Here is a 109,182-nt window from a genome sequence, read left to right on the forward strand (position 1 = left end):
GTATTTCAAAGTAAAATTACATGTTAATACGTAGTATTAATGGCGAGACTCCTGAGGGAGCAGTGCCAGTCGAAGACCGAGGCTGAGACGGCACCCTAGGAAGGGACCCGTCATCAAAAATTCTATTTATAGAATTTTACAATTATGTGCCAGACGGGCAAAGCGAAGCCATTCAATACGAAGTATTGTATAAATAGAGAACAGCAGTAAGATATTTTCTAATTGAAAATTATCTTACTGCTGTTTTTTAGGGATTTATGTCCCAGCCTTATTTCATAAAGAAAATGTATTAACAATGGATTTTGATAAAAACAATGTCAATAGAGAACATGCGTACTTATCAACAAAGAGTGTATAACTTGTGGATAAAAGGTGTTGATAACGTCATTTATTGTGGATATCAGGTGGGAAAACAGAAAATAAATGATTGATTAGTGTTAATTTACTTGTGGATAACTAGGATAACTCTGTGGATAGCTATAATATCAGCGTTTTTATTGTGAATAAAAAAATTTAAAATTTGTAAAAAAATAACTCTAACTATAGCGATTTTACAGTTAGAGTTATGTATATTTTTATAGTTTTTGTTGTAATTCTTCCCATTTAGACATAGCGTGTTCTAATTTTTGTTCGCTATCTTGTTTTTGGATAGCTAATTCGTTTGCTTTTTGTGGATTGCTATAAACTTCTGGTTGGGTTAATTGCTCGTCTATTTGTAAGATAGTAGTCTCTAAAGTTTCTATTTCATTTTCACACTCGGATATTTGTCGTTCAAGTTTACGTTGTTCACGTCTTTGTTCTTTTTGGTTATGATACGACGATTGTTCCATAGACTTTTCATGTGCTTGTACGTTAACTGACTGTTCTTCTTGGTGCGCTTTCAACGCTTCCGCTTCCTCAACTTTTTCAATGTAATATTGATAATCTCCTAAATACATCTTTCCGCCATCAATTGTTAAATCAAATACCTTGTTTGCTAATTGGTTAATAAAGTAACGATCATGGGAAACAAATAGTATTGTTCCTTCAAAATGTTGGAGTGCTTGCTCTAACATTTCTTTTGAATCTATATCGAGGTGGTTGGTAGGTTCATCTAAAATAAGTACATTGTCACGCTGCAACATAAGTAGTGCTAGTTGTAAACGTGCTTTTTCACCACCAGATAAATCATTAATTATCTTTTTAACATCGTCTTGTACAAATAAGAAACGTCCAAGAACTGCACGAATATCTTTTTCATTCATTAACGGATATTGATCCCACACATAATCTAAAATCGTTTTACTAGATTTAAATTCTGCTTGCTTTTGATCATAATAACCAATTTGTAAATTTGCGCCAAAAGTAATGTCGCCATTAAGCGCTTTTTGTTGATTAGCAATAGTTTTAATTAAGGTCGATTTTCCAATACCATTTGGCCCAATGATTGCTATATGATCGCCTTTAGAGACCTCTATACTGATAGGTTTGGTAATTGCAGTTTGATAACCGATTTCTAAATTTTTTACATGCATGACGTCATTACCTGTATTCCGGTCAAAGCCAAATTGAATATTTGCACTTTTGGCATCTAACATTGGTTTATCAATGCGTTCCATTTTTTCTAAAATCTTACGTCTACTTTTTGCCATTCCACTTGTTGAAGCACGGGTAATATTTTTCTCAACAAAAGTTTCTAATCGTTTTATTTCTGCTTGTTGACTTTCATATTCTTGCATTCGTTTTTCATAATATAAGTCCCGTTGCTGTATAAATTCCTCGTAATTACCAACATAGCGTTTGACATCACCTAAAGCCACATCATAAATTTGAGTAACTATTTTATCTAAAAAGTAACGATCATGGCTGATGATGACGATTGCACCTTTAAAATAACGTAGATAATCTTCAAGCCACTTTGTCGTTTCTAAATCTAAGTGGTTAGTAGGTTCATCTAAAAGTAATAAATCAGGTTCATTTAATAGCATTTGAGCTAAAGATAAACGTGTTTTTTGGCCACCGCTAAAATCATTGATAGGTTTATTGAAATCTTCTTCACTAAAATTTAACCCGTGAAGTACTGTTTTAATTTTACTTTCATATTGATATCCTTCTAATTGTTCAAATTGATTCGATAAAGATTCATAACGGGACATATGTGTTTTATATGTATCACTATCGTAATCATTTGCATGTTTTGATAACCAATCTGTTTCTTCTTTGATTAAGCTTTCCATTCGTTTAATATGTTCAAATGGTTTTGACATTTCTTCAAAAACTGTTGCATTAGAATTTAAAGTCATTTGTTGAGTTAAATAACCTAGTTTTAAGTTTTTAATTTTTGACACATTTCCAGAATCATAGTTTTCTACACCAGCTATAATTTTCATCAATGTTGATTTACCGGCGCCATTTCTTCCTACGATACCAATTCGTTCACCAGTTTTTACTTCAAAATCAACATCAGTAAATATATCTTCACCATCGAACGATTTTGATATATGATTGAGTTGTAAAAGTATCATTCGATCTTCACCTTTCGTCTTTCGCAAATTTTATTAACTTATGATAAAAGTCGTAATTATTACATTAATAACCATTTTACAGTATAAAACGCCGTCTTGAAACTAAGATATTTATTTTTAAAATTCAATAATGTATAATATTTAGGTATTCATTGTAATCAATTATTTGTTTTTTAATAATCTAACAATTACGCTCTAACTCGTTTGAATACATAGATATAATTCATTCAAACACGAAGGAGGAAATAGCGAATGAGTGACCAAGTTAAAATTCCTCGAGCAACTTTAAAACGTTTGCCGTTATATTATAGATTTGTCAGTTCATTAAAATCTAAAGGTATAGATCGTGTAAATTCAAAAGCGATTAGCGATGCGTTACAAATTGACTCGGCAACAATTCGTCGTGACTTTTCATATTTTGGCGAATTAGGTAAAAAAGGGTACGGATATAATATAGATAGTTTATTGGATTTCTTTAAATCTGAACTAAGCGAGAGTGACATGATCAAAATCGCAATTGTCGGAGTTGGGAACCTAGGGAAAGCTTTGCTCACATATAACTTTTCAATACATGATGATATGACGATTACAGAAGCGTTTGACGTAAAAGAAGATGTTATTGGCCAGAAAATAGGGAACGTTATTGTAAAAGATAACGATGAATTAATAACAACATTGAAGAAGGAAGAAATAGATGTTGTGATTCTAACTACACCAGAAAGAGTTGCACAGAAAGTTGCAGACGAACTCGTCCAAGCTGGTGTGAAAGGTATTTTAAACTTCACTCCTGGTAGAATTAATACGCCTTCAGATGTGCAAGTACATCAAATTGACTTAGGTATAGAATTACAGTCATTATTATTCTTTATGAAAAATTACAGTGAATAAATGTGATGTTAGCTTTGAATGATTAACCTTGTTATATCTTTAATTAATTATAGAACAGTCTGGGACTAAGTATGTCTCAGGCTTTTTCTGTTATGTTTGAAAATGAAAGGAAAAACTGTTGTGTTAATAAATATAGTATAGGTTAATAAATTAACACGTAGAGATATAATGATGAATCGTAATTAATCGCATTTCTTATGTGAATATAATATAAATATCAAAAATATTGTGTATAAGGTTGAAAACAAGAAAATCATCGCCTATAATACATACTAAACTTATCGGAAATTAGGGGGTTAGGACGATGTGGATGATTTTTAGTGGCTTAATTGTCGGGGGACTCTTAGGTTTTGTGATGCAAAGAACAAGATTTTGTTTAACAGGTGGCTTTCGAGATATGTATGTGCAAAAGAATAATAAGATGTTCTATGCATTATTAATCGCTATTACTATTCAAAGTATAGGATTATTGATTTTGACGGCAACAGGTATTTTACAAATTCCTGCACATAGTTTTCCAATATTGGGAACAATTATAGGTTCTTTTATTTTTGGAATTGGAATAGTATTGGCTGGAGGGTGTGCAACAGGTACTTGGTATCGCGCTGGTGAAGGGCTAATTGGTAGTTGGATTGCATTAGTATTATATGCTGTTACTGCAGCAATCACTAAAACAGGGATTTTAAAGCCAGTAATGGATAAAATTAATCAACCAACGAATGTAAATAGTGATATGTCTCAAACAACTGGCATTCCGTTTTGGGGATTAGTCGTTATATTAACTATAATCACCATTTTTCTAGTTGTAAGAACACTCAATAATAAGAAAGTTCGAGTTGCTGTTCCAAAACTAAAGCAACGTTATACAGGTATTAGATATTACCTTTTCGAAAAACGATACCATCCATTTATTGCAGCAATTGTAATTGGACTTATCGCACTCTTAGCTTGGCCAATGAGTGCATCAACTGGAAGAAATGACGGTTTAGGTATAACAACGCCATCAGCAAATTTAGTACACTTTTTGATTACAGGTGAAACTAAATTTATTGATTGGGGTGTCTTTTTAGTTCTAGGAATTTTCATTGGTTCATATATTGCAGCTAGAGGATCAAGAGAATTTAAATGGCGATTGCCAGACAAGATTACAATACGAAACAGTGCTATTGGTGGCATATGTATGGGATTTGGTGCGTCAGTTGCTGGTGGTTGTTCTATCGGTAACGGTTTGGTTGAAACAGCAACGATGACTTGGCAAGGATGGATTGCGCTAGCATCAATGATAGTTGGTGTATGGACAATGAGTCATTTTATCTTTGTTCGTCCAATGAAAAAAGTACAACAACAATCTGCAAAGGTTAAACAGCAAACGCAAATAGTATAGAAGATTATTATGCAAATGATGTTGATCAAATAAAAGTGATTGGAAAAGGAGAAATAATTATGATACACGAATTAGGTACAGTAGGAATGGTATGTCCATTTCCGTTAATTGAAGCGCAAAAGAAAATGGCAACATTGCAATCTGGAGATGAATTAAAAATTGATTTTGATTGCACGCAAGCGACGGAAGCTATTCCAAATTGGGCTGCAGAAAATGGATATCCTGTAACAAACTATGAACAAATTGATAATGCTTCATGGACAATTACAATTCAAAAAGTTTAACGTTATCTTTTTTAGATTCTATGGCTACTTCCGCTACTTTAAAAGCGAGTAAGTAGTCTTTTTTGGTTTTAGTTCACGAAATTAATTTTATATAGCGTGATACATTTTATTCCAAAAGATGTAATAAAACTTTACGCATTTTTGCTTTTTATAAATTGTCAGATTATTATGAAAACAAGGGAGTGGTAAGTATGAATTTTAACGATACGATATTTATGTTTTTGTGTACATTATTAGTTTGGCTAATGACACCAGGATTAAGTTTATTTTATGGCGGGTTAGTTCAATCTAAAAATGCGCTAAATACTGTCATGCAAAGTATGGCAGCAATTGTGCTTGTTACATTTGTATGGATAACAGTTGGTTTTACAATTAGTTTTGGGAATGGGAATTTATGGTTCGGAAATTGGGAATATACTTTTCTTAATCATGTAGGTTTTGCGACTCAAGAAGATATTAGCCCACATATTCCTTTCGCTTTGTTTATGTTATTTCAAATGATGTTTTGTACGATTGCAATTTCTATTTTATCTGGTTCAATCGCTGAGAAAATGAAGTTTATTCCTTATTTATTATTCGTAGTAATATGGACTGCTCTTGTATACAGTCCAGTAGCACATTGGGTTTGGGGCGGCGGTTGGATTAACAAACTCGGTGTATTAGATTTCGCCGGAGGTACTGTTGTTCATATTACATCAGGTGTTTCTGGTTTAGTATTAGCTATTATGATTGGAAAAGGAAACAAACATTCTGAATCAACACCACATAATCTTATCATTACGTTGATTGGCGGTATATTTGTGTGGATTGGTTGGTATGGATTTAATGTAGGTAGTGCTTTTACATTTGATAATATTGCGATGCTTGCATTTACAAATACTGTCATTTCAGCCAGTGCAGGTGCTATAGGTTGGTTAATTCTAGAATATATTTTTAAAAAGACTACAAGTTTACTAGGGTTATTACTAGGTGCATTAGCTGGTTTAGTTGTCATTACACCTGCAGCAGGATACGTGACATATCTTAGTGCAACAATCATGGCAATGATTGGCGGTATCTGTTGCTATATCGTTATTAATTACATCAAGGTAAAACTAAAATATCATGATGCATTAGATGCATTTGGTATTCATGGTGTTGGTGGTATTATTGGTGCAGTATTAACAGCCTTTTTCCAAAGTAAAAAGGCAAATCCTGACATTGAGAATGGCTTTATTTATACTGGTGATATACATATTGTACTTGTACAAATATTATGTGTAACAGCAGTTGTAATTTTTAGTATCGTCATGACGTTTATTATTGCGAAAGTAATTAAATTAATTACACCATTATCTGTTACGGAACAAGAAACGAATATAGGATTAGACAAGATTGTTCACGGTGAACATGCTTACTTTGAAGGTGAGCTAAATAGATTCAATAAACATATTCGATATTAGAATATATATACATAGAATATTCATTGTCCTGACATTTAACTAAAGGTTGATGTTGGGACATTTTGTTATACAAAAGTTTTATTTTGAAATCTTTTTATGAAAGAAGCAGAAATATTATTTAAAGCGGTTACACATATGCTAAAATAAGGCTAAGTGTCACAAATAATGATAGGTGAATAAGTATGAAAAATATATCTGATATTGCCAAATTGGCAGGCGTTTCAAAAAGTACAGTATCTAGATTTTTAAATAATGGATCTGTCAGTAAAAAAACAAGTGAAAAATTAACAAAAATTATAGCAGAACATGACTATCAACCGAATCAATTTGCTCAAAGTTTAAGAGCGAGACAAACACACCTTATTGGTGCCATTATACCTAGAATGAATTCATATGCAGTAGATGAAACAATCAAAGGATTGGCAAAACAATGCCAAAAATATGAATCACAATTAATTTTAAATTACACAGGATTAAATATCGAAGCAGAAATACAAGCGCTTGAAACATTAGCACGCAGTAAAGTAGATGGTATTGTTTTAATGGCTACAGACATAACAGAGAGACATATAGAAGTCATTAATAAAATGAATGTACCAATCGTTATTGTTGGTCAACAACATGAACAACTTCATAGTATTGTGCATGATGATTATAAAGCAGGTCAAATTATAGGTGAATGGATTGGTCAACAGGGATATCAACAAATTGAAGTGTTTAGTGTGAGTGAAAAAGATATTGCAGTTGGTATACATAGAAAACGTGGTTTACTTGACCAGTTAGCTAAATACCAAATTAAACCTAATATACATGAAACAAATTTTACTTATGTGGAAGCACAAAAAGATGTTGCAAATGTTTTGGAAAATGTGGAGCAAGTAGATGCGGTTGTTGGAGCAACTGATACGATTGCATTAGCTGCCTATAAATATTATTCTGATAAAAAAGATGTTATGAAACCACATCAAATATATGGTTTTGGTGGTGACCCAATGACACAATTAGTGTCTCCATCGATAAAAACAATTCATTATAATTATTTTGAAGCTGGCCAATGCGCGATGGAAGAGATACAACAGATGCTTAAAAAGCAAGATATGCCATATAGCGTCACAGTAGATGTTAATATTTAGACGCTGTATTTTTTAAAATAAATGTGGAACCGATACCATATAAGTATAAATGGATAGGTTAAAAGTTAAAGAACGTAGGTAAAATTTGCTATAATAGAATATAAATTGTTAACAGCATAAATTATAAAAGGAGGACTGGGTAAATATTATGACCGAATGGACTAGAGAAGAACGTTATCAACGAATCGAGGACGTTGATACTGAGTATTTTAAAACATTAAAACAACAAGTTGATCAATCAAAATTTCGTCAACAATTTCATATACAACCAGAAACAGGCTTATTAAATGATCCCAACGGACTTATTTTTTATAAAGGGAAGTATTATGTTTCACATCAATGGTTCCCGTTAGGCGCAGTACATGGCTTAAAGTATTGGTATAACTACACGAGTGATGACTTAATAAACTTTAAAGCTGAAGGGCCAATATTAAATCCAGATACTAAATATGACAGCCATGGTGTTTATAGCGGTAGCGCTTTTGAATATAACGGGCATTTATATTATATGTACACAGGAAATCATCGAGATAATCATTGGCAACGACATGCGAGTCAGATGATCGCACGATTGAAAGAAGACGGCTCAGTTGAAAAGTTTCCAAAGCCAGTAATTAGCCAGCAACCAGAAGGATATACGAGTCATTTTAGAGATCCTAAAGTTTTTAAATATGGTGAGAAATATTATGCAATCATTGGCGCACAAAATAATGATCAGCAAGGTCGACTATTACTTTATAATACTGAAGATATAATTAATTGGCATTATTTAGGTGAAATAAATACAGAGTTAGATGATTTTGGATATATGTGGGAATGCCCAGATTACTTTAATGTAGATAATCAAGATGTCATACTTATTTGTCCACAAGGTATTGAATCAAAAGGCAATCAGTTCAAAAATATTTATCAAAGTGGTTATATACTTGGAAAGTTTGATATTGAAAAGTTAACATATGAACATGAAAATTTTGTCGAGCTTGATAATGGCTTTGATTTCTATGCACCTCAAACATTTTTAGATGAAAAAGGCCGACGAGTACTAATTGGATGGATGGGGTTACCGGAAATCGAATATCCTACTGATAATGAAGGATGGGCCCATTGCTTAACAATTCCTCGTGTATTAAATGTAGAAAATGGTCAACTTAAGCAACGTCCATATCCAGCGTTGGAAAAATTACGTCACAATAAAGAGACAGCATTAGGCTACGCAAATAAATTTACTCGAAAATTACATCCGTATGAAGGTAAACAGTATGAATTAATCATAGATATTTTGGATAATGATGCTACCGAAGTGTACTTTGAATTACGTACGTCTAAGACTTCTTCAACATTAATCGCTTATAACAAGCGTGAAAATAAAATAACATTAGATCGCAGCGACAGTGGTTTATTGCCGACAAATGTTGAAGGTACGACGCGTAGTACAATATTAGACACGCCATTAAAGCAATTACAAATTTTTGTTGATACATCTAGTATAGAAATTTTCTGTAATGATGGGGAACGTGTTTTGACATCTCGAATTTTCCCGACAGAAGACGCACTAGGTATTAAAACATCAACAGAATCAGGGCAAGTATATTTACAATTTACTAAATACGATTTAAAGGATGAACATAAATGAGACGTCTATTTTCAATAGGAGAAGCGTTAATTGATTTTATTCCAAATATTACAAATGCGAATTTAAAAGATGTTCAAACATTTACGAAGCAAATTGGTGGCGCACCTTGTAATGTAGCTTGTACAGTTCAAAAGTTAGGACAACAAGCGTATATGATTACACAATTAGGTAATGATGCATTTGGAGATAGCATTATTGAAACGATATCAAGTATTGGTGTAGATGTATCAAAAGTGTATCGCACGAATGAAGCAAACACTGCGTTAGCTTTTGTGAGTTTGACTGAAGCGGGCGAGCGAGATTTTTCTTTTTATCGTAAGCCCTCTGCCGATATGTTATTTGAACCAAGTTTTGTTAATGATATTGATGTGAATGAAAACGATATAGTACATTTTTGTTCTGTTGATTTGGTCGATAGTCCGATGAGAGATGCACATTATCAATTGATTACCAAAACATTAAATGCAAATGGTACTGTCGTATTTGATCCTAATGTAAGATTGCCATTATGGGATAACGCTGAAGATTTAAGACAAACTATTCATACCGTTTTGCCATTGGCGCATATTGTAAAAGTTTCAGATGAAGAATTAGAATTTATTACAGGTATTCATGATGAAAATGAAGCCATTCAATCATTATTTACAGGTAATGTCACTGTAGTCATTTATACGATGGGAGCAGATGGTGCTGCCGTATATTTGAAAAATGGTATTAATCATTATCATAGTGGCTATAAGGTAAAACCTGTTGATACAACTGGGGCAGGGGATGCCTTTATTGGTGCAGTTATTAGCAGGATTTTAGCAACCGATGTGTTAAATTTAACACAGTTATTTGAAAATGAAGGTGAGGAAATTTTAGAGTTTAGCAATCGCGTTGCTGCAATAGTGACAACGAAGTATGGTGCTATTAATAGTTTGCCAACATTACAAGAGGTTGAACAAGCATTTTAAATAATTCATTTATAAAACAGTGTAGGAAACAAGTTGAATCTTGTGCTACACTGTTTTTTAAAACAAAATAAGATTCACGGGGTAGGAAATTGTAGCATTTTATTTGAGGAAACTGTCGATTTCAAATTTAGTACATTTTGTTAAAAATTGCGCCATAGGATTGTAGAGTGAAATAGAAATTGATAAATTATGTAGTAATAGGAATAGGTATACAAAGAAACGTTACATCATTTTTTAATTCACACGTTATATTTAATTTTGTTATTAAAATTAAAAAGCCAGCTATACAGTGCATTTGCTAGTTATCTTGTTAAAATCCAACAAGATTTACAATTGAATACGCCGTTAACTGACTTTATTATCTTATTATATTTTTTTAACGTTTCTCACCGATGCATAGCAGTGTTCTTTATTTTTAAAATAGACAATTCGCTCTTTCGAATCTATAGATTCAATATTATGGCGATTGACGACAAAGCTATTATGACATCTAAAGAAACGATCATCTAATTGACTCAGTTCTTTTAAATTACCATAAAATTCAATTTGACGGTTATCTAAATGGGCAATGAGTCTGTGAGATTTTGTTGATGATTCAAAAAACATAATATCATCATATTGAACATACACTGAATTACTGCCACGTTTTAATTCAATCGTTTCAACGCTATTATCTTTAGACAACAATTGTAAGCGTGTATGTGCAGTTTCTAAACAGTCTATAATTCGAGTTCTTAATTCAGCTGGATCATCTTTAAAAATAAAATCCATCGCTGCAACTTTGTAGACAAACGTTAAATAGGTAAGTTCACTGTGACTCGTAACAAATATAATGTTACCAACTGGATCATGCTTACGAATTTCACTGCCTAATTTGATACCATTAATATCAGTTGAAAGTTGAATATCTAAAAAGTAACAGCCTATGTCATTCATATTTTTAGCTTGCTCAAGCACCTCATAAGGATTATCAGTTGCGAGGGCAATTTCCATAGGCTTTTCTTCTATCATTATATAATTTTTAATAATGGTAACCATGTTTTCTCTTTGTTTTGGATCGTCTTCGCAAATGAAAATTTTCATACATTCACATCCTTATGGCTAGTTGTTAATAATTTCAACCTTTTGAATAAAGAAACCATTCTCGATAATTGTATCTAATAAGACATTGTCTGCATTATCAGCAATTTCTTTTAAAGTTGATAGACCTAAACCACGACCTTCACCTTTAGTAGAAAAACTTTCTTGGAACAATTCATGAATACGTGGTATATCATCTGCACATTTATTCATAACAATAAACGTTACTGAATTTTCGCTTTCAATAAATGCAACTCGAATGATAGGATCATCAATTTCAGTTGATGCCTCTATTGCGTTATCAAGAATAATACCAATACTGCGACTTAAATCAATCATATTCAAATTAATGTGAGTTACTTCATCTGGTATTTCAATACTAATCGGTATACTCATTTCTTGTGCGCGTAAAATTTTAGCAGTGATTAAGCCTTTAATTTCACGTACTTTAAGATTCTCAATACCATTTAACTTAATAGCGTTCATTTGTAAGTTATCTTTCATTGGCACTATATTTTTATTGAAATAGTCACGTAGACCAGGCATGTCATCTTCTCGAATGTATTCTGAAAGTGTCGTTAAGATATTGACATAATCATGTCGGAACTTGCGCATTTCATTATTAATTGCTTCAATCTTTAATGTGTATTCGTAATAGGTCTCAATTTCTTCTTGATTTCGTTTGTATTTCATCTCTTTAAGGAGAAATTGTGAAATAACAAATGTTAATATACTTAAAAATATAGTGATTCCAATAAAAATAAAAGAATACTGCCTTATTACTTTAGCTTCATCCGAGTTTATTTGAGAATAAAAGAAAAACAATGAAAAAGTAAGCAGTAGAATGGTTGAAATAACTATTAAAAAACCTTTGTTTAGTATTAGATATGATGTGCTAATCTTTTTGAGAACTCTATTTATTATATAAGAAAATAGCAAGCTGATTGTAACATAAATAGCAAGAAAGCTTGGAAATATTACTAATATACTATCAGAAATTTTGGTAACATATGCATAAATTACTATATACATGTAGTTAGCACAGTACAAAATAATTTGCGAAGCCATAATCAACAAAATAGAATACCATTTGATTTTGACGAAATACAATATAATTATGAATGAAGTTAATATTATTAGGGATGCGCTATCAAACATTTTATATAAAAATAACGATAATGACGTAATTACTATAATAAAAAAATAATCAAGTTTACTATATTTGATTCCACTTATTAAAGCGGGTATTGTAAACATTAATATCATTTGAGTTACTACGAATAAAACAAAATTATAACTATTTAATGTTTCCACCTACTATCACACTCTCTATTTAAATTATTCGTGTAATTGTGTTAATTCTTTTGGTACTTCAACTTCATCCATTATGAAGTCACAAGTACTATAAGCTGCGATGTTACCAATGTTTTTTAAAATCCCAGTAATAAAATCAAAAAATAAGTTAAATAATGTATTCATTTTAAGTCCTCCTTAATAAAGAAAATAGGTAATAATGTAATAGCTTCTATTATGATGCCTAATTGAATGAATTGGGCAAATGGCTCTTTGATGATAAGTGTGATAATGAAAAAGGTTAAACTAACAATAATCGCATAATATTTTTTTCGTTTAATAAGTCGCACAGGAATGGGCTTCTTTTTAGTTGCTGCAGGAGCATATACTGAGATTACACCTAAAGAAATAACTGTTAAAATAATCATAATTAATGGATTAATATGAAAATTTAATATTACTAAAGGTAAGAGTATAAATAATAAAATACTTTCCACATAGCACCAAAAGGAAGAAGGTGCATGTGCACCATGTGCATGTCTTCTTATTAAGTAAAATGTTAAATTCGTAATTAACGTAAACAGAAAAATGTTTAAAATATAGGCAAGAGTATACATAACAATTAATTTACCTATATTTTTAGCTAAGACCTGCATCCCTAATCGTACTTGCAAAAATTGAATATGATCTAAGTTATTTCTCTTTTGAAGATACGTGGCAAACTGGTCAATTTTATTATCAAAATAATTCAATTTTACACCACTCTCTTCACTGTCATTATACGATTTAGTACAATCTTTTATCATTATATTGCCTAACTGTAGGAAATAAATACTTAACTGTTAAATGTAATTTGTATTTAATATTTTAACATAAAAAAATTTACAGTTAAGAATAAAAAACGGCTAGTTAAGAAAAAATGGAAAATAAATGCTTTTAGCATGTTTTAATATAACTAGATCACAGAGATGTGATGGAAAATAGTTGATGAGTTGTTTAATTTTAAGAATTTTTATCTTAATTAAGGAAGGAGTGATTTCAATGGCACAAGATATCATTTCAACAATCAGTGACTTAGTAAAATGGATTATCGACACAGTGAACAAATTCACTAAAAAATAAGATGAATAATTAATTACTTTCATTGTAAATTTGTTATCTTCGTATAGTACTAAAAGTATGAGTTATTAAGCCATCCCAACTTAATAACCATGTAAAATTAGCAAGTGAGTAACATTTGCTAGTAGAGTTAGTTTCCTTGGACTCAGTGCTATGTATTTTTCTTAATTATCATTACAGATAATTATTTCTAGCATGTAAGCTATCGTAAACAACATCGATTTATCATTATTTGATAAATAAAATTTTTTTCATAATTAATAACATCCCCAAAAATAGATTGAAAAAATAACTGTAAAACATTCCCTTAATAATAAGTATGGTCGTGAGCCCCTCCCAAGCTCGCGGCCTTTTTTTATTGTAATAAAGAAGGGAAGAGTTAATCCTCATTATGAGATCCACCGTTAAAATTTATGAATAATTCTAATGTTGGAAAAGGTCAAAAAAATAATCAATATAATTAAGAAATCATTCATTTGCAAAGAGCGAAATGGATTCTTACTGAGTTATCTATTTTAAAAAATAAACATAGACTTATGAAAAATTTCTCATAAATCTATGTTTAGTCATGACATGTGTTAATTATTATTTCGGGCGCTTCTTATTTATACAAATCTAATTTAATACTTTTAAATACAGGTATATTTTCGCGTTGCTGTTCTACTTCATTTAAGTTTAAATCTACAGTCAAAATATCTGCGGATTCATTTAATTCTCCAACTAAATCTCCATTTGGGTTTATAACTATCGAATGGCCAGCATATTCTGTGTTACCATCGAATCCAGTGCTATTAGTTCCAATGACAAACATATTATTTTCAATTGCACGTGCCTTTAGTAATGAATGCCAATGTTGAAGACGTGACATAGGCCATTGTGCCACATAAAATGCAATTTTAGCACCACTACGAGCAGGATATCTTAATAATTCTGGAAAACGTAAATCATAACAGATAAGTTGGGTCACATAAGTACCGTCAGACAATTGAAAGGGTTCAGCTACATTTTCGCCAGCGGTTAAAAATTCATGCTCTCTTAACATAGGAACTAAATGAACTTTGTCGTATTCATTAATCAGCTGGCCACTTTTATTCACACTAAAAGCTGTATTAAATATTTGATTGTTTCTAATGTTAGAAACTGACCCAGCTACGATATCGACTTTATATTTTTCAGCTAAATGTTTAATAAATGAAAAACTTTGTCCTAGATTATTATCTGCTTTTTCATTTAAATGCTCTAAATCATAGCCATTATTCCACATTTCAGGTAAAACGACTACATCTACTTCATCATTCATATTTTTTTCGAACCATTGCGTTATTTGAGTTTCATTTTTAGAACTATCTCCAAAAATAATCGGTAATTGATAAATTTGGACTTTCATAACATCACATCCTTGATAGATCTTATATATAACTTACTAAAAGTTATGTTGAAACGCAAAAAACGAGCCCAGGACATAAAATCAAAGTCCTAGGCTCGACAATATTATATTGACAGTAGTTGATGGGGCCCCAACATAGAGAAATTGGAACACCAATTTCTACAGACAATGCAAGTTGGGGTGGGCTCTAACGTAAAGAAATACTTTTTCTTTAGAAATTAGTATTTCTTATACATGAGTTTTACTCATGTATTCCTATTCATAAGTACACATTAGCAGCAGCTAATGTGTATGAACCACTACATAATGAATAATTAATGATTCTTTATCATTTCTGTCCCATTCCCTACAATATATTGATTATTTTTTTATTACGAAACGATCTTCCACTGGATTAAATGATTTTTCGCCAGCAGCTTCACGAATATCACCAAATGGCATTTGAGCAATAAGTTTCCAACTTTTAGGAATATTAAATTCATTTGAAGTCATCTCATCAACAAGTGGATTATAGTGCTGTAATGAAGCACCTATGCCTTTAGTAGCTAATGCAGTCCAAATTGCAAATTGATGCATGGCATTTGTTTGAGTTGACCATATTGCAAAATTATCATAGTAGTTTGGCATTTGTTCTTGTAAACCACTTACAACATCTTGATCTTCATAAAACAAAATTGTACCGTATGAATGTTTGAAGTTATCAATTTTTTGTTCAGTTGGCTCGAAATCACGATTCTCTCCCATGACTTCTTTTAAAATTGCTTTTGTGTTATCCCAAAATTTATTATTGTTGTCATTTAATAAGAGAACAATTCTAGTTGATTGAGAATTAAATGATGAAGGAACATGTTTAACTGCATGTGCAATCATTGATTCTAATTCGTCATCGCTAATTGATATTGAATCTTTCAAATTATATATTGAACGTCTTTCTTCCATTGCATTGTCAAAAGTCATTGCTTTTTTATCTTTTTTAAATAAACCCATAATTATTGCTCCTTCTTTAGTAAAGAATACTTAATAGACTAAGTATAAAATTTATACTCGAACTTGTAAAGTAATATTTACGAAAATTTCAAGAATATTAATATTCATTTTCAAATTCCAAATATAAATGCATTTTCAACGCATATTTATTATACTTAGATTAATACTTACATGAAAAAGGGAGGTGTCTCGTGAAATGTCATATCATTGGTTTACGAAAATGTTACTTTCAACAAGTATTTTAATTTTAAGTAGTAGTAGTTTAGGGCTTGCAACAGACACAGTTGAAGCAAAGGATAACTTAAATGGAGAAAAGCCAACTACTAATTTGAATCATAATGTAACTTCACCATCAGTAAATAGTGAAATAAATAATAATGAGACTGGGACACCTCCCGAATCAAATCAAACGGGTAATGAAGGAACAGATTCGAATAGTCGTGATGCTAATCCTGATTCGAATAATGTGAAGCCAGACTCAAACAACCAAAACCCAAGTCCAGATTCAAAACCTGACCCAAATAACCCAAACCCAGTTCCGAATCCAAAGCCAGACCCAGATAAACCAAAGCCAAATCCGGAACCAAAGCCAGACCCAGATAACCCGAAACCAAAACCGGATCCAAAACCAGATCCAGATAACCCGAAACCAAAACCGGATCCAAAACCAGACCCAGATAAACCAAAGCCAAATCCTAACCCGTCACCAGATCCCAATCAACCTGGGGATTCCAATCATTCTGGTGGCTCGAAAAATGGGGGGGACATGGAACCCAAATGCTTCAGATGGATCTAATCAAGGTCAATGGCAACCAAATGGAAATCAAGGAAACTCACAAAATCCTACTGGTAATGATTTTGTATCCCAACGATTTTTAGCCTTGGCGAATGGTGCATACAAGTATAATCCGTATATTTTAAATCAAATTAATAAGTTGGGCAAAGATTATGGAGAAGTTACTGATGAAGACATTTATAATATTATCCGCAAACAAAACTTCAGCGGAAATGCATATTTAAATGGATTACAACAGCAATCGAATTACTTTAGATTCCAATATTTCAATCCATTGAAATCAGAAAGGTACTATCGTAATTTAGATGAACAAGTACTCGCATTAATTACTGGTGAAATTGGATCAATGCCAGATTTGAAAAAGCCCGAAGATAAGCCGGATTCAAAACAACGTTCATTTGAGCCGCATGAAAAAGACGATTTTACAGTAGTTAAAAAACAAGAAGATAATAAGAAAAGTGCGTCAACTGCATATAGTAAAAGTTGGCTAGCAATTGTATGTTCTATGATGGTGGTATTTTCAATCATGCTATTCTTATTTGTAAAGCGAAATAAAAAGAAAAATAAAAACGAATCACAGCGACGATAATCCGTGTGTGATTCGTTTTTTATATTATGGAATAAAAATGTGATATATAAAATTCGCTTGTTCCGTGGCTTTTTTCAAAGCTTCAGGATTAAGTAATTGGAATATAACGACGAATCCATTTTGTAACATATGAATAATAATTGGAACAGCAAGTCGTTTCGTCCATACATATGCTAATGAAAAAATGACGCCCATACCAAAGTAAATAGGAATAAATTTATAGTCATTATGCGCTAATGCAAAGATTAATGAGCTTACAGTCGTTGCAATAGCAAATGCGACGATACGGTTACCTTTAATTGCATTAAATAATTCGCCAAAGATTACTTTTCTAAATACATATTCTTCTAATAGAGGACCAACGATTGATACGAAAAAGATAAACAATGGAATCTTTCGTGCAATAACGATTAAACGCTCAGTATTTGGACTTGTTTGTTGTGTGCCAAAAATTTGAGTATATACAATACTAACTACCATTTGATAAATCATTACCAGTGCAAATCCAAGCAATGCCCATGGAATGATATATTTTTTATGTTCTTTAACTTCTAATTCTAATTTTGTTGGATTTTTAATTTTTAAATTAATTAAAATAATCGTCGTGGCGGCGATTAAAAATAGAACAAGTTGTATGTAAATGACTGCTTTAGTCAGTTCTATGCCACTATATTGTACAAATGGTAATTTTTTTACAATGAGAAGCGGTAAAAATTGAGACAATATATAAATAATAACAGTTAGCAACGATGCCCATAGTCTTGTCATAATTTTCCTCCAAATATTTGTTTATAATTTATTTTATCGTAAATAACTTGAAGTTACAAAACTTAATTGAAAGGTTATGACTTGAAATTTTGACCAAATTTGATTATTATGAATGTATGTTAGCACTCTATAATGTTAAGTGCTAAACTTTAGGTTTTTTAAGGAGGAACAATCATGCTAAAACCAATTGGAAATCGTGTGATTATTGAGAAAAAAGAACAAGAACAAACAACTAAAAGTGGTATTGTTTTAACTGATAGTGCTAAAGAAAAATCAAACGAAGGCGTTATCGTTGCAGTAGGAACTGGACGTCTATTAAATGATGGTACAAGAGTGACTCCTGAAGTGAAAGAAGGGGACCGTGTCGTGTTCCAACAATATGCTGGTACAGAAGTTAAACGAGATAATGAAACATATCTAGTATTAAATGAAGAAGATATTTTAGCAGTAATTGAATAATATAGAATATAATTCATAGATAGATTGTAAAGAACGAAAATGAAATATGACTAAACAAATGGAGGTTTATCATTTATGGTTAAACAATTGAAATTCTCTGAAGATGCACGTCAAGCAATGTTACGTGGTGTTGACCAATTAGCAAATGCAGTTAAAGTAACGATTGGTCCTAAAGGACGTAATGTTGTATTAGATAAAGAGTTTACAGCACCTTTAATTACGAACGATGGTGTAACGATTGCTAAAGAAATCGAATTAGAAGATCCATATGAAAATATGGGGGCTAAACTAGTTCAAGAAGTCGCAAATAAGACAAATGAAATTGCTGGTGACGGTACGACAACTGCAACAGTGTTAGCTCAAGCAATGATTCAAGAAGGCTTGAAAAATGTTACAAGCGGTGCGAACCCAGTCGGTTTACGACAAGGTATCGATAAAGCAGTTAAAGTTGCTGTTGAAGCGTTACATGAAAATTCTCAAAAAGTTGAAAATAAAAATGAAATTGCGCAAGTAGGTGCGATTTCTGCAGCAGATGAAGAAATTGGACGTTATATTTCTGAAGCTATGGAAAAAGTTGGCAATGATGGTGTCATTACAATTGAAGAATCAAATGGCTTGAACACTGAACTTGAAGTGGTTGAAGGTATGCAATTTGATCGTGGTTATCAATCACCGTATATGGTTACTGATTCAGATAAAATGGTTGCTGAATTAGAACGCCCATACATTTTAGTGACAGATAAGAAAATCTCATCATTCCAAGATATCTTACCTTTACTAGAACAAGTGGTTCAATCTAATCGTCCAATCTTAATTGTAGCTGATGAAGTCGAAGGCGATGCATTAACAAATATCGTGCTTAACCGTATGCGTGGCACATTTACAGCTGTTGCAGTAAAAGCACCTGGTTTCGGTGATCGTCGTAAAGCAATGTTAGAAGATTTAGCTATTTTAACTGGTGCGCAAGTGATTACTGATGATTTAGGTCTAGATTTAAAAGATGCATCAATAGATATGTTAGGTACTGCAAGCAAAGTAGAAGTAACTAAAGATAATACAACTGTTGTTGATGGTGACGGTGACGAAAACAGCATTGATGCACGTGTAAGCCAATTGAAATCTCAAATTGAAGAAACTGAATCTGACTTTGATCGTGAAAAATTACAAGAGCGCTTAGCTAAATTAGCAGGTGGTGTTGCAGTTATCAAGGTAGGTGCAGCAAGTGAAACAGAACTTAAAGAACGTAAATTACGTATTGAAGATGCTTTAAACTCTACACGTGCAGCAGTTGAAGAAGGTATTGTTGCAGGTGGTGGTACTGCACTAGTAAATATTTACCAAAAAGTAAGTGAAATTGAAGCTGAAGGCGACATTGAAACAGGTGTGAATATTGTACTTAAAGCATTAACTGCACCAGTTCGCCAAATTGCTGAAAATGCAGGATTAGAAGGTTCTGTTATTGTAGAACGTTTGAAAAACGCAGAGCCGGGTGTTGGTTTTAACGCTGCTACAAACGAGTGGGTTAATATGTTAGAAGCAGGTATCGTTGATCCAACTAAAGTAACACGCTCAGCATTACAACATGCTGCAAGTGTTGCAGCAATGTTCTTAACGACTGAAGCGGTTGTAGCATCAATTCCAGAAAAAAATAATGACCAACCTAACATGGGTGGCATGCCAGGAATGATGTAAAACAGTTTCTAGTTTTGACTAACTAGAAAATTACATTATGCAAGAGTATGATTCGTTCCAAATAAATATTAGAGCGTATGAAAATATTTTAATTTAAGACGCCTTCCTTTAGTTGACTAAACTTATGAGAGGCGTCTTTATTATGTGCTGATGTGTTATTGAGATTCATAATGGTATTTAAATCATTGTAGTGCGGGAGTTATTGTATTGCCCTTAATATGAGAGTACATCAACTTCTATAAGTAATGCATATTGCGAGTGCAGGAGTGAATGAGTGCTTGATTAAAATCCTTATGGGTGGTTGACATAATTAAAAGAAATAACATTTGAAATTTCTTAATCACAAGCGGTTAACTAGGTATAGTTTAGTTTTGAGTAGATCTTTTTAAAGGTGTACTTGTGCATTTTACTTAATTAAAGAGATAAGACATTTAATGGGCCTAAAATAGATGAAAAACAAAAAACTACCTGTTTAGGTAGTTTTTTAAATGTAATAGATTAAAACACTAGTTCATTTCTTGTTAAAGATTGATGGTTATTTTATAGATAAATTTGTCCTTTAGTGTAGCGGTAATTTTTAGGACTTTTTGGTGGTATAAATGTTCTTAAAAAAATTAATAGTCCTACTTTACCGCAAAGCATAACGAATATAATAATTATTTTAGTAATACCATGATATTCTGTGGTAAGGTTCATACTTAACCCGACTGTTCCAAATGCAGAAACCACTTCGAATAATAACTTGATTAATGATATGTTCGGATTAATTATCGATAATATAAAAGTAATGATACTGATAAATAGAAATGAGATATTAATGGTAACAATAGATAGTTTTATATGTTTGTCAGATATTTCTTTATTGAATACTGAAACATTATTTTCTTTACGTATATAATTTAGAACAAATATAAACGCTACTGCAAAAGTAGTTATTTTAATTCCTCCAGCTGCACTGAGAGGGGCACCACCAATAAACATAAGTAGCATTAACATTAAGGCGGTAGATTTGTTAATGATTGCTATATCTATACTGTTAAAACCCGCTGTTCGTGTTGTTACTGATTGGAAAAAAGAATTTCCGATTTTTTCAACTAGTCCCATATTTTGCATAGTATTAAACTGTTCTAATAAAAAGAATGTAATAGCTCCTATAATTATTAGGATACTAGTTGTAGTTAAGACTAATTTAGAATGTAAAGATAATTTACTCAATTTTTTACAATTAATAAAGTCTATTACGACAAAATGTCCAATACCTCCAAATATTATGAGTATTGAGGTTGTAATAATGACAATTGGATCACTAGAATAATCTATTAAGTTATTCTTAAAAAGGGCAAATCCAGCATTATTAAAAGCTGATACTGATGTGAATAAGCTTAAAAATAAACCTTTGCCTATACCAAATTTTGGTATAAAAGATAAACACAAACAAATCATACCAATTAATTCAGTGACTAAACTATAAATAGCCAAGTGTTTAATTAGCTTAATAACACCACCAGGTTCGTCAATATTCCATGTAACCATAATCAAGAATCTATTTTTCATTGATATCTTTCTATTTAAAAATACTAGTGTCAATAGGGTTACGGTCACGATACCCAGACCACCTATTTGAATTAATAATAGTATTACTATTTCACCAAGTATATTAAACTGTGACCCTATATCAACTGGAGATAGGCCAGTAACTGTAAATGCACTTGAAGCTATAAATAGGGCATCTAAAAAAGATATTGGCTTTTTACCAGTGAAAGGTAAATACAATAAAAGTGCACCTATGATAGTTGTAGAGAAGAATAGCATTAAATAAAAATATAAAGGTTTGTGGACTTTGTTCATTTTAATTGCATACTCCTTTATATTATAAATTAATAATTAGATAATATCATAAATGAAAATAGAAATGTTACTGATGTGTATTACTTTTCAATTCTAGTCAGGGGCCCCAACATAGAGAATTTCGAAAAGAAATTCAACAGACAATGTAAGTTGGGGTGGGGCCCCAACATAGAGAATTTCGAAAAGAAATTCTACAAACAATGTAAGTTGGGGTGGGGCCTCAACAAAGAGGAATTGGATTCCCAATTTCAACAGTCAATGCAATTTATGTACGACAAATCACCACTATAATTTCAGTTTTACATCACTTAATCAATGAAAATGTGATTGTTGATATTTGAATATTTACATTCAAACAATATTCATCGCTATTTCTATCAACTTAAAATTCGCAATAAAAAACTGCCAGCACGCGAATAGGGCAGCTGACAGCATCGTTCTTATTTTTCTTTTAAATATTGAATGGAAGCCTCTTTAAAAATATCAATATATTTCAGATACATATCTTTTTCGATATATTCATCGATTTGATGTGCCATTAATGGATTACCTGGTCCAAAAATGGCTAAATCAACATTGTCCTTATTATCACCTAAGAAACTAGAGGCATCTGTTGCACCTACAAGCGCCGAAACAAATATATCGTCTTTGTCTACATAACTAGAAGCTACATCTTTAATCGTAGTAATTAATTTGTTATTTTTATCGCTTGTTACAGGTCGGTGATTGCTTGGAATATCGAGTGAAAGCTTATTGCTATCCACATTATTAATGATATTTTGGAAAAACGATTCTATAAAGTCGTTATCATACTCAGGAACTGGTCTTACGTTAAATTCAAGTGAAGCTTCATCTGGTACAGAGTTAAATTGTTTGCCGCCATTTATAATCGAACATACAGCTGTAAGACCAGATGCATAATTTGCATCCTCTTCAGAAATTTCTTTTCCTATCAATGATTTGAACATGGGTGCAACATCTAATTCATGTTTAGTATCATGTTTTTTAAGCTCTGAATATTTTTCTTTAAATTGATTATAAAATTCAAGCAGTGTATCAATTGCATTGTCACCAATAAATGGAACTGAGCTATGGACAGCTTTACCAGTGGCAGTTACTTTACATGACATAGATCCTTTATGTGCATAATAAATTCCAGATCCAGTTGGTTCAACAATAATTAAGCCATCTACATCCTCTAAATAGCCTTTATCAGCCAATAATTTGGCACCTTCTTGTTCTTTCTCTTCGCCAGCAGTAGCTAGTAATCTTATCGTTCCTTGAGGTAATTGATTTTGTTCTTTTAATTCAATGAGTGTGATGACCAAAGCCATCAGACCGCCTTTCATATCTGTTGTGCCTCGACCATATAATTTGCCATTTTTTTCTGTGAGTTGAAAAGGGGGATAAGTCCAATTATCTTGATTTCCTGCATCAACAACATCCATATGACCACTCAATGCGAGTATAGGTGAGCCGTTACCGATTTCTGCAACGATATTGGCGCGGTGTTCATTAACTTTCAAAATTTCAGATTTAATATCGTACTTGTCGAATAAATCTTTTAAATAATTACAAACGTCTATTTCATTATTATTTTCAGTTTGTAGTTCAACAATATCTGCTAGTAATTGAATTTTTTCTTTTTCACTAAAAGTTGTCATTAAGCTCACACCTTTTCAAAGTAGTATATATATTTATATAAACATAATTTTTATTCTTAAACATAATTTAAAATGCAGAAAGTGGTGTGTTATTTGATTTCGTTCTATGAAATTAACTGTCTAGTATCAACAATCTTATTAACACTGATATCGGGTATGCTTAATTTTATAGTAAATTGTATGAGAAAGATGCAGGATATTATTTAGCTAATAATTATATATAAATTTCAAATCGATGGTTATTAACTACTAAATAAAAACATTTGCTAAATTAATGACTTTGTACACACATTATTTTTAAAGAGGATAAAGTATTTAATAATATTAACAAAATCATTTAATAAATAGTTAAATATATATTCTCTATTTTTGTGATATTATTCACATGTCGATACATATCAACAAATATCAATCATACGAAAGAAGGTTATAACAATGAAAAATAAAAAACGTGTTTTAATAGCGTCATCATTATCATGTGCAATTTTATTGTTATCAGCAGCAACGACTCAAGCAAATTCAGCTCATAAAGACTCGCAAGACCAAAATAAGAAAGAACATGTTGATAAGTCTCAACAAAAAGACAAACGTAATGTTACTAATAAAGATAAAAATTCACCAGTACCTGATGATATTGGTAAAAACGGTAAAATCACAAAACGAACTGAAACAGTATATGATGAAAAAACAAATATACTTCAAAATTTACAATTCGACTTTATCGATGATCCAACTTATGACAAGAATGTATTACTTGTTAAAAAACAAGGCTCAATTCATTCAAATTTAAAGTTTGAATCTCATAAAGAAGAAAAAAATTCAAATTGGTTAAAGTATCCAAGTGAGTACCATGTAGATTTTCAAGTAAAAAGAAATCGTAAAACTGAAATATTAGACCAATTGCCGAAAAATAAAATTTCAACTGCGAAAGTAGACAGTACATTTTCATATAGCTCAGGTGGTAAATTCGATTCAACGAAAGGTATTGGACGAACTTCATCAAATAGCTACTCCAAAACGATTAGTTATAATCAGCAAAATTATGACACAATTGCCAGCGGTAAAAATAATAACTGGCATGTACACTGGTCAGTTATTGCGAATGACTTGAAGTATGGTGGAGAAGTGAAAAATAGAAATGATGAATTATTATTCTATAGAAATACGAGAATTGCTACTGTAGAAAACCCTGAACTAAGCTTTGCTTCAAAATATAGATATCCAGCATTAGTAAGAAGTGGCTTTAATCCAGAATTTTTAACTTATTTATCTAATGAAAAGTCAAATGAGAAAACGCAATTTGAAGTAACATACACACGAAATCAAGATATTTTGAAAAACAGACCTGGAATACATTATGCACCTCCAATTTTAGAAAAAAATAAAGATGGTCAAAGATTAATTGTCACTTATGAAGTTGATTGGAAAAATAAAACAGTTAAAGTCGTTGATAAATATTCTGATGACAATAAACCTTATAAAGAAGGATAATATTGAAAGGGCGGATTACTAATGATTAAACAATTATACAAAAACATCACAATTTGTAGTTTAGCAATATCTACTGTATTAACTGTATTTCCGGCAACTTCTTATGCAAAAATTAATTCTGAAATTAAAGCTGTTTCTGAGAAGAATCTTGATGGTGATACTAAAATGTATACACGTACAGCTACAACAAGTGATAGTCAAAAAAATATTACTCAAAGCTTACAATTTAATTTCTTAACTGAACCTAATTATGATAAAGAAACAGTATTTATTAAAGCAAAAGGTACAATTGGTAGTGGTTTGAGAATTTTAGACCCAAATGGTTATTGGAATAGTACATTAAGATGGCCTGGATCTTATTCAGTTTCAATTCAAAATGTTGATGACAACAACAATACAAATGTGACTGACTTTGCACCAAAAAATCAGGATGAATCAAGAGAAGTTAAATATACGTATGGTTATAAAACAGGTGGAGATTTTTCGATTAATCGTGGAGGCTTAACTGGAAATATTACAAAAGAGAGTAATTATTCAGAGACGATTAGTTATCAACAACCATCATATCGTACATTACTTGATCAATCTACGTCACATAAAGGTGTAGGTTGGAAAGTAGAAGCACATTTGATAAATAATATGGGACATGACCATACGAGACAATTAACTAATGATAGTGATAATAGAACTAAAAGTGAAATCTTTTCTTTAACACGAAATGGAAATTTATGGGCGAAAGATAATTTTACGCCTAAAGACAAAATGCCTGTAACTGTGTCTGAAGGGTTTAATCCAGAATTTTTAGCTGTTATGTCACATGATAAAAAAGATGAAGGTAAATCAAAATTTGTTGTTCATTATAAAAGATCAATGGATGAGTTTAAAATAGATTGGAATCGTCATGGTTTCTGGGGCTATTGGTCTGGCGAAAACCATGTAGATAAAAAAGAAGAAAAATTATCAGCATTATATGAAGTTGATTGGAAGACACATGATGTGAAGTTTGTAAAAGTACTTAATGATAATGAAAAGAAATAAGTAATAAAAGTTGCCTGCTACATAGAATGTAGTAGGTAACTTTTATTTATATTTGAGTAGATAGATTTATTATGATGTGCAGTGTATCAATCATATTTAACTGCAGACGAAGTATATCTATATTAATGAAGAAATATGGGAGTGGAACAGAAATGATAAAGAGCCACTAATGATTTATTATGTAGTGGTTCTTACACATTAGCCACAGCTAATATGTATTTAAAAATAAGAATACATGAGTAAAACTCATGCATAAGAAATACTAATTTCTAAAGAAAAAGTATTTCTTTATGTTGGGGCCCCGCCAACTTGCATTGCCTGTAGAATTTCTTTTCGAAATTCTCTGTGTTGGGACCACGCAGTCAACTAATACCAATATAACATTATAGAGCCTAGAACTTGATTTTTGTCCTAGACTCAGTCAATTCAAATTTTAACAATATAACTCGCTTAGACTTTTTAGAACGAAGCGAGTTATTAGTTAGTTGAGCACTATTTACTATAGGCTTTGATTGGGTAATGATCTGAAAAATCATTGTAAACGTAGTAATATGGGAACGCATATACATCCCATGGCTTAGGTTTTTCAGTCACAACTTCATTGACTAATTGTTTTGGTTGTTTATGATCTTTATCTGTAAATATATAGTCTAAATGTTCTGGTTTACCATTAGGGTAATTATATTTCGCAATTGAATTTGATTGAGGGTCCCATGTGCTATTATGACCTGCATATAGAACATCATTTACATTCAAGTTTTTAAGCATATCTTTGAACTCTGGAGTACCTTTATTAACATTAAGGTCGCCACCTATATATACCGTTTCATCTTTAGGGATATTTTTCTTTTTAACAAAGTCACTGATTTCTTTCATTTGTTCAGCTCTAATTTTTCGATCATGTCCAGCACCACAACGTGAATCTTCAGATTGTGTATGTGTACCGATAACGTGAACGTTCTTACCATTTTTCTCTATTTTTGTATAAACAAAGCCTTTGTTGCTATCATTATCGAATCCACAACCGCTTTTGAAAACATGCTGGATTTTTTCTTTAATAGGATATTTACTTACAATCGCTACGCCACCATCTTCAGCAACAGTTGATGAGTAGCTACCTTCAGTTTTGTCCCACCCTGATTGAGAACGACCTAGTACAGGTGTTTGATAAGGATATTCTTTTTTTACATTACTTAATAATTTATCTGATGCACCATTATCAAATGCTTCATTGAATATTACGACATCATTATTTTTAATATAAGAAGATTGTCCGATTAAATCAGCACGTTTATATTGCCCCCAATTCGGATACAAAACGGTCGATAACATATAAACGTTATGACTAACTAACTTCAAATCAGTATCATCTTTCTTAGATTCGGCTTTGGCACTATTGTCAGTAAGTGCACCAACTAATAATAAATTTGCTAATGCAAGTGTTGCAACTTTTTTTAGTGAATTGGATTTTGTTTTTTTCACCATCATTATCACTCCTTTTATATAGCTTACAATAAAATAGATGCAAAATTGATTAACTAAATTTAAATTAATTATTAAATCGAATTTATATTTTTAAGTAAATGTTTTTTGAGTATAAAGATACTGTAAATAAAATTGACAAATGTAATCGGAATTAAGAGATGAAGGTTGTTATGACATTTAAGTTTGAAGCTTGATATAAACAAAATCAAACAACATTTTAGGTATTGTAAATTAATTAGTTAATCAAAATTAAAAGAACTTTTAACAGTGTTAAAAAATTATTGTTAATGATAATTTATTATTAATATTCAGTTAATTCAAAAAATAGAGAAAGTCTGGCTATAATTAAGTTGCAATTACGAATTACATAATAAAGGAGAGATAATTTATGAAATTTAAGTCATTGATTACAACAACTTTAGCATTAGGTGTTTTAGCATCAACAGGTGCAAACTTTAATAATAATGAAGCGTCTGCCGGAGCTAAGCCATTAGATAAATCATCAAGTTCGTTACACCATGGATATTCTAAAGTCCATGTTCCATATGCAATCACTGTGAACGGTACAAGCCAAAATATTTTATCAAGCTTAACATTTAATAAGAATCAAAATATTAGTTATAAAGATTTAGAGGATAGAGTTAAATCAGTTTTAAAATCAGACAGAGGTATTAGTGATATAGATTTAAGACTATCGAAGCAAGCGGAATATACTGTTTACTTTAAAAATGGAGCAAAAAGAGTTATCGATTTGAAAGCAGGTATTTACACAGCTGATTTAATTAATACAAGTGAAATTAAAGCTATTAATATTAACGTAGATACTAAAAAGCATATTGAAGATAAAAAGAAAGATAAAGCAAATTACCAAGTTCCATACACAATTACTGTGAACGGTACAAGCCAAAATATTTTATCAAACTTAACATTTAATAAGAATCAAAATATTAGTTACAAAGATTTAGAGGACAAAGTTAAATCAGTTTTAGAATCAAATAGAGGTATTACTGATGTTGATTTAAGACTATCGAAGCAAGCGAAATATACAGTTAATTTTAAAAATGGAACGAAGAAAGTTATTGATTTGAAAGCAGGTATATACACAGCGAATTTAATAAATTCAAGTGATATTAAAAGTATCAATATTAACGTAGATACAAAAAAACATGTCGAAAATAAAGCTAAAAGAAACTATCAAGTTCCATATTCAATTAATTTAAATGGTACATCTACAAACATTTTATCGAATCTTTCATTTTCAAATAAACCTTGGAAGAATTATAAAGATTTAACTAGGCAAATAAAATCAGTACTGAAGCATGATAGAGGTATTAGTGAACAAGATTTAAAATATGCTAAGAAAGCTTATTATACTGTTTATTTTAAAAATGGTGGTAAAAGAATCTTACAGTTAAATTCAAAAAATTACACAGCAAACTTAGTTCATGCGAAAGATGTTAAGAGAATTGAAATTACTGTTAAAACAGGACCTAAAGCGAAAGCAGACAGATATGTACCATACACAATTGCAGTAAATGGCACATCAACACCAATTTTATCTAAATTAAAATTTTCAGGTGACCCACGTGTAGGATACAGTGATATAACTAAAAAAGTAAAATCAGTATTGAAGTACGATAGGGGGATCTCTGATCGTGAATTAAAATTCGCAAAGAAAGCAACTTACACATTACATTTTAAAAATGGAAAGAAACAAGTAGTGAATTTAAATTCAAACATCTTTACACCGAATTTATTTAGTGCCAAAGATATTAAAAAAATTGATATAAATGTGAAACAACACACTAAATCAAAAAAAAAATAAATCTAATAATGTGAAATTCCCAGTAACAATAAATAAATTTGAAAACATAGTTTCAAATGAATTTGTGTTCTATAATGCAAGTAAAATTACAATTAATGACTTAAGTATAAAGCTTAAATCAGCAATGGCAAACGATCAAGGGATTACTAAACATGACATAGGACTTGCTGAACGCGCAGTGTATAAAGTGTATTTTAAAAATGGTTCGTCAAAATATGTAGACTTAAAAACTGAGTATAAAGATGGAAAAGTATTTAAAGCAACTGACATTAAGAAAGTAGATATTGAACTTAAATTTTAATCTTTAATTTTATAATAAGGCATCTCACAATCGTGGGGTGCCTTTTACATTTGTAGAGATGTGATGCTTGAATGCTTGAAGTGATTTGCCAAAAGTTATATAAATTTGTACCAAATAAATTAAATTTTGTTAGGAAAGATGTATAAAACTAATTAGGTATAGTGTTTGACAAGTTGCTGAATAAAATATATCTTATGATGCTTTGAAAGAAGGAATAATTTTAAAAATAAAAAACCAATAATCCGAGTCATACTCATCAGATTATTGGTTGAAATTAATTATCTTAAGTCATCAATTGCTTTAGCAATTGAATCAAATACATGTGGGATATCTTCTTTTTCTACACAGCTAAACGCAATACGAATATCTGTTGCATTAAGTGCAATAACACCAATTGAATATTTTTCAATTAAATGTTTACGAAGTTCTTCAGGGTCAACATCATGAACTTTTATTGCCATAAAGTACCCAGAGTTAAAGTCATAGGCTTGCCAATGTGAATGATATTGATCAGCATAGACAACTTCCTTAGTGACTTCATAGCGTTCTTTTAATGTTTGAATATTTTGTTCGATTTCTTTATCGAATTGTTTATTATTTTTTAATACATGCTTAACAGCGCTTTGTGTTGGAAGAGGTCCACTAGAAATGTTACTTCGTATAAGACCTTTTACTTTGGCTTCTAAAACTTCTTTAGTTGTTTGATCAGACGTTCCAAATGTCATAAATCCAACACGGAATCCCCATGCGAAAAATTCTTTTGTTGCACCATCTAAACGAACAGGTAATATTGCATTTGAATTTAAATTAGATAATGCAGTAAATAATGATTGAGTATACACATCTTCATAGAATAAACCATAGTATGCATCATCTACCACAGCTATAACTTTTGTCCCTTTATCAGCTAATGCTTTAATTGCGTTGACAATGGTAGTCACTTCTTCATGTGTAGGTGTGTAACCTGTCGGATTATTAGGATAATTTAAAATCATAATGACTTTATCTTTATTGTATGATTGTAAAGCTTCTACTAGTGAATCAGTAGTATAATGTCCGTCTTTATCAAAGATAGGATATGTTTGAAGGTTTGCACCATTTCTCGTATTGAAAACAAGTTTGTAATTACCCCAATTATGCTCTGGTAACAAGATAGTGTCATCTTGATTTACAAATAAATCGCCAACTAAAGATAAACCATGTGTTAATGCATTCGTAACAATTGGTCGTGACATGTTGTCGATTGATAGCTCTGGATTGTCACGCAACATTTTTTGTTGCCATAAATCACGTAATTCTTCGATGCCTTGTGGTGGCGCATAAGGGAATATTTCATCTGGAGTTAAATCATTAAACATTGCATCTAAAGATGATGCAAACATTTTTCCGTCTTTGTTTGTCGCCATACCTATCGTTGCATTATATGTTGTACTCTTTGCTTCAGCAGATTGAGATAAAATGCCTTTTGGATAAAACATATTTTGACCTAAGTCAGATAACATTGCAAAGGCAGTTGCATTTGACTGTTGAAGTTGTTCATTTAAGCTTTGGGCTAAAGGATTCATTATTGCTTAACCTCTCTTTAAAAAAATTGTATGCCTATATATTATCTTCAATTATACCAAAGATAAAGTGTTGTTGGTGAATTAACGAATAATATGTAAAATCCGCTACCAAAATACGAACATATGTTCTGCTTTTGTGTTAGAATAGGTGTAGGTCATCCTTCAGTATGATACTTTAGTCGAACGGAGGTGTAGTGTAATGATGTGGTGGCAAGAAGGGATGATGACACTTATTACAGGTGGCTTACTAATTATTTTTCGACTTTGGTTAGAACTGAAATGGAAAAATAAAAAATGATCCTACACACATAAATAACCCCAAGTCTGCTGGTACCAGACTTGGGGTTGTGTAGTATAATTCAGTGGATACACTTAAATAATATCATTGAACACAATATATCGCAATCAATAATCATTTTAAATGAATGGTTTTGTTGCTCTACTTTAGTTGAAAGTAATTAGTCCTTTGAGCTGTTAATATTTAATAGCTTATTAAAAAACTTATATTTGTTATAATATCGATGTTGAGGTGATAAAAGTTGAAACATCTAACGAAAATATTTGTAGTACTTGCAATTATTTTATTTATTGTTGGTTATTATTTACAAGCAACTAATCATGAAAGCCAAGGTATAAAATTATTATTAGCAGCGATTATGTTTATGATTTGTGCTTTTATAAGTAGAAGTAATGATCGACGTAAAAATAATAAATAGAATTGACTGTTTAAAACGATTGTTTATGTTGACGCTACGATTGTCACGTAGGGATTAAAGACATTCGTTTTAGCAGTCTTTTTTAGTTACAACAAAAGTTGAGTATTGGGTATCAATCAATGTTCAAGGCACTACAAAGTTATATTGGCAGTAGTTGACTGCGGGGCCCCAACATAGAAGCTGTCGGAAAGTCAGCTTACAACAATGTGCAAGTTGGCGGGGCCCCAGCACAGAGAAATTCTACAGACAATGCAAGTTGAGGTGCCCCAAACATAAAGAAATACTTTTTCTTTAGAAATTAGTCTTTCTTATGCATGAGTTTCGCTCATGCATTCCTATTTTTAAGGACACATTAGCTGTGGCTAATGCGTACGAACCACTACAAAATAAATCATAGGTGGTTCTTTATCATCTCTGTTTAACTCCCAACTATGCTATTAATTTGTTAGTGAAGCAGTTAAAAGAAAAAAGAATGTATATTTACAAAACTGTGTATATTGTGTATATTGTATATATACAGAAGGTGATAGGGGGACGTTGATGAAAATAATTTTAAAAAACAATAGTGATTTTCCGATTTATGAACAGATTAAGCAACAAGTAAAACAAAATATTTTAAAGGGACATGTTGCTCCTGGAGAGCATTTGCCATCAATGAGGGAACTTGCCAAAGATCTTCAAGTAAGTTTGATTACTACCAAACGTGCTTATGAAGATTTAGAGAAAGACGGTTTTGTTACAACAATTAGAGGAAAAGGGACCTTTGTTAAGGAACAAGATAGTTCTATTTTAAAAGAGAAACAATTTTTTACCATTGAAAATTTGGTTAAAGAATTGGTTAACGAAGCGCAAGCCATCGAAATGTCACTTGAGGAACTTCAAGATATTTTAACGTTCATTTATGAGGAGGAATCATCATGAATGCCATAGAATTAAGTAATGTTAATTATTCAAGTGATCAGTTTAATTTAAAGAATATCTCTTTCAAAGTTCCTCAAGGATTTGTCACTGGTTTTATTGGTAGAAATGGCGCTGGTAAAACCACAATAATAAGGTTAATTATGGATTTGTATCAACCACAAACTGGTGTTATTAGAGTATTAGAAGAGGATATGGCTCTCAATCCGATAGAGTTAAAGAATAGAATTGGGTTTGTTTACGCTGAAAATTATTTTAATGAGAGATGGACTACGAAGCAACTTGAAAAAATGATTGCCCCTTTTTATCGTAAATGGGACCATCAAGTATTTGAATTTTATCTTGAAAAGTTCGATTTACCAATCAATAAATCAATAAAAACATTTTCGACTGGCATGAAAATGAAATTATCACTAGCAGTTGCATTTTCACATCATGCTGAATTGTATATTTTTGATGAGCCTACTTCAGGTCTTGATCCCTTAGCTAGAAATGAGCTATTGGAGATAATTCAGCAAGAATTAATTGATGAAAATAAAACAATATTCATGTCGACACACATTATCTCAGATTTAGAAAAAATAGCTGATTATATCATTCACTTAAGTGACGGTGAAGTTATCTTAAATGGTTCAAAAGAACAACTGTTACAAAGATATCAAGTTGTGAGTGGTGCAATTGAGGACCTTGATGATGAATTAGCATCTTTACTTATTTTTGAAGAACATAAGCGTACGGGATTTATAGGATTAACAGAACATGCGCAAGTATTTAAAGAAATTTTAGGTCATAAAGTGAATATCACTACACCTTCTATTGAGAACCTAATGGTTTATCTTGAAAAGAGAAAACCTAAATATCATGAAAACATCAAATTGATGGAAGAAGGTTTTTAAATGAAGGCATTGTTAATTAGGAATTTTAAATTACGACGATATACACTTATCATCTATGTTCTATTATTAACCTTATATCCTTTTTATATAATGCTTGACTCAACAAAGTTCTTTTACTTATTGCAATCTTTTATAAGTCCAACAATATTGATTATTTGGATTTTAGATGCTGGTCACTTATTTAGACTCAATCGTAGATTAGGTGGTAATGATTCATATTATTTTTATATGAGTTTACCAGTGTCAAAAAAACAATTGCTTAATGCCAACTATATTACATGCATTGTTTTAACATTAATTGGAACGCTTGTTATTAGTTTATATGCTTATGAAGCAGATGTGATTGAACCAAATTCAATCTATTTTTCAACTGCATATGCATTTGTCATATCTAACTTCTTGTCTATACCAATTGCATTTAGTCAATTTACAGAATTGCGTAGAGTCAAAGTGCCATATGGTATATACGTGTTTACTATTATCATTTTAGTTCCATTTTTATTTTCAATTGCAATAGTGTTGGTGAATTATTTTGTTCTAAGTCAATCATCATTCCCAGATCTATATTCATATGTTTTAAATATTGGTTTTCTAATTATAAGCATTGTTATACTTATTGTTAATTATTTTAAACAGCTCAATAAAATAAATACTAGAAAATTTAAAGGAGGCAGTCGATGAAATTAGAACATATTACAAAAAAATACGGCTCAAATGTCGTTTTAAATGATATTGATTTTGACTTTGGCGATAGTAGAATTGTCGGATTAATAGGAAAAAACGGTGTTGGTAAAACAACCGTTATGAAAGTAATGAATGGTAATATTATTAAATTTGATGGAAAAGTAGATATTGATAATGCAGATAATATCGGTTTTTTAATTGAGCATCCTAAATTATATGATAATAAATCAGGATTGTATAACTTGAAATTATTTGCACAAGTATTAGGTAAGGGTTTTGATAAAGCATACACAGACAAAATTATAGATGCATTTGGTATGAGACCTTATATTAAAAAGAAAGTTAAGAAATATTCAATGGGGATGAAGCAAAAGTTAGCAATTGCAGTATCTTTAATGAATAAACCTAAATTTTTAATATTGGATGAGCCTACAAATGGTATGGATCCAGATGGCTCAATTGATGTGCTGACTACAATTAAGTCTCTAGTAAATGAACTTGATATGAGAATTCTTATATCAAGTCATAAGTTAGAAGATATTGAATTAATTTGTGATAGAGCTGTATTTTTAAGAGACGGACATTTTGTTCAAGATGTAAACATGGAGGAAGGTGTTGCATCTGACACAACGATAGTTACTGTTGATCATAAAGACTTTGATAGAACTGAAAAATATCTTGCAGAGCATTTCCAATTACAAAATGTCGACAAAGCAGACGGACATTTAATGATCGATGCACAAAAAAATTATCAAGTTATACTAAAAGCATTATCTGAATTAGATATTTATCCGAAATATATTGAAACACGTAAAAGTTCATTGCGTGATACGTACTTCAATATAAATCAAAGAGGTGATAAATAATGAGAATTTTAAATTTAGTTAAGTATGATCTTTATAGTGTTTTTAAAAGTCCTTTAACATATTTAGCGATACTTGTCGTATCTAGTTTGATTGCAACTCAAAGTATACTTATGGCAAATTCTATGGATAATCCGAAACATATTATTGTCTATGGATCTGTATTTGCTGCAGCAAAATGGTTATTGTTAATAATTGGATTAATGTTTGTTGTTAAGACAATTACGCGTGATTTTTCACAAGGTACAATTCAACTATATATGAGTAAAGTTAAAACACGCGTTGGATACATTATTTCGAAAACAATTTCAATTATTTTAATTTCAATATTATTTGCATTAATTCATTATGTGATTTTGATTGTTGTGCAAGCATCTAGCAATGGAAAAAATTTGGCGTTTTCTAAATATGTAGATAATTTATGGTTCTTCCTAATCTTTTTACTATTCTTTGGCTTGTTTTTATTCTTAATCACACTTGCATCACAAAAAACAGCAATGATATTTTCATTAGGTGTATTTTTAGTACTCATTGTACCGTTTATTAAACCTTTTATTACATTTATCCCAAGATACGGTGATAAAGTTTTAGATGCTTTTGATTATATCCCTTTTGCTTACTTAACTGATAAAATGATTAGCTCTAACTTTGATTTTAGCAATTGGCAATGGGTAATTTCATTAGGTTCTATAGTGATATTCTTCATTTTGAATATCTTATATGTCGCTAAAAAAGACATTTAATAAAAATAATTTTGAGGTTGGGAATTTTAAATTTTCCCAACCTCAAAGTTTGTCTTATTGTAAATTTATTTATTTTCTAATTTATTTAGGATGGAATTATAAACTGCTTTCCAAAATGAAGCGTCAGTTTTATAGCGGTTTGATATAACTAAGTGTGTTTCTTTTTCTAAATCTGCATAGTCTGGATGATCTTTGCTCGGTAATTTATCAGCACGAACATCAGTTACAAATTTTTGGACTTCATTTGCTCTTGGTCCCCAAACTGTTTCTTGTTCGAATTGATCATTCAAGAATACGAAGATAGGAATTGCACGTGATTTACCATTTGTTAAATATTGATCGATCAGTTTTGTATCATCATCTCTATGGAACACGCGTACTTCTAAATTTAATGCTTCACTGATGTGTTTTAGAATTGGGAGATTCATCATTGCATCTCCACACCAGTCTTCAGTAATTACTAATATTTTAGAATAATTCATCTCTTTTATTTTTTTGATGCGTGAATCATCTTCTGGTAACTCAAATGATTGATAGATACTGAGAACGGTATCTTGATTTGTCTTCATTCCATCAATGTATTCATTTAAGGGTTGGCTATTTTTGAAATAAGTTTCTAAATTTGTCATTGTAAAAACCTCCTTTAGCATTTACAACATTATACCAATTTATAGTAATAAAAGGTAATGAAATAAATTAATTGCAAATTCTTTGTTAATTTTTGTTAAGGATGAAACGGGAAGCACCTTATGCTATATTTAAATAAGTACAAAGAAAGGGTGACATCAGTGCGTATTCAAAATCGCTGGGTTGTGTTTATATTATTTTTAATCTGTTCTTTTGGTGTATTAATTGGTTTATATCAATATCGTCATACGAAAACTGTGGATTTGTCTAATCTTGAAATAAACGATATTAAATTAAATGAGAAGTTTGATAAAAAAGGCTATGAAGTAAATAAAAAAATTAAGTTTGATCGTTTTAAATTTTATAACAGTAAAGCTCATCCTGACCTTACCGTTAAAGTGAGAGAAAAGGATAACATCGTTAAGGGGATAATATTAGTAAGAGATGAAAAGATACATACTAATTTTGATGGGGGAATTGGTTCGCCAATAAATAATGCGATTGAAAATCTTGGATTCGGATATAAAAGAACAAAAGTTGGCAATGATTTCTCATCGGTAAAGTATATTGATAGAGATAACCATTTAAAATTAAACTTACTTTATCAAGATTTAGAAATTAAGCGTATTGAATTTTTTAGTAAATAGCTTTAGGTCTTAAAGTTATAAAAAACGAATGAATAATTTTATTGGGATGAGTGACCTATATGAACAAGATTACTTATTTAAATGAATTAGAAACAGCACTTGATGCGCTACCTAGGCATTTAAGAGATCAAAAAATGTATGAATATGAACGTTATTTTTATGAGCAAGAACTTAATGGCGTTGATGAAGAGGAAATTTTAAAGAAGTTAAAAGACCCACAAGACGTTGCAGCTGAAACAAAAGCTAGAAGTGTTATTGATTATGCTGAATCTAAACCAACATTTGAAAATATTTCAAGAGCTGTTGCTGCTTCATTAAGTTTAGGCATTCTATCTATTTTTGTCATCCTTATACCAGTATCTATAGTTGGATTATTTGTATTAGCATTATTTTTAATATCACTTTTGCTGCTGTTTTGTCCAATTATTTTATTAGCATCAGCAATATCCAGAGGAATTGTAGACTCAATTAGTAATGTATTTTTTGCCATATCATATTCAGGGTTAGGATTAGTATTTATCATTGTCATATTTAAGATTTTAGAATACATTTATCGTTTAATCTTAAAATATTTACTTTGGTATATTAAAACTGTCAAAGGAAGCGTTAGAAAATGAAGAAATTCTTTTTTATTGGGCTTTTAGTGTTTGTTGTCTTTTTTACAGCAGCAACCATTATTTGGTTCAGCTATGATAAAAACAAATATGGTACTAAACAATATGATAAAACATTCAAAGACGATGCTTTTGACAATGTATCTATAAATTTGGATAGTACAGAACTTCGTATAAAACGGGGGAATCAATTTAGAGTTAAATATGATGGTGACAATGATATATTAATTAATATAGTAGATAAGACGTTGAAGGTTAGTGATAAAAGGTCTAAGACAAGAGGATATGCAATTGATATGAATCCTTTTCATGAGAATAAGAAAACGTTAACGATTGAAATGCCTGATAAAATGATTAAACGTTTAAATATATCGTCTGGAGCAGGAAGTGTTAGAATCAGTGATGTTGATTTAGAGAACACAAGTATTCAAAGCATTAACGGTGAAGTAGTTATTAAAAACTCAAATCTTGACGCACTAGATTCAAAGACAAATAATAGTCCTACTTATATTAGTAAAAGTAACATTAAAAATAGTAATATTAAAGTTGTTATTGGTACGCTACAAATCGACAAGAGTCAAATTAAACAATCCATATTTTTAAACGATCATGGTGACATTGAATTTAAAAACATGCCATCAAAAGTAGATGCAAAAGCTTCTACTAAACAAGGAGATATTCGTTTTAAGTATGATAGTAAACCTGAAGATACTATACTAAAGCTAAATCCGGGAACGGGTGATAGCGTAGTTAAAAATAAAACATTTACTAATGGTAAAGTTGGGAAAAGCGACAATGTTTTAGAATTTTATACGATTGATGGTAATATCAAAGTTGAATAAATAAAGGATGTAAGCACCGATATTAGGAAGCATAATTTCTCTAATATCGGTGTTATTTATTTGTTGGCAAAAGTTAAGTCGGTATCTATATTGCCAGTAAAGTGAGTGATATTAAGGTCTTGACCATCTAACCATGATTTGAAATCTATTATTTCTGGTGGCGCATTTTCTCCCAATGTAAAATATGCAGTTAATGTTTCAGGGTGATACATTGATGTATGGATGGTGCCAGACCAGCTTTTGAATAGTTTACTGTAAATTTCATACTGAGGATTATTGAATAACTTAAATGCTGTAGTCATATCTAAATTATTATTAGTTTGTGAAATGGTACGCGCTAGTCTTTCTTTAGATTCTTTTGTATAATTGCGATTTTCATGTGATAATATTTCAAAATGATTTGTACATATATTATCATAACGAACATCTATTGATCTCGGCGTCACTTCAACAATTGCATGGTTCAATGATTTGTCCATCAGTATGTAGCTAAATGAGCTTCTGTGTGGTATTTCTTTCAATAATTGGATTGCTTCTGTTACATTTTGGCAATTTTCAAGAATTAGACGACCAATCATATAACATACAAAACCATTTGCTGGTTTCTTCCGGTGCATAAAGTTATAGCCCATAGTTAATCCTGACTCATTCATACCATCCATTCTTCCAGTTACCCTTGATACAGGACCAATTTGAGCTAAACCGCTATCTGTAGGTTGATATAGTAAGTAGCGACCATCATAAGTTGCAGGGTGATAATCATAATTTCTAACCATGAAGTCTTTGCCTTGAAAGACCGTGCAACCACTTTCTTTTAAATCGGTAAAACGATAATGTCCAAAGTTTAAAATAATTTGGCGTGTTGGCATTTTGAGTATACTTTGTAGTCCCATTAATTCTTCCCATATTTGAGGTGCGTAAGTTTGGAATATTTGATAAGTTTCATTTACATCTATATCGAAACGTGGGACACGTTTTTTCCATTCTTTTTCTCGATTTTTTAGAAGAGGTGTTTGTTGAAGCCATTTACCAGTTTTAACACCTAACTCGAAATGTGAACCTCTAAAAGTCATAATATCTGATGTCACTTGTTGCATATCATCGGCCCCTTTCTTTTTAGTTGTAATATATTGTAAATAAATAGTAATCGTATGTATATTGAATGTCATGTTAAATAAAGTTATATTTTACTAAATGAAATATAAAATTGTTTGAGGTGATTTCTCGGTGTATAAGACTTATCAATCAGTTAAAACATATTTTTATAGATGGTGGGGATATTAAGTTAAAAACTTAAAATCATCTTATCATAAATAACAATCTTAAGTTAGCATTCACGATAATAGTCATTGTTAACATTAGCATATAAGGTCATGTCACGTTGAAACAGAGGTTCCTCGGCATTTTTGAAAATAATCATTAGCTTGCTCGCTATATAATTTGATGAATATATTTCGTAAAATTGGGTATTTATTTAATGATTATTCTATATATGATAGTATAATGAAATGTAGATAGGTATTTAATTTAACAGAGGTGAAATTGAGATGTGGAATTTTATTAAATGTGTGTTTAAATTCGTATTTAGCTTAGTTGCTATTACAACATTAGTTGCTGGTGTTGGTCTAGTAGCATTTGCTTATATCTTTAAAAAAGATTTTGAAGATATTGAAAGAAAAACTAAAGAAATTATTTCTGATATCGAAAGTAAAAATAACTAATAACATTTAGGCAAGGACAATATAGATTGTTCTTGCCTTTAATTATGTTCAAAGCATTAAGGTAACAAGACAATATCTAAGATATCAAAGATAGAAATTTTTTGACGTTGTTGCTGATTGTAAACATAACCATCAATTTCATAATTAATAGCATCAATACGATAAATGGTTAAGCGTACTGAATCTACAAAGCCATTATTATAAAATTTAACTTCTACAGGTTGGGCATATTGTAGCGCCTCGTGTAGCCGAATGTTTAGCTCAGCCAATTGATCATCTGATAATACAGGACGTGTAATTTTGTTTTGGTCGATAATGTATTGTTGAATCGTTTCGAATTGTTCGGGTAATGTTGCAAAAGGAGCCCATTTAATCATGCCTCTTCCCATAGGTATATTGTTATCTAGTAATTCTCTTGGAACGTTACGATAATCAGTTTCTTCTTCATAACTTGTCATCCTTAATTCACTCCAATCTGATAATTACATTATACGAACATGTGTTCTATTTTGCAACAGAAATTTTGTGGAAGCATAAACGCGTTAATAATGAATGCTCGTGTAAGTAAAAAAGAGGGATTAATTAAAATCGAATAATGACATATCACCAGCAAATAGTTCTTTTAAAGTAGTTAAACAGTTTTAGCTTTAAGGAAATGATAAATGATTGTTAATTCTAGCTAAAATTTAATAAAATGAAAATAAGACTAACATGGAGGGGTAAAAGTAATGACAAATGGATATATTGGTTCTTACACTAAAAAGAATGGTAAAGGGATTTATCGTTTTGAATTAAACGAAAATCAGTCACGTATTGATTTATTAGAAACAGGATTTGAATTAGAAGCGTCTACATATTTGGTGCGTAATAACGAAGTTTTATATGGAATCAATAAAGAAGGAGAACAATGCGGTGTTGCGAGTTTGAAAATTGATGACAATGGTGAATTGCATTTATTAAATAAATGTTTGTCTTCAAAAGCTGGTACAGGTTGTTATGTATCGATTTCAGGAGATAAACGATATTTATTTGAAGCGGTATATGGTGCTGGCATCATACGTATGTATGAATTAAATACGCACACAGGTGAAATTATACGTCTAATTCAAGAACTTGCGCATGATTTTCCAACAGGTACACATGAAAGACAAGATCATCCACACGCACATTATATTAATCAAACTCCAGATGGTAAGTACGTTGCAGTAACAGATTTAGGTGCTGATCGTATCGTTACTTATAAATTTGATGACAACGGGTTTGAATTTTATAAAGAATCTTTATTTAAAGATAGTGACGGGACAAGACATATTGAATTTCATGATAATGGAAAATTTGCTTATGTCGTACATGAATTATCAAATACTGTGAGTGTTGCAGAATATAATGACGGTAAATTTGAAGAGCTCGAGCGTCATTTAACAATTCCTGAAAACTTTGATGGAGATACTAAACTTGCAGCAGTGCGTTTATCTCATGACCAACAATTCTTATATGTATCTAATAGAGGGCATGATAGCATTGCAATTTTTAAAGTTCTTGATAATGGTCAACACTTAGAACTAGTAACAATTACTGAAAGTGGTGGTCAATTCCCAAGAGATTTTAATATTGCCTCATCAGATGACCTTTTAGTTTGTGCTCATGAGCAAGGAGATTCAGTTGTAACTGTTTTCGAAAGAAATAAAGAAACAGGTAAAATTACGCTATGTGATAACACTCGTGTAGCATCTGAAGGTGTATGTGTCATATTTTAATCTTTAATTAATCATGATAAAAAGAAAACCATGTTTCCAAAAAATTTGTGTATACCTTGAAATTTATTGTTTTCAAGAACATCAAATTATGGAAGCATGGTTTATTTTTGTCTCAAAAATTAATTTTTAAAGAAAGCTTTGATGTATTTAAATTTACCTTTATATGGTGGTAAATGGACACCTGATTCTAATCGTGTAGATTTGAAAATGTAGCTTTTTTCATGTGTAAAAGTGTCGAATGAATATTTACCATGATAGCGTCCCATACCTGAGGTGCCAACACCACCAAATGGTAATTTAGGATTCGCTAGGTGCATCAATGTATCATTAATAGCGCCGCCGCCAAATGATAGCTCGTTTATTACACGTTGTGTAGCATTTTCATCTTCGCTAAATAAATATAAACTCAAAGGTTTTGGTCTTTCGTGAATAAAGGCTATTGCTTCATCCAATGACTGATACGTTAAAATCGGTAAGATAGGACCAAAAATTTCTTCTTGCATAATTGCTGAATCACTTGTAACGTGATCTAACAATGTTGGTTCTATATAACGTTCATCCTCATCACTATGACCACCAAATACAATATTCATTTGTGCACTGTTAAGTAATGACGTCAGACGATGATAATGTTTAAGGTTTACAATGCGGCCATAATCTGGACTTTGTTGTATATTTTGACCATAAAATTCACGCAACGTTTTTGATAGGGCTGTGATTAAATCATCTTTTACAGATTCGTGTACTAAAATGTAATCTGGTGCAACACATGTTTGGCCGGCATTAGTGAATTTCCCAAAACAAATGCGTTCACTGGCAACTTTAATATTCGCTGTTTCATCAACGATGACTGGAGATTTACCGCCCATTTCTAATGTCACAGGAACTAAATTTTCGCTGGCAGATTGATAAACGATTTTGCCTACATTTTCACTTCCTGTAAAGAAGACATAGTCAAAAGGTAAGTGAATTAACGTTTGCGTTTCTTCAATTCCTCCCTCAATAACTTCAATGTAATTTGCATCAAATGTTTCATTGATTAATCGTTTAATCACTCGTGCAACATTTGGTGTCAACTCAGATGGTTTAATAATTGCTGTATTACCTGCTGCAATAGCACCAATTAAAGGTTCGAACACTAGTTGGAAAGGATAGTTAAATGGTGCAATGATCAAAACTGTTCCATAAGGTTCTTTTTTGATATAGCTTTTTGTTGGAAATAAATATAAAGGTGTGTCTACATTTTTTGTTTTAGTCCAGTTTTTAAGTTCCTTACGGGCATTTTTGATACTTTTCAAAGTTATGCCAATTTCAGTAGCATAAGCTTCGACTTTATTTTTTCCTAAATCTGTATATAGTGCTTCTAAAATATCGCTCTCGTATGATTTAATAGCTTTGCTTAACTTCTTTAATTGCTCTTTTCTAAAACTAATATCTTTAGTTTGTTGTGTATTGAAAAAAGCTTTACTGTCATAAAATTTTTGCTCAATGATATTCATAATGAAAAGAACCTCCTTATATGATTATTTTGGAAAAAGTGATTAATTGATTTGAATGTTGTGGCCGTTAATTTTAAATGGTCTTTCGAATTATATATGCTGAAAGTTGAAAATAGAGCGATGAATCGTGTACATAATAATATTTATAACTTTAATCATAACGAAAAAGGTAGGAAGAAAACAAAAATTTATACTCAACATCGCAAATATTTTAAGAAAATGTAAAGACCAAAGGGAAATTGTATAGAAATCACTAATCTGTGGGTTAGGATAGCTAAAGGAATGAAAACTGCTATTGAAAAGGTTGTAAATTAGTCAAACGTAAATAAAAAACAGTTCATTGAAAGTGAAATAAATTCTACTTTAATGAACTGTTAGTTAAATACAACATGTCTATAATTAGACAGTAATATAGTATTATTTTGTTAATGCTTCAGTGATTTGAGGTACGATTTGTTTTTTTCGAGAAACAACACCAGATAAGAAGGCCATGTCATCTTCTAATTGAACATTGAATGCTTCGCCAACTTTATCTTTTTCAGCACCTACAACTAAAATTTTAGAATCACTATTAATGATGTCAGTAACAACAAGTACAAATAAGTCATATTTTTCTTGTGCACTTACAGCTAACATTTCTTTTTCTAAATCTTCTTTACGATTTAACACTTCGTCAAGGTCAACAGCATTAACTTGTGCAATACGAGTCACATAGTCACCCATAGTAAATGATTTAGCATCCATGTTTAATAAGAATTCAACTGATTTATCAGTTGTTGAAGCACCTGCTTTTAACATATCTAAGCCGTACTTTTGAATATCAACTTTAGCAATATCTTTTAATTCTTCAGCTGCTTTAACATCTTGTTGTGTACATGTTGGTGATTTGAAAAGTAAGCTATCTGAAATAATTGCTGATAACATTAAACCAGCAATTTCAGGTTTAATTTCAAAGCCACGTTCTCTAAACATTTTGTATAAAATTGTAGCTGTACAACCAACTGGTTCAGCACGATAACATAAAGGACCAGCAGTTTCGAAATTTGCAATTCTGTGATGATCAATTACATGCTTAATTGTAGCAGAGGCAATCGTATCAGAACTTTGTTGGAATTCGTTATGATCAACTAAGATAACATCTTGACCATCTAAATCATCCGTTAATAATTCCGGAGCAGGTACATTAAATGTATCTAACGCGAATTGAGTTTCTGCACTCACATCACCTAAACGGTATGCTTTGGCTCCTGAATTACCTCTAAGTTGTTCAAATTCTGCCATAATAATCGCAGATGAAATTGCATCAGTGTCTGGATTCTTATGTCCGAAAATATATGTTTTAGCCATTGTCAAATATCTCCCTTGTATATTGTATTCTTTATAATTATTTTAGCACGATTTAAACGTGTTGTTCTACCTCTGCACCTAATGAGTTTTTGAAATGTGCAAGTGCCCATTCATGCCCTTTTTGATTAAATGAAGCCACTCCCTCAGCAGGTACTGAAATTTTATAACCTAAGTTGTATGCAGAAATTGCTGTATGTAACACACAAATATCGGTACATACACCAACGATCTCGACTTGATTAATACTTCTTTCTCTCAATAAACTATCAAGCGGGGTACCAAAGAACGAATCATAGCGCGTTTTATCAATGAAATGTACATTAGGTTGCGCTTTAATTGTTTCGTATAATTTACCTACTTTACCGTATAATTCTCTACCACTTGTATCTACGATATTGTGTGGTGGGAATAATTTACTTTCAGGATGATGAATGTCATGTAAATAATGTAAATCCATTAAAAAGAATATATGGTCTTGATAATAATTAAAGTCATTGATACGAGAAACAATAAAATCTTCAATATTTTGTCCAGGTTTACCGCATGTTAGTAAGCCGTCGTCTGCGATAAAGTCATATGAATAGTCAACAACTAATAGTGCGCGATGTGTCATTCAACATCTCTCCTATATAATAATAAAATAAACTCCCATCTATTCATAAATGCTAGAGTAATTTTTAACCCTAATGGTTAATATATAAATATAGATTAAGTATATAGATTAATCAACTTTTTTGGAAGAGCAAATCGCGCAATCAACAAATATTATAAGATGTTTTTACGGTAGTTTTAAAATAGCTGTAATAGAATACTAAATGTGACAAACTTAGAACTAATATCAAGTGATGATGTTTTGAATATAAAAATGCTAATAGATGGCATCACGAGATTTATGACTATCTGCTAAATCAACCTAACACGATTATAATTTGAATAATTGGTTAATATATGAGTAATTAGAAAATGGACAAAGGATGACGATTTATGTATATCAATATGAAAGATTATGGGTTAACAGGTATAAACAAAACTAAAGATACTCGAGCAATACAACGTGCGTTAAATCATGGAAGATGTAAACCAACGACAGTTTATATACCGAAAGGGACGTATGATATTTGCAAACCATTAACGATATATGGCAATACAACACTTTTGTTAGATAATGAAACTATTTTACGTCGATGTCATTCTGGTCCTTTATTAAAAAATGGTCATCGCTTTGGTTTTTATCGTGGTTATAATGGACACAGTCATATTCATATTAAAGGAGGCAAGTTTGATATGAATGGCGTATCGTATCCTTATAACAATACAGCTATGTGCATTGGGCATGCTGAAGATATTCAATTAATAGGTGTGACCATTAAGAATGTAGTGAGTGGTCATGCAATTGATGCTTGTGGGATTAATGGACTCTATATTAAAAACTGTTCATTTGAAGGATTCGTAGACTATAGTGGCGAACGCTTTTATTCTGAAGCAATACAATTAGACATTCAAGTACCTGGTGCTTTTCCAAAATTCGGAACGACAGATGGTACGATAACGAAAAATGTCATTATCGAAGATTGTTATTTTGGACCTTCAGAATTGCCCGAAATGGGAAGTTGGAATCGTGCTATTGGCTCACATGCAAGTAGACATAATCGTTACTATGAGAATATTCATATTAGAAATAATATATTTGAAGATATACAAGGTTATGCATTAACTCCCTTGAAGTATAAAGATGCTTTCATTATTAATAATAAGTTTATTAACTGTGAGGGTGGTATTAGATATTTAGGAGTTAGAGATGGTAAAAACGCTGCAGATGTGATGACAGGAAAAGACTTAGGTTCCCAAGCAGGAATAAATATGAATATAATTGGAAATGAATTTAAAGGATCAATGTCTAAAGATGCGATACATGTACGTAATTATAATAATGTTAAACATAAAGATGTATTAATCGTTGGTAATACATTCAATAATTCGACTCAATCAATTCATTTGGAAGATATTGATACAGTGTTTTTAAGTCCTGTTGAAGCGGGTATTCAAGTTACTACAATCAATGTAGATGAAATAAAAAAGTAAAAAGTTTCGCATGACATTAGAATTAAGATAGTAAATAATCTTTTGAAAGCGCATTCATAAAACGGTATAAATATGCTATAATAAACCCAATTATCTGATAAAAGGGGTATTTTGACGGTAATGATAATACAAGATAGACAACTTTCTATACTCTAATATAGTGAGTTGAAGTAGCTTGTCATAATCATCATGAGGGGGAAATTTATGGCTTATTTCAATCAACATCAATCAATGATATCGAAAAGGTATTTAACATTCTTTTCAAAATCAAAGAAAAAGAAACCGTTTAGTGCGGGACAACTTATTGGACTAATATTAGGTCCATTACTTTTCCTATTAACATTATTATTCTTTCATCCACAAGACTTACCTTGGAAAGGCGTCTATGTTTTAGCAATTACTTTATGGATTGCGACTTGGTGGATTACTGAAGCAATTCCTATTGCAGCAACAAGCTTATTACCAATTGTGTTATTACCATTAGGTCACATACTTACACCAGAACAAGTATCATCCGAATATGGCAATGATATTATCTTTTTGTTTTTAGGTGGATTTATTTTGGCAATTGCAATGGAAAGATGGAATTTACATACGAGAGTAGCTTTGACTATTATTAATTTAATTGGTGCAAGCACTTCAAAAATATTACTTGGATTCATGGTGGCAACAGGATTCTTATCTATGTTTGTATCGAACACTGCAGCTGTAATGATCATGATTCCGATTGGTTTAGCAATTATTAAGGAAGCACATGATTTACAAGAAGCCAATACGAATCAAACAAGTATTCAAAAGTTTGAAAAATCTCTAGTTTTAGCAATTGGCTATGCAGGTACGATTGGCGGATTAGGTACACTTATCGGAACGCCGCCGCTAATTATTTTAAAAGGACAATACATGCAACATTTTGGACATGAAATTAGTTTTGCTAAATGGATGATTGTAGGGATTCCAACGGTCATTGTTTTGTTAGGTATTACTTGGCTCTATTTAAGATATGTTGCGTTTAGACATGATTTGAAATATTTACCTGGTGGTCAGACGTTAATTAAACAAAAGTTAGACGAGCTTGGCAAAATGAAGTATGAAGAAAAGATAGTACAAACTATCTTTGTACTTGCCAGCTTATTATGGATTACAAGAGAGTTTCTTCTGAAAAAATGGGAAGTTACGTCATCCGTTGCAGATGGTACGATTGCTATTTTTATATCAATATTATTATTTATTATTCCAGCTAAAAATACTGAAAAACATCGTCGTATCATTGACTGGGAAGTTGCAAAAGAGCTCCCGTGGGGTGTATTAATTTTATTTGGTGGCGGTTTAGCATTAGCTAAAGGTATATCAGAAAGTGGTTTAGCAAAATGGTTAGGCGAACAGTTGAAATCATTAAATGGTGTTAGTCCGATTCTTATTGTAATCGTCATAACGATCTTTGTCTTATTTTTAACTGAAGTGACATCTAATACCGCAACTGCAACGATGATTTTACCGATTTTAGCAACGTTGTCTGTTGCTGTTGGAGTGCATCCATTACTACTTATGGCACTAGCAGCTATGGCGGCTAACTGTGCATACATGTTACCAGTAGGGACACCACCGAATGCAATTATCTTTGGTTCAGGTAAAATATCTATCAAACAAATGGCATCAGTAGGATTCTGGGTAAACTTAATTAGTGCAATAATTATTATTTTAGTCGTGTATTATGTAATGCCTATAGTTTTAGGTATTGATATAAATCAACCACTGCCATTGAAATAGTAATTGCGGATTAGAACGAAAAATAAAAAGTTACATTAGCAATTGCTTGAACGAGTGGTAACGAAACGTATACCGCAGCATCGTGTAAAAACAATACAAACAAAAGAAAGTCAACCAAGGATGGATTCCTATTTTAATCCTTGGTTGACTCTTTATTTATTTAAATTGTAGAACCTAGAAAATAAAGTTTAATTAAAAGCGCCAATCATTTCTACTTTGAAATCTAAGGTTTCTAAAATAGCAATGACTTTCTTTATATCGGTTGTAATTGCAGAATCAGCCTGAACGAAAAATCGATACATACCTAATTGTGTTTTTAAAGGACGAGACTCAATCCAGGATAAATTAATATTAAACAAAGCAAATGTATTAAGCACACTTGCTAACAACCCAGGTTTATCATGCATTGGTGTAATTAAAAACATCAATGATGTCGCATTTTGATCAAATTGCTGCTGATTTTTTATAACTAAAAAACGTGTCACGTTATGTGGATAGTCTTCAATATGTGTATCAATAGGTGTAAAACCATAAGCTTCGCCACTACCTAAAGGTGCAATTGCTGCAACGCCATTTTCAATTTTAGTCAAACTTTGAATTGTACTGTCGACATAATCATAGTCAAATTGATGTAGATGTATGTAATTTGTTGTTTGACTGATCGCTGGTGCAATAGAATACACTTTTTTAATATCAGAAATGGAATCTGTTCCATTACCATATAATGCAAAGTTAATATCTAAACGTATTTCACCGTGTGCAAAGACATCTTGCTGTGCAAGTGCATCTGCCACAATGTTGATTGTTCCTTCTATAGAATTTTCAATAGGGACAACACCAATCGATGTGTCATCATCTGCAACTGCCTTGATGACTTCAAATAAATTTGACTTTGGTTGAAAAGTTGCTTCATTTTCAGAAAAATACTGACGACAAGCCAAATATGAAAATGTACCTTTAGGGCCTAAATAATATAATTGCATATGCTACACCTCTACTAACTTAATGATGGAAAGGGCACTGGTTAGCATTTGATTCTTTCTTTTTATAGAAAAAGTTTGGATCTTTTACTGTATTGTCATATCCGTGATGATAATTTGACGTCAATGTTGGAGATAATGGCGGTGCTAGCCAAGACCATTTTCCGGTAACTTGACGACCTTGTTGTGCTTCATTACGTTCGAATAGTTCGAATTGCTTTGCAGCGGTCAAATGATCGACAATTGATACGCCTTCTTTTTTAAAGGAATGATACACAGCATAGTTCAATTCAACAAGTGCTCGATCTTTATTAAATGAATTATTTTTAAGTATATCAAATTCAAACGCATCTGCAACTTTTTCTAGTAAATTGTAACGGTAATCATCAATAAAGTTACGTACGCCAATTTCAGTTACCATATACCAACCGTTAAAGGGTGCAGTTGGATATACAATGCCACCGATTTTTAAGTCCATATTGGAAATGATAGGGACTGCATACCATTTTAAGTTCAATTTTCTTAATTTTGGATAATGATTATGTTCAATAGGTACTTCTTTAATTAATGAAGTAGGATATTCGTAAAATTTAACTGACTCATTAGGTAATTGGTAAATCAGTGGTAACACGTCAAAATTAGTACCTTTTCCTTTCCAACCTAAGTGATTTGCTAAGCGTGTAACTTCTTTTTCAGCAGGATCACCACAATTGTCATAGCCAGCATAGCGAATTAATTGATTGTTGAAAATTTTAGGTCCATCCTTTGGAGCATATATAGTAATATACGGCTTTAATTTACCTTCATTTGTAGCCTGTGTAATATGATAAGTAATTGATGATAAGAACGATGCTTCGTCAGTAACATCTCTTGCATCAATGACATTTAACGAATCCCAAAATAAACGACCAATGCAACGATTTGAATTACGCCAAGCCATTTTAGCACCATAAATAAGTTCTTCTTCTGTATGTGTATATGTCCCAGTTTCTTTTATTTCTAGTTCAATGTCATGTAAACGTTTATTGATAATTTGCGTTTCATAATGACACTCTTTATACATGTTTTCTATGAAAGCTTGAGCCTCTTTAAATAACATTAACAACACCTCGCTTTATATTATAGTCTACATTATTAAAATACTCTTAAAAATTATGTATATGTCATTAAATTGTTGGTTGATTTTAATTAAAAGTATGGAAATTAAGGGGCTCTTATGTATATAAAAAAATGAATTATGATAAAATGTAAGAAAATATTTAGGTCGATTGGAGAGATACAAGTGTACCAATTAGAAGACGACAGTTTAATGTTACATAATGACTTATATCAAATAAATATGGCTGAAAGTTATTGGAATGATAATATTCATGAAAAAATGGCTGTATTTGATTTGTATTTTAGAAAAATGCCATTTAATAGTGGCTATGCTGTTTTTAATGGTTTAAAACGCGTCATTGATTTTATAGAACATTTTGGATTTTCAGAATCTGATTTGGAATATTTAAAGTCTATTGGCTACAAGGATGATTTCTTATCATATTTAAAAGATTTAAAATTCACAGGCAGCATCCGTTCGATGCAAGAAGGCGAATTATGCTTTGGTAACGAACCATTGTTACGCGTAGAAGCACCATTGATTCAAGCGCAATTAATAGAAACAATTTTATTAAACATTGTAAATTTCCATACACTAATTACAACAAAGGCTAGTAGAATTCGTCAAATTGCATCAAATGATAAATTAATGGAGTTTGGTACACGTCGTGCGCAAGAAATTGATGCAGCATTGTGGGGCGCTAGAGCTGCTTACATCGGGGGCTTTGATTCTACAAGTAATGTTAGGGCAGGTAAATTATTTGGTATACCTGTGTCTGGTACACATGCACACGCATTTGTCCAAACTTATGGAGACGAATATGTTGCCTTCAAAAAATATGCTGAAAGACATAAAAATTGTGTGTTCCTAGTAGATACATTCCATACTTTAAAATCTGGCGTGCCAAATGCAATAAAAGTTGCAAAAGAATTAGGTGACAAAATTAACTTTGTAGGTATTCGATTGGATTCTGGAGATATCGCTTATTTATCTAAAGAGGCAAGACGTATGCTTGATGAAGCAGGATTTACTGAAACTAAAATTATCGCGTCTAATGATTTGGATGAAGAAACGATTACGAGTTTGAAAGCACAAGGTGCAAAAGTAGATTCTTGGGGCGTTGGTACAAAGCTGATTACAGGATACGATCAACCAGCATTAGGTGCAGTATATAAACTTGTAGCTATTGAAAATGAAGATGGTTCATATAGTGATCGTATTAAATTATCAAATAACGCTGAAAAGGTTACGACGCCAGGTAAGAAAAATGTATATCGCATTATAAACAAGAAAACAGGTAAAGCAGAAGGCGATTATATTACTTTGGAAAATGAAAATCCATACGATGAACAACCTTTAAAATTATTCCATCCAGTGCATACTTATAAAATGAAGTTTATAAAATCTTTCGAAGCCATTGATTTGCATCATAATATTTATGAAAATGGTAAATTAGTATATCAAATGCCAACAGAAGATGAATCACGTGAATATTTAGCACAAGGATTACAATCTATTTGGGATGAAAATAAGCGTTTCCTTAATCCACAAGAATATCCAGTCGATTTAAGCAAGGCATGTTGGGATAATAAACATAAACGTATTTTTGAAGTTGCGGAACACGTTAAGGAGATGGAAGAAGATAATGAGTAAATTACAAGACGTTATTGTACAAGAAATGAAAGTGAAAAAGCGCATCGATAGTGCTGAAGAAATTATGGAATTAAAGCAATTTATAAAAAATTATGTACAATCACATTCATTTATAAAATCTTTAGTGTTAGGTATTTCAGGAGGACAAGATTCTACATTAGTTGGAAAATTAGTACAAATGTCTGTTAACGAATTACGTGAAGAAGGCATTGATTGTACGTTTATTGCAGTTAAATTACCTTATGGAGTTCAAAAAGATGCTGATGAAGTTGAGCAAGCTTTGCGATTCATTGAACCAGACGAAATAGTTACTGTAAATATTAAACCTGCAGTTGATCAAAGTGTGCAATCATTAAAAGAAGCCGGTATTGTTCTTACAGATTTCCAAAAAGGAAATGAAAAAGCGCGTGAACGTATGAAAGTACAATTTTCAATTGCTTCAAACCGACAAGGTATTGTAGTAGGAACAGATCATTCAGCTGAAAATATAACTGGTTTTTATACGAAGTACGGTGATGGTGCTGCAGATATCGCACCTATATTTGGTTTGAATAAACGACAAGGTCGTCAATTATTAGCGTATCTTGGTGCGCCAAAGGAATTATATGAAAAAACGCCAACTGCTGATTTAGAAGATGATAAACCACAGCTTCCAGATGAAGATGCATTAGGTGTAACTTATGAGGCGATTGATAATTATTTAGAAGGTAAGCCAGTTACGCCAGAAGAACAAAAAGTAATTGAAAATCATTATATACGAAATGCACACAAACGTGAACTTGCATATACAAGATACACGTGGCCAAAATCCTAGTTTAATTTTTTCTTCTAAACGTGTGACTTAAATTAAATATGAGTTAGAATTAATAACGTTAAACCACATTCAGCTAGGCTACTTCAGTATATAAATTGATAGTGTATGAACTAATGTAAGTATGTTCATTTGAGAATAAATTTTTATTTATGACAAATTCGCTATTTATTTATGAGAGTTTTCGTACTATATTATATTAATATGCATTCATTAAGGTTAGTTTGAAGCAGTTTGGTATTTAAAGTGTAATTGAAAGAGAGTGGGGCGTCTTATGTCATTCGTAACAGAAAATCCATGGTTAATGGTACTAACTATATTTATCATTAACGTTTGTTATGTAACGTTTTTAACGATGCGAACAATTTTAACGTTGAAAGGTTATCGTTATATTGCTGCATCAGTTAGTTTTTTAGAAGTATTAGTTTATATCGTTGGTTTAGGTTTGGTTATGTCTAATTTAGACCATATTCAAAATATTATTGCCTACGCATTTGGTTTTTCAATAGGTATCATTGTTGGTATGAAAATAGAAGAAAAACTGGCATTAGGTTATACAGTTGTAAATGTAACTTCAGCAGAATATGAGTTAGATTTACCGAATGAACTTCGAAATTTAGGATATGGCGTTACGCACTATGCTGCGTTTGGTAGAGATGGTAGTCGTATGGTGATGCAAATTTTAACACCAAGAAAATATGAACGTAAATTGATGGATACGATAAAAAATTTAGATCCGAAAGCATTTATCATTGCGTATGAACCTCGAAACATACATGGTGGATTCTGGACTAAAGGCATTCGTCGTAGAAAGCTTAAAGATTATGAACCAGAAGAACTGGAAAGTGTAGTAGAACATGAAATTCAAAGTAAATGAGAATGAAACAATTGCTGATTGTTTGTCACGAATGAAAATGCAAGGGTATATGCCGGTAAAACGTATTGAAAAACCCGTGTTTCAAGAACAAAATGATGGCACGGTTGAAGTATCGCATCAAGAAATCATTTTTGTAGGTAAGAAAATCCAATAACATAATCCAATTTAAATAAAGACTATTTGAAGAGGAAAGGCTATTCAAAGTTTGAGTAATTTTACTTTGAATAGCCTAAGTGTTTATACATGCAAGATGCTTAATCCATATTGTATGAGAAACCCCCAGCAAGCTATATAAAGCATATGCTGGGGGTTCTTAATATTTTAAAATTATTGTTAGATTATATATATATCGTCGCTTTTTCTAAAACAATCTCATCGCATGAAATTTTTTCTTCCTAGAGACCTTTAATAAGATTAATAGTTTACTTAATCATATCTAGATAGTCTTATGACTTATGCTTAATGAAAGTCATTCTAGGAGAAGTTCCCAAAGCTTCTGTGTTCATAATTGTTAGTAGTATTTTATTATCATTTGGTATAAATATTTCAATAACAATTGAGCTATTATTTTTATTATATAATGTGAGTTGTTTGTGTTCTGTATTTATATATTTGCAAATGTAATCAGAATCGTCTGAGGTACTGAGAATAAATTTTAAAGGGCTATCATTTAAATCTTGAGGATGCCATTCTCCCTCAATAATATTAAGATAATACGTAGCCTCTGAATTACATTTGAATTTATCAATACTAAATAATTCAATTTGTTCCATAATATTATTTACCTTTCTAAAATACAAATTTTAATAACCATAAATAGATGAATACCATCGATAATGGTCGCCATTGGATACTGGAATAACATTGTTTTTAGCATCTTGAGTCATAAAACCATTATCCCATGGATTCCATATAATTATAACCTCTTGTCCATTATCTAATTTAGCGTTCCCAACAACTGCCATGGCATGCCCTGCGTGCATACCATTTCTTGATTCTACCCTACTACCTAAAACAGCAATTCCTTTATTATTTTTAGTAAGATTGTCAACTTCATTATATGTAGTCATTCTATTAAGAAGTTGTGGACTTCTTCCCTGAGTTTGTCCAAAATAAATCATCTCTCTTGGCGTTAAACCAGTAAATTGGAATCGTTGTCCTTGTAAGTTTGGGTGTAAAAATCTCATCACAGCTTCTGCATGATATTTGTTAGTATTATAAGTCGCATTTAGTAATGCAGACATCGTATAGCCTGCACACCAACCATTGTTACCTTGAGTTTCTCTTATCTTGAAATTCTCAAGTTTATTTACATATTGCTCGTTGTAAGTATAATTATTACTTTTAAATTGACTAGTTGGCATAGTGACAGAAGCTTTTTGCTTTAGTTGCGTTACATTATTGCCAGTAGGTATACTCTCGGTCTTTTTTAACTTTTTATCTTCTAGACGTGGTGTTTTTAGTACGAGTTTAGCTTTATGATTTTGAGTAACCACATAGTAACCTTTTGAGTTTGTCAAAATAGTAATTTGTTGATCTTTATATTGATTTAAGGCTTTAGATAAAAATGGGGAAACATTGATTGTGTATTTAGGAGATGAACTAGAATACTTAGTGACTTTTGGTGAAATTGTAACTATATAATCGATATTACCTTCAGTGTTCAAAACAGGAAAATAATAATTACCATCACTCTTTTTGTTGAATTTATAAATTTTAAAAGGTTCACCAAGTGTATACGAGGCTTTCTCTTTATTATAGATTTTATCAAGTGAAGTAACATAAGAAAGATAGTCTTTTTGCGCTAAATTACGTACGTCAGTAGGAACACTCTTGTCCTCGACATTAACTTGCACATGCTTCTTATCTTTTGCTTTGATATTTGAATTGCTCTCACCGTTTGCAATAGGGGTAATACTTAAAGAAAATATTAAACTTAAAGCTATTAATTTTGGAAAGTTTCTTTTCATATAAAAACTCCTTTCTTTTATTATAAAATAATTATATTAAATTTAGTTAAGAATTTCAATATAAATTTTTAATCTATGTTTAAAAAATATTTAATTATTACACATTATCAGTTTATGTAATAATTTAGTATCTTATTTACTATATTGCAAACATCTCATTCAATAATTAATATGATCGAAAGTTTCATGAAAATGTATTAGTCGATTTCGAAAGAAGCGTAGTCAATTTATGTCTTTCTATAAAAATTTACTATTATGAAAATCTCTGCGTATTTTTCTACAATCAGTTTCGTATTTATACGATTCTGGAGTTCGATATTAATGGCTTATATTTAAAATGCCATACCTATGCAATAGAACATATATTCTTTTTGTGAGTAGAAAATTTGTTATATTAGAAGTGAATAATTTTAAAACATATTATGAAATGTAAGAAGAAATATTATGAAACTAGGTAAAGTAGATTGTTGAAAATTCCATACAATAGGAGAAGTAAAGTGAATATTATCTGATATTACTAAAGCTTTTGATTGTCCTAATTGTAATAAAAAGTTGGATAGTGTACTTGAGGGGAGAAAAACTAAAATGCAATAATATATTCTTAATGGATCATTATAAATACCAATTAGATTAAAGTGTTGCGAACATTTACAATTAGAAATCAGTATTAATCTGCCATAGATAATTGTATTAATGTAAAAAATAAAATAGAATGAGAATATACGGAAATTTTTTATACATTTATAACCAATTCTGTTAAACTGTGAAGAGTAGAGTTAAAAACGAACTTTTTATTTATTTTTGTTAAAAATGTTCTGTTTTTGAAAATTCGAGTATACATACGATAGGAGTTAAAAAAATGATTGAACGTTATTCTAGAGAAGAAATGTCTAATATTTGGACTGATCAAAATCGCTATGAAGCATGGTTAGAAGTGGAAATTTTAGCATGTGAGGCATGGAGTGAATTAGGACACATACCGAAAGCTGACGTACAAAAAATTCGTCAAAACGCAAAGGTAAATGTCGAACGTGCACAAGAAATTGAACAAGAAACGCGCCATGATGTTGTAGCCTTTACTAGACAAGTTTCTGAAACGCTAGGTGAAGAACGTAAGTGGGTACATTATGGTTTAACTTCTACTGATGTTGTAGATACAGCTTTAAGTTTCGTTATTAAACAAGCAAATGACATTATTGAAAAAGATTTAGAAAGATTTATCGACGTTTTAGCTGAAAAAGCAAAAAATTATAAATATACGTTGATGATGGGACGTACACATGGAGTGCATGCAGAACCAACTACATTTGGTGTCAAAATGGCATTGTGGTACACGGAAATGCAACGTAACTTACAACGTTTCAAACAAGTAAGAGAAGAAATTGAAGTAGGGAAAATGAGTGGTGCAGTAGGTACTTTTGCTAACATTCCTCCTGAAATAGAAAGTTATGTGTGTAAACATTTAGGTATTGGCACAGCGCCTGTATCAACACAAACATTGCAACGTGATCGACATGCATACTATATTGCGACATTAGCATTAATCGCGACGTCACTAGAAAAATTTGCCGTTGAAATTCGTAACCTTCAAAAAACTGAAACAAGAGAAGTTGAAGAAGCATTTGCAAAAGGTCAAAAAGGTTCATCTGCAATGCCTCATAAACGAAATCCAATTGGTTCTGAAAATATCACAGGTATTTCAAGAGTAATTCGTGGTTATATTACTACAGCTTATGAGAATGTGCCATTATGGCATGAAAGAGATATTTCTCATTCTTCAGCTGAGCGTATTATGTTACCAGATGTTACAATAGCACTAGATTATGCATTGAATCGTTTCACGAATATTGTGGACCGTTTAACTGTATTTGAAGATAATATGCGTATTAACATAGATAAAACATTTGGTCTGATTTTCTCACAACGTGTCTTATTAGCATTAATTAATAAAGGTATGGTTCGTGAAGAAGCATACGACAAAGTACAACCAAAAGCGATGACATCTTGGGAAACGAAAACACCTTTCCGTGAATTAATCGAACAAGATGAGTCTATTACAAGTGTTTTAACAAAAGAAGAATTGGATGAATGTTTCGATCCTAAACATCATTTGAATCAAGTTGACACTATTTTCGAACGCGCTGGATTAGCATAAAATTAAATAAAGTAACGATTCAGATTTAATAAAATATAAATCGCTACACTTTAATAGGTTAATGCGTTAAAATGACATAAAGAATAAAATTATAGGGGTTGTTTCGATATGCAAATTGAAAAATTACGAGGTGCAGCGTTAGATGAATTGTTTGATGCAATACTAACGTTAGAAAATAGAGAAGAATGTTACCAATTTTTCGATGATTTGTGTACTGTAAATGAAATTCAATCACTGTCTCAAAGATTACAAGTTGCTAAAATGATTAAGCAAGGTTATACCTATGCAACGATTGAACAAGAATCTGGAGCATCGACTGCAACGATTTCTAGAGTGAAGCGATCATTACAATGGGGTAATGATGCTTATACAATGATTTTAGATCGTATGAATATTGAAACAAATGAATAATAAATGAACGATAAACAATGGTTATCTATCTGCACTAATAAGGTAGATAATCATTGTTTTTTCACGAAAAAATTTACAGAGTAAAAGAACTTAAATTTCATATTAAGTCTTTAGAACTCGACACTTAAAAATGCTATAATCATATGTATGTTAAAAAAGGAGTTTCGGAAAATGTATGACATTAAAAAATGGCGCCATATTTTTAAATTAGACCCAGCTAAACATATTTCAGATGATGATTTAGATGCGATTTGTATGTCTCAAACAGATGCAATTATGATTGGTGGAACTGATGACGTTACTGAAGATAATGTCATTCATTTAATGAGCAGAGTAAGAAGATACCCATTGCCTTTAGTACTTGAAATATCAAACATCGAAAGTGTAATGCCTGGTTTTGATTTTTATTTTGTACCTACAGTACTGAACAGTACAGATGTTGCATTTCACAATGGTACATTATTAGAAGCGCTTAAAACATATGGACATAGTATAGATTTTGAAGAAGTAATATTTGAAGGGTATGTCGTGTGCAATGCTGATAGCAAAGTGGCAAAACATACCAAAGCAAATACAGATTTAACAACAGAAGATTTAGAAGCATATGCCCAAATGGTCAATCATATGTATCGATTACCGGTTATGTATATAGAGTATAGTGGCGTTTATGGCGACGTATCAAAGGTTCAAGCTGTCTCAGAATATCTAACAGAAACGCAACTTTTTTATGGTGGCGGTATTTCCTCAGAACAGCAAGCGACAGAGGTGGCAGCTATTGCAGATACAATTATCGTCGGTGATATTATTTATAAAGATATTAAAAAAGCTTTAAAAACAGTAAAAATAAAGGAGTCTAGTAAATGAATGCGTTATTAAATCATATGAATACAGAGCAAAGTGAAGCTGTAAAGACAACAGAAGGACCATTGTTAATTATGGCAGGTGCTGGTTCAGGGAAGACACGTGTTTTAACACATAGAATTGCTTATTTATTAGACGAAAAAGATGTCTCACCATACAATGTTTTGGCTATTACTTTTACAAATAAAGCTGCAAGAGAAATGAAAGAACGTGTTCAAAAATTAGTAGGTGATCAAGCAGAAGTTATTTGGATGTCAACATTCCACTCAATGTGTGTTCGTATTTTACGTCGTGATGCAGATCGAATTGGTATAGAACGCAATTTTACGATAATTGATCCTACAGACCAAAAATCTGTTATTAAAGACGTCTTAAAAAATGAAAATATTGATAGTAAAAAGTTTGAACCACGTATGTTTATCGGTGCGATCAGTAATTTGAAAAATGAACTTAAAACACCTGCAGATGCTCAAAAAGAAGCCACAGATTATCACTCGCAAATGGTAGCAACGGTTTATAGTGGATATCAACGCCAATTGTCACGTAATGAAGCGTTAGATTTTGATGACCTTATTATGACAACGATTAACTTATTTGAGCGTGTACCAGAAGTTCTAGAATATTATCAGAACAAATTCCAATATATTCATGTGGATGAGTATCAAGATACTAATAAAGCACAATATACTTTAGTTAAATTATTAGCAAGTAAGTTTAAAAACTTATGTGTTGTAGGTGACTCAGATCAGTCAATTTATGGTTGGCGTGGTGCTGATATTCAAAATATCTTATCATTTGAAAAAGACTACCCAGAAGCGAATACAATCTTTTTAGAGCAAAATTATCGTTCGACGAAAACGATTTTAAATGCGGCTAACGAAGTGATTAAAAATAATTCTGAACGTAAGCCAAAAGGACTGTGGACTGCAAATACGAATGGTGAGAAAATTCATTACTATGAAGCAATGACAGAACGTGATGAAGCGGAATTTGTAATACGAGAAATTATGAAGCATCAACGTAATGGTAAGAAATATCAAGATATGGCAATTTTATATAGAACAAATGCACAATCACGTGTACTTGAGGAAACATTCATGAAATCTAATATGCCATACACAATGGTTGGTGGCCAAAAGTTCTATGACCGTAAAGAAATTAAAGATTTATTAAGTTATTTGCGTATAATTGCCAATAGTAATGATGACATTAGTTTGCAACGTATTATTAATGTTCCAAAAAGAGGTGTAGGTCCTTCATCTGTTGAAAAAGTTCAAAACTATGCACTTCAAAACAATATCAGTATGTTTGATGCACTTGGAGAAGCTGATTTTATCGGGTTGTCAAAAAAGGTGACACAAGAGTGTCTTAATTTTTACGAGTTGATCCAAAGCTTGATAAAAGAACAAGAATTTTTAGAAATTCATGAAATAGTTGATGAAGTATTACAAAAGTCTGGCTACCGAGAAATGCTTGAACGTGAAAATACACTAGAATCTCGAAGTAGATTAGAAAACATCGATGAATTTATGTCAGTACCAAAAGACTATGAGGAAAATACCCCATTAGAAGAACAGTCATTAATTAACTTTTTAACGGATTTATCGTTAGTAGCTGATATTGATGAGGCAGATACTGAAAATGGCGTAACACTAATGACGATGCACTCGGCTAAGGGCCTTGAATTTCCAATCGTCTTTATAATGGGGATGGAAGAATCTTTATTCCCACATATTAGAGCGATTAAGAGTGAAGATGATCATGAAATGCAAGAAGAACGTCGTATTTGTTATGTAGCAATTACAAGGGCTGAAGAGGTGTTATATATCACTCATGCGACATCAAGAATGTTATTTGGTCGCCCTCAGTCAAATATGCCATCTAGGTTTTTAAAGGAAATTCCAGAATCACTATTAGAAAATCATTCAAGTGGCAAACGACAAACGATACAACCTAAGGCAAAACCTTTTGCTAAACGTGGATTTAGTCAACGAACAACGTCAACGAAAAAACAAGTATCGTCATCTGATTGGAATGTAGGTGACAAAGTGATGCATAAAGCCTGGGGAGAAGGCATGGTGAGTAATGTAAACGAGAAAAATGGCTCAATCGAACTAGATATTATCTTTAAATCACAAGGGCCAAAACGTTTGTTAGCGCAATTTGCACCAATTGAAAAAAAGGAGGATTAAGGGATGGCTGATTTATCGTCTCGTGTGAACGAGTTACATGATTTACTAAATCAATACAGTTATGAATACTATGTAGAGGATAATCCATCTGTACCAGATAGTGAATATGACAAATTACTTCATGAACTGATTAAAATAGAAGAGGAGCATCCTGAGTATAAGACTGTAGATTCTCCAACAGTTAGAGTTGGCGGTGAAGCCCAAGCCTCTTTCAATAAAGTCAACCATGACACGCCAATGTTAAGTTTAGGGAATGCATTTAATGAGGATGATTTGAGAAAATTCGACCAACGCATACGTGAACAAATTGGCAACGTTGAATATATGTGCGAATTAAAAATTGATGGCTTAGCAGTATCATTGAAATATGTTGATGGATACTTCGTTCAAGGTTTAACACGTGGTGATGGAACAACAGGTGAAGATATTACCGAAAATTTAAAAACAATTCATGCGATACCTTTGAAAATGAAAGAACCATTAAATGTAGAAGTTCGTGGTGAAGCATATATGCCGAGACGTTCTTTTTTACGATTAAATGAAGAAAAAGAAAAAAATGATGAGCAGTTATTTGCAAATCCAAGAAACGCTGCTGCGGGATCATTAAGACAGTTAGATTCTAAATTAACGGCAAAACGAAAGCTAAGCGTATTTATATATAGTGTCAATGATTTCACTGATTTCAATGCGTGTTCGCAAAGTGAAGCATTAGATGAGTTAGATAAATTAGGTTTTACAACGAATAAAAATAGAGCGCGTGTAAATAATATCGATGGTGTTTTAGAGTATATTGAAAAATGGACAAGCCAAAGAGAGTCATTACCTTATGATATTGATGGGATTGTTATTAAGGTTAATGATTTAGATCAACAGGATGAGATGGGATTCACACAAAAATCTCCTAGATGGGCCATTGCTTATAAATTTCCAGCTGAGGAAGTAGTAACTAAATTATTAGATATTGAATTAAGTATTGGACGTACAGGTGTAGTCACACCTACTGCTATTTTAGAACCAGTAAAAGTAGCTGGTACAACTGTATCAAGAGCATCTTTGCACAATGAAGATTTAATTCATGACAGAGATATTCGAATTGGTGATAGTGTTGTAGTGAAAAAAGCAGGTGACATCATACCTGAAGTTGTACGTAGTATTCCAGAACGTAGACCTGAGGGTGCTGTCACATATCATATGCCAACCCATTGTCCAAGTTGTGGACATGAATTAGTACGTATTGAAGGCGAAGTAGCACTTCGTTGCATTAATCCAAAATGCCAAGCACAACTTGTTGAAGGATTGATTCACTTTGTATCAAGACAAGCCATGAATATTGATGGTTTAGGCACTAAAATTATTCAACAGCTTTATCAAAGCGAATTAATTAAAGATGTTGCTGATATTTTCTATTTAACAGAAGAAGATTTATTACCATTGGATAGAATGGGGCAGAAAAAAGTTGATAATTTATTAGCTGCCATTCAACAAGCTAAGGACAACTCTTTAGAAAATTTATTATTTGGTTTAGGTATTAGGCATTTAGGTGTTAAAGCGAGCCAAGTGTTAGCAGAAAAATATGAAACGATAGATCGATTACTAACGGTAACTGAAGCGGAATTAGTAGAAATTCATGATATAGGCGATAAAGTAGCACAATCTGTAGTTACTTACTTAGAAAATGAAGATATTCGTGCTTTAATTCAAAAATTAAAAGATAAACATGTTAATATGATTTATAAAGGTATCAAAACATCAGATATTGAAGGACATCCTGAATTTAGTGGTAAAACGATAGTACTAACTGGTAAGCTACATCAAATGACACGCAATGAAGCATCTAAATGGCTTGCATCACAAGGTGCTAAAGTTACAAGTAGCGTTACTAAAAATACAGATGTCGTTATTGCTGGTGAAGATGCAGGTTCAAAATTAACAAAAGCACAAAGTTTAGGTATTGAAATTTGGACAGAGCAACAATTTGTAGATAAGCAAAATGAATTAAATAGTTAGAGGGGTATGTCGATGAAGCGTACATTAGTATTATTGATTACAGCTATCTTTATACTCGCTGCTTGTGGTAACCATAAGGATGACCAGGCTGGAAAAGATAATCAAAAACATAACAATAGTTCAAATCAAGTAAAAGAAATTGCTACGGATAAAAATGTACAAGGTGATAACTATCGCACATTGTTACCATTTAAAGAAAGCCAGGCAAGAGGACTTTTACAAGATAACATGGCAAATAGTTATAATGGCGGCGACTTTGAAGATGGTTTATTGAACTTAAGTAAAGAAGTGTTTCCAACAGACAAATATTTGTATCAAGATGGTCAATTTTTGGATAAGAAAACAATTAATGCCTATTTAAATCCTAAGTATACAAAACGTGAAATCGATAAAATGTCTGAAAAAGATAAAAAAGACAAGAAAGCGAATGAAAATTTAGGACTTAATCCATCACACGAAGGTGAAACAGATCCTGAAAAGATTGCAGAAAAATCACCAGCCTATTTATCTAACATTTTAGAACAAGATTTTTATGGTGGTGGAGATACAAAAGGTAAGAATATTAAAGGTATGACGATTGGTTTAGCTATGAATAGTGTTTATTACTATAAAAAAGAAAAAGATGGACCGACTTTTAGTAAAAAACTAGATGATAGCGAAGTTAAAAAGCAAGGTAAACAAATGGCTAGTGAGATACTATCAAGGTTACGTGAAAATGATGATTTAAAAGATATACCAATTCATTTTGCAATTTATAAGCAATCAAGTGAAGATTCAATCACACCAGGTGAATTTATCACTCAAGCGACTGCAGAAAAGAGTCAAACAAAGCTTAATGAATGGCATAATATCAATGAAAAATCAGCTTTATTACCTTCTTCAACAGCAGCAGATTATGATGAAAATTTAAATAATAATTTCAAGCAATTTAATGATAATTTGCAATCATATTTTTCTAATTTCACACAAGCAGTAGGGAAAGTTAAATTTGTTGATAAAAAGCCACAACGATTAGTAGTAGATTTACCAATCGATTACTATGGACAAGCTGAAACAATTGGTATTACACAGTACGTTACTGAACAAGCGAATAAATATTTCGATAAAATCGATAACTATGAAATTCGTATTAAAGATGGTAACCAACCACGCGCTTTAATTAGTAAGACAAAAGATGATAAAGAACCGCAAGTTCATATTTACAGTAATTAATTGTAAATTAAAGATAATAAAAAGGTACCAATGTTAGTCAGAATTTTGATTAACATTAGTACCTTTTTAATTTGTTAAGACTTATGAATTATTTTTCTCTAACGATGTCGCGGACTTTGTTTAAGTCAGTTTCAACAAATGCACCAGGTTTTTTAGTAAGTTTACTTACAACATATGTAACGATTACACTTACAATAAATCCAGGAATAATTTCATATAAGCCGAATATTTCGTTGATATGTGCCAATGGTTTAATCCACGCAATCCAAACGATAACGACTAAGGCACCTGAAACCATTCCACATACAGCACCGGCACGTGTCAAACCTTTCCAGTAAAGTGCAAACAGCACAAGTGGACTGAACGATGCACCAAATCCGGCCCAAGCATTACCTACTAAGTTTAGAATTGTGTCGTTTGGATTCCATGCAATCGCGATGGCAACAATTGCTACAACTAATACAGATAATCTTCCAATCATAACAAATTCTTTTTGGTGCGTTTTAGCTTTTTCTTCACCACGAATTAATTTATAAAAGTCTTCCGTTAATGAACTAGATGTTACAAGTAATTGTGAAGAAATCGTACTCATAATTGCAGCTAGTATCGCAGCAAGTAAGAAACCACCTACAAGAGGATGGAAGAGTACTTGACTCATCACGATGAATAATGTCTCAGGATCTTCTAGTTTAATATGATAAGCAGGTACGAATGCAATACCTGTTAAACCAACAGCCACAGCGCCTAATAAACCAACAGCCATCCAGCTAATACCTAAACGTCTAGCTTTAGGTAGCATCTTGTGTGATTTAATAGACATAAACCTTACAATGATATGAGGTTGACCGAAATAACCTAATCCCCATGAAAATAGAGAGATAATTCCTATAAATGATAACCCTTTAAATAAATTTAAATTTGTAGGTTTCATAGCTGCTACATCATGAAACGTTCCCCAGCCGTTTAAATTCATCATAGCAACAATAGGGACCATAACCATCGCAATTAACATAATGACACCTTGGAAGAAATCTGTAATTGATACAGCTAAATATCCACCAAAGAAAGTATAGAAAATGACAATGAAAGCAACTAATATTAAACCGAAATGATAATCTAATCCAAAAGCACTTTCAAATAATTTACCACCAGATACGAAACCAGAATGTGTATATAATGTAAAGAATACTACGATAATCAATCCAGAAATAATCTTTAACACATTATTTTTATCGTTTAAACGATTTTTAAAGAAATCTGGTAATGTAATTGCATCTCCAGCTAATTCGGTATAAACACGAAGTCTAGGAGCAACAACAAAGTAATTTATATAAGCACCTAATGTTAAACCGATTGTAATCCACATAGCTGATAGACCAGTGCTATAGACAGAACCAGGTAGCCCCATAATCATCCATCCACTCATATCTGAAGCTCCAGCTGATAATGCAGTAATATACGGTCCAATACTACGTCCACCTAACATGTACTCGCTTAGGTTACCAGTTGCTTGCTTGTAACCGTAAAAGCCAATAACGATTAGTATCAAGAAATAGACGGCAATCATAATATAAGTTTGCCAATTGGCATCTACTTGTTGACTTAATGCTGTCCCCATTGTAAGCATGATAAACACTCCCTTTATTTAATTTATAATTTAGTTACTTGAAAACATTATACATAAAGATAAATGTTTAGAAAAGTAGGAAAATTAAATTTATTCTTTTCGAAATACTTGTATACCAATATAGAAAGCGCTTTAGTATTTTTTGGATATGGGCAAATTTTTATAATTAAAATTGCATAATCATAATATTGAATTGGGTTGTCTAATATTAAAGGGTGTTGTTTTCATAAAAAAATAATTTGGTAAACGAATGATAATGTTTATATAGTTTATATGAAATTAAAGTAGCACCTCATAAATACTTAGATTTTTAATTGGAAATTTGATACAATTTAGTGATGAATGACTTAAAGGAGGCTTTTATTAATGACAAAAGTAACACGTGAAGAAGTTGAGCATATCGCGAATCTTGCAAGACTTCAAATTTCTCCTGAAGAAACGGAAGAAATGGCCAACACATTAGAAAGCATTTTAGATTTTGCAAAACAAAATGATAGCGCTGATACAGAAGGCGTTGAACCTACATATCACGTTTTAGATTTACAAAACGTTTTACGTGAAGATAAAGCAATTAAAGGTATTCCGCAAGAATTAGCTTTGAAAAATGCCAAAGAAACAGAAGATGGACAATTTAAAGTGCCTACAATCATGAATGAGGAGGACGCGTAAGATGAGCATTCGCTACGAATCGGTTGAGAATTTATTAACTTTAATAAAAGACAAAAAAATCAAACCATCTGATGTTGTTAAAGATATATATGATGCAATTGAAGAGACTGATCCAACAATTAAGTCTTTTCTAGCGCTGGATAAAGAAAATGCAATTAAAAAAGCGCAAGAATTGGATGAATTACAAGCAAAAGACCAAATGGATGGCAAATTATTTGGTATTCCAATGGGTATAAAAGATAACATTATTACAAACGGATTAGAAACAACATGTGCAAGTAAAATGTTAGAAGGATTTGTGCCAATTTACGAATCTACTGTAATGGAAAAACTACATAATGAGAATGCCGTTTTAATCGGTAAATTAAATATGGATGAGTTTGCAATGGGTGGTTCAACAGAAACATCTTATTTCAAAAAAACAGTTAACCCATTTGACCATAAAGCAGTACCAGGTGGTTCATCAGGTGGATCTGCAGCAGCAGTTGCAGCTGGCTTAGTACCATTTAGCTTAGGTTCAGACACAGGTGGTTCAATTAGACAACCGGCTGCATATTGTGGCGTTGTCGGTATGAAACCAACATACGGTCGTGTATCTCGATTTGGATTAGTAGCTTTTGCATCTTCATTAGACCAAATTGGTCCATTGACTCGAAATGTAAAAGATAATGCAATCGTATTAGAAGCTATTTCTGGTGCAGATGTTAATGACTCTACAAGTGCACCTGTTGATGATGTAGACTTTACATCTGAAATTGGTAAAGATATTAAAGGATTAAAAGTTGCATTACCTAAAGAATACTTAGGTGAAGGTGTAGCTGATGATGTAAAAGAAGCAGTTCAAAACGCTGTAGAAACTTTAAAATCTTTAGGTGCTGTCGTTGAGGAAGTATCATTGCCAAATACTAAATTTGGTATTCCATCATATTACGTGATTGCATCATCAGAAGCTTCGTCAAACCTTTCTCGTTTTGACGGTATTCGTTATGGTTATCATTCTAAAGAAGCTCATTCATTAGAAGAATTATATAAAATGTCAAGATCTGAAGGTTTCGGTAAAGAAGTAAAACGTCGTATTTTCTTAGGTACATTTGCATTAAGTTCAGGTTACTACGATGCTTACTATAAAAAATCTCAAAAAGTTAGAACATTGATTAAAAATGACTTTGATAAAGTATTCGAAAATTATGATGTAGTAGTTGGTCCAACAGCGCCTACAACTGCGTTTAATTTAGGTGAAGAAATTGATGATCCATTAACAATGTATGCCAATGATTTATTAACAACACCAGTAAACTTAGCTGGATTACCTGGTATTTCTGTTCCTTGTGGACAATCAAATGGCCGACCAATCGGTTTACAGTTCATTGGTAAACCATTCGATGAAAAAACGTTATATCGTGTCGCTTATCAATATGAAACACAATACAATTTACATGACGTTTATGAAAAATTATAAGGAGTGGAAATCATGCATTTTGAAACAGTTATAGGACTTGAAGTTCACGTAGAGTTAAAAACGGACTCAAAAATGTTTTCTCCATCACCAGCGCATTTTGGAGCAGAACCTAACTCAAATACAAATGTTATCGACTTAGCATATCCAGGTGTCTTACCAGTTGTTAATAAGCGTGCAGTAGACTGGGCAATGCGTGCTGCAATGGCACTAAATATGGAAATCGCAACAGAATCTAAGTTTGACCGTAAGAACTATTTCTATCCAGATAATCCAAAGGCGTATCAAATTTCTCAATTTGATCAACCAATTGGTGAAAATGGATATATCGATATCGAAGTCGACGGTGAAACAAAACGAATCGGTATTACTCGTCTTCACATGGAAGAAGATGCTGGTAAGTCAACACATAAAGGTGAGTATTCATTAGTTGACTTGAACCGTCAAGGTACACCGCTAATTGAAATCGTATCTGAACCAGATATTCGTTCACCTAAAGAAGCATATGCATATTTAGAAAAATTACGTTCAATTATTCAATACACTGGTGTATCAGACGTTAAGATGGAAGAAGGATCTTTACGTTGTGATGCTAACATCTCTTTGCGTCCATATGGTCAAGAAAAATTTGGTACTAAAGCCGAATTGAAAAACTTAAACTCATTTAACTATGTACGTAAAGGTTTAGAATATGAAGAAAAACGCCAAGAAGAAGAATTGTTAAATGGTGGAGAAATCGGACAAGAAACACGTCGATTTGATGAATCTACAGGTAAAACAATTTTAATGCGTGTTAAAGAAGGTTCTGATGATTACCGTTACTTCCCAGAGCCTGACATTGTACCTTTATATATTGATGATGCTTGGAAAGAGCGTGTTCGTCAGACAATTCCTGAATTACCAGATGAGCGTAAAGCTAAGTATGTAAATGAATTAGGTTTACCTGCATACGATGCACACGTATTAACATTGACTAAAGAAATGTCAGATTTCTTTGAATCAACAATTGAACACGGTGCAGATGTTAAATTGACATCTAACTGGTTAATGGGTGGCGTAAACGAATATTTAAATAAAAATCAAGTAGAATTATTAGATACTAAATTAACACCAGAAAATTTAGCAGGTATGATTAAACTTATCGAAGACGGAACAATGAGCAGTAAAATTGCGAAGAAAGTCTTCCCAGAGTTAGCAGCTAAAGGTGGTAATGCTAAACAGATTATGGAAGATAATGGCTTAGTTCAAATTTCTGATGAAGCAACACTTCTAAAATTTGTAAATGAAGCATTAGACAATAACGAACAATCAGTTGAAGATTACAAAAATGGTAAAGGCAAAGCTATGGGCTTCTTAGTTGGTCAAATTATGAAAGCGTCTAAAGGTCAAGCTAATCCACAATTAGTAAATCAACTTTTAAAACAAGAATTAGATAAAAGATAATTTTAATCATCAAACGATGAAGATTTAAAAATTAAACCCTTGATTGCTGACTTAGATGCAATCGAGGGTTTATTTATATCTATAGAAGTCATATTACTTTTAACTTTATTCATTGTACATGTTAATGGTAAAAATATTAATTTTATTAATGCGTTAGCTTTAATTATATTAAGGCAAACTGTATAATAAAAAGGTATAAAACATTTTTGTATAAAGACAACATTATATTTACAACATCATTTTAAAGGTAAAATAGCATAATTGACGAAGTCTATATAACGAAGAACGGCAAAAATGCTGAATAAATAACAACCTTTGTACATATTGAGATAGTATTTGTTTAAGATACAAGTTGGTCTTTAACGATATTAAGAATGATGAAATAAGACTGAGCCTGGGTCATAAATTCAATGTCCTAGGCACTACAATGTTATATTGGCAGTAGTTGACTGAAAGAAAATACGCTTGTAACAAGCTTTTTTCAATTAGATTCGGGCCCCAACATAGAAGCTGACTTTCTGTCAGCTTACAATAATGTGCAAGTTGGCGGGGCCCCAACATAGAAGCTGACTTTCTGTCAGCTTACAATAATGTGCAAGTTGGCGGGGCCCCAACATAGAAGCTGACTTTCTGTCAGCTTACAATAATGTGCAAGTTGGCGGGGCCCCAACATAGAAGCTGACTTTCTGTCAGCTTACAATAATGTGCAAGTTGGGGTGGGGCCCTCAACAAAGAGAATTTCGAAAGGAAATTCTACAGACAATGCAAGTTGGGGTAGAGCGAAATAAATTTTGTTAAATATTATTTCTGTCCCACTCCCTAGTAGACGAAACCAAGATGAAGTTAAAATATATGAATTTTAAGTAGAGGGATAAGATATGAGGAAACGTGCTAGAATCATTTATAACCCGACATCAGGTAAAGAGCAATTTAAAAGAGAATTACCTGATGCCTTAATAAAATTAGAAAAAGCGGGATATGAAACGAGTGCATATGCAACCGAGAAAATCGGTGATGCCACACTTGAAGCAGAAAGAGCTATGCATGAAAATTATGATGTATTAATCGCTGCAGGCGGTGACGGAACATTAAATGAAGTAGTTAATGGTATCGCAGAAAAGCCTAATCGTCCTAAGCTAGGTGTCATTCCTATGGGTACTGTTAATGACTTTGGACGTGCATTGCATATACCTAATGACATCATGGGGGCACTTGATGTCATCATTGAAGGTCATTCTACTAAAGTAGATATTGGTAAAATGAATAATCGATACTTTATTAATTTAGCTGCAGGCGGACAATTGACGCAGGTCTCTTATGAAACACCGAGTAAATTGAAATCTATTGTTGGTCCATTTGCTTATTACATCAAAGGTTTCGAAATGTTACCTCAAATGAAAGCTGTAGATTTAAGAATTGAATATGATGGTAATGTTTTCCAAGGAGAAGCATTATTATTCTTTTTAGGTTTAACAAATTCAATGGCAGGATTTGAAAAATTAGTGCCGGACGCTAAGTTAGATGACGGCTATTTTACGTTAATTATAGTTGAAAAATCAAACCTTGCAGAACTTGGTCATATTATGACTTTAGCTTCAAGAGGAGAACATACTAAGCATCCTAAAGTTATTTATGAAAAAGCAAAGGCAATTAATATTTCATCATTCACAGACTTACAACTAAATGTAGATGGAGAATATGGTGGTAAATTACCAGCGAATTTCTTGAATCTAGAACGTCATATAGATGTCTTTGCACCTAATGATATTGTAAATGAAGAGTTAATAAATAATGATCATGTTGATGACAATTTAATCGAAGAATAAACAGAAGTAGTGAAATATATAATGGCAGGTTAGGAAGCGCATAATTTTGTTCCTAACCTGTTCCTTTTGGAGGTAAAATTTTGCAAGCAATAGCTAAAAATGACATTAAAACGGGAACAGTTGTTGATTTAACGCATGAAGGCCATGGTGTCGTAAAAATAGATCGCTTTCCTATTTTCATACCACAAGCTTTAATTAATGAACAAATTGAATATAAAATTATCAAAGTAAAAAAGAACTTTGCGATAGGTAAGTTGCTTAATATAAATACGAGAAGTGAGAATCGTGTTGCACCGCCATGTATATATTATGAACGTTGTGGTGGGTGCCAACTTCAACACTTATCATACGAAGCACAACTTGAAATGAAAAAGGAACAAGTGATTAATTTGTTTCAGCGAAAAGCGCATTTTGATAATTCTAAGATTAACGATACAGTTGGCATGACAGATCCTTGGAGATATCGAAACAAGTCCCAGATTCCAGTTGGTAAGAATGAACAGAATGAAGTTATTATGGGCTTTTATCGTCAAAGAAGCCATGACATTATTGACATGGAAAGTTGTTTAATACAAGATTCACAACATCAAGAAGTGATGAATGAAGTTAAATCTATTTTAAAAGATTTAAATGTAAGTATTTATCAAGAACAATTGAAAAAAGGTTTAATGAGACATTTGGTTGTAAGAACAGGATATCATACAGACGAAATGATGATTATTTTTGTAACTAATGGTAAAAAGTGGCCACAAAAAAATGCTGTTGTTGAGAAGATATTAGATGCATTTCCTAATGTGACAAGCATTAAACAAAACATTAATGATAGCCACTCTAATGTTATTATGGGACGTCAGTCTATAACGCTATATGGTAAAGATACAATTATTGATCAATTAACAGATAGTACATTTAAAATAAGTGATCAGTCATTCTACCAAATTAATTCTGAACAAACAGAGAAATTATATAATAAAGCAATTGAGTATGCGCAATTGACAGGTAATGAAGTTGTATTAGATACCTATTGTGGTATTGGAACAATAGGGCTATATATGGCACCACATGCAAAACATGTATACGGTGTTGAAGTAGTACCTTCTGCAATTGAAGACGCACAACAAAATGCGACTATAAACCAATGCAATAATACAACTTTTGTCTGTGGGAAAGCTGAAGAAGTTATTTTACAATGGAAAGCACAAGGGATTAAACCAGATGTTGTAATGGTTGATCCGCCAAGAAAGGGCTGTGACGAAACGTTTATTCAGACTTTGCTTACATTAGAACCTAAGCGTATTGTCTATATTTCATGTAATCCCGCAACACAGCAACGTGATGCATTATTATTAGCTGAAAAATATCAACTTGAAGAGGTAACACCGGTAGATATGTTTCCACAAACAACACATGTTGAGACAGTGGCATTATTCAATTTGAAATAGCGCACATGATTTGAGATAAAATTTCGCCTTAATAAGTGAAGAAAGAAGTCGTATATTAAAATTTTATTACAGCCAATTTACTTTCTTGATATGAACTTTTTAAATTAAATGTGACATTGTATACTATATTTAAAGAAGAATAAGAATGTCATGATCGGGAGGGTTGGCAATGCATAAAATTGATTTAACGACAAATAATTTTCAAATGCGAAGGTTTATTATCTTGCAACTTGTTATTGCGTTATTCGTGATTTTATTTACGTATAAGTGGGCGTTAGGTGTCACAGCGGTTGTCGATCAAAATATCATCATCAATCTTGTATATGGGTTTGCTGGATTCATTATTTTATTGATTTTACATGAACTTATCCATAGAGCATTATTTCTTTTATTTAAAAAAGATAGCAAACCTATGTTTAATATAAAAAAAGACAGAATCTTATTCCAAACAGCAGATGCTTACTTCAACAAATGGCAATTCTCAATTATTATGCTGTCACCACTAATCCTATTAAGTACTGGCTTGCTTATTTTAATTAAGGTATTTGGTTATTCATCACTTATTTTTATGTTTAGTATGCATACCGCTTATTGCTTTATAGATATTTTGCTTGTTGCATTAACAATATCTAGTAGTTTTAAATATGTTCAACAAGATGAAGATAGTATTTATTTGTATCATCAAAAGCCGACTCAATAATAAATTTTAATATGATGATACCAACAAAATGAATTTGCTTGAATTATTTCAGATTACCTATGTTTTCTTACTCAATCGTCTTCATCATCATGCTTAAATAGCAATTGATTTTATAACAACTTGTAGTTATCTCAATATAGTTATCGCTAAGTGCAAGATTTATGTAAAAAAATCGTACACAGCGTATAATTATGTTGAGATATTTTTGTGCGTTATAAAAGTAAAAATTAGTAGGGAGGTGAGCACTTGACTGAGAGACGAATTATTCATATAGATATGGACTACTTTTTTGCACAAGTCGAAATGAGAGATAACCCCAAATTGAAAGGGAAACCAGTCATTGTTGGTGGTAAAGCAAGTAGTAGGGGTGTTGTCTCTACGGCATCTTATGAAGCACGAAAATACGGCGTCCATTCAGCAATGCCTATGTCACAAGCGCATAAATTATGTCCAAATGGATACTTTGTCACAAGTAATTTTGGTGCTTACCGAGAAACATCTGCGCAGATTATGTCTATTTTCCGAAGTTATACAGATAAGGTAGAACCGATGTCATTGGATGAAGCGTATTTAGATATTACAGAATTAGTGAGACCAGACCTTCCTGCTTCGAAAATTGCTCAGTATATTAGAAAAGATATTCTAGAGCAGACACATTTAACAGCATCTGCAGGTGTTTCTTATAACAAATTTTTAGCTAAATTAGCGAGTGGTATGAATAAACCTGATGGTATGACTGTGATTGATTATCAAAATGTCCATGATATTTTGATGACATTGGATATTGGAGATTTTCCGGGCGTAGGTAAAGCTTCCAAAAAAGTAATGCATGATAATGGTATTTTTAACGGTAGAGATTTATATGAGAAAACGGAATTTGAATTAATACGTTTGTTTGGAAAAAGAGGTCGGGGTTTATATAACAAGGCACGCGGTATTGACCATAGTGAAGTGAAATCATCAAGAGTAAGAAAATCAGTAGGGACAGAACGCACATTTGCAACAGACGTGAATGATGATGAGGAGATTTTAAGAAAAGTATGGGAGTTGTCAGGTAAAACAGCTGAACGTCTAAATAAATTACAGAAGTCAGCTAAAACTGTAACGGTTAAAATTAAAACTTATCAATTTGAAACGTTATCTAAACAGATGAGTTTAAGAGATTCGGTTAGTTCTGAAGAAGATATTTATAATATTGCATATTTACTTTATAACGATTTAAAAGACCCTGATGTACCAATTCGACTTATTGGTGTCACTGTAGGTAATTTAGAACAATCAACTTATAAAAATATGACGATATATGACTTTATATAAAATAAAGCTCCCTGCAAAGTTTACATTTTTACAATGCTTACTTTGAAGGGAGTATTTTATTTAGTCCTAGCCTTTATCTTTTAGATTTTTACCATAAATATTAGTTACATATGTTAAATTTTCATAATTTTTCAGTAGCCTAAAAGTAATCATTGCGCATGCTTTGGCATCATTCAATGCATCATGATGACCATGAAAATCTAATTGATAAAACTCCATCATATGTTTTAAACCGTATCGATACGAATCAACGGTTCTTTTAGCAAGTTGATAACTACAAAAGTAAGTTAAATTTGGAGTTGGTAAACCAATATTTTGAATGCTTTGATGTAAGACGTTCATATCAAATGCCGCGTTATGTGCGACAACAGGTAAATCTGCAATAAATTGCATCATATATGGAAATACGTAGTCAAACGTAGGTGCATTTTCAACATCTTCTGGTTGTATGCCATGAACTTTAATATTTTGTTGTGAAAAATAGTCTTGCGGATTCACAAGAGTATGAAATGTTTCTGTTATTTGACTATCAATGACTTTAACCATTCCGACAGAACAAATACTTGTACGTTTACCATTTGCTGTTTCAAAATCAAGTGCAACAAACGCATCTTGTATCATGTAGTCAATCCTTTCAATTAATTAAATGTATATATTAATAGACTTTTTAGTCATTTGCTTACAAACGATACATAATATTATACGTGAAGGTATAACGTGAAATCTATCATTTGGATGTAACTCTGATTAAAAAGTAAATGATGATATGCTTTAAAATCGGTCAAATTAATTCAACATTAAATTTAGAGTTATTAACATTAGTAGTTTAAAAAATAAATGACTAAAAATACAATAATTAGCCTTGAAAATGAAAAAACGCAGATCAATGATTCAGAAAATGAATCTAGTGATCTCCGTAAAGCAAAATAATATAGACATTGGGTTATTGTATGTGACCCAAATGTCTATCATGTCGTATGATATTTATCTGTCTATTGTAGTGATGTTTAATTATTCTTCGTCGAATGTACGAGCGCCAAGTTCTTTTTCGTAAAGATATAATGCATTGCTGTCATCGCCGATACGAGTTAAATAATTGATGTGAGTTTCAAACATTGATTCTTCTTCGACTTGTTCATCTAAGAACCAGTTTAAGAATGAGATAGTTGCATAATCTTTATCTTGACGAGCGATTTCAGATAAGTTATAGAAACGTCTTGTTACTTCTTGTTCTTGAGATAAGCTGTCTTTGAAAGTTTCTAGTATGCTTGAAAAGTCAATTTTTGGTGCTGAAACTGCTCTGAATTCTGCATGTGCACCTCTGTCGTTAATATAGTTATAAATCTTTTGTCCATGGAAACGTTCTTCTTTAGCTTGTTGAATGAAGAAGTTTGCAAATCCTTCGTACGATTCTTTATCACAGTATGCTGCCATTGCCATATATGCATGTGCTGCAAAGTACTCATGGTTCATTTGATCATTTAATGCTTCTAATAAATTTTTACTTAACATTTTGATACACCTCTTATTTGTAAATTAAAATTACTATGAATTAAACTTAGTATAACAAACTCATTCTCAATTGTAAATAATAATAATTATAATTTAATGCCCGATTTCAGCGCTCTAATTGAGAAAATGTATCATTTAGCGAGATTTAATTGAGAATAAATATCATTTTTAATTATCTAAATGAGAATGATTATAATTTAGAAACACTGTATCAATTTGTGATTGAGAAACTTTTTTGAAGTTGCCTTGTCATGTTATAATTATGCGAGTGGAAATTTGAGGAGGAAACACATGAGACAGTGGACGGCAATCCATCTAGCGAAATTGGCGCGTAAAGCAAGTAGAGCAGTAGGTAAAAGAGGAACAGATTTACCTGGACAAATCGCTAGAAAAGTGGATACAGATATATTAAGAAAATTAGCAGAGCAAGTTGATGATATTGTATTTATCAGTGGAACAAATGGTAAAACAACGACTTCAAACTTAATTGGACATACTTTAAAAGCAAATAATATTCAAATTATACACAATAATGAAGGTGCTAATATGGCTGCAGGTATAACTTCTGCATTCATCATGCAATCAACACCTAAGACTAAAATTGCGGTAATCGAAATTGATGAAGGTTCGATTCCACGTGTGTTAAAAGAAGTTACACCTTCAATGATGGTATTTACTAATTTCTTTAGAGATCAAATGGATCGCTTCGGTGAAATTGATATTATGGTTAACAACATTGCAGAGACAATTAGTAATAAAGGCATCAAATTATTGCTAAATGCTGATGATCCATTTGTGAGTCGTTTGAAAATCGCAAGTGATACGATTGTGTACTATGGTATGAAAGCACATGCCCATGAATTTGAACAAAGTACGATGAATGAAAGTAGATATTGTCCAAACTGTGGTCGCTTATTGCAATACGATTATATTCATTATAATCAAATTGGTCATTATCACTGTCAGTGTGGTTTCAAACGAGAGCAAGCAAAATATGAAATATCAAGTTTTGATGTGGCACCGTTTTTACATTTAAATATCAATGATGAAAAATATGATATGAAAATTGCAGGTGACTTTAACGCTTATAACGCGTTAGCAGCATATACAGTTTTAAGAGAGCTAGGGTTAAATGAACAAGCAATTAAAAATGGCTTTGAAACGTATACATCAGACAATGGTCGTATGCAGTACTTTAAAAAAGAACGAAAAGAAGCGATGATCAATTTAGCTAAAAACCCTGCAGGAATGAATGCAAGTTTATCAGTTGGTGAACAATTAGAGGGCGAAAAAGTGTATGTTATTTCGCTAAATGATAACGCTGCAGATGGTCGAGATACTTCATGGATTTATGATGCAGATTTTGAAAAATTATCTAAGCAACAAATTGAAGCTATCATCGTGACAGGTACACGAGCAGAAGAACTTCAATTGCGATTGAAGTTAGCAGAGGTTGAAGTACCAATTATAGTTGAGCGTGATATTTATAAAGCAACGGCAAAGACTATGGATTATAAAGGTTTCACAGTTGCAATACCAAACTATACATCATTAGCGCCTATGCTTGAACAATTAAACCGTTCGTTTGAAGGAGGTCAATCATAATATGCATGAATTGACTATTTATCATTTTATGTCAGATAAATTGAATTTATACAGTGATATAGGAAATATTATTGCTTTAAGACAACGTGCAAAAAAACGAAATATTAAAGTTAATGTCGTAGAAATCAATGAAACAGAAGGTATTACCTTTGATGAATGTGATATTTTCTTTATCGGTGGTGGAAGTGATAGAGAACAAGCATTAGCAACAAAAGAATTAAGTAAAATTAAGACACCACTTAAAGAAGCGATTGAAGATGGTATGCCGGGATTAACGATTTGTGGAGGCTATCAATTTTTAGGAAAAAAATATATCACGCCTGATGGTACAGAATTAGAAGGGTTAGGTATTTTAGATTTTTATACTGAATCAAAGACAAACCGATTAACAGGAGATATTGTTATCGAAAGTGATACTTTTGGAACTATTGTAGGTTTTGAAAATCACGGTGGTAGAACATATCATAATTTCGGTACACTTGGTCATGTTACTTTTGGTTATGGTAATAATGATGAAGATAAAAAAGAAGGCATTCATTATAAAAATTTATTAGGTACTTATTTACACGGACCAATTTTACCTAAAAATTACGAAATCACTGATTATCTGTTAGAAAAAGCTTGTGAACGTAAGGGTATTCCGTTTGAGCCTAAAGAAATAGATAATGAAGCGGAAAAGCAAGCGAAACAAGTATTAATAGACAGAGCAAATAGACAGAAGAAATCTCGTTAACTCTGAACATCGCATCAATGGATTTAAAATTGATAAACGATGAAGTATAGTAATTAATCATATATGTATAAACACACACATTATTTTGGATGGAAACAACCAAATTGATGTGTGTTTTTTTGTTCTAGTGAATAATTATTATACAATGAGTATCTATCCTAGAATTATCAATAGTAATGGTGATTATGCAACATGAAAAAATGAATGATGAAAGGAATTTGACGATGAAGCCTACTAAAGTGATTTTAAGAGATGCATCTTATGTACATAGTAAAACATCGATAACATTTATTTTAAAAGATGTAGTTATCGAAGAAGATAATAAAATTTATTATTTCGACACTAGTGCAACTTTCGAAGATCAAGAAATTAAATTTGAATTTGCACTTTTTGATAGTGACATGGACAATTTGAAACATATGGAATACGACAATCCTGTTACTGAAATATATTTTATAGAACCTGATTTACATTTTACGATTATTGATTTTAATCAAGAACTGCTTTGTATTTATATTGATTTTGATTCTGGTTTAAGGCATTCAAACATGGCAACAGAATCTGGTATTTCATTAAGGATAAACGTTACTAAATCAGATTTTAATAAATTTATTAATGAATTAGCCTCGTTACATTAATGATTTAAATCTGATACACAATTACAATCAAAAAAGACAGCCACATCCCTCCGTAGTTTAGGTGTGTGGCTATATTTGAGTCTGAATATTTATGCTTGTAATTTAAAAAAGGGACATGCTATATACGATAAAAATGAGGCTTGGACATAAATCAATGTTCTATGCTCTACGAAGTTAAATTGGCAGTAGTTGACTGAACGAAAATGCACTTGTAACAAGCATTTTTCACTTCTTGTCCGGGGCCCCAACAAAGAGAAATTGGATTCCCAATTTCTACAGACAATGCAAGTTGGGGTGTGGGCCCCAACACAGAAGCTGACGAAAAGTCAGCTTACAATAATGTGCAAGTTGGGGTGGGACGACGAAATAAATTTTGCGAAAATATCATTTCTGTCCCACTCCCATGGTGCCAATTAGCATGAGGTACTTAAATTAAGCATATCTGCTGTCTAGCAGTCGATAAATCATTAGAACTTCGTATAGTATATGACTTTTAATTTGATTTTCACCACTAATTTCATGTGCTTTTATTGTCGAACGTAAAGTTTCTACAGAATCATCTTCTCTCTTAAAAGAACCATCATAAAATATATCTTTGATGCTACTACTAATTTTTAGTAATGCCATTTTTTCGTCACCTGAAAAGTTAACACGAGTATTTTTAGGCAAGTAAATGATATTTGATAAATGAGTGATAAACAAACGATTCGTATATGCACGTTTAGTTAATTGGTTGAGTAATTTCCAATCACATTCTTTTTTCTTATGATAGCTTAATTCATCACGTTGATAACTTATTAACGTTTCAACTTGATTGTTTAAATTGAAAATATTTTTATATGCTTTTTCGCTTTTATCAGATTGCAGTCTTGATAAGATAAGTTCTTGGCAGCGATCGTAAAATAATTTATACATCAAGGCATCTGTCTTACTTAATTTTTCTTCGACCTGACCATAATACTTAGGTGGAAACACCATGAAGTTAATTAAACCTGATGTCACGAGTCCAATAATCGCTGTCAATGTTCGAGACAAGAAGTTGAATATGTAGGCATCATGAATACCTGGAATCATAGCTAATGATGTTAGTACAGCAACATTCGTACCAACTTGCAATTTGAGTTTTGTACAGAATAAAATCGTGAACGTCGCACTCAATGCATATGTAAAAGGTGATTGATCGCCGAATAAATATGTAAATAATACTGCAAAGCCTGCACCAATTACCGTAGCAGGTAATCTACGGTAACCTTTAATAAGTGATGCCTTGGCAGTTGGTTCAATTGTGACTACAGCCGTTAAAATGGCATAGATGGGAGTTAAATCTAGTGCCATACAAAAGACAGCTGTTAAAAAAATGGCAATACCAGTCTTAATTGTTCTGGCACCAATTAAATGTTTATACCATTGATCGTTCATTTTTTAACCTCTAATCATCGTAAAATCTTAGCGAGCGCTTTATAATAATAGTATCGTACATTGGAAAAGTTCATGTATGTAAAATATTTGAAATAATCATGCTTAAGCATTACTTTGATTTTCATATACATTAATCAAAGTTCTGGGCTCCACAATGTTATATTGTTAGTAGTTGACTGAAATAAAATGCACTTGTAACAAGCATTTTTCAATTCTAGTCCGGGGCCTCAACATAGAGAAATTGGAATACCAATTTCTACAGACAATGCAAGTTGGCGGGGCCCCAACATAGAGAATTTCGAAAAAAGAAATTCTACAGGTAATGCAGGTTGGCGGGGCCCCAACACAGAAGCTGACGAAAAGTCAGCTTACGATAATGTGCAAGTTGGGGTACAACGATAAAGAAATATTTTTTCTTTATCACACTATGTCCCACTCACTTTCCAAAATACTAAAGTAACATCTTTAGTATATCAAAGAATTTTTGCTATAATAAGTTATAATTATATAAAAAAGGAACGGGATAAAATGATTGTAAAAACAGAAGAAGAATTACAAGCGTTAAAAGAAATTGGATACATATGCGCTAAAGTGCGCAATACAATGCAAGCTGCAACCAAACCAGGTATCACTACGAAAGAGCTTGATAATATTGCGAAAGAGTTATTTGAAGAATACGGTGCTATTTCTGCGCCAATTCATGATGAAAATTTTCCTGGTCAAACGTGTATTAGTGTGAATGAAGAGGTGGCACATGGGATTCCAAGTAAGCGTGTCATTCGTGAAGGAGATTTAGTAAATATTGATGTATCGGCATTGAAGAATGGCTATTATGCAGATACAGGCATTTCATTTGTCGTTGGAGAATCAGACGATCCAATGAAACAAAAAGTATGTGACGTAGCAACGATGGCATTTGAGAATGCAATTGCAAAAGTAAAACCGGGTACTAAGTTAAGTAACATTGGTAAAGCGGTGCATAATACAGCTAGACAAAATGATTTGAAAGTCATTAAAAACTTAACAGGTCATGGTGTTGGTTTATCATTACATGAAGCGCCAGCACATGTACTTAATTACTTTGATCCAAAAGATAAAACATTATTAACTGAAGGTATGGTATTAGCTATTGAACCGTTTATCTCATCAAATGCATCATTTGTTACAGAAGGTAAAAATGAATGGGCTTTTGAAACGAGCGATAAAAGTTTTGTCGCTCAAATTGAGCATACGGTTATCGTGACTAAGGATGGTCCGATTTTAACGACAAAGATTGAAGAAGAATAGTTCAACATATACTAAGACTAAAGTATGAACATCATTTAGTTCCGGAGCCTATTCATATTGGTTTCGGAACTGTTTTATAATAATTAAGAACACAATCAATGCGTCATTTCAAAAATATGTTGTAATAAAGTAGTTTTTAAGCAAACATATCATCGACATCAACGAAGATACATAGCGCATTTGGTATTTTAAAACTTATTATAAAAGGTGATAGTTATGAACTATGTTGAACGTTATATTGAACAGTTTTTGAGAGCAACAGTAAGAAATAATATCAAGCACTACCTTTTAATGTTAGATGAAAAAATGAAAAATTTAGATGATTATATGCGTTATTTAATTACTAAAAAAGAACAACTTAGCAAGTTAATTAACAGTCTAATGCTAACATTAGAAAATAAATATATTGATATTGCTGAAGCATTTCAAATTCAATGTGCAAGAGAAATCAATAATCAAGAAATTGAAAATATTAAATCAGAGTTGAATAAAGTTGAAGCATATTATGCACAAATTGAAACTCAAATTCAACAAACTTCAACTGAAAAAATAGCAACAGAAAAAACATCGTATCTAATAAATTATATGAACGCTGTGGCATAGAAAGGCGGCGAAACATGACACACAAATATATATCAACGCAAATGTTGATCATTTTTACTGCATTAATGATTATTGCCAATTTTTACTACATATTTTTTGAAAAAATTGGCTTTTTACTCGTTCTATTATTGGGATGTGTATTAGTTTATGTAGGATATCTTTATTTTCATAAAATACGTGGCCTTTTGGCGTTTTGGATAGGCGCGCTATTAATTGCATTCACATTATTGTCTAATAAGTATACAATCATCATCTTGTTCGTCTTTTTATTACTACTTATTGTGCGTTATTTAATACACAAATTTAAACCAAAAAAAGTAGTTGCGACGGATGAGGTTATGACTTCACCATCTTTTATTAAACAAAAGTGGTTTGGTGAGCAACGCACACCAGTTTATGTATATAAGTGGGAAGATGTCCAAATTCAACATGGAATTGGCGACCTACATATTGACTTAACAAAAGCTGCAAATATTAAGGAAAATAATACCATTGTTGTTAGACACATTTTAGGTAAAGTGCAGGTTATATTGCCGGTTAATTACAATATTAATTTACATGTAGCTGCTTTTTATGGAAGTACTTATGTGAATGAAAAATCATATAAAGTTGAAAATAACAATATTCATATTGAAGAAATGATGAAACCGGATAACTATACAGTTAATATCTACGTATCAACGTTTATCGGAGACGTAGAGGTGATTTATCGATGAACCACTACATTAGAACAATTGGTTCAATGCTCATCTTAGTATATAGCATGCTAGCTGCATTTCTGTTCATCGATAAAGTTTTTGTAAATATCATCTATTTTCAAGGTATGTTTTATACACAAATATTCGGAATACCAGTCTTTTTATTTTTAAATCTCATCATCATATTATTGTGTATTATTGTTGGTTCGGTACTCGCTTACAAAATCAATCAGCAAAATGATTGGATTAAGACGCAAATTGAGCGTTCAATGGAAGGCGAAACAGTTGGTATTAATGATCAAAATATAGAAATATATAGTGAAACGTTAGATTTATACCATACACTCGTACCTTTAAATCAAGAATTGCATAAGTTGCGACTTAAAACTCAAAACTTAACCAATGAAAATTATAATATTAATGATGTGAAAGTTAAAAAGATTATTGAAGATGAACGTCAACGACTAGCACGAGAACTTCACGATTCTGTTAGTCAGCAACTTTTTGCGGCAAGTATGATGCTATCTGCTATCAAAGAAACGAAGTTAGAACCACCATTAGATCAACAAATTCCGATTTTAGAGAAAATGGTTCAAGATTCGCAGTTAGAAATGCGTGCTTTGCTGTTACATTTAAGACCGCTTGGTTTAAAAGACAAATCTTTAGGTGAGGGTATTAAAGATTTAGTTATTGATTTACAAAAAAAAGTGCCAATGAAAGTTGTGCATGAAATACAAGATTTTAAAGTGCCTAAAGGTATTGAAGATCATTTGTTCAGAATTACACAGGAAGCAATTTCGAATACATTGCGTCATTCAAACGGTACAAAAGTGACAGTAGAATTGTTTAATAAAGACGATTATTTATTGTTGAGAATTCAAGACAATGGTAAAGGTTTTAATGTTGATGAAAAATTAGAACAAAGTTATGGACTTAAAAATATGCGTGAAAGAGCTTTGGAAATTGGTGCAACGTTCCATATTGTATCATTGCCAGATTCAGGTACACGTATCGAGGTGAAAGCACCTTTAAATAAGGAGGATTCGTATGACGATTAAAGTATTGTTTGTGGATGATCATGAAATGGTACGTATAGGAATTTCAAGTTATCTATCAACGCAAAGGGATATTGAAGTAGTTGGTGAAGGCGCTTCTGGTAAAGAAGCAATTGCCAAAGCCCATGAGTTGAAGCCAGATTTAATTTTAATGGATTTACTTATGGAAGACATGGATGGTGTAGAAGCGACGACTCAGATTAAAAAAGATTTACCGCAAATTAAAGTATTAATGTTAACTAGTTTTATTGAAGATAAAGAGGTATATCGTGCATTAGATGCAGGTGTCGATAGTTACATTTTAAAAACAACAAGTGCAAAAGATATCGCCGATGCAGTTCGTAAAACTTCTAGAGGAGAGTCTGTTTTTGAACCGGAAGTTTTAGTGAAAATGCGTAACCGTATGAAAAAGCGCGCAGAGTTATATGAAATGCTTACAGAACGAGAAATGGAAATATTATTATTGATTGCGAAAGGTTACTCAAATCAAGAAATTGCTAGTGCATCGCATATTACTATTAAAACGGTTAAGACACATGTGAGTAACATTTTAAGTAAGTTAGAAGTGCAAGATAGAACACAAGCTGTTATCTATGCATTCCAACATAATTTAATTCAATAGTTCATATCGAATTAAGAAAAGTTACTTACGCCAATCACAATATAACATCAAATAGACACCAAAAAACAGAGGTCTTCGCAATCATTAGCGAAAACCTCTGTTTTGTTGATGTTTAGTCTTTTTTTAGCTTATCAACGATTTTGTCTTTTATATTTTTATCATCTTCTGGATAGGTATCACTAGGATGTTCATCAACATGATACGTACGTTGATGTGTTGCATTAGTATCTTCAGCATATTCGTACCTAGTGTTCTCATTATAATGATTTTTATTATTGTCATCATGTTCTAATGCTGCTTCTTCAGGTGTTTTACCTTTAATTACACTACGCTGATGAATGATTGCATTGATTTCAGCACCGACAATTATAATAAAACTTGTGATATATAACCATAGTAACAAAATGATGATACCCGCGATACTGCCATATGTTTTAGAATAGTTACCAAAATTTGAAATATACCAACCAAAACCAAATGAACCAGCTAACCAAATAATTGAAGTAAATACTGCACCTGGTAATACCGATTTAAGTTTTGTTTTAACGTTAGGTGCAACCGAATATAACACGATAAACACGATAAATATAATAATGATTGGTAACACAATTCTAATAAGATTAAAAATCCATTTCACTTGTTCGTCAAATCCAAGTGGACCGAATAGGAAATGACTAATTACAGAACCAAGCGTTGGTAATGCTAGAGCAACTACAAACACAACGCCCATAACTACAGTGAAGACAACACTTAGTAGTTTTAATACGATTCCATTACGGCTATCTTCTACATCGTAAGCAACATTGAAAGAATTCATAATTGCAGTCATTCCATTTGAAGCTGACCAAATTGCTAAAATCAAACCGATAGATAATAAGCCACCACTGGAGTTTTGAGTTATATCACCAATTACACTCTTAATTAGAGTAGATGTTTCAGCGGGTGCATTACTTAACATATTAGTAATTTGACTCTGCTTAATATTGAAAAATGGTAATAGTGTTAATAGGAAAAGCAACATAGGGAACATAGCAAGTACGAAATGGTAAGTCATTTGCGCTGCTAATCCTGAGGCATCATCTTTTCCTATGCGATAGATGAGATATGATAAGAAATTAGAGTCTTTCTTATATTTTGCAGGTTTATTTAATCTTGATAAGAAGAAAACCTGATCCTCTTTTTTAGGTTTCTTAGATTGGAATTGTTGAGGTTCAATATATGTACGATCAACATCAATTTTGGGATTACTTTTATTTTTCTTTTTTGACTCCTCTTGCGCTTCCTTAACAGAATTAAGGTATTTTGAAGAAGAGTGATCCTTTTTCGACATGTGCACTCCTTAACCTTTCTCTATGTAATGTTTTATAAAGTAACTATTAGTATTTATCCAATTATAAAAAAACTAAACAATGATATGCTTTAAAAATGATAATATTATAGAAATTAATTGATTTAAATCTTTCATAGGCTATTTTGATTTAAAATTAAAACAAAGGCAATACTGAAACAATGCAGTTTGGCCAATCATTGTATTATCATTTAATAATGATAACTATGAAAGGCGTACACCAAATTGTTAAGTATTGCCTTATAAAAACAAAATCATCTTAGCGTTGATTTTTTCTATTAACAAATGTTTCTTTCGCATCCTTTAATGAACGTTCTAATTCAGGATTATTACGACGAATTTCTTCAACAACATCTTTCCAGTATAAAACTTCGTCTTTAATCTTGCTGACTTTAGAAGGCTTACGAGTGCGGTTACCATTTTTTGCATCTTTAACTGATTGAACTAAAGCTTGACGTGTAGATTTATCAGCTAAACTAATTGCGCCACCAATTACGGCACCAATTAAAATACCAGGAACAAATTTATTTTCCATAAAAAACTACCCCTCTTTCAAATTTGCATCTTTTACGATGTAGTCTATTAAATTATCACAAGATGATAATACCATGTCGTATACACCTTCAAAATTATTCGTGTAGTATGGATCTGGTACATCACTCTCTTCCATATTACTAAATTCTAACAGTTTGAACAATTGTCCCTTAAGATTAGGATTGATAGATTTAATATTATCAACGTTACTTTGATCCATAGCCACAATGTAATCAAAATCATCTGTGGCTTCGAATAATTCACTAATCATGCCATCAAATGGAATATTGTGTTTGTTGAGAATTTTTTGTGTACCTTCATGAGGCGGCTCTCCTAAATTCCAGCTACCAGTACCTCTTGAATGTACTTTTATATCATGAATATTTCTGTCTTTAAGTCTTTGTCGCATGATTGCTTCTGCCATTGGAGAACGACATATATTGCCAAGACAGACAAATGCTACATCTACCATTTTGATTCCTCCAAACTATGTAGTTATATCCCCATTTTATAGCGACTTTAAACAATAAGAAAGCAGATTATATAAAATTCTATTAAAGTTTATTAAATTGTGATACTTTGATAACATAACTATTATTAGAGGTGAACATTGTGGCTATGACAAATGAAGAGAAAGTATTAGCTATTAGAGAGAAGTTAAATATTGTTAATCAAGGATTATTAGATCCTGAAAAATATAAAAATGCAAATGAAGAAGAATTAACAGATATATATGATTTTGTTCAATCAAGAGAAAGATTATCGCCAAGTGAAGTGACAGCTATTGCTGACGCTTTAGGACAATTGCGACACGACTAGGAGTGGGAATTTTGACTAATTACAAAGAAAAGTTACAACAATACGCTGAACTATTAGTTAAGGTTGGTATGAATGTTCAACCAAAACAGCCAGTATTTATTAGATCATCAGTAGAAACATTAGAATTAACGCATTTAATTGTAGAAGAAGCATATCATTGTGGCGCTTCAGATGTACGTGTTGTATATAGCGATCCAACCTTAAAACGCTTAAAATTTGAAAATGAATCCGTGGAACATTTTGCTAATCATGAGATAAAATCATATGATGTTGAAGCGAGAATGGATTACGTTAAACGTGGCGCTGCTAATTTAGCACTTATTAGTGAGGATCCTGATTTAATGGATGGTATCGATAGCCAAAAATTACAAGCATTTCAACAACAAAACGCACGCGCATTTAAAGGATATATGGAAAGTGTACAAAAAAATCAATTTCCATGGGTCGTAGCTGCTTTTCCATCTAAAGCTTGGGCGAAGAGAGTATATCCTGAACTATCTGTAGAAGAAGCATATATTAAGTTTATTGACGAGGTATTCGATATTGTGCGAATTGATGGTAACGATCCAGTTGAAAATTGGCGTCAACACATCGCTAATTTAAGTGTTTACGCTCAAAAGTTACAGCAAAAAAACTACCATGCGTTACATTATGTATCTGAAGGTACTGATTTAACAGTAGGTTTAGCGAAAAATCATATCTGGGAAGATGCTACAAGTTATGTTAACGGCAAGGAACAAGCTTTTATTGCTAATATACCAACTGAAGAAGTATTTACAGCACCGGATCGAAATAGAGTAGATGGATATGTTACTAATAAATTGCCTTTAAGTTATAACGGCACAATTATCGATCAATTTAAATTGATGTTTAAAGATGGAGAAATTATTGATTTTTCAGCTGAAAAGGGTGAAGCGGTATTGAAAGATTTAATCAATACCGATGAAGGTTCAAGAAGATTAGGTGAAGTAGCGTTAGTACCTGATGATTCACCGATATCAAATCGTAATACCATTTTTTACAATACTTTATTTGATGAAAATGCAGCATGTCATTTAGCGATTGGATCTGCTTACGCCTTCAATATTGAAGGTGGAACGGAAATGACTGTTGAGGAAAAGATTGCAAGCGGATTAAATGATTCAAACGTACATGTCGACTTCATGATTGGTAGTAGTGATTTGACTATTTATGGCATATTCGAAGATGGTTCAAAAGAACTAGTATTTGAAAATGGAAATTGGGCATCAACATTTTAATAAATGTTATTTTGAGGTGCTGAGTAGGAAATGAAACATGTATTTAAAGGTCAAATACGTGATTAAAGTATAGATTGGGAGATAAAATAATGACAAATCAGGACAGACCAATGAAATCTATGTCAGAATCAAAATGTTATAAAAATAGACAAGTTTTCCCTCAAGATACGAATCACCATCATACAATGTTTGGTGGTACATTGATGGCTAATATTGATGAAATTGCAGCAATCACAGCTATGAAACATGCTGGTGCGCAAGTAGTTACTGCATCTACAGACTCAGTAGATTTCTTAAAGCCGATTAAAACAGGGGACATATTACAATACGTAGCGATGGTTTCATACGCTGGGACAAGTTCGATGGAAGTGGTCGTTCAAATTAGAATTGACGATGTATTTAATAACAAGCATGATTTAGCTGCATTAAGTTACTTAACATTTGTTGCGTTAGATGATGATGGGAAGCCTAAACATGTACCTGGAGTATATCCAGAAGATGATGTTGAAAAATGGTTTTATGATACAGCACCACAACGTGTTGAACGAAGAAAAGCACGTCGCATTGAAAGTAAACAAACAATTGAATATTTAGCTCAAGTGCAACATATTAGAGACTAAAAATATAAAGACAGATTGTTAAGGATGAATTGAACTGTTATGTTCGAATATTCCACCTGCAATCTGTCTTTTTGATTATGTACATTTATGCTTTTAGTTAAAATTTAACCCTTTTATTATAGACTATTGGTCCTATTAAATGACCTTTATTGTTTAAGTAGAGTGCTGCCAGCGATTAATGGTTTTTTATTTTGTAATAGCATTAAAATATGCGGAGACTACTTATCGATAAAGTGCTTCTCCGCATAATTAAGCGTTTTTAAAATTGTATAATTTGTGGTTGTTTGTGCATATGAAGCTCATTATCTTTAAAATCCATATTCGGATAGTACATATTTTTAACAAGAACATTTGGTCCTAAACAACTAAACTCAGAACAATGACAATTTAATGATTTAGCAAGATCAGAGGATAACCATTTATCAAATACATCTGTTAATTTATCTTTTTGTATATTCGAAATTGTACCTGTTTCATCTCCGAAATCAGTTACGATTACATTACCTGTAAATACATTGACATTTAAACGACTACGGCCATCCGGGTCATTTCTAGTCGTTACATTTTTAGCAGTTCTTAAACGTGATAGTAACTTTTGATCTTCATCATCTTTTAAGCATGGAAACACAGGCAAAGTACCAAATAACATCCAAATATTTTCATCTCTGAAATCCAATATATCATGAATTGTCTTTTTTATTTCCGCTAGAGTTAACACATTTAATTGACTTGCAAAGTCAGCTGGATACATAGGGTGAATCTCGTGTCTGCTACATTTCATATCATGAACGACTTCTTGATGTATTTTTCGTAAATGTGGTAGCGTACTTTGATTGAGCATTGTTTCCGCAGATACAAACATTCCTTGTTCTGATAATGTACGTGCATTCGAAATCATTTGTTCATATAATTTTAACTTAGCTTTTAACGGTGGTTGCTTCTTCATTGCGCCAAAGCCAACATTTGCGAATTCATCAGTTGTTCCCCAGTTATGTGAGATATGCATAACATCGATATATTCAGCAATATCTAAATAACGATCTTGAGGCAATGTTAGGTTTGAATTCATTTGTGTATATATACCTCGATTATGTGCATACTTTAATAGAGGTTTAACAACATTTCTAATAGACTTTTTAGAAAACATTGGTTCGCCACCTGTAATTGACATCGTTCGCAGATTTGGAATTTCATCAAGTCTACGATAAATTAAGTCCATATCTAAAGGCTCGGGGTCGACAGTTTGTAAAGTATAACCAACTGCACAGTGGCTACAACGCATATTACAAAGATTTGTAGTTGTAAATTCGATGTTACTTAAAGTTAATTGGCCATGTTCTTTAACATCGTTATATGCTTCCCATGGATCATTGTGAATGCTAACAGGTTGCTTCAATTTGACGCTATTCATCGTCTTAAACTTCCTTCTTTCTATTTGGTTCATATCGGTATGATACCACTTCGTATTATCACTCGTAACAAATTATCTCTTAATTTTAGTTAATTGAAAAGGGGATTTTTAAAAGTCAAAATAATTTGAATGTCATAAATATAGCTAAGATTATATCGCTTTAACGCAATTTCTGTTAGGATAATAATGAAAAAGAAAACAAAATAAAAGGAGTTAACTTTTTATGAATGAACAGCAAACAATCGAACAGATAAAAGCGCGTTTAAATAAGTTTATTGAGGATATCGATCATGTAAATCCTGATGAAGTACGTGTTGAAGACATAGATGAATGGATTGGATTGTTAGATCAGCTTGAAGAAAAGGTTAAATTAGTATCTAAGTAAATGCCACATAAGATGTGTTAGAGTTAGATATCGTGACAGTCGCTTAATATTTTTATATCTTGTATGTTTAATCATTGATTTACTTGTCTATAGTATTTATATCAATGATATATAGAAAGGTGATTTTCAATGACTAAAAAAGTAGCAATTATTCTAGCAAACGAATTTGAAGATATAGAATATTCAAGTCCTAAAGAGGCATTAGAGAATGCTGGCTTTAATACTGTAGTGATTGGAGATACTGCAAATAGTGAAGTTGTTGGTAAACACGGTGAAAAAGTTACTGTCGATGTAGGCATTGCAGAAGCTAAACCAGAAGATTATGATGCATTATTAATTCCTGGAGGATTTTCACCAGACCATTTACGTGGAGATACAGAAGGTCGATATGGCACATTTGCTAAATACTTTACTAAAAATGATGTACCAACATTTGCCATTTGTCATGGGCCACAAATACTAATAGATACAAACGATTTAAAAGGTCGTACGTTAACAGCAGTATTAAATGTACGCAAAGATTTATCAAATGCAGGCGCACATGTAGTTGATGAGTCAGTAGTTGTAGACAACAATATTGTAACAAGTCGAGTACCAGACGATTTAGATGATTTTAATCGAGAAATCGTTAAGCAATTACAATAGAGTATTGCGGTTATCAATTGTTAAAATTTATATATTTTCGTTTGAAATGAAATATGGATTTTAGTTTTAAAAAATGAATAACAAATAAAAGGTCGTCTCTATTGGCATTTAATAGGGATGGTCTTTTATTTTTATAAAATATAACAATATTTGACATGATTAATATTTAAAATCGCAATGATTTATCTATAATCTTTTCAAAAAACAAAAAAGTAAGTATGATGGCGTATACGATTGTAAGCCCTTGGACTGATTTTCCCAAAAAGTGTAGCCTATTTGTGATAGTACTGGTAAACTCAAGTTATATACTAAGTGAGTTTTAAAAGAAGGAGCAAACGCATGAAAAGAAGCGATAGGTACTCAAACTCAAATGAACATTTTGAGCATATGAAACACGAACCTCACTATAATACGTATTATCAACCAGTTGGCAAACCGCCGAAAAAGAAAAAAAGTAAACGAATACTATTGAAAATATTATTAACCATTCTAATCATTATCGCATTGTTTATTGGTATCATGTATTTTTTATCTACACGCGATAATGTGGATGAACTAAGAAAAATTGAAAATAAAAGTAGTTTTGTGTCAGCTGATAACATGCCAGAGTATGTTAAAGGTGCCTTTATTTCAATGGAAGATGAACGATTCTACAATCATCATGGATTCGATTTGAAAGGTACAACTAGAGCCTTATTTTCAACGATTAGCGACAGAGATGTGCAAGGTGGTAGTACCATTACACAACAAGTTGTCAAAAATTATTTTTATGATAATGATCGTTCATTTACTAGAAAAGTAAAAGAATTATTTGTAGCTCATCGAGTTGAAAAACAATATAATAAGAACGAAATTTTAAGCTTTTATTTAAATAATATTTACTTTGGGGATAATCAATATACGCTTGAGGGCGCAGCAAACCATTACTTTGGAACAACCGTGAATAAAAATAGTACAACAATGTCTCACATTACAGTTTTACAAAGCGCTATTTTAGCTAGTAAAGTCAATGCACCTAGCGTATATAATATCAATAATATGTCTGAGAATTTTACGCAACGTGTAAGCACGAACTTAGAAAAAATGAAGCAACAAAATTATATCAATGAAGCACAATATCAACAGGCTATGTCACAATTAAATCGTTAAATACTTGCATTTATGTGTAAGATACTTGGAACAATAATGTAGAAGGTTTAATTGAAATGTCATAATGATAAAGTTGAATTGTTTCTGCTTAATAAATTTTACAGATTTGCTTGTAATCACACTTTCATTTTAAAAGATGATAGTGTGATTTTTTGTTAGCATCGAAAAATATTTAAAGTTAAACATTTGCTATAGGAAGTGGCTTATTGAATAATAAAAGAGTATTGTATTAAAACTTGAGAAAGTAACGGGGTGATCCAGTGCCGAAGATTACTAAAATAGAAGTTCAAAAGAAAAACAAAGAACGTTTTAATCTTTTTTTAGACGAACAATTTGAAATGGGTATAGATATCGATACATTAGTCAAATTTAATTTAAAAAAAGGGCAACAACTTGAAGCTGCTGATATGGCAGAGATTCAAAAGTATGATCATTATCGCATAGGTTTAAATAAAGCAATCCAATATTTATCATATAAAAAGAGAACTGAAAAAGAAGTTATACTATATTTACAAAAAGAAGAGATATCAGAGCAAGCGATTTCTGAAGTGATTGAATATTGTTATCGCGAAAAGTTAATCGACCATCAAGATTATGCGGAAAGTTTAAAAAATACAATGATTCGCACGACAGATAAAGGACCTAAAATTTATCAACAAAAACTATATCAACTTGGTATAGAACCAAATATCATTGAAATGTTTACAGAACTTTATAGAGAACAACAGGAACTTGATGATATTATCCAAATTGCTGAAAAAATATCTAAAACAAAAAAAGGGCCACAAAATAAGGTTAAAGAAAAAGTAATGCAATCTTTAATTCAAAAAGGGTTTGAAATGGAAACCATTCATGCTGTATTGAATGAAATGGATTTTACACAAGATGAAGCGGTTTTAGACGATTTATTACAACGAGATTTAGAAAAAATTTATAATAAAAATCGAAAGAAGTACACGCAACAGAAATTAATTTCAAAAACTATCGAAGGCCTTATGAGAAAAGGATATAAATATGATAAAATTAAAGCTAAATTAGAAGAAAGTGGTATTGCCGATGGAACAGAAGAAATTGAGTGAAATGTCTGAGCCAGAATTAAGACACGAAATACAACTTTATAAAGAGAAAATGAGAAAAGCTGAGATGAATGGTATTTTAAATGAATATGACGTTTATCAAAGTAAAGTAATTGTTGCCGAAAGTTACTTAGTAGACAGAAAAAAGATAGAAATTGGTAAAATTTATAAACTGACTGATGGCAGTAATCAATATTTTAAAGTAGAAAGATTAAAAGGTATTTTTGCGTGGGGGTTTAGATTTAATAGCGATGAACCCGAAGAAGGCTTACCTATAGCGTTATTACAATTATAGAAGGATGAAAATAGATGGGAAGTTCAATTGTTTTAAAGTTACTAAAAGTAACACACTACTATAGGAATAAACAGAATAAGAAATGGTATTTACCTTTTGGATATGATGCTGAAGATATCGATTTAAACAATATTAGTTTACATATTTATCAAGGAGAAGCATTAGGTATAATTGGTGAACCTGAATCTTCCAAAGCATTGGTAGGTCAATTGTTGGCAGGTGCAATTAAACCTGATAAAGGTAAAGTAGTTTGTACTGAAGATTTGTTCTACGGATATATTGAAGATCAATCGTCAATTCATCAAACTGTTGAAGCTTACACAGCGCAGTTAGTTCAACTATTTCCATATGAAATTAATGATCATAAAGCTGAACAGATTATTCAATATGCACATTTAGGCGATTATAAAACGAAGCCGGTTAACCATATTTCGAAAGCGGCATACGCTCAATTACTATTAAGTATTGCACGCTCATCAAAATCAAATATTATTATTTTAAATCATGTTATTGACTATTTAACACCACAATTTATAGAACGTGCGATTGAATTAACAAATGATTATATTGAAAATAATTTAACGATTGTGTCAATTGGTGATGATATTGATAAAATTTCACAAGTGAGTAACTATATAGCTTGGTTTTCACATGGTCAATTAAGAATGGAAGGGTCACTTAAACAAGTTATTCCATCTTTTAAAGAACATGAACGTGATCGATTAAGTCTAAACTCAAAAGAAGAAATTGAAAACTTTGATTTAGATTGGAAAAAGAATCGTACAAGAATACCAGAGATGACCTATAATTTCAAACGTGTTGAGCGCTATAATCATGCAAAGCCGCCTAAGTTTTTAGTGCGTTTTTGGACTTTAGCCTCAGGTACTATTCTAGGCTTAGCATTGATGATGTTGCTCATTTTCAATAATATAGGAATTATTTCGATAACAGATTTTACGAATCGTGCTACGATGCAAAATGAAAATAAAGATCCATATGGCGAAAAGTTAGCTTATGGAATTGCTTTTAATGGCAGTGTGGATATGCAAGGGGATAAACAAGTCACAATTCCAAAATATAGTGTAGTTACAATTACTGGCGAAAATAGTAAAAATTATCGTGTTACCGCCGATAATAAGACTTACTATGTTAGTAAAGATAAATTAGAATATTTTAACCCGGCAGGTTTATATCAAACGCATAGTTTTAAAAAATTAGCGCCATATATGAAATCAAATTATAGTAATTACTATGCATACTTTAACAGTCAATTACATAAAAAGCATAGTTCAGTTATTAAAACTTTAGTTCCTGATGATGATAACCGTTTCGTTGCATCCGTTACACAACAACCGATACAATTACTTTTCAATGATAATAATCAGTTATACGGTTTTGTTTATCCAATTGTAGATAAAAAAGAATTAAAAGATAAGTTTAATATTAACAATAACATTTGGATTACTAAAGTTGGGAATGGATATTGTATTGCCAATTTGAAAGAAGACAAATGGATTTATATTGAATTGTAGGTGTAAAGATGCTAGTTAATATTATTTTATATTTTAAAAACTTACCGCATACTAAAAGGTATGTAACAGAACGTTTTAAACAAAGTTGGAAAAGTTTTCTAATCGTATTAGCTGCATGTTTAATACTTATTATTGCCAGTGAAACGCTATTTTCCTTTAGTCATTTGACCGATGTTAAAGAGGTGCGATGGTTATTTAGAATTATTGCATTGATTGTTTTTGCGGTATTGATGTTCACAATTTATATCTCTTATCATCATTATATGAATGACTTTTTAGTTACTAAGTTATTTAATATTTCCGCAGCGACGCCAGTAGTTATTATGTCTATTTTAAGTTTTATTATGCTAGTCATTTTGACGATGATTAGTGCATTGGTTAAACCAGTAAACTTCGAAACATCGTATATAGCGCTATTCTATTTTATTGTGATGGCAACTATTTTTGTAGGATTAATATCAGTTACTTTTGGTCTTATTCGACTATTAACTGAAAAAATAAATATCATATTTTATGGGATTTGTGTATTGTGTTTCTTATTGTTACCAATTATTTTCATACCAAATCCTAATCATGTATTTATCAATCACATCCTAATGCTGAATCCAATGTATTACATTGTTAATGGTATAGCACAATCTATCATATTTGGTATATCAAGTATGGAAAACATTCCATATCATTTTTACTTTATTTTATTCTTATGTTTAATAGCTGCAGTAAATTTCGTATTAGCAAGGTATACGACACACGCAATTTATAATAAAACATCTAAAGTGACACAAACTGATAATCAACAAGATGTTTCAAATGATAGTACAGACGAGGCGGATACTTCTTCATGATGTTTAGCTGACCTGTTGTGTAAATTAATCTGTTAGAATCAGAAACAATTAGAATATAATCTAGATATCGTTTTCCTATACTGATTTTGATATTTCGAGTCATTAAAGGTAGTTTGTTAGCGACAATATAAATTTTAGGTTTTGTAAAAGCATTCATAGTTTTACATTAAAAAACCGGACAGAGTAAAAATCGTTTTGATTTTTATTCTGCCCGGTTGTTCATTTTTTATAGATTAACTTTAGTGAATAATAACTTGAAATTATTTAGCATACAGTTTACGTTGTAACTTATCTTCTGTAAAAACCCAGCCAATATAAGAGTGGTCTATGACATTATCGTTTGTTACATGTGCAATTGCCACAAATGAATAATGATCATTTTTTAAATAACGCAAATCAATCAAACGAATTTCAGTAGAACCATCTGCTAACGTTGTTGTTTGCCAACGATAGATTGATGAAAAGTTTAAAAAAGTACGTATATCTTTATTACCTTTGACTTTCCATAAAATGGAGTCTGTTGATAATGTTTGACGTTCCACTTTATCACTAAACACCACATTCCTACCATATGCTTTTCCAACATAGTCATGTGCATCAGTTTGTATCGCGACACGCCATTCCATAAATTTTATTGTTGGCGCAACAAATACTTTAACAGGGTGATGCTCTTGTTGAATTGCTTTTAAAGCTTGTTGCTTAATTACGGCTCTCATTTTAAAACGAATCATGTAATAAATGATTAGTAAAGCGATTATAGGAAAGAAGACTGCAAATGGATGCAAGCCTATAACCCATAATACAATACCAATACAAAGAACTGTGAAAATAATAGGGTCAAATGTGTTAATCACACTTAATTGAATCCATTTGTTTGTGATAGGTCTAAGTGCTTGTGTACCATAAGAATTGAATATATCTACAAAGACATGTAAAAATACTGCGAGCTGAGCCCACATCCATACATGAAATGGGTTGGTTCCACTAAAGAACGTGAATATTAAAAATGTAATTAAAATTGGCCATAGTATTGTGAAAGGGATGGAATGCGTGATACCTCTATGATGCGAAATATATGTTGCATTGTCCTTTAATTTAAGAACAGTATCCCCATCAGGAATTAATGAACCAACGATAAGGGTTGTAGCTGTTGCACCGAACGTAGAAGCCATTGCTGGATCTTGAGTTGCAAGTGCTGTAAGGCCCACCCCAATTGCGATATGTGTTGCAGTGTCCATATCAGTTCACTCATTTCATAATATTATATATACTATTATAATCCAATTTCGCAAATAACTAAATTAACTTACATACTAACCATGATTTTAATGTACAATAAAAACATTATGAGTAAAGACAATTAATTTTGGTGAGGAAAGGGTTTTATAAATGTATCAGCAGTCTAGTTTTAAAGAAAATTTGATACACTGGTTTGATGAAAATCAAAGAGAAATGCCATGGCGACAAACGACCAATCCGTATTATATTTGGTTAAGTGAAGTCATGTTACAACAGACACAAGTTAAAACAGTTATTGACTATTATCATCGTTTTGTTGAACGATTTCCAACTGTGGAAGTTTTGAGTCAAGCTTCGGAAGATGAAGTGTTAAAGTACTGGGAAGGCTTAGGATATTATAGTAGAGCTCGAAATTTTCATACGGCTATTAAAGAAGTTCATGATAAATATGAAGGCTTAGTTCCCAAAGATCCTGATCAATTTAAAGCGTTAAAAGGTGTTGGCCCATACACACAAGCTGCAGTAATGAGCATTGCATATAATGTACCACTAGCAACTGTAGACGGAAATGTTTTTCGAGTATGGTCTAGATTGAATGATGACTATCGAGATATTAAATTACAATCGACGAGGAAATCGTACGAACAAGAATTATTACCGTATGTTACTACAGAATCTGGAACGTTTAATCAAGCTATGATGGAATTAGGGGCATTAATTTGTACACCGAAAAATCCATTATGCTTATTTTGTCCAGTTCAAGAAAACTGTGAGGCATTTGATAAAGGTACATTTGAAAAGTTACCTGTTAAATCTAAAAATGTAAGTAAAAAAGTAATTGAGCAATCCGTCTTTTTAATTAGAAATAATCAAGGTCAATATCTGTTGCAAAAGCGTAGCGAAAAATTATTGCATGGTATGTGGCAATTTCCTATGTTTGAAAGTGAGCATGCTAGACGTGAAATGACTGAAAAAATCGGTCATGACATTCAACCAGTAGAAACACCTATTTTTGAGTTGAAGCATCAATTTACTCATTTAACATGGAAGATAAAGGTATACGCCGTTTCAGGAACAATTAACATTGAAACATTACCAGATGACATGATTTGGTTTGATTTAAGTGATCGAGATCAATATACATTCCCTGTACCTATGTCAAAGATTTATCAATTTATAAATGGGTAACATTCGATGATTGATAAGATTATCGAAAAATATAGTGACATTAATTTTAAAAATGTATAAATGATATCTTTAAATCTCATAGAATAACAATGTCAAAAAGTTAAAGTGTTGATATATAAAAGTGATGATTTTATATACTTTAAATGGGACATGTAAATCTCTGTTGTAGTACTTAGCAATATTACCGAGTTTAATCATTAAGTAGTAAAATCTTATTTCGTAAAAATATGTATTTATATAATACTATTTCTGAAATATGCTATAATTTATAATGGTTAAATTAACAGAAGGTGGTGTGGAGTATGGTCAGAGAATCCATACCTAAAGAAGGGGAAAACATTAAAATTCAGAGTTATAAACATGATGGTAAGATTCATCGCGTTTGGTCTGAAACAACAATATTAAAGGGTACTGATCATGTTGTCATTGGTGGCAATGATCATACGTTAGTAACTGAAAGTGACGGAAGAACTTGGATAACACGTGAACCGGCAATTGTTTACTTTCACTCAGAATATTGGTTTAATGTTATCTGCATGTTTAGAGAAGATGGAATTTATTACTATTGCAATTTGTCATCACCATTTGTTTGTGATGAAGAGGCATTAAAATATATAGACTATGATTTAGATATTAAAGTATATCCAAACGGAAAGTATCATTTATTAGATGAAGATGAATATGAGCAACATATGAATCAAATGAATTATCCGCATGATATTGATATTATTTTAAGACGCAACGTGGACATTCTTCAACAATGGATAGAACAGAAGAAGGGCCCATTCGCGCCAGATTTTATCAAAGTTTGGAAAGAACGTTACAAAAAAATTAGACAATATTAAGCAAATAAAGTGTAAATACTGATTAAATCATTTATATTGACTTAGTGATGTAAAGAAGTATGATAACTTTTGCTGTCGTGTGGGGACACAGTATCCATAGATTAAATTGAATAGAATATAACATACGAATAAGACAACGTATTTAATCACATGAATATGACAGAGGTTGAGATATCTTAATTTTAAAAATGTAAATTGTAAGAAGAATTTACATCTACAAATTATGTATCCAACCTCTATTCATTTTTATACTTATGAATAGGATAGGGCAATTGATTAGGGGGGATTGTATGATTAAACGATATTTGCAATTTGTTAAGCCGTACAAATATCGTATTTTTGCAACGATTATTGTTGGGATAATTAAGTTTGGTATACCAATGCTTATACCACTTTTAATTAAATATGCAATAGATGGTGTGATTAATAACCACGCACTAACGACTGATGAAAAAGTTCATCATTTAACTATTGCCATTGGTATCGCATTATTTATTTTTGTAATAGTGAGACCACCAATTGAATTTATACGTCAATATTTGGCGCAATGGACAAGTAATAAAATATTGTATGATATACGTAAAAAGTTATACAACCATTTACAAGCTTTAAGTGCGAGATTTTATGCTAATAATCAAGTAGGTCAAGTAATATCTAGAGTGATTAATGATGTTGAACAAACAAAAGATTTCATTTTAACCGGGTTAATGAATATTTGGTTAGATTGTATAACAATTATTATTGCACTATCCATAATGTTCTTTTTAGATGTGAAATTGACTTTAGCAGCACTGTTTATCTTCCCATTTTACATTTTAACGGTGTACGTTTTCTTTGGAAGATTAAGAAAATTGACGCGTGAAAGATCTCAAGCATTAGCTGAGGTTCAAGGGTTCTTGCATGAACGTGTTCAAGGTATTTCAGTCGTTAAAAGTTTTGCGATTGAAGACAATGAAGCGAAAAACTTTGATAAAAAGAACGCTAATTTCTTAACACGTGCGTTGAAACATACAAGATGGAATGCCTATTCCTTTGCCGCAATTAATACAGTTACAGATATTGGACCAATAATTGTCATCGGTGTTGGTGCATATCTTGCTATTTCTGGATCAATCACAGTAGGTACACTTGCAGCATTTGTTGGATACTTGGAGTTATTGTTCGGGCCTTTACGTCGTTTAGTCGCATCATTTACAACTTTAACGCAAAGTTTTGCTTCAATGGACCGTGTATTCCAATTAATTGACGAAGATTATGACATTAAAAATGGTGTTGGTGCTCAACCTATTGAAATTAAACAAGGTCGTATTGATATTGATCATGTTAGTTTTCAATATAACGATAACGAAGCTCCAATTTTAAAAGATATTAATTTGAGTATTGAAAAAGGAGAAACAGTTGCTTTCGTAGGTATGAGTGGTGGTGGTAAATCAACATTAATTAACTTAATACCGAGATTTTACGATGTAACTTCTGGGCAAATTTTAATAGATGGTCACAACATTAAAGATTTTTTAACGGGAAGTTTAAGAAATCAAATAGGATTGGTGCAACAGGATAATATTTTATTCTCTGATACAGTTAAGGAAAATATTTTACTTGGTCGTCCAACAGCAACAGATGAAGAAGTAGTTGAAGCGGCGAAAATGGCTAATGCACATGACTTTATTATGAACTTGCCACAAGGATATGACACTGAAGTAGGTGAACGAGGTGTTAAATTATCAGGTGGTCAAAAACAAAGATTATCGATTGCTAGAATATTTTTAAATAATCCACCAATTCTTATCTTGGATGAAGCAACAAGTGCACTTGATTTAGAAAGTGAATCCATTATTCAAGAAGCATTAGATGTGTTGAGTAAAGATCGAACGACACTTATCGTAGCGCATCGCTTGTCTACTATTACACATGCTGACAAAATTGTCGTAATTGAAAATGGGCATATTGTTGAAACAGGTACGCATCGTGAATTGATTGCAAAACAAGGTGCTTACGAGCATTTATATAGCATTCAAAACTTATAAAGTATTAGTTGTTTGACTTCAGTACAATTTTGTAGGGAAGATTTGTAACAGGATGGTGAGGTCATAACAGAGAAAAAGCAGTAAGAGAATTTCTTCATTGAAAATAATCTTACTGCTTTTTTAAATTTAATTTCGAGATTCAATATTACTTTATCTCATTGTGGTATTAATTACAGGAATTGTTTTAATGTTATAAATCAAAGTCTTCTTCAACAATTTCAATGTCTGCATCAGATCTATGATATGTGAAAAAGCTAATTCTTATGCGGTCTAAATGCTCTAAATGGTGTCGATACTCTTCGATGGCTGCAACAATTTGCATAACATTGGCAAACGAATATTCCGTTTGATAAGGATGATTTATTAACTCATGCTGAAATGTAGACAATAAATCTTTTTTCTGCGGATTATCTAACTCATAATCAACATGTGTCACATTATAACGTGCTTTTTTAGAAAGGCTAGCTAAAATTTGCTCGTGAAAAGCAGTTAATGAATCTAAATCTAATTTGATTTGTAATAGGAAATTGTTATTAAGTAAATATAAGTCGTTTTGATAACGCGACAATTTGTTTAATACTTCATAAGCTTGTCTAGTCGTCTGAACTACTTCTCTGAAAAGTATTTTCTTTCTATTCTGTTGGTGAATATGTTTTTTTGTAATAGGACGTTCTTCGCTATAGTAATCATAAATTTTCTCTAACTTTTCGACACGTTGTTTTAAATTATGACTATCTTGTTTAATATTATTAAACTCCGTCGTATCATTTAATACTAATTTAAACCACATAAAAATATCTGAGGATATATTTAATGAATTATAGTAAATTTTTGTTTCAAATTTAGGTGGTAGAAACACAAAGTTAACTAGAGATGAACTTATGACACCAATCATTACAAGTACAAACCTGTAAAAGGCGGTAATATAGAAAGAACCGGTATGTTGTCCCATAATGATTAATGCTGTTACACTCGCCAAAGTAGCAACATGTGCTAAATTAAATTTAAATAAAATAGCAATAAGTACTATGACGGTAACACCCATAATGATAAAATTATCGCTAAAAATTGTTACCATTGTAACAGAAAGTATGGCACCTATAATGTTACCTAATGCTTGATCAGAAACTGTTTTAAATGAACGATAAATACTAGGTTGCATTGCAACAACAGCACTGACACCAGCTAAGGCTTTCAGACCAACATCATCAGGTAGTAAAGAAGCGATAGACATAGCTAAAATAATGGCTATACCAGTTTTAAAAATCCGAGCTCCTAGTCTCAAAAATAATGACGCCCCTTTTAAGTTTATTGAATATCTAATATTCGTATTCATTACTGTTATACACTTACTAGTTACAAAATTCAAGCTTATTTATAGTTGTTAAAATAAATCATACATAATACTGATAGCGATGTAAAACTTTAGTCAGAGATTAAAAGAGTATAAATTTGTAAAATAAAAACTCACATAGTGACATATCAAGTTAAACGTTAATAGTTAACGATATAAAATGAATCTACTATGTGAGCATTTGTTTTATTTTAATTCAATTAAAAATATACTTCCTTAAAAGTTATTTCATTTGACTAAAAGCATAGTCTGCAGCTTTTAAAGTTTGTTTAATATCTTCTTCTGTATGTTCAGTTGTTAAGAACCAAGCTTCAAACTTAGAAGGTGCTAAATTGATACCTTGATTTAACATTAATTTGAAAAATTTACCGAACGCTTCGCCGTCAGAATGTTCAACTTGATCATAATGTGTGACTTTTTCATCTGTAAAGTACAATGTTAAAGATCCGTAAATACGATTAATTGTAGCTGTGATATTATGTTTTTCGATTAATTTAAGTAAACCTTCTTCTAGTTGTTGGCCTAAGCTGTCTAATTTTTCATAAACACCGTCTTGTTCTAGTACTTCGAGTAATGCAATACCTGCTTTCATAGATAACGGATTACCAGCCATTGTACCAGCTTGATATGCAGGTCCTAGAGGTGCTACTTGTTCCATAATATCTTGACGTCCACCATAGCCTCCAATTGGTAAACCACCGCCAACAATTTTACCAAATGCAGTTAAATCAGGGATAACACCTAATAAGTCTTGAGCGGCACCGTAATGAAAACGGAATGCAGTAATTACTTCATCATAAATCACTAGTGTCCCGTTGTTATGTGAAATTTCATTAACCTCTTCTAAAAATCCAGGTTGAGGCATTACCATTCCAAAGTTACCAACAATTGGTTCTACTAATACTGCGGCAATTTCATCACCCCAAAATTCAATTGCTTCTTTATATGCGTTAATATCATTGAAAGGAACAGTAATGACTTCACGTGCGACGCTTTCTGGAACACCAGCTGAATCTGGAGAACCGAGCTGAGATGGGCCGCTACCTGCTGCAACCAATACTAAATCAGAATGGCCATGATAAGATCCAGCAAATTTTATAATTTTATTTCTTTTAGTATATGCACGTGCAACACGAATTGTTGTCATGACTGCTTCTGTTCCAGAATTTACAAAGCGAATTTTCTCAAGAGATGGAATTGCATCACGTAATTTTTTGCTGAATTCAATTTCTAGTTCAGTCGGCGTACCAAATAAAACACCTTTAGCAGCTTGTTCTTGAATTGCTTTAGTAATATGAGGATGTGCATGCCCCGTAATAATTGGGCCGTATGCTTGAAGGTAATCAATAAATCTATTGCCATCGACATCATATAAATATGCACCGTGTCCTTCTTTCATAACAACAGGTGCACCGCCTCCTACAGCTTTATAAGAACGAGAAGGGGAATTGACACCGCCTAGAATATATTCGTTTGAAAGTTGTTGTAAACGTTCACTTTCACTAAAATTCATTTATATCAACCTCTTTTAATTTAATATTTTCATCTAATATCGTATCATAAAATTATTATAATGAAGAAAAAGGTGATTATATGTTGCAAAAAGGAGAACAATTTCCAATATTTAAATTAGAAAATCAGGACGGAACTGTCATTACAAATGATACATTAAAAGGTAAAAAGGCGATTATATATTTTTATCCTAGAGATAATACACCTACTTGTACCACAGAAGCTTGTGACTTTAGAGACAATTTAGAAATGTTCAATGATTTAGATGTTGCAGTATATGGTATAAGCGGTGATTCAAAGAAAAAACACCAAAATTTTATTGAGAAGCACGGATTGAATTTCGATTTATTAGTAGATGAAGATTTTAAATTAGCTAAAGAAACTAGCGTATATCAGTTAAAAAAATCATTTGGCAAAGAAAGTATGGGCATTGTAAGAACGACTTTTATAATAGATGAACAAGGTAAAGTATTAGATGTTATCGAGAAGGTTAAGGTTAAAACACAAATAGAAGAACTTAAAAACATTTTGGGGTGACATATATGAAAGTTGTTGGGTTGAATCGTATGCGTGAAGTTGAAACTGAATTACAACAACGCTTTTCAGATGTAGATTTTAAATTTTATAAAAAAGCATCAGAAATACCTGAGAGTGACTTGGCTGATTTAGATATATTAGTTGGTTATGATGGCGGTATCAATGAGGCATTTTTACGACGTTGTCCAAATTTAAAATGGATCGCATGGTTTGCAACGGGTGTAAATACATTACCGTTAGATTATATTGCAGATCACGGCATACTTTTAACTAACGGAAAAGGTGTTCAAGCTAAACAATTATCTGAATACATTTTAGCTTTCATTTTAGATGATTATAAAAAGATGAAACTATCATATGATAACCAACGACAACATATATATGATTCGAAAATAACTGGTAAACGCCTTTCAGGACAAACAGTTTTATTTTTAGGTACAGGTGCAATTGCTACTAGAACTGCGAAGTTAGCAAAGGCTTTTAATATGAATTTAATTGGTCTGAGTAAGTCAGGTCAGAACAAACATGAGTTTGATGAGATATATACTATCGAATCACTTGAAAGCACATTACCAAATGCTGACATTGTTATAAATGCTTTACCAGAAACGCAAGAAACGATTCATTTACTAAAGAAAAATCATTTTGAATTAATGAAAGATGAAGCTCTTTTTATAAATATAGGACGAGGTAGCATAGTTAAAGAAGCGCTCTTAATAGAAGTATTAAAAAGTAGAGTTATTCGACATGCATATTTAGATGTGTTTGAAAATGAACCTTTGAAACCTAATCATGAATTATATGAATTGGATAATGTAACTATAACAGCGCATATAACTGGTAATGATTATGAAGCAAAGTATGACTTATTAGATATTTTTAAAAACAATCTAGTTAATTTTCTCAATAAGAATGGTCTAATTGAGAATGAAGTCGATGCTAAAAAAGGCTATTAAATGAAATCATCATGTAAATATTGACACGCGCGCAATACTACAGTTATATTTATAGTAAGTAATAATAATTATTATATAAGAAAGATGGTGATATAGATGAGTGTTGAAATAGAATCAATTGAACATGAACTAGAAGAATCAATTGCATCATTGCGACAAGCAGGCGTAAGAATTACACCTCAAAGACAAGCAATATTACGTTATTTAATTTCTTCACATACTCATCCAACAGCTGATGAAATTTATCAAGCACTTTCACCTGATTTTCCAAATATAAGTGTTGCGACAATATATAATAACTTAAGAGTGTTTAAAGATATTGGAATTGTAAAAGAATTAACATATGGAGACTCATCAAGTCGATTCGACTTTAATACACATAATCATTATCATATTATATGTGAACAATGTGGTAAGATCGTTGATTTTCAATATCCACAGTTAAATGAAATTGAAAGATTAGCTCAGCATATGACTGACTTTGACGTAACACATCATCGAATGGAAATTTATGGAGTTTGTAAAGAATGCCAAGATAAATAATTTAACTTTGGTAGTATGACAAATTAAAAAATCGTTAGCTTACTTCATATAAGTAAGCGTAATATTTAAGAAGTTAAACGACATGAAAGTTGTTTAACTTCTTTTTTATGCTCATTCTTTTTTATGCTCATTCTTTTTTATGCTTATTCTGAAAAATATTTAAATAGAAGAAAAGAACATTCTAACTACGGAAGTGGTAGTAACTAATAACTAGTATCCTTTATAAATAAACATAAAAATATTCAAACGAAGGTTTACTAAATAACTATCCATAAAGTGAGGATAAGTTTGTTTGTAAAACTGAAGTAAAAAGCGTAAGGAATTACACTTTAAATACATATAGTACTTACGAATAGAAAATAATCCCTTCAACAGTAATTTTTAAACAAAAATAAGTGTTGTTTTATGTTGACTCTACTAGAATAACTTGATATTATATAAAAGTCGTCAAACGGCACTAATATTTAAAAAACAAATGTTTTAAGTTGTTGATTTAAAATATTAATAAAGTGTAAATTTGACTATTGAAATTCGAACAAATACATAATAAAATAATATTTGTTGAATTAATTGAGTTAGGAAATTTATTTTTTAGAAATAAAATAATTAAAAATAATTCTTGACTTTCAAAAACTTACGAGTTATAATTAAATCTTGTAAGTGACAAACGAACATTGAAAACTGAATGACAATATGTCAACGTTAATTCCAAAAACGTAACTATAAGTTACAAACATTATTTAGTATTTATGAGCTAATCAAACATCATAATTTTTATGGAGAGTTTGATCCTGGCTCAGGATGAACGCTGGCGGCGTGCCTAATACATGCAAGTCGAGCGAACGGACG

At 31.7% G+C, this 109,182-nt stretch carries 109 protein-coding genes, 1 rRNA gene and 1 pseudogene; 76 read left to right on the top strand and 35 right to left on the bottom strand.

Going from position 1 to position 109,182, the window contains the following annotated elements; all coding sequences use genetic code 11:
- Nucleotides 1–302: 302 nt before the first annotated feature.
- Nucleotides 303–431: a hypothetical protein gene (locus ACXQH5_RS08860; protein ID WP_001791590.1), complete on the top strand. Its 129-nt coding sequence runs from the start codon at nt 303–305 to the stop codon at nt 429–431.
- Between the two features lie 144 nt (nt 432–575).
- Here ACXQH5_RS08860 and ACXQH5_RS08865 read toward each other — a convergent pair whose 3' ends face one another.
- Nucleotides 576–2,504: an ABC-F family ATP-binding cassette domain-containing protein gene (locus tag ACXQH5_RS08865; protein ID WP_000602050.1), complete on the bottom strand. Its 1,929-nt coding sequence runs from the start codon at nt 2,502–2,504 to the stop codon at nt 576–578.
- 252 nt (nt 2,505–2,756) lie between these two features.
- On the opposite strand from ACXQH5_RS08865, the gene ACXQH5_RS08870 reads away from it, so the two are divergent.
- From ACXQH5_RS08870 to ACXQH5_RS08900, 7 genes are all read left to right on the top strand, one after another.
- The gene (locus tag ACXQH5_RS08870) at nt 2,757–3,392 is read left to right on the top strand and encodes a redox-sensing transcriptional repressor Rex (protein WP_001283612.1); all 636 of its coding nucleotides are present in this window, start codon (nt 2,757–2,759) and stop codon (nt 3,390–3,392) included.
- A 304-nt stretch (nt 3,393–3,696) separates the two neighbouring features.
- Nucleotides 3,697–4,776: a YeeE/YedE family protein gene (locus tag ACXQH5_RS08875; RefSeq protein WP_000266891.1), complete on the top strand. Its 1,080-nt coding sequence runs from the start codon at nt 3,697–3,699 to the stop codon at nt 4,774–4,776.
- 59 nt (nt 4,777–4,835) lie between these two features.
- On the top strand, nt 4,836–5,060 hold the full coding sequence (locus tag ACXQH5_RS08880; RefSeq protein ID WP_000581077.1) for a sulfurtransferase TusA family protein: 225 nt from the start codon (nt 4,836–4,838) through the stop codon (nt 5,058–5,060).
- A 191-nt stretch (nt 5,061–5,251) separates the two neighbouring features.
- On the top strand, nt 5,252–6,502 hold the full coding sequence (locus ACXQH5_RS08885) for an ammonium transporter (protein WP_001010307.1): 1,251 nt from the start codon (nt 5,252–5,254) through the stop codon (nt 6,500–6,502).
- 182 nt (nt 6,503–6,684) lie between these two features.
- Nucleotides 6,685–7,635, top strand: a complete 951-nt coding sequence (locus ACXQH5_RS08890) for a LacI family DNA-binding transcriptional regulator (RefSeq protein WP_000790321.1) — start codon at nt 6,685–6,687, stop codon at nt 7,633–7,635.
- 148 nt (nt 7,636–7,783) lie between these two features.
- On the top strand, nt 7,784–9,268 hold the full coding sequence (locus tag ACXQH5_RS08895) for a sucrose-6-phosphate hydrolase (RefSeq protein ID WP_000141422.1): 1,485 nt from the start codon (nt 7,784–7,786) through the stop codon (nt 9,266–9,268).
- The gene (locus ACXQH5_RS08900) at nt 9,265–10,224 is read left to right on the top strand and encodes a carbohydrate kinase family protein (protein ID WP_001253300.1); all 960 of its coding nucleotides are present in this window, start codon (nt 9,265–9,267) and stop codon (nt 10,222–10,224) included. The genes ACXQH5_RS08895 and ACXQH5_RS08900 overlap by 4 nt, the downstream gene beginning before the upstream one ends.
- 187 nt (nt 10,225–10,411) lie before the next feature.
- Here ACXQH5_RS08900 and ACXQH5_RS08905 read toward each other — a convergent pair whose 3' ends face one another.
- The 5 genes from ACXQH5_RS08905 to agrB all read right to left on the bottom strand — a co-directional run bounded on the left by ACXQH5_RS08905 (nt 10,412) and on the right by agrB (nt 13,349).
- Nucleotides 10,412–10,519 carry a hypothetical protein gene (locus ACXQH5_RS08905; RefSeq protein WP_031844951.1) on the bottom strand — a complete coding sequence of 36 codons (108 nt, stop codon included), beginning with the start codon at nt 10,517–10,519 and terminating at the stop codon, nt 10,412–10,414.
- A 71-nt stretch (nt 10,520–10,590) separates the two neighbouring features.
- Entirely contained in the window at nt 10,591–11,307 is a 717-nt protein-coding gene (gene agrA, locus ACXQH5_RS08910; protein WP_000688492.1) for a quorum-sensing response regulator AgrA, read from the bottom strand.
- An 18-nt stretch (nt 11,308–11,325) separates the two neighbouring features.
- The gene (agrC, locus tag ACXQH5_RS08915; RefSeq protein ID WP_031844950.1) at nt 11,326–12,618 is read right to left on the bottom strand and encodes a quorum-sensing sensor histidine kinase AgrC; all 1,293 of its coding nucleotides are present in this window, start codon (nt 12,616–12,618) and stop codon (nt 11,326–11,328) included.
- A gap of 24 nt (nt 12,619–12,642) precedes the next feature.
- Nucleotides 12,643–12,783: a cyclic lactone autoinducer peptide AIP-I precursor gene (gene agrD, locus ACXQH5_RS08920; protein WP_001093929.1), complete on the bottom strand. Its 141-nt coding sequence runs from the start codon at nt 12,781–12,783 to the stop codon at nt 12,643–12,645.
- A complete protein-coding gene (gene agrB, locus ACXQH5_RS08925; RefSeq protein ID WP_001105712.1) occupies nt 12,780–13,349 on the bottom strand; it encodes an accessory gene regulator AgrB in 570 nt (189 codons plus the stop codon). Before agrB ends, agrD begins: the two co-directional genes overlap by 4 nt.
- A gap of 289 nt (nt 13,350–13,638) precedes the next feature.
- On the opposite strand from agrB, the gene hld reads away from it, so the two are divergent.
- Nucleotides 13,639–13,719, top strand: coding sequence for a delta-hemolysin (gene hld, locus ACXQH5_RS08930; RefSeq protein WP_000046023.1), 81 nt, complete (start codon nt 13,639–13,641; stop codon nt 13,717–13,719).
- A 598-nt stretch (nt 13,720–14,317) separates the two neighbouring features.
- Here hld and ACXQH5_RS08935 read toward each other — a convergent pair.
- The gene (locus ACXQH5_RS08935; protein ID WP_000867953.1) at nt 14,318–15,103 is read right to left on the bottom strand and encodes a carbon-nitrogen family hydrolase; all 786 of its coding nucleotides are present in this window, start codon (nt 15,101–15,103) and stop codon (nt 14,318–14,320) included.
- A gap of 360 nt (nt 15,104–15,463) precedes the next feature.
- The gene (locus tag ACXQH5_RS08940; protein WP_000522383.1) at nt 15,464–16,090 is read right to left on the bottom strand and encodes a nitroreductase family protein; all 627 of its coding nucleotides are present in this window, start codon (nt 16,088–16,090) and stop codon (nt 15,464–15,466) included.
- Nucleotides 16,091–16,286: 196 nt separating this feature from the next.
- On the opposite strand from ACXQH5_RS08940, the pseudogene ACXQH5_RS08945 reads away from it, so the two are divergent.
- Nucleotides 16,287–17,475: pseudogene (locus ACXQH5_RS08945) on the top strand (SdrH family protein).
- A gap of 24 nt (nt 17,476–17,499) precedes the next feature.
- On the opposite strand, the gene mroQ reads toward ACXQH5_RS08945, so the two are convergent.
- Nucleotides 17,500–18,243 carry a CPBP family intramembrane glutamic endopeptidase MroQ gene (mroQ, locus tag ACXQH5_RS08950; protein WP_000197629.1) on the bottom strand — a complete coding sequence of 248 codons (744 nt, stop codon included), beginning with the start codon at nt 18,241–18,243 and terminating at the stop codon, nt 17,500–17,502.
- Nucleotides 18,244–18,417: 174 nt separating this feature from the next.
- On the opposite strand from mroQ, the gene groES reads away from it, so the two are divergent.
- Together groES and groL are read left to right on the top strand one after the other, a co-directional pair.
- Complete coding sequence (gene groES / locus ACXQH5_RS08955; RefSeq protein ID WP_000917289.1) at nt 18,418–18,702, top strand: co-chaperone GroES; 285 nt, start codon at nt 18,418–18,420, stop codon at nt 18,700–18,702.
- 75 nt (nt 18,703–18,777) lie between these two features.
- Entirely contained in the window at nt 18,778–20,394 is a 1,617-nt protein-coding gene (gene groL / locus ACXQH5_RS08960) for a chaperonin GroEL (protein ID WP_000240638.1), read from the top strand.
- Between the two features lie 540 nt (nt 20,395–20,934).
- Here the strand turns inward: groL and ACXQH5_RS08965 are convergent.
- Complete coding sequence (locus tag ACXQH5_RS08965) at nt 20,935–22,242, bottom strand: TrkH family potassium uptake protein (RefSeq protein WP_458067201.1); 1,308 nt, start codon at nt 22,240–22,242, stop codon at nt 20,935–20,937.
- A gap of 440 nt (nt 22,243–22,682) precedes the next feature.
- Nucleotides 22,683–23,906 (bottom strand): ArgE/DapE family deacylase, encoded by a 1,224-nt coding sequence (locus ACXQH5_RS08970; RefSeq protein WP_057504583.1) that lies wholly within the window; start codon nt 23,904–23,906, stop codon nt 22,683–22,685.
- Nucleotides 23,907–24,341: 435 nt separating this feature from the next.
- Here ACXQH5_RS08970 and lukH point away from each other — a divergent pair, with 435 nt between their 5' ends.
- Nucleotides 24,342–25,397, top strand: coding sequence for a bi-component leukocidin LukGH subunit H (lukH, locus tag ACXQH5_RS08975; protein WP_000791403.1), 1,056 nt, complete (start codon nt 24,342–24,344; stop codon nt 25,395–25,397).
- A 21-nt stretch (nt 25,398–25,418) separates the two neighbouring features.
- Entirely contained in the window at nt 25,419–26,435 is a 1,017-nt protein-coding gene (gene lukG, locus ACXQH5_RS08980) for a bi-component leukocidin LukGH subunit G (protein WP_000595398.1), read from the top strand.
- Between the two features lie 492 nt (nt 26,436–26,927).
- On the opposite strand, the gene sph is transcribed toward lukG, so the two are convergent.
- Entirely contained in the window at nt 26,928–27,920 is a 993-nt protein-coding gene (gene sph / locus ACXQH5_RS08985; RefSeq protein ID WP_000239607.1) for a sphingomyelin phosphodiesterase, read from the bottom strand.
- Nucleotides 27,921–28,308: 388 nt separating this feature from the next.
- Between sph and eap the strand changes: the two genes are divergently transcribed.
- On the top strand, nt 28,309–29,745 hold the full coding sequence (gene eap, locus ACXQH5_RS08990) for an extracellular adherence protein Eap/Map (protein ID WP_025175271.1): 1,437 nt from the start codon (nt 28,309–28,311) through the stop codon (nt 29,743–29,745).
- A gap of 10 nt (nt 29,746–29,755) precedes the next feature.
- Complete coding sequence (locus tag ACXQH5_RS08995) at nt 29,756–30,046, top strand: MAP domain-containing protein (RefSeq protein ID WP_001823710.1); 291 nt, start codon at nt 29,756–29,758, stop codon at nt 30,044–30,046.
- A gap of 278 nt (nt 30,047–30,324) precedes the next feature.
- Here ACXQH5_RS08995 and ACXQH5_RS09000 read toward each other — a convergent pair whose 3' ends face one another.
- Nucleotides 30,325–31,611: an aminotransferase class I/II-fold pyridoxal phosphate-dependent enzyme gene (locus tag ACXQH5_RS09000; RefSeq protein ID WP_001068527.1), complete on the bottom strand. Its 1,287-nt coding sequence runs from the start codon at nt 31,609–31,611 to the stop codon at nt 30,325–30,327.
- A 199-nt stretch (nt 31,612–31,810) separates the two neighbouring features.
- Here ACXQH5_RS09000 and ACXQH5_RS09005 point away from each other — a divergent pair, with 199 nt between their 5' ends.
- From ACXQH5_RS09005 to pmtD, 7 genes are all read left to right on the top strand, one after another.
- Nucleotides 31,811–31,909, top strand: a complete 99-nt coding sequence (locus tag ACXQH5_RS09005) for a Trp-rich small protein (protein WP_000990056.1) — start codon at nt 31,811–31,813, stop codon at nt 31,907–31,909.
- A 241-nt stretch (nt 31,910–32,150) separates the two neighbouring features.
- Nucleotides 32,151–32,327: an SE1626 family protein gene (locus tag ACXQH5_RS09010; RefSeq protein ID WP_000681969.1), complete on the top strand. Its 177-nt coding sequence runs from the start codon at nt 32,151–32,153 to the stop codon at nt 32,325–32,327.
- 540 nt (nt 32,328–32,867) lie between these two features.
- On the top strand, nt 32,868–33,248 hold the full coding sequence (gene pmtR, locus ACXQH5_RS09015) for a PSM export ABC transporter transcriptional regulator PmtR (RefSeq protein ID WP_000691584.1): 381 nt from the start codon (nt 32,868–32,870) through the stop codon (nt 33,246–33,248).
- Entirely contained in the window at nt 33,245–34,141 is an 897-nt protein-coding gene (pmtA, locus tag ACXQH5_RS09020) for a phenol-soluble modulin export ABC transporter ATP-binding protein PmtA (protein WP_000991298.1), read from the top strand. Before pmtR ends, pmtA begins: the two co-directional genes overlap by 4 nt.
- Entirely contained in the window at nt 34,142–34,822 is a 681-nt protein-coding gene (gene pmtB, locus ACXQH5_RS09025; RefSeq protein WP_000645729.1) for a phenol-soluble modulin export ABC transporter permease subunit PmtB, read from the top strand.
- The gene (gene pmtC / locus ACXQH5_RS09030; protein ID WP_000763046.1) at nt 34,819–35,691 is read left to right on the top strand and encodes a phenol-soluble modulin export ABC transporter ATP-binding protein PmtC; all 873 of its coding nucleotides are present in this window, start codon (nt 34,819–34,821) and stop codon (nt 35,689–35,691) included. Before pmtB ends, pmtC begins: the two co-directional genes overlap by 4 nt.
- Complete coding sequence (gene pmtD, locus ACXQH5_RS09035) at nt 35,691–36,431, top strand: phenol-soluble modulin export ABC transporter permease subunit PmtD (RefSeq protein WP_001221659.1); 741 nt, start codon at nt 35,691–35,693, stop codon at nt 36,429–36,431. Before pmtC ends, pmtD begins: the two co-directional genes overlap by 1 nt.
- Nucleotides 36,432–36,496: 65 nt before the next feature.
- Here pmtD and ACXQH5_RS09040 read toward each other — a convergent pair whose 3' ends face one another.
- Complete coding sequence (locus ACXQH5_RS09040; protein WP_000182840.1) at nt 36,497–37,060, bottom strand: thioredoxin family protein; 564 nt, start codon at nt 37,058–37,060, stop codon at nt 36,497–36,499.
- A gap of 120 nt (nt 37,061–37,180) precedes the next feature.
- Between ACXQH5_RS09040 and ACXQH5_RS09045 the strand changes: the two genes are divergently transcribed.
- Genes ACXQH5_RS09045 through ACXQH5_RS09055 form a run of 3 tightly spaced genes read left to right on the top strand, consistent with a single transcriptional unit; the run spans nt 37,181 to nt 39,161 of the window.
- On the top strand, nt 37,181–37,705 hold the full coding sequence (locus tag ACXQH5_RS09045; protein ID WP_000966288.1) for a membrane protein: 525 nt from the start codon (nt 37,181–37,183) through the stop codon (nt 37,703–37,705).
- A 59-nt stretch (nt 37,706–37,764) separates the two neighbouring features.
- Nucleotides 37,765–38,322, top strand: a complete 558-nt coding sequence (locus tag ACXQH5_RS09050; protein ID WP_001033968.1) for an HAAS signaling domain-containing protein — start codon at nt 37,765–37,767, stop codon at nt 38,320–38,322.
- Entirely contained in the window at nt 38,319–39,161 is an 843-nt protein-coding gene (locus tag ACXQH5_RS09055) for a DUF4097 family beta strand repeat-containing protein (protein WP_000713075.1), read from the top strand. The genes ACXQH5_RS09050 and ACXQH5_RS09055 overlap by 4 nt, the downstream gene beginning before the upstream one ends.
- A 56-nt stretch (nt 39,162–39,217) precedes the next feature.
- Here the strand turns inward: ACXQH5_RS09055 and ACXQH5_RS09060 are convergent, their stop codons facing one another.
- Nucleotides 39,218–40,258, bottom strand: a complete 1,041-nt coding sequence (locus ACXQH5_RS09060) for a C45 family autoproteolytic acyltransferase/hydolase (protein ID WP_001188068.1) — start codon at nt 40,256–40,258, stop codon at nt 39,218–39,220.
- A gap of 450 nt (nt 40,259–40,708) precedes the next feature.
- Between ACXQH5_RS09060 and ACXQH5_RS09065 the strand changes: the two genes are divergently transcribed.
- Nucleotides 40,709–40,882, top strand: a complete 174-nt coding sequence (locus ACXQH5_RS09065; protein WP_000267033.1) for a hypothetical protein — start codon at nt 40,709–40,711, stop codon at nt 40,880–40,882.
- A gap of 56 nt (nt 40,883–40,938) precedes the next feature.
- On the opposite strand, the gene ACXQH5_RS09070 is transcribed toward ACXQH5_RS09065, so the two are convergent.
- Nucleotides 40,939–41,340: a YolD-like family protein gene (locus ACXQH5_RS09070; protein ID WP_000205106.1), complete on the bottom strand. Its 402-nt coding sequence runs from the start codon at nt 41,338–41,340 to the stop codon at nt 40,939–40,941.
- A 270-nt stretch (nt 41,341–41,610) separates the two neighbouring features.
- On the opposite strand from ACXQH5_RS09070, the gene pglS reads away from it, so the two are divergent.
- Nucleotides 41,611–42,639 carry a 6-phosphogluconolactonase gene (gene pglS / locus ACXQH5_RS09075; protein ID WP_000181329.1) on the top strand — a complete coding sequence of 343 codons (1,029 nt, stop codon included), beginning with the start codon at nt 41,611–41,613 and terminating at the stop codon, nt 42,637–42,639.
- Nucleotides 42,640–42,758: 119 nt separating this feature from the next.
- On the opposite strand, the gene ACXQH5_RS09080 is transcribed toward pglS, so the two are convergent.
- Nucleotides 42,759–44,138, bottom strand: coding sequence for an aldehyde dehydrogenase (locus ACXQH5_RS09080; RefSeq protein ID WP_001021231.1), 1,380 nt, complete (start codon nt 44,136–44,138; stop codon nt 42,759–42,761).
- Nucleotides 44,139–44,189: 51 nt separating this feature from the next.
- Here ACXQH5_RS09080 and ACXQH5_RS09085 point away from each other — a divergent pair, with 51 nt between their 5' ends.
- Complete coding sequence (locus ACXQH5_RS09085; protein WP_001790680.1) at nt 44,190–44,363, top strand: hypothetical protein; 174 nt, start codon at nt 44,190–44,192, stop codon at nt 44,361–44,363.
- Nucleotides 44,364–44,555: 192 nt separating this feature from the next.
- Here the strand turns inward: ACXQH5_RS09085 and ACXQH5_RS09090 are convergent, their stop codons facing one another.
- Entirely contained in the window at nt 44,556–45,485 is a 930-nt protein-coding gene (locus ACXQH5_RS09090; protein WP_001140871.1) for a manganese-dependent inorganic pyrophosphatase, read from the bottom strand.
- A gap of 52 nt (nt 45,486–45,537) precedes the next feature.
- Entirely contained in the window at nt 45,538–46,098 is a 561-nt protein-coding gene (locus ACXQH5_RS09095) for a cysteine hydrolase family protein (protein WP_000149686.1), read from the bottom strand.
- A 371-nt stretch (nt 46,099–46,469) separates the two neighbouring features.
- On the opposite strand from ACXQH5_RS09095, the gene ACXQH5_RS09100 reads away from it, so the two are divergent.
- Both ACXQH5_RS09100 and ACXQH5_RS09105 read left to right on the top strand, forming a co-directional pair.
- A complete protein-coding gene (locus ACXQH5_RS09100) occupies nt 46,470–47,567 on the top strand; it encodes a glycosyl hydrolase family 28-related protein (protein ID WP_000275716.1) in 1,098 nt (365 codons plus the stop codon).
- A gap of 204 nt (nt 47,568–47,771) precedes the next feature.
- Nucleotides 47,772–49,334, top strand: coding sequence for an SLC13 family permease (locus ACXQH5_RS09105; RefSeq protein ID WP_458067202.1), 1,563 nt, complete (start codon nt 47,772–47,774; stop codon nt 49,332–49,334).
- 10 nt (nt 49,335–49,344) lie between these two features.
- Here the strand turns inward: ACXQH5_RS09105 and ACXQH5_RS09110 are convergent, their stop codons facing one another.
- The 3 genes from ACXQH5_RS09110 to ACXQH5_RS09120 form a co-directional block, all read right to left on the bottom strand.
- Entirely contained in the window at nt 49,345–49,452 is a 108-nt protein-coding gene (locus tag ACXQH5_RS09110; protein WP_001802312.1) for a hypothetical protein, read from the bottom strand.
- A gap of 70 nt (nt 49,453–49,522) precedes the next feature.
- Nucleotides 49,523–50,317 (bottom strand): prephenate dehydratase, encoded by a 795-nt coding sequence (locus tag ACXQH5_RS09115; protein WP_001177824.1) that lies wholly within the window; start codon nt 50,315–50,317, stop codon nt 49,523–49,525.
- Nucleotides 50,318–50,336: 19 nt separating this feature from the next.
- Nucleotides 50,337–51,413: a nitric oxide synthase oxygenase gene (locus ACXQH5_RS09120; protein WP_042747312.1), complete on the bottom strand. Its 1,077-nt coding sequence runs from the start codon at nt 51,411–51,413 to the stop codon at nt 50,337–50,339.
- A gap of 183 nt (nt 51,414–51,596) precedes the next feature.
- Here ACXQH5_RS09120 and ACXQH5_RS09125 point away from each other — a divergent pair, with 183 nt between their 5' ends.
- The 4 genes from ACXQH5_RS09125 to ACXQH5_RS09140 all read left to right on the top strand — a co-directional run bounded on the left by ACXQH5_RS09125 (nt 51,597) and on the right by ACXQH5_RS09140 (nt 54,908).
- Nucleotides 51,597–53,066, top strand: coding sequence for a nicotinate phosphoribosyltransferase (locus ACXQH5_RS09125; RefSeq protein ID WP_000284433.1), 1,470 nt, complete (start codon nt 51,597–51,599; stop codon nt 53,064–53,066).
- Entirely contained in the window at nt 53,059–53,880 is an 822-nt protein-coding gene (nadE, locus tag ACXQH5_RS09130) for an ammonia-dependent NAD(+) synthetase (RefSeq protein WP_000040873.1), read from the top strand. The genes ACXQH5_RS09125 and nadE overlap by 8 nt, the downstream gene beginning before the upstream one ends.
- Nucleotides 53,881–54,151: 271 nt before the next feature.
- Nucleotides 54,152–54,754 (top strand): DUF2179 domain-containing protein, encoded by a 603-nt coding sequence (locus tag ACXQH5_RS09135; RefSeq protein ID WP_000011542.1) that lies wholly within the window; start codon nt 54,152–54,154, stop codon nt 54,752–54,754.
- The gene (locus tag ACXQH5_RS09140; protein ID WP_000669863.1) at nt 54,735–54,908 is read left to right on the top strand and encodes an NETI motif-containing protein; all 174 of its coding nucleotides are present in this window, start codon (nt 54,735–54,737) and stop codon (nt 54,906–54,908) included. The genes ACXQH5_RS09135 and ACXQH5_RS09140 overlap by 20 nt, the downstream gene beginning before the upstream one ends.
- Before the next feature lie 292 nt (nt 54,909–55,200).
- Here the strand turns inward: ACXQH5_RS09140 and ACXQH5_RS09145 are convergent, their stop codons facing one another.
- Complete coding sequence (locus tag ACXQH5_RS09145; protein WP_000434935.1) at nt 55,201–55,527, bottom strand: staphostatin A; 327 nt, start codon at nt 55,525–55,527, stop codon at nt 55,201–55,203.
- Between the two features lie 30 nt (nt 55,528–55,557).
- Complete coding sequence (gene scpA / locus ACXQH5_RS09150) at nt 55,558–56,724, bottom strand: cysteine protease staphopain A (protein ID WP_000827742.1); 1,167 nt, start codon at nt 56,722–56,724, stop codon at nt 55,558–55,560.
- 859 nt (nt 56,725–57,583) lie between these two features.
- Between scpA and purB the strand changes: the two genes are divergently transcribed.
- The 6 genes from purB (at nt 57,584) to ACXQH5_RS09180 (ending at nt 65,562) form a co-directional block, all read left to right on the top strand.
- Complete coding sequence (gene purB / locus ACXQH5_RS09155) at nt 57,584–58,879, top strand: adenylosuccinate lyase (protein WP_000572876.1); 1,296 nt, start codon at nt 57,584–57,586, stop codon at nt 58,877–58,879.
- A gap of 108 nt (nt 58,880–58,987) precedes the next feature.
- Complete coding sequence (locus ACXQH5_RS09160) at nt 58,988–59,290, top strand: YerC/YecD family TrpR-related protein (RefSeq protein WP_001165363.1); 303 nt, start codon at nt 58,988–58,990, stop codon at nt 59,288–59,290.
- 171 nt (nt 59,291–59,461) lie between these two features.
- Complete coding sequence (gene pcrB, locus ACXQH5_RS09165) at nt 59,462–60,154, top strand: heptaprenylglyceryl phosphate synthase (RefSeq protein WP_458067203.1); 693 nt, start codon at nt 59,462–59,464, stop codon at nt 60,152–60,154.
- Nucleotides 60,151–62,343, top strand: a complete 2,193-nt coding sequence (gene pcrA / locus ACXQH5_RS09170; RefSeq protein ID WP_000992924.1) for a DNA helicase PcrA — start codon at nt 60,151–60,153, stop codon at nt 62,341–62,343. The genes pcrB and pcrA overlap by 4 nt, the downstream gene beginning before the upstream one ends.
- A 3-nt stretch (nt 62,344–62,346) precedes the next feature.
- Complete coding sequence (gene ligA, locus ACXQH5_RS09175; RefSeq protein WP_000774560.1) at nt 62,347–64,350, top strand: NAD-dependent DNA ligase LigA; 2,004 nt, start codon at nt 62,347–62,349, stop codon at nt 64,348–64,350.
- 12 nt (nt 64,351–64,362) lie between these two features.
- The gene (locus ACXQH5_RS09180; RefSeq protein ID WP_000831695.1) at nt 64,363–65,562 is read left to right on the top strand and encodes a CamS family sex pheromone protein; all 1,200 of its coding nucleotides are present in this window, start codon (nt 64,363–64,365) and stop codon (nt 65,560–65,562) included.
- Between the two features lie 88 nt (nt 65,563–65,650).
- Here ACXQH5_RS09180 and putP read toward each other — a convergent pair whose 3' ends face one another.
- On the bottom strand, nt 65,651–67,189 hold the full coding sequence (putP, locus tag ACXQH5_RS09185; RefSeq protein ID WP_000957018.1) for a sodium/proline symporter PutP: 1,539 nt from the start codon (nt 67,187–67,189) through the stop codon (nt 65,651–65,653).
- Nucleotides 67,190–67,555: 366 nt separating this feature from the next.
- On the opposite strand from putP, the gene gatC reads away from it, so the two are divergent.
- The 8 genes from gatC (at nt 67,556) to dinB (ending at nt 76,042) form a co-directional block, all read left to right on the top strand.
- On the top strand, nt 67,556–67,858 hold the full coding sequence (gatC, locus tag ACXQH5_RS09190; protein ID WP_000170162.1) for an Asp-tRNA(Asn)/Glu-tRNA(Gln) amidotransferase subunit GatC: 303 nt from the start codon (nt 67,556–67,558) through the stop codon (nt 67,856–67,858).
- A 1-nt stretch (nt 67,859) separates the two neighbouring features.
- Nucleotides 67,860–69,317, top strand: coding sequence for an Asp-tRNA(Asn)/Glu-tRNA(Gln) amidotransferase subunit GatA (gene gatA, locus ACXQH5_RS09195; RefSeq protein ID WP_000027928.1), 1,458 nt, complete (start codon nt 67,860–67,862; stop codon nt 69,315–69,317).
- Between the two features lie 12 nt (nt 69,318–69,329).
- On the top strand, nt 69,330–70,757 hold the full coding sequence (gene gatB / locus ACXQH5_RS09200; protein ID WP_000545370.1) for an Asp-tRNA(Asn)/Glu-tRNA(Gln) amidotransferase subunit GatB: 1,428 nt from the start codon (nt 69,330–69,332) through the stop codon (nt 70,755–70,757).
- A 39-nt stretch (nt 70,758–70,796) separates the two neighbouring features.
- On the top strand, nt 70,797–70,943 hold the full coding sequence (locus ACXQH5_RS09205; protein ID WP_001789566.1) for a hypothetical protein: 147 nt from the start codon (nt 70,797–70,799) through the stop codon (nt 70,941–70,943).
- A gap of 692 nt (nt 70,944–71,635) precedes the next feature.
- The gene (locus tag ACXQH5_RS09210) at nt 71,636–72,583 is read left to right on the top strand and encodes a diacylglycerol kinase (RefSeq protein ID WP_001231458.1); all 948 of its coding nucleotides are present in this window, start codon (nt 71,636–71,638) and stop codon (nt 72,581–72,583) included.
- A gap of 80 nt (nt 72,584–72,663) precedes the next feature.
- The gene (gene rlmD, locus ACXQH5_RS09215) at nt 72,664–74,025 is read left to right on the top strand and encodes a 23S rRNA (uracil(1939)-C(5))-methyltransferase RlmD (RefSeq protein WP_001147864.1); all 1,362 of its coding nucleotides are present in this window, start codon (nt 72,664–72,666) and stop codon (nt 74,023–74,025) included.
- A 169-nt stretch (nt 74,026–74,194) separates the two neighbouring features.
- The gene (locus ACXQH5_RS09220) at nt 74,195–74,725 is read left to right on the top strand and encodes a DUF3267 domain-containing protein (RefSeq protein ID WP_000548782.1); all 531 of its coding nucleotides are present in this window, start codon (nt 74,195–74,197) and stop codon (nt 74,723–74,725) included.
- 246 nt (nt 74,726–74,971) lie between these two features.
- The gene (dinB, locus tag ACXQH5_RS09225; protein WP_000140176.1) at nt 74,972–76,042 is read left to right on the top strand and encodes a DNA polymerase IV; all 1,071 of its coding nucleotides are present in this window, start codon (nt 74,972–74,974) and stop codon (nt 76,040–76,042) included.
- 66 nt (nt 76,043–76,108) lie between these two features.
- Here dinB and ACXQH5_RS09230 read toward each other — a convergent pair whose 3' ends face one another.
- Nucleotides 76,109–76,663, bottom strand: coding sequence for a 3'-5' exonuclease (locus tag ACXQH5_RS09230; RefSeq protein WP_000613738.1), 555 nt, complete (start codon nt 76,661–76,663; stop codon nt 76,109–76,111).
- A gap of 216 nt (nt 76,664–76,879) precedes the next feature.
- Here ACXQH5_RS09230 and ACXQH5_RS09235 point away from each other — a divergent pair, with 216 nt between their 5' ends.
- Nucleotides 76,880–76,972, top strand: coding sequence for a hypothetical protein (locus ACXQH5_RS09235; RefSeq protein ID WP_001790679.1), 93 nt, complete (start codon nt 76,880–76,882; stop codon nt 76,970–76,972).
- Between the two features lie 81 nt (nt 76,973–77,053).
- Here the strand turns inward: ACXQH5_RS09235 and ftnA are convergent, their stop codons facing one another.
- Entirely contained in the window at nt 77,054–77,554 is a 501-nt protein-coding gene (gene ftnA, locus ACXQH5_RS09240) for an H-type ferritin FtnA (RefSeq protein WP_000949467.1), read from the bottom strand.
- A gap of 291 nt (nt 77,555–77,845) precedes the next feature.
- Between ftnA and murT the strand changes: the two genes are divergently transcribed.
- The 4 genes from murT to ACXQH5_RS09260 all read left to right on the top strand — a co-directional run bounded on the left by murT (nt 77,846) and on the right by ACXQH5_RS09260 (nt 80,530).
- Nucleotides 77,846–79,159 carry a lipid II isoglutaminyl synthase subunit MurT gene (gene murT, locus ACXQH5_RS09245; RefSeq protein WP_001250333.1) on the top strand — a complete coding sequence of 438 codons (1,314 nt, stop codon included), beginning with the start codon at nt 77,846–77,848 and terminating at the stop codon, nt 79,157–79,159.
- Between the two features lies 1 nt (nt 79,160).
- Entirely contained in the window at nt 79,161–79,892 is a 732-nt protein-coding gene (gene gatD, locus ACXQH5_RS09250) for a lipid II isoglutaminyl synthase subunit GatD (protein ID WP_000544973.1), read from the top strand.
- Nucleotides 79,893–79,977: 85 nt separating this feature from the next.
- On the top strand, nt 79,978–80,088 hold the full coding sequence (locus tag ACXQH5_RS09255; RefSeq protein WP_001790257.1) for a hypothetical protein: 111 nt from the start codon (nt 79,978–79,980) through the stop codon (nt 80,086–80,088).
- 28 nt (nt 80,089–80,116) lie between these two features.
- On the top strand, nt 80,117–80,530 hold the full coding sequence (locus tag ACXQH5_RS09260; protein ID WP_025174552.1) for a hypothetical protein: 414 nt from the start codon (nt 80,117–80,119) through the stop codon (nt 80,528–80,530).
- A gap of 432 nt (nt 80,531–80,962) precedes the next feature.
- Here the strand turns inward: ACXQH5_RS09260 and ACXQH5_RS09265 are convergent, their stop codons facing one another.
- Nucleotides 80,963–81,949, bottom strand: coding sequence for an FUSC family protein (locus tag ACXQH5_RS09265; RefSeq protein WP_000999708.1), 987 nt, complete (start codon nt 81,947–81,949; stop codon nt 80,963–80,965).
- Nucleotides 81,950–82,477: 528 nt separating this feature from the next.
- On the opposite strand from ACXQH5_RS09265, the gene map reads away from it, so the two are divergent.
- From map to vraR, 5 genes are all read left to right on the top strand, one after another.
- Nucleotides 82,478–83,236, top strand: a complete 759-nt coding sequence (gene map, locus ACXQH5_RS09270) for a type I methionyl aminopeptidase (RefSeq protein WP_000636142.1) — start codon at nt 82,478–82,480, stop codon at nt 83,234–83,236.
- A 216-nt stretch (nt 83,237–83,452) separates the two neighbouring features.
- On the top strand, nt 83,453–83,839 hold the full coding sequence (locus ACXQH5_RS09275; RefSeq protein ID WP_111058724.1) for a hypothetical protein: 387 nt from the start codon (nt 83,453–83,455) through the stop codon (nt 83,837–83,839).
- Nucleotides 83,840–83,853: 14 nt separating this feature from the next.
- Nucleotides 83,854–84,555 carry a cell wall-active antibiotics response protein VraT gene (vraT, locus tag ACXQH5_RS09280; RefSeq protein WP_000149064.1) on the top strand — a complete coding sequence of 234 codons (702 nt, stop codon included), beginning with the start codon at nt 83,854–83,856 and terminating at the stop codon, nt 84,553–84,555.
- Entirely contained in the window at nt 84,552–85,595 is a 1,044-nt protein-coding gene (vraS, locus tag ACXQH5_RS09285; protein WP_001017131.1) for a sensor histidine kinase VraS, read from the top strand. The genes vraT and vraS overlap by 4 nt, the downstream gene beginning before the upstream one ends.
- Nucleotides 85,585–86,214: a response regulator transcription factor VraR gene (vraR, locus tag ACXQH5_RS09290; RefSeq protein ID WP_000153526.1), complete on the top strand. Its 630-nt coding sequence runs from the start codon at nt 85,585–85,587 to the stop codon at nt 86,212–86,214. The genes vraS and vraR overlap by 11 nt, the downstream gene beginning before the upstream one ends.
- A 112-nt stretch (nt 86,215–86,326) precedes the next feature.
- Here the strand turns inward: vraR and ACXQH5_RS09295 are convergent, their stop codons facing one another.
- From ACXQH5_RS09295 to ACXQH5_RS09305, 3 genes are all read right to left on the bottom strand, one after another.
- On the bottom strand, nt 86,327–87,544 hold the full coding sequence (locus ACXQH5_RS09295) for a YihY/virulence factor BrkB family protein (protein ID WP_000037087.1): 1,218 nt from the start codon (nt 87,542–87,544) through the stop codon (nt 86,327–86,329).
- A 277-nt stretch (nt 87,545–87,821) separates the two neighbouring features.
- Nucleotides 87,822–88,097, bottom strand: coding sequence for a YtxH domain-containing protein (locus ACXQH5_RS09300; RefSeq protein ID WP_000428172.1), 276 nt, complete (start codon nt 88,095–88,097; stop codon nt 87,822–87,824).
- Nucleotides 88,098–88,103: 6 nt separating this feature from the next.
- On the bottom strand, nt 88,104–88,568 hold the full coding sequence (locus ACXQH5_RS09305; RefSeq protein ID WP_000228666.1) for a low molecular weight protein-tyrosine-phosphatase: 465 nt from the start codon (nt 88,566–88,568) through the stop codon (nt 88,104–88,106).
- Between the two features lie 146 nt (nt 88,569–88,714).
- Here ACXQH5_RS09305 and ACXQH5_RS09310 point away from each other — a divergent pair, with 146 nt between their 5' ends.
- The 3 genes from ACXQH5_RS09310 to ACXQH5_RS09320 all read left to right on the top strand — a co-directional run bounded on the left by ACXQH5_RS09310 (nt 88,715) and on the right by ACXQH5_RS09320 (nt 90,794).
- Complete coding sequence (locus ACXQH5_RS09310; protein WP_000180460.1) at nt 88,715–88,915, top strand: DUF1128 family protein; 201 nt, start codon at nt 88,715–88,717, stop codon at nt 88,913–88,915.
- A gap of 2 nt (nt 88,916–88,917) precedes the next feature.
- On the top strand, nt 88,918–90,174 hold the full coding sequence (locus ACXQH5_RS09315; protein WP_078065149.1) for an aminopeptidase: 1,257 nt from the start codon (nt 88,918–88,920) through the stop codon (nt 90,172–90,174).
- A gap of 89 nt (nt 90,175–90,263) precedes the next feature.
- Nucleotides 90,264–90,794 carry an acyl-CoA thioesterase gene (locus ACXQH5_RS09320; protein ID WP_000184381.1) on the top strand — a complete coding sequence of 177 codons (531 nt, stop codon included), beginning with the start codon at nt 90,264–90,266 and terminating at the stop codon, nt 90,792–90,794.
- Between the two features lie 259 nt (nt 90,795–91,053).
- Here ACXQH5_RS09320 and yfkAB read toward each other — a convergent pair whose 3' ends face one another.
- On the bottom strand, nt 91,054–92,205 hold the full coding sequence (gene yfkAB / locus ACXQH5_RS09325; protein ID WP_001089601.1) for a radical SAM/CxCxxxxC motif protein YfkAB: 1,152 nt from the start codon (nt 92,203–92,205) through the stop codon (nt 91,054–91,056).
- Between the two features lie 223 nt (nt 92,206–92,428).
- On the opposite strand from yfkAB, the gene ACXQH5_RS09330 reads away from it, so the two are divergent.
- From ACXQH5_RS09330 to ACXQH5_RS09360, 7 genes are all read left to right on the top strand, one after another.
- Nucleotides 92,429–92,590 (top strand): SE1561 family protein, encoded by a 162-nt coding sequence (locus ACXQH5_RS09330; protein ID WP_001005407.1) that lies wholly within the window; start codon nt 92,429–92,431, stop codon nt 92,588–92,590.
- Between the two features lie 129 nt (nt 92,591–92,719).
- Entirely contained in the window at nt 92,720–93,235 is a 516-nt protein-coding gene (locus tag ACXQH5_RS09335) for a type 1 glutamine amidotransferase domain-containing protein (protein WP_000163284.1), read from the top strand.
- 339 nt (nt 93,236–93,574) lie between these two features.
- Complete coding sequence (gene sgtB, locus ACXQH5_RS09340) at nt 93,575–94,384, top strand: monofunctional peptidoglycan glycosyltransferase SgtB (protein ID WP_000830379.1); 810 nt, start codon at nt 93,575–93,577, stop codon at nt 94,382–94,384.
- Between the two features lie 260 nt (nt 94,385–94,644).
- The gene (gene recX, locus ACXQH5_RS09345) at nt 94,645–95,463 is read left to right on the top strand and encodes a recombination regulator RecX (protein WP_001124417.1); all 819 of its coding nucleotides are present in this window, start codon (nt 94,645–94,647) and stop codon (nt 95,461–95,463) included.
- Nucleotides 95,441–95,755 (top strand): YfhH family protein, encoded by a 315-nt coding sequence (locus tag ACXQH5_RS09350; protein ID WP_000435806.1) that lies wholly within the window; start codon nt 95,441–95,443, stop codon nt 95,753–95,755. The genes recX and ACXQH5_RS09350 overlap by 23 nt, the downstream gene beginning before the upstream one ends.
- 14 nt (nt 95,756–95,769) lie before the next feature.
- Complete coding sequence (locus ACXQH5_RS09355) at nt 95,770–97,287, top strand: ABC transporter ATP-binding protein (protein ID WP_000535839.1); 1,518 nt, start codon at nt 95,770–95,772, stop codon at nt 97,285–97,287.
- An 8-nt stretch (nt 97,288–97,295) separates the two neighbouring features.
- Entirely contained in the window at nt 97,296–98,132 is an 837-nt protein-coding gene (locus ACXQH5_RS09360; RefSeq protein WP_000960806.1) for a hypothetical protein, read from the top strand.
- A 260-nt stretch (nt 98,133–98,392) separates the two neighbouring features.
- On the opposite strand, the gene ACXQH5_RS09365 is transcribed toward ACXQH5_RS09360, so the two are convergent.
- Nucleotides 98,393–99,370: a metal-dependent hydrolase gene (locus ACXQH5_RS09365; protein ID WP_000379098.1), complete on the bottom strand. Its 978-nt coding sequence runs from the start codon at nt 99,368–99,370 to the stop codon at nt 98,393–98,395.
- Between the two features lie 151 nt (nt 99,371–99,521).
- Here ACXQH5_RS09365 and mutY point away from each other — a divergent pair, with 151 nt between their 5' ends.
- The 3 genes from mutY to ACXQH5_RS09380 all read left to right on the top strand — a co-directional run bounded on the left by mutY (nt 99,522) and on the right by ACXQH5_RS09380 (nt 103,431).
- A complete protein-coding gene (mutY, locus tag ACXQH5_RS09370; protein ID WP_000284757.1) occupies nt 99,522–100,559 on the top strand; it encodes an A/G-specific adenine glycosylase in 1,038 nt (345 codons plus the stop codon).
- Between the two features lie 302 nt (nt 100,560–100,861).
- Nucleotides 100,862–101,404 carry a nucleoside tri-diphosphate phosphatase gene (ntdP, locus tag ACXQH5_RS09375; protein WP_000251253.1) on the top strand — a complete coding sequence of 181 codons (543 nt, stop codon included), beginning with the start codon at nt 100,862–100,864 and terminating at the stop codon, nt 101,402–101,404.
- A gap of 290 nt (nt 101,405–101,694) precedes the next feature.
- The gene (locus ACXQH5_RS09380) at nt 101,695–103,431 is read left to right on the top strand and encodes an SAV1866 family putative multidrug efflux ABC transporter (RefSeq protein ID WP_000597233.1); all 1,737 of its coding nucleotides are present in this window, start codon (nt 101,695–101,697) and stop codon (nt 103,429–103,431) included.
- Between the two features lie 190 nt (nt 103,432–103,621).
- Here the strand turns inward: ACXQH5_RS09380 and ACXQH5_RS09385 are convergent, their stop codons facing one another.
- Together ACXQH5_RS09385 and ACXQH5_RS09390 are read right to left on the bottom strand one after the other, a co-directional pair.
- The gene (locus ACXQH5_RS09385) at nt 103,622–104,716 is read right to left on the bottom strand and encodes an FUSC family protein (protein WP_001236371.1); all 1,095 of its coding nucleotides are present in this window, start codon (nt 104,714–104,716) and stop codon (nt 103,622–103,624) included.
- Between the two features lie 292 nt (nt 104,717–105,008).
- On the bottom strand, nt 105,009–106,298 hold the full coding sequence (locus ACXQH5_RS09390; protein ID WP_001011611.1) for a glutamate-1-semialdehyde 2,1-aminomutase: 1,290 nt from the start codon (nt 106,296–106,298) through the stop codon (nt 105,009–105,011).
- 80 nt (nt 106,299–106,378) lie between these two features.
- Here ACXQH5_RS09390 and ACXQH5_RS09395 point away from each other — a divergent pair, with 80 nt between their 5' ends.
- The 4 genes from ACXQH5_RS09395 to ACXQH5_RS09410 form a co-directional block, all read left to right on the top strand.
- A complete protein-coding gene (locus ACXQH5_RS09395; RefSeq protein ID WP_000939522.1) occupies nt 106,379–106,834 on the top strand; it encodes a peroxiredoxin in 456 nt (151 codons plus the stop codon).
- 5 nt (nt 106,835–106,839) lie between these two features.
- Nucleotides 106,840–107,790 carry a phosphoglycerate dehydrogenase gene (locus ACXQH5_RS09400; protein WP_000869459.1) on the top strand — a complete coding sequence of 317 codons (951 nt, stop codon included), beginning with the start codon at nt 106,840–106,842 and terminating at the stop codon, nt 107,788–107,790.
- A gap of 96 nt (nt 107,791–107,886) precedes the next feature.
- A complete protein-coding gene (gene perR, locus ACXQH5_RS09405) occupies nt 107,887–108,333 on the top strand; it encodes a peroxide-responsive transcriptional repressor PerR (protein ID WP_000110011.1) in 447 nt (148 codons plus the stop codon).
- 773 nt (nt 108,334–109,106) lie between these two features.
- Nucleotides 109,107–109,182, top strand: a 16S ribosomal RNA gene (locus ACXQH5_RS09410); the annotation flags it as partial.

The organism is Staphylococcus sp. SA22 (assembly GCF_054165785.1).

Excerpts from the sequence above, each read along its gene's own strand:
- ACXQH5_RS09260 (WP_025174552.1), top strand. The coding sequence starts at position 80,117 with ATGAAGCCTACTAAAGTGATTTTAAGAGATGCATCTTATGTACATAGT.
- ACXQH5_RS09330 (WP_001005407.1), top strand. The coding sequence starts at position 92,429 with ATGAATGAACAGCAAACAATCGAACAGATAAAAGCGCGTTTAAATAAG.
- ftnA (WP_000949467.1), bottom strand. The coding sequence starts at position 77,554 with ATGTTAAGTAAAAATTTATTAGAAGCATTAAATGATCAAATGAACCAT.
- ACXQH5_RS08905 (WP_031844951.1), bottom strand. The coding sequence starts at position 10,519 with ATGCACTGTATAGCTGGCTTTTTAATTTTAATAACAAAATTAAATATA.
- ACXQH5_RS09105 (WP_458067202.1), top strand. The coding sequence starts at position 47,772 with ATGGCTTATTTCAATCAACATCAATCAATGATATCGAAAAGGTATTTA.
- ACXQH5_RS08970 (WP_057504583.1), bottom strand. The coding sequence starts at position 23,906 with ATGACAACTTTTAGTGAAAAAGAAAAAATTCAATTACTAGCAGATATT.
- ACXQH5_RS09380 (WP_000597233.1), top strand. The coding sequence starts at position 101,695 with ATGATTAAACGATATTTGCAATTTGTTAAGCCGTACAAATATCGTATT.
- ACXQH5_RS09320 (WP_000184381.1), top strand. The coding sequence starts at position 90,264 with ATGACAAATCAGGACAGACCAATGAAATCTATGTCAGAATCAAAATGT.
- ACXQH5_RS09080 (WP_001021231.1), bottom strand. The coding sequence starts at position 44,138 with ATGAATATCATTGAGCAAAAATTTTATGACAGTAAAGCTTTTTTCAAT.
- ACXQH5_RS09050 (WP_001033968.1), top strand. The coding sequence starts at position 37,765 with ATGAACAAGATTACTTATTTAAATGAATTAGAAACAGCACTTGATGCG.
- pcrA (WP_000992924.1), top strand. The coding sequence starts at position 60,151 with ATGAATGCGTTATTAAATCATATGAATACAGAGCAAAGTGAAGCTGTA.
- ACXQH5_RS09220 (WP_000548782.1), top strand. The coding sequence starts at position 74,195 with ATGCATAAAATTGATTTAACGACAAATAATTTTCAAATGCGAAGGTTT.
- eap (WP_025175271.1), top strand. The coding sequence starts at position 28,309 with ATGAAATTTAAGTCATTGATTACAACAACTTTAGCATTAGGTGTTTTA.
- sgtB (WP_000830379.1), top strand. The coding sequence starts at position 93,575 with ATGAAAAGAAGCGATAGGTACTCAAACTCAAATGAACATTTTGAGCAT.
- gatB (WP_000545370.1), top strand. The coding sequence starts at position 69,330 with ATGCATTTTGAAACAGTTATAGGACTTGAAGTTCACGTAGAGTTAAAA.
- ACXQH5_RS09295 (WP_000037087.1), bottom strand. The coding sequence starts at position 87,544 with ATGTCGAAAAAGGATCACTCTTCTTCAAAATACCTTAATTCTGTTAAG.
- ACXQH5_RS09355 (WP_000535839.1), top strand. The coding sequence starts at position 95,770 with ATGGGAAGTTCAATTGTTTTAAAGTTACTAAAAGTAACACACTACTAT.
- ACXQH5_RS08900 (WP_001253300.1), top strand. The coding sequence starts at position 9,265 with ATGAGACGTCTATTTTCAATAGGAGAAGCGTTAATTGATTTTATTCCA.
- vraS (WP_001017131.1), top strand. The coding sequence starts at position 84,552 with ATGAACCACTACATTAGAACAATTGGTTCAATGCTCATCTTAGTATAT.
- ACXQH5_RS09210 (WP_001231458.1), top strand. The coding sequence starts at position 71,636 with ATGAGGAAACGTGCTAGAATCATTTATAACCCGACATCAGGTAAAGAG.
- ACXQH5_RS08885 (WP_001010307.1), top strand. The coding sequence starts at position 5,252 with ATGAATTTTAACGATACGATATTTATGTTTTTGTGTACATTATTAGTT.
- ACXQH5_RS09120 (WP_042747312.1), bottom strand. The coding sequence starts at position 51,413 with ATGTTATTTAAAGAGGCTCAAGCTTTCATAGAAAACATGTATAAAGAG.
- gatD (WP_000544973.1), top strand. The coding sequence starts at position 79,161 with ATGCATGAATTGACTATTTATCATTTTATGTCAGATAAATTGAATTTA.
- ACXQH5_RS09350 (WP_000435806.1), top strand. The coding sequence starts at position 95,441 with ATGGAACAGAAGAAATTGAGTGAAATGTCTGAGCCAGAATTAAGACAC.
- ACXQH5_RS09300 (WP_000428172.1), bottom strand. The coding sequence starts at position 88,097 with ATGGAAAATAAATTTGTTCCTGGTATTTTAATTGGTGCCGTAATTGGT.
- pmtC (WP_000763046.1), top strand. The coding sequence starts at position 34,819 with ATGAAATTAGAACATATTACAAAAAAATACGGCTCAAATGTCGTTTTA.
- mutY (WP_000284757.1), top strand. The coding sequence starts at position 99,522 with ATGTATCAGCAGTCTAGTTTTAAAGAAAATTTGATACACTGGTTTGAT.
- ACXQH5_RS09095 (WP_000149686.1), bottom strand. The coding sequence starts at position 46,098 with ATGACACATCGCGCACTATTAGTTGTTGACTATTCATATGACTTTATC.
- putP (WP_000957018.1), bottom strand. The coding sequence starts at position 67,189 with ATGCTTACAATGGGGACAGCATTAAGTCAACAAGTAGATGCCAATTGG.
- vraR (WP_000153526.1), top strand. The coding sequence starts at position 85,585 with ATGACGATTAAAGTATTGTTTGTGGATGATCATGAAATGGTACGTATA.
- mroQ (WP_000197629.1), bottom strand. The coding sequence starts at position 18,243 with ATGACAAGACTATGGGCATCGTTGCTAACTGTTATTATTTATATATTG.
- ACXQH5_RS09005 (WP_000990056.1), top strand. The coding sequence starts at position 31,811 with ATGATGTGGTGGCAAGAAGGGATGATGACACTTATTACAGGTGGCTTA.
- sph (WP_000239607.1), bottom strand. The coding sequence starts at position 27,920 with ATGGTGAAAAAAACAAAATCCAATTCACTAAAAAAAGTTGCAACACTT.
- ACXQH5_RS09275 (WP_111058724.1), top strand. The coding sequence starts at position 83,453 with ATGAACTATGTTGAACGTTATATTGAACAGTTTTTGAGAGCAACAGTA.
- lukH (WP_000791403.1), top strand. The coding sequence starts at position 24,342 with ATGAAAAATAAAAAACGTGTTTTAATAGCGTCATCATTATCATGTGCA.
- nadE (WP_000040873.1), top strand. The coding sequence starts at position 53,059 with ATGAGTAAATTACAAGACGTTATTGTACAAGAAATGAAAGTGAAAAAG.
- ACXQH5_RS09365 (WP_000379098.1), bottom strand. The coding sequence starts at position 99,370 with ATGGACACTGCAACACATATCGCAATTGGGGTGGGCCTTACAGCACTT.
- ACXQH5_RS09135 (WP_000011542.1), top strand. The coding sequence starts at position 54,152 with ATGTCATTCGTAACAGAAAATCCATGGTTAATGGTACTAACTATATTT.
- ACXQH5_RS09360 (WP_000960806.1), top strand. The coding sequence starts at position 97,296 with ATGCTAGTTAATATTATTTTATATTTTAAAAACTTACCGCATACTAAA.
- yfkAB (WP_001089601.1), bottom strand. The coding sequence starts at position 92,205 with ATGAATAGCGTCAAATTGAAGCAACCTGTTAGCATTCACAATGATCCA.
- ACXQH5_RS09235 (WP_001790679.1), top strand. The coding sequence starts at position 76,880 with ATGACTAAAAATACAATAATTAGCCTTGAAAATGAAAAAACGCAGATC.
- ACXQH5_RS08940 (WP_000522383.1), bottom strand. The coding sequence starts at position 16,090 with ATGGGTTTATTTAAAAAAGATAAAAAAGCAATGACTTTTGACAATGCA.
- ACXQH5_RS09335 (WP_000163284.1), top strand. The coding sequence starts at position 92,720 with ATGACTAAAAAAGTAGCAATTATTCTAGCAAACGAATTTGAAGATATA.
- pcrB (WP_458067203.1), top strand. The coding sequence starts at position 59,462 with ATGTATGACATTAAAAAATGGCGCCATATTTTTAAATTAGACCCAGCT.
- ACXQH5_RS09400 (WP_000869459.1), top strand. The coding sequence starts at position 106,840 with ATGAAAGTTGTTGGGTTGAATCGTATGCGTGAAGTTGAAACTGAATTA.
- ACXQH5_RS08965 (WP_458067201.1), bottom strand. The coding sequence starts at position 22,242 with ATGAACAAAGTCCACAAACCTTTATATTTTTATTTAATGCTATTCTTC.
- ACXQH5_RS09045 (WP_000966288.1), top strand. The coding sequence starts at position 37,181 with ATGCTATATTTAAATAAGTACAAAGAAAGGGTGACATCAGTGCGTATT.
- ACXQH5_RS09070 (WP_000205106.1), bottom strand. The coding sequence starts at position 41,340 with ATGACAAGTTATGAAGAAGAAACTGATTATCGTAACGTTCCAAGAGAA.
- scpA (WP_000827742.1), bottom strand. The coding sequence starts at position 56,724 with ATGAAAAGAAACTTTCCAAAATTAATAGCTTTAAGTTTAATATTTTCT.
- gatA (WP_000027928.1), top strand. The coding sequence starts at position 67,860 with ATGAGCATTCGCTACGAATCGGTTGAGAATTTATTAACTTTAATAAAA.
- ACXQH5_RS08880 (WP_000581077.1), top strand. The coding sequence starts at position 4,836 with ATGATACACGAATTAGGTACAGTAGGAATGGTATGTCCATTTCCGTTA.
- ACXQH5_RS09000 (WP_001068527.1), bottom strand. The coding sequence starts at position 31,611 with ATGAATCCTTTAGCCCAAAGCTTAAATGAACAACTTCAACAGTCAAAT.
- ACXQH5_RS08935 (WP_000867953.1), bottom strand. The coding sequence starts at position 15,103 with ATGAAAGTCCAAATTTATCAATTACCGATTATTTTTGGAGATAGTTCT.
- ACXQH5_RS08895 (WP_000141422.1), top strand. The coding sequence starts at position 7,784 with ATGACCGAATGGACTAGAGAAGAACGTTATCAACGAATCGAGGACGTT.
- purB (WP_000572876.1), top strand. The coding sequence starts at position 57,584 with ATGATTGAACGTTATTCTAGAGAAGAAATGTCTAATATTTGGACTGAT.
- ACXQH5_RS09310 (WP_000180460.1), top strand. The coding sequence starts at position 88,715 with ATGACAAATGAAGAGAAAGTATTAGCTATTAGAGAGAAGTTAAATATT.
- pmtB (WP_000645729.1), top strand. The coding sequence starts at position 34,142 with ATGAAGGCATTGTTAATTAGGAATTTTAAATTACGACGATATACACTT.
- pmtA (WP_000991298.1), top strand. The coding sequence starts at position 33,245 with ATGAATGCCATAGAATTAAGTAATGTTAATTATTCAAGTGATCAGTTT.
- ACXQH5_RS09040 (WP_000182840.1), bottom strand. The coding sequence starts at position 37,060 with ATGACAAATTTAGAAACTTATTTCAAAAATAGCCAACCCTTAAATGAA.
- map (WP_000636142.1), top strand. The coding sequence starts at position 82,478 with ATGATTGTAAAAACAGAAGAAGAATTACAAGCGTTAAAAGAAATTGGA.
- ACXQH5_RS09160 (WP_001165363.1), top strand. The coding sequence starts at position 58,988 with ATGCAAATTGAAAAATTACGAGGTGCAGCGTTAGATGAATTGTTTGAT.
- groES (WP_000917289.1), top strand. The coding sequence starts at position 18,418 with ATGCTAAAACCAATTGGAAATCGTGTGATTATTGAGAAAAAAGAACAA.
- ACXQH5_RS09090 (WP_001140871.1), bottom strand. The coding sequence starts at position 45,485 with ATGGCTAAAACATATATTTTCGGACATAAGAATCCAGACACTGATGCA.
- groL (WP_000240638.1), top strand. The coding sequence starts at position 18,778 with ATGGTTAAACAATTGAAATTCTCTGAAGATGCACGTCAAGCAATGTTA.
- ACXQH5_RS09055 (WP_000713075.1), top strand. The coding sequence starts at position 38,319 with ATGAAGAAATTCTTTTTTATTGGGCTTTTAGTGTTTGTTGTCTTTTTT.
- ntdP (WP_000251253.1), top strand. The coding sequence starts at position 100,862 with ATGGTCAGAGAATCCATACCTAAAGAAGGGGAAAACATTAAAATTCAG.
- pmtR (WP_000691584.1), top strand. The coding sequence starts at position 32,868 with ATGAAAATAATTTTAAAAAACAATAGTGATTTTCCGATTTATGAACAG.
- perR (WP_000110011.1), top strand. The coding sequence starts at position 107,887 with ATGAGTGTTGAAATAGAATCAATTGAACATGAACTAGAAGAATCAATT.
- ACXQH5_RS09305 (WP_000228666.1), bottom strand. The coding sequence starts at position 88,568 with ATGGTAGATGTAGCATTTGTCTGTCTTGGCAATATATGTCGTTCTCCA.
- ACXQH5_RS09060 (WP_001188068.1), bottom strand. The coding sequence starts at position 40,258 with ATGCAACAAGTGACATCAGATATTATGACTTTTAGAGGTTCACATTTC.
- ACXQH5_RS08890 (WP_000790321.1), top strand. The coding sequence starts at position 6,685 with ATGAAAAATATATCTGATATTGCCAAATTGGCAGGCGTTTCAAAAAGT.
- ACXQH5_RS08865 (WP_000602050.1), bottom strand. The coding sequence starts at position 2,504 with ATGATACTTTTACAACTCAATCATATATCAAAATCGTTCGATGGTGAA.
- murT (WP_001250333.1), top strand. The coding sequence starts at position 77,846 with ATGAGACAGTGGACGGCAATCCATCTAGCGAAATTGGCGCGTAAAGCA.
- vraT (WP_000149064.1), top strand. The coding sequence starts at position 83,854 with ATGACACACAAATATATATCAACGCAAATGTTGATCATTTTTACTGCA.
- ACXQH5_RS08875 (WP_000266891.1), top strand. The coding sequence starts at position 3,697 with ATGTGGATGATTTTTAGTGGCTTAATTGTCGGGGGACTCTTAGGTTTT.
- ACXQH5_RS08870 (WP_001283612.1), top strand. The coding sequence starts at position 2,757 with ATGAGTGACCAAGTTAAAATTCCTCGAGCAACTTTAAAACGTTTGCCG.
- ACXQH5_RS09100 (WP_000275716.1), top strand. The coding sequence starts at position 46,470 with ATGTATATCAATATGAAAGATTATGGGTTAACAGGTATAAACAAAACT.
- ACXQH5_RS09180 (WP_000831695.1), top strand. The coding sequence starts at position 64,363 with ATGAAGCGTACATTAGTATTATTGATTACAGCTATCTTTATACTCGCT.
- pglS (WP_000181329.1), top strand. The coding sequence starts at position 41,611 with ATGACAAATGGATATATTGGTTCTTACACTAAAAAGAATGGTAAAGGG.
- lukG (WP_000595398.1), top strand. The coding sequence starts at position 25,419 with ATGATTAAACAATTATACAAAAACATCACAATTTGTAGTTTAGCAATA.
- ACXQH5_RS09140 (WP_000669863.1), top strand. The coding sequence starts at position 54,735 with ATGAAATTCAAAGTAAATGAGAATGAAACAATTGCTGATTGTTTGTCA.
- hld (WP_000046023.1), top strand. The coding sequence starts at position 13,639 with ATGGCACAAGATATCATTTCAACAATCAGTGACTTAGTAAAATGGATT.
- ACXQH5_RS09395 (WP_000939522.1), top strand. The coding sequence starts at position 106,379 with ATGTTGCAAAAAGGAGAACAATTTCCAATATTTAAATTAGAAAATCAG.
- agrD (WP_001093929.1), bottom strand. The coding sequence starts at position 12,783 with ATGAATACATTATTTAACTTATTTTTTGATTTTATTACTGGGATTTTA.
- ACXQH5_RS09065 (WP_000267033.1), top strand. The coding sequence starts at position 40,709 with ATGTGGAATTTTATTAAATGTGTGTTTAAATTCGTATTTAGCTTAGTT.
- ACXQH5_RS09115 (WP_001177824.1), bottom strand. The coding sequence starts at position 50,317 with ATGCAATTATATTATTTAGGCCCTAAAGGTACATTTTCATATTTGGCT.
- ACXQH5_RS09390 (WP_001011611.1), bottom strand. The coding sequence starts at position 106,298 with ATGAATTTTAGTGAAAGTGAACGTTTACAACAACTTTCAAACGAATAT.
- ligA (WP_000774560.1), top strand. The coding sequence starts at position 62,347 with ATGGCTGATTTATCGTCTCGTGTGAACGAGTTACATGATTTACTAAAT.
- ACXQH5_RS09145 (WP_000434935.1), bottom strand. The coding sequence starts at position 55,527 with ATGGAACAAATTGAATTATTTAGTATTGATAAATTCAAATGTAATTCA.
- gatC (WP_000170162.1), top strand. The coding sequence starts at position 67,556 with ATGACAAAAGTAACACGTGAAGAAGTTGAGCATATCGCGAATCTTGCA.
- ACXQH5_RS09230 (WP_000613738.1), bottom strand. The coding sequence starts at position 76,663 with ATGATACAAGATGCGTTTGTTGCACTTGATTTTGAAACAGCAAATGGT.
- agrA (WP_000688492.1), bottom strand. The coding sequence starts at position 11,307 with ATGAAAATTTTCATTTGCGAAGACGATCCAAAACAAAGAGAAAACATG.
- ACXQH5_RS09265 (WP_000999708.1), bottom strand. The coding sequence starts at position 81,949 with ATGAACGATCAATGGTATAAACATTTAATTGGTGCCAGAACAATTAAG.
- pmtD (WP_001221659.1), top strand. The coding sequence starts at position 35,691 with ATGAGAATTTTAAATTTAGTTAAGTATGATCTTTATAGTGTTTTTAAA.